This window comes from Hanstruepera flava (genome assembly GCF_023634025.1).
GTDB classification, from domain to species: domain Bacteria; phylum Bacteroidota; class Bacteroidia; order Flavobacteriales; family Flavobacteriaceae; genus Hanstruepera; species Hanstruepera flava.
In genome coordinates this window covers 886,717-1,002,059 of record NZ_JALJCW010000001.1, presented here as the reverse complement: position 1 = coordinate 1,002,059, position 115,343 = coordinate 886,717, and the positions used below count along the sequence as shown (strand labels likewise).

The 115,343-nt window shown below is 34.3% G+C and carries 103 protein-coding genes and 2 tRNA genes (2 of these 105 only partly in view); 66 read left to right on the top strand and 39 right to left on the bottom strand.

Annotated features, from left to right (window positions below):
- The 6 genes from MTX13_RS04755 to MTX13_RS04730 all read left to right on the top strand — a co-directional run.
- Positions 1-942, top strand: partial view of a pentapeptide repeat-containing protein gene (locus MTX13_RS04755; protein WP_250433235.1) — the 3' portion only. It extends 366 nt beyond the left edge of the window; the window shows 942 of its 1,308 coding nt (coding positions 367-1,308); its start codon lies off the left edge, out of view; its stop codon occupies positions 940-942.
- A 99-nt stretch (positions 943-1,041) separates the two neighbouring features.
- Positions 1,042-1,359 carry a thioredoxin gene (gene trxA / locus MTX13_RS04750; RefSeq protein ID WP_103050957.1) on the top strand — a complete coding sequence of 106 codons (318 nt, stop codon included), beginning with the start codon at positions 1,042-1,044 and terminating at the stop codon, positions 1,357-1,359.
- 66 nt (positions 1,360-1,425) lie between these two features.
- Positions 1,426-2,355 carry a DUF58 domain-containing protein gene (locus MTX13_RS04745; RefSeq protein ID WP_250433234.1) on the top strand — a complete coding sequence of 310 codons (930 nt, stop codon included), beginning with the start codon at positions 1,426-1,428 and terminating at the stop codon, positions 2,353-2,355.
- A 76-nt stretch (positions 2,356-2,431) separates the two neighbouring features.
- Positions 2,432-2,505 (top strand) — tRNA-Asp (locus MTX13_RS04740).
- A 315-nt stretch (positions 2,506-2,820) separates the two neighbouring features.
- Complete coding sequence (locus MTX13_RS04735; protein ID WP_250433233.1) at positions 2,821-3,609, top strand: hypothetical protein; 789 nt, start codon at positions 2,821-2,823, stop codon at positions 3,607-3,609.
- Positions 3,610-3,991: 382 nt separating this feature from the next.
- Entirely contained in the window at positions 3,992-7,570 is a 3,579-nt protein-coding gene (locus MTX13_RS04730) for a tetratricopeptide repeat protein (protein WP_250433232.1), read from the top strand.
- Between the two features lie 20 nt (positions 7,571-7,590).
- On the opposite strand, the gene MTX13_RS04725 is transcribed toward MTX13_RS04730, so the two are convergent.
- Positions 7,591-8,466, bottom strand: coding sequence for a helix-turn-helix domain-containing protein (locus MTX13_RS04725; protein WP_250433231.1), 876 nt, complete (start codon positions 8,464-8,466; stop codon positions 7,591-7,593).
- A gap of 447 nt (positions 8,467-8,913) precedes the next feature.
- Between MTX13_RS04725 and MTX13_RS04720 the strand changes: the two genes are divergently transcribed.
- The 3 genes from MTX13_RS04720 (at position 8,914) to MTX13_RS04710 (ending at position 11,939) form a co-directional block, all read left to right on the top strand.
- A complete protein-coding gene (locus MTX13_RS04720; RefSeq protein ID WP_250433230.1) occupies positions 8,914-9,099 on the top strand; it encodes a hypothetical protein in 186 nt (61 codons plus the stop codon).
- A gap of 120 nt (positions 9,100-9,219) precedes the next feature.
- Positions 9,220-11,244 carry a tetratricopeptide repeat-containing sensor histidine kinase gene (locus tag MTX13_RS04715; RefSeq protein WP_250433229.1) on the top strand — a complete coding sequence of 675 codons (2,025 nt, stop codon included), beginning with the start codon at positions 9,220-9,222 and terminating at the stop codon, positions 11,242-11,244.
- Positions 11,245-11,264: 20 nt separating this feature from the next.
- Entirely contained in the window at positions 11,265-11,939 is a 675-nt protein-coding gene (locus MTX13_RS04710) for a response regulator (protein ID WP_250433228.1), read from the top strand.
- Positions 11,940-12,199: 260 nt separating this feature from the next.
- Here the strand turns inward: MTX13_RS04710 and MTX13_RS04705 are convergent, their stop codons facing one another.
- Positions 12,200-12,709, bottom strand: coding sequence for a DUF456 domain-containing protein (locus MTX13_RS04705; protein ID WP_250433227.1), 510 nt, complete (start codon positions 12,707-12,709; stop codon positions 12,200-12,202).
- Positions 12,710-12,843: 134 nt separating this feature from the next.
- Between MTX13_RS04705 and MTX13_RS04700 the strand changes: the two genes are divergently transcribed.
- From MTX13_RS04700 to MTX13_RS04690, 3 genes are all read left to right on the top strand, one after another.
- Positions 12,844-13,209, top strand: coding sequence for a BlaI/MecI/CopY family transcriptional regulator (locus MTX13_RS04700; RefSeq protein ID WP_250433226.1), 366 nt, complete (start codon positions 12,844-12,846; stop codon positions 13,207-13,209).
- Positions 13,206-14,816, top strand: coding sequence for a M56 family metallopeptidase (locus MTX13_RS04695; protein ID WP_250433225.1), 1,611 nt, complete (start codon positions 13,206-13,208; stop codon positions 14,814-14,816). The genes MTX13_RS04700 and MTX13_RS04695 overlap by 4 nt, the downstream gene beginning before the upstream one ends.
- Positions 14,817-14,937: 121 nt before the next feature.
- Positions 14,938-15,414: a hypothetical protein gene (locus MTX13_RS04690; RefSeq protein ID WP_250433224.1), complete on the top strand. Its 477-nt coding sequence runs from the start codon at positions 14,938-14,940 to the stop codon at positions 15,412-15,414.
- Here the strand turns inward: MTX13_RS04690 and MTX13_RS04685 are convergent.
- The 4 genes from MTX13_RS04685 to MTX13_RS04670 form a co-directional block, all read right to left on the bottom strand.
- The gene (locus MTX13_RS04685; RefSeq protein WP_250433223.1) at positions 15,411-16,142 is read right to left on the bottom strand and encodes a Bax inhibitor-1/YccA family protein; all 732 of its coding nucleotides are present in this window, start codon (positions 16,140-16,142) and stop codon (positions 15,411-15,413) included. The genes MTX13_RS04690 and MTX13_RS04685 overlap by 4 nt on opposite strands.
- Entirely contained in the window at positions 16,143-17,018 is an 876-nt protein-coding gene (locus MTX13_RS04680; protein WP_250433222.1) for a hypothetical protein, read from the bottom strand.
- 62 nt (positions 17,019-17,080) lie between these two features.
- Positions 17,081-18,208, bottom strand: a complete 1,128-nt coding sequence (locus tag MTX13_RS04675; protein ID WP_250433221.1) for a glycosyltransferase family 2 protein — start codon at positions 18,206-18,208, stop codon at positions 17,081-17,083.
- Positions 18,205-19,170 carry a lysylphosphatidylglycerol synthase domain-containing protein gene (locus tag MTX13_RS04670; protein WP_250433220.1) on the bottom strand — a complete coding sequence of 322 codons (966 nt, stop codon included), beginning with the start codon at positions 19,168-19,170 and terminating at the stop codon, positions 18,205-18,207. The genes MTX13_RS04675 and MTX13_RS04670 overlap by 4 nt, the downstream gene beginning before the upstream one ends.
- Positions 19,171-19,220: 50 nt before the next feature.
- On the opposite strand from MTX13_RS04670, the gene MTX13_RS04665 reads away from it, so the two are divergent.
- From MTX13_RS04665 to MTX13_RS04640, 6 genes are read left to right on the top strand one after another with little or no spacing between them, the layout of a single operon-like run.
- A complete protein-coding gene (locus tag MTX13_RS04665) occupies positions 19,221-19,856 on the top strand; it encodes a cell envelope biogenesis protein OmpA (RefSeq protein ID WP_250433219.1) in 636 nt (211 codons plus the stop codon).
- Entirely contained in the window at positions 19,856-20,410 is a 555-nt protein-coding gene (ruvC, locus tag MTX13_RS04660; protein WP_250433218.1) for a crossover junction endodeoxyribonuclease RuvC, read from the top strand. The genes MTX13_RS04665 and ruvC overlap by 1 nt, the downstream gene beginning before the upstream one ends.
- A gap of 2 nt (positions 20,411-20,412) precedes the next feature.
- Entirely contained in the window at positions 20,413-21,543 is a 1,131-nt protein-coding gene (gene hemW, locus MTX13_RS04655) for a radical SAM family heme chaperone HemW (RefSeq protein WP_250433217.1), read from the top strand.
- Positions 21,543-22,292 carry a cyclase family protein gene (locus tag MTX13_RS04650; RefSeq protein WP_250433216.1) on the top strand — a complete coding sequence of 250 codons (750 nt, stop codon included), beginning with the start codon at positions 21,543-21,545 and terminating at the stop codon, positions 22,290-22,292. The genes hemW and MTX13_RS04650 overlap by 1 nt, the downstream gene beginning before the upstream one ends.
- Positions 22,292-22,654, top strand: coding sequence for an MmcQ/YjbR family DNA-binding protein (locus tag MTX13_RS04645; protein ID WP_250433215.1), 363 nt, complete (start codon positions 22,292-22,294; stop codon positions 22,652-22,654). The genes MTX13_RS04650 and MTX13_RS04645 overlap by 1 nt, the downstream gene beginning before the upstream one ends.
- Positions 22,655-22,684: 30 nt before the next feature.
- Positions 22,685-23,263 (top strand): PhnA domain-containing protein, encoded by a 579-nt coding sequence (locus tag MTX13_RS04640; protein ID WP_250433214.1) that lies wholly within the window; start codon positions 22,685-22,687, stop codon positions 23,261-23,263.
- A gap of 3 nt (positions 23,264-23,266) precedes the next feature.
- Here MTX13_RS04640 and MTX13_RS04635 read toward each other — a convergent pair whose 3' ends face one another.
- Complete coding sequence (locus MTX13_RS04635; RefSeq protein ID WP_250433213.1) at positions 23,267-23,416, bottom strand: hypothetical protein; 150 nt, start codon at positions 23,414-23,416, stop codon at positions 23,267-23,269.
- The gene (locus MTX13_RS04630; RefSeq protein ID WP_250433212.1) at positions 23,416-24,258 is read right to left on the bottom strand and encodes an AraC family transcriptional regulator; all 843 of its coding nucleotides are present in this window, start codon (positions 24,256-24,258) and stop codon (positions 23,416-23,418) included. The genes MTX13_RS04635 and MTX13_RS04630 overlap by 1 nt, the downstream gene beginning before the upstream one ends.
- A gap of 131 nt (positions 24,259-24,389) precedes the next feature.
- Between MTX13_RS04630 and MTX13_RS04625 the strand changes: the two genes are divergently transcribed.
- From MTX13_RS04625 to MTX13_RS04605, 5 genes are all read left to right on the top strand, one after another.
- Positions 24,390-25,304 (top strand): dihydrodipicolinate synthase family protein, encoded by a 915-nt coding sequence (locus MTX13_RS04625; RefSeq protein WP_250433211.1) that lies wholly within the window; start codon positions 24,390-24,392, stop codon positions 25,302-25,304.
- Between the two features lie 22 nt (positions 25,305-25,326).
- Positions 25,327-26,907 carry an aldehyde dehydrogenase (NADP(+)) gene (locus tag MTX13_RS04620; RefSeq protein WP_250433210.1) on the top strand — a complete coding sequence of 527 codons (1,581 nt, stop codon included), beginning with the start codon at positions 25,327-25,329 and terminating at the stop codon, positions 26,905-26,907.
- Between the two features lies 1 nt (position 26,908).
- Positions 26,909-27,916 carry a 4-hydroxyproline epimerase gene (locus MTX13_RS04615; protein ID WP_250433209.1) on the top strand — a complete coding sequence of 336 codons (1,008 nt, stop codon included), beginning with the start codon at positions 26,909-26,911 and terminating at the stop codon, positions 27,914-27,916.
- A gap of 1 nt (position 27,917) precedes the next feature.
- On the top strand, positions 27,918-29,165 hold the full coding sequence (locus MTX13_RS04610) for an NAD(P)/FAD-dependent oxidoreductase (protein WP_250433208.1): 1,248 nt from the start codon (positions 27,918-27,920) through the stop codon (positions 29,163-29,165).
- Positions 29,166-29,344: 179 nt separating this feature from the next.
- Positions 29,345-29,623 (top strand): STAS domain-containing protein, encoded by a 279-nt coding sequence (locus MTX13_RS04605; protein WP_250433207.1) that lies wholly within the window; start codon positions 29,345-29,347, stop codon positions 29,621-29,623.
- A 2-nt stretch (positions 29,624-29,625) separates the two neighbouring features.
- Here the strand turns inward: MTX13_RS04605 and MTX13_RS04600 are convergent, their stop codons facing one another.
- From MTX13_RS04600 to MTX13_RS04585, 4 genes are all read right to left on the bottom strand, one after another.
- Positions 29,626-30,726: a DUF4407 domain-containing protein gene (locus tag MTX13_RS04600; protein WP_250433206.1), complete on the bottom strand. Its 1,101-nt coding sequence runs from the start codon at positions 30,724-30,726 to the stop codon at positions 29,626-29,628.
- A gap of 130 nt (positions 30,727-30,856) precedes the next feature.
- Positions 30,857-33,232 (bottom strand): M56 family metallopeptidase, encoded by a 2,376-nt coding sequence (locus MTX13_RS04595; RefSeq protein ID WP_250433205.1) that lies wholly within the window; start codon positions 33,230-33,232, stop codon positions 30,857-30,859.
- 2 nt (positions 33,233-33,234) lie between these two features.
- A complete protein-coding gene (locus tag MTX13_RS04590; protein ID WP_250433204.1) occupies positions 33,235-33,600 on the bottom strand; it encodes a BlaI/MecI/CopY family transcriptional regulator in 366 nt (121 codons plus the stop codon).
- 138 nt (positions 33,601-33,738) lie between these two features.
- Positions 33,739-35,127 (bottom strand): dipeptidase, encoded by a 1,389-nt coding sequence (locus tag MTX13_RS04585; RefSeq protein ID WP_250433203.1) that lies wholly within the window; start codon positions 35,125-35,127, stop codon positions 33,739-33,741.
- Positions 35,128-35,231: 104 nt separating this feature from the next.
- On the opposite strand from MTX13_RS04585, the gene MTX13_RS04580 reads away from it, so the two are divergent.
- Positions 35,232-35,313, top strand: a tRNA-Leu gene (locus tag MTX13_RS04580).
- Between the two features lie 160 nt (positions 35,314-35,473).
- Here MTX13_RS04580 and MTX13_RS04575 read toward each other — a convergent pair.
- From MTX13_RS04575 to MTX13_RS04550, 6 genes are all read right to left on the bottom strand, one after another.
- Positions 35,474-37,009, bottom strand: coding sequence for a Kelch repeat-containing protein (locus MTX13_RS04575; RefSeq protein ID WP_449555742.1), 1,536 nt, complete (start codon positions 37,007-37,009; stop codon positions 35,474-35,476).
- 258 nt (positions 37,010-37,267) lie between these two features.
- Positions 37,268-40,141, bottom strand: coding sequence for an alpha-amylase family glycosyl hydrolase (locus tag MTX13_RS04570; protein ID WP_250433201.1), 2,874 nt, complete (start codon positions 40,139-40,141; stop codon positions 37,268-37,270).
- A 47-nt stretch (positions 40,142-40,188) separates the two neighbouring features.
- Positions 40,189-42,006, bottom strand: a complete 1,818-nt coding sequence (locus MTX13_RS04565; protein WP_250433200.1) for a SusE domain-containing protein — start codon at positions 42,004-42,006, stop codon at positions 40,189-40,191.
- A 6-nt stretch (positions 42,007-42,012) separates the two neighbouring features.
- Complete coding sequence (locus MTX13_RS04560; RefSeq protein ID WP_250433199.1) at positions 42,013-43,080, bottom strand: SusE domain-containing protein; 1,068 nt, start codon at positions 43,078-43,080, stop codon at positions 42,013-42,015.
- An 18-nt stretch (positions 43,081-43,098) separates the two neighbouring features.
- On the bottom strand, positions 43,099-44,640 hold the full coding sequence (locus MTX13_RS04555; protein WP_250433198.1) for a RagB/SusD family nutrient uptake outer membrane protein: 1,542 nt from the start codon (positions 44,638-44,640) through the stop codon (positions 43,099-43,101).
- Positions 44,641-44,650: 10 nt separating this feature from the next.
- Entirely contained in the window at positions 44,651-47,755 is a 3,105-nt protein-coding gene (locus MTX13_RS04550; protein ID WP_250433197.1) for a SusC/RagA family TonB-linked outer membrane protein, read from the bottom strand.
- A gap of 233 nt (positions 47,756-47,988) precedes the next feature.
- Here MTX13_RS04550 and MTX13_RS04545 point away from each other — a divergent pair, with 233 nt between their 5' ends.
- The 8 genes from MTX13_RS04545 (at position 47,989) to MTX13_RS04510 (ending at position 63,049) form a co-directional block, all read left to right on the top strand.
- Complete coding sequence (locus tag MTX13_RS04545; protein ID WP_250433196.1) at positions 47,989-49,029, top strand: LacI family DNA-binding transcriptional regulator; 1,041 nt, start codon at positions 47,989-47,991, stop codon at positions 49,027-49,029.
- A 131-nt stretch (positions 49,030-49,160) separates the two neighbouring features.
- Complete coding sequence (locus MTX13_RS04540) at positions 49,161-50,534, top strand: MFS transporter (RefSeq protein WP_250433195.1); 1,374 nt, start codon at positions 49,161-49,163, stop codon at positions 50,532-50,534.
- Positions 50,535-50,537: 3 nt separating this feature from the next.
- Positions 50,538-51,194, top strand: coding sequence for a beta-phosphoglucomutase (gene pgmB, locus MTX13_RS04535; protein WP_250433194.1), 657 nt, complete (start codon positions 50,538-50,540; stop codon positions 51,192-51,194).
- Between the two features lie 52 nt (positions 51,195-51,246).
- Complete coding sequence (locus MTX13_RS04530) at positions 51,247-53,553, top strand: glycoside hydrolase family 65 protein (protein ID WP_250433193.1); 2,307 nt, start codon at positions 51,247-51,249, stop codon at positions 53,551-53,553.
- A gap of 3 nt (positions 53,554-53,556) precedes the next feature.
- Entirely contained in the window at positions 53,557-55,542 is a 1,986-nt protein-coding gene (locus MTX13_RS04525; protein ID WP_250433192.1) for a glycoside hydrolase family 13 protein, read from the top strand.
- Between the two features lie 65 nt (positions 55,543-55,607).
- Positions 55,608-59,099 carry a TIM-barrel domain-containing protein gene (locus MTX13_RS04520; protein ID WP_250433191.1) on the top strand — a complete coding sequence of 1,164 codons (3,492 nt, stop codon included), beginning with the start codon at positions 55,608-55,610 and terminating at the stop codon, positions 59,097-59,099.
- A gap of 2 nt (positions 59,100-59,101) precedes the next feature.
- On the top strand, positions 59,102-60,538 hold the full coding sequence (locus MTX13_RS04515) for an alpha-amylase family glycosyl hydrolase (protein WP_250433190.1): 1,437 nt from the start codon (positions 59,102-59,104) through the stop codon (positions 60,536-60,538).
- A 135-nt stretch (positions 60,539-60,673) separates the two neighbouring features.
- The gene (locus MTX13_RS04510; RefSeq protein ID WP_250433189.1) at positions 60,674-63,049 is read left to right on the top strand and encodes a GAF domain-containing protein; all 2,376 of its coding nucleotides are present in this window, start codon (positions 60,674-60,676) and stop codon (positions 63,047-63,049) included.
- Here the strand turns inward: MTX13_RS04510 and MTX13_RS04505 are convergent.
- Both MTX13_RS04505 and MTX13_RS04500 read right to left on the bottom strand, forming a co-directional pair.
- The gene (locus MTX13_RS04505) at positions 63,046-64,239 is read right to left on the bottom strand and encodes a Pycsar system effector family protein (RefSeq protein ID WP_250433188.1); all 1,194 of its coding nucleotides are present in this window, start codon (positions 64,237-64,239) and stop codon (positions 63,046-63,048) included. The genes MTX13_RS04510 and MTX13_RS04505 overlap by 4 nt on opposite strands.
- A 105-nt stretch (positions 64,240-64,344) precedes the next feature.
- A complete protein-coding gene (locus MTX13_RS04500; RefSeq protein ID WP_250433187.1) occupies positions 64,345-67,599 on the bottom strand; it encodes a T9SS type B sorting domain-containing protein in 3,255 nt (1,084 codons plus the stop codon).
- A 173-nt stretch (positions 67,600-67,772) separates the two neighbouring features.
- Here MTX13_RS04500 and msrB point away from each other — a divergent pair, with 173 nt between their 5' ends.
- The 5 genes from msrB to MTX13_RS04475 all read left to right on the top strand — a co-directional run bounded on the left by msrB (position 67,773) and on the right by MTX13_RS04475 (position 74,937).
- On the top strand, positions 67,773-68,234 hold the full coding sequence (gene msrB, locus MTX13_RS04495) for a peptide-methionine (R)-S-oxide reductase MsrB (protein ID WP_250433186.1): 462 nt from the start codon (positions 67,773-67,775) through the stop codon (positions 68,232-68,234).
- Positions 68,224-68,763, top strand: a complete 540-nt coding sequence (gene msrA / locus MTX13_RS04490) for a peptide-methionine (S)-S-oxide reductase MsrA (protein WP_250433185.1) — start codon at positions 68,224-68,226, stop codon at positions 68,761-68,763. The genes msrB and msrA overlap by 11 nt, the downstream gene beginning before the upstream one ends.
- Entirely contained in the window at positions 68,763-70,325 is a 1,563-nt protein-coding gene (locus tag MTX13_RS04485; RefSeq protein WP_250433184.1) for a protein adenylyltransferase SelO, read from the top strand. The genes msrA and MTX13_RS04485 overlap by 1 nt, the downstream gene beginning before the upstream one ends.
- A 99-nt stretch (positions 70,326-70,424) precedes the next feature.
- On the top strand, positions 70,425-74,063 hold the full coding sequence (locus MTX13_RS04480; protein ID WP_250433183.1) for a metallophosphoesterase: 3,639 nt from the start codon (positions 70,425-70,427) through the stop codon (positions 74,061-74,063).
- A gap of 7 nt (positions 74,064-74,070) precedes the next feature.
- Positions 74,071-74,937: an acyl-CoA thioesterase gene (locus tag MTX13_RS04475; RefSeq protein ID WP_250433182.1), complete on the top strand. Its 867-nt coding sequence runs from the start codon at positions 74,071-74,073 to the stop codon at positions 74,935-74,937.
- A 2-nt stretch (positions 74,938-74,939) separates the two neighbouring features.
- Here MTX13_RS04475 and MTX13_RS04470 read toward each other — a convergent pair whose 3' ends face one another.
- Positions 74,940-75,746, bottom strand: coding sequence for an SdiA-regulated domain-containing protein (locus MTX13_RS04470; protein ID WP_250433181.1), 807 nt, complete (start codon positions 75,744-75,746; stop codon positions 74,940-74,942).
- A gap of 59 nt (positions 75,747-75,805) precedes the next feature.
- Between MTX13_RS04470 and MTX13_RS04465 the strand changes: the two genes are divergently transcribed.
- The 7 genes from MTX13_RS04465 (at position 75,806) to MTX13_RS04435 (ending at position 82,177) form a co-directional block, all read left to right on the top strand.
- Positions 75,806-76,495, top strand: coding sequence for a glycerophosphodiester phosphodiesterase (locus MTX13_RS04465; protein ID WP_250433180.1), 690 nt, complete (start codon positions 75,806-75,808; stop codon positions 76,493-76,495).
- On the top strand, positions 76,492-77,706 hold the full coding sequence (locus tag MTX13_RS04460) for a BaiN/RdsA family NAD(P)/FAD-dependent oxidoreductase (protein WP_250433179.1): 1,215 nt from the start codon (positions 76,492-76,494) through the stop codon (positions 77,704-77,706). The genes MTX13_RS04465 and MTX13_RS04460 overlap by 4 nt, the downstream gene beginning before the upstream one ends.
- A complete protein-coding gene (locus MTX13_RS04455; RefSeq protein ID WP_250433178.1) occupies positions 77,703-78,236 on the top strand; it encodes a DUF1697 domain-containing protein in 534 nt (177 codons plus the stop codon). The genes MTX13_RS04460 and MTX13_RS04455 overlap by 4 nt, the downstream gene beginning before the upstream one ends.
- 7 nt (positions 78,237-78,243) lie before the next feature.
- The gene (locus MTX13_RS04450) at positions 78,244-79,335 is read left to right on the top strand and encodes a diphosphomevalonate/mevalonate 3,5-bisphosphate decarboxylase family protein (RefSeq protein WP_250433177.1); all 1,092 of its coding nucleotides are present in this window, start codon (positions 78,244-78,246) and stop codon (positions 79,333-79,335) included.
- 36 nt (positions 79,336-79,371) lie between these two features.
- Complete coding sequence (locus MTX13_RS04445; RefSeq protein WP_250433176.1) at positions 79,372-80,301, top strand: mevalonate kinase family protein; 930 nt, start codon at positions 79,372-79,374, stop codon at positions 80,299-80,301.
- Between the two features lie 11 nt (positions 80,302-80,312).
- On the top strand, positions 80,313-81,227 hold the full coding sequence (locus tag MTX13_RS04440; RefSeq protein ID WP_250433175.1) for a geranylgeranylglycerol-phosphate geranylgeranyltransferase: 915 nt from the start codon (positions 80,313-80,315) through the stop codon (positions 81,225-81,227).
- A gap of 74 nt (positions 81,228-81,301) precedes the next feature.
- Positions 81,302-82,177 (top strand): pseudouridine synthase, encoded by an 876-nt coding sequence (locus MTX13_RS04435; RefSeq protein ID WP_250433174.1) that lies wholly within the window; start codon positions 81,302-81,304, stop codon positions 82,175-82,177.
- A gap of 5 nt (positions 82,178-82,182) precedes the next feature.
- Here MTX13_RS04435 and MTX13_RS04430 read toward each other — a convergent pair whose 3' ends face one another.
- The 4 genes from MTX13_RS04430 to MTX13_RS04415 are packed head-to-tail and all read right to left on the bottom strand — an operon-like array spanning position 82,183 to position 84,772.
- On the bottom strand, positions 82,183-82,551 hold the full coding sequence (locus MTX13_RS04430; protein WP_250433173.1) for a hypothetical protein: 369 nt from the start codon (positions 82,549-82,551) through the stop codon (positions 82,183-82,185).
- Positions 82,552-82,576: 25 nt separating this feature from the next.
- A complete protein-coding gene (locus MTX13_RS04425; RefSeq protein WP_250433172.1) occupies positions 82,577-83,212 on the bottom strand; it encodes a hypothetical protein in 636 nt (211 codons plus the stop codon).
- A gap of 26 nt (positions 83,213-83,238) precedes the next feature.
- Positions 83,239-84,252, bottom strand: coding sequence for a transglutaminase domain-containing protein (locus MTX13_RS04420; protein ID WP_250433171.1), 1,014 nt, complete (start codon positions 84,250-84,252; stop codon positions 83,239-83,241).
- Positions 84,253-84,274: 22 nt separating this feature from the next.
- A complete protein-coding gene (locus MTX13_RS04415; RefSeq protein ID WP_250433170.1) occupies positions 84,275-84,772 on the bottom strand; it encodes a carboxypeptidase-like regulatory domain-containing protein in 498 nt (165 codons plus the stop codon).
- Between the two features lie 483 nt (positions 84,773-85,255).
- Between MTX13_RS04415 and MTX13_RS04410 the strand changes: the two genes are divergently transcribed.
- The 7 genes from MTX13_RS04410 to MTX13_RS04380 are packed head-to-tail and all read left to right on the top strand — an operon-like array spanning position 85,256 to position 90,334.
- Entirely contained in the window at positions 85,256-86,653 is a 1,398-nt protein-coding gene (locus MTX13_RS04410) for an arginine decarboxylase (RefSeq protein ID WP_250433169.1), read from the top strand.
- Entirely contained in the window at positions 86,646-87,581 is a 936-nt protein-coding gene (speB, locus tag MTX13_RS04405) for an agmatinase (protein WP_250433168.1), read from the top strand. The genes MTX13_RS04410 and speB overlap by 8 nt, the downstream gene beginning before the upstream one ends.
- Entirely contained in the window at positions 87,571-88,545 is a 975-nt protein-coding gene (locus MTX13_RS04400) for a deoxyhypusine synthase family protein (RefSeq protein ID WP_250433167.1), read from the top strand. Before speB ends, MTX13_RS04400 begins: the two co-directional genes overlap by 11 nt.
- A gap of 2 nt (positions 88,546-88,547) precedes the next feature.
- Complete coding sequence (locus MTX13_RS04395) at positions 88,548-88,880, top strand: hypothetical protein (RefSeq protein WP_250433166.1); 333 nt, start codon at positions 88,548-88,550, stop codon at positions 88,878-88,880.
- 12 nt (positions 88,881-88,892) lie between these two features.
- Positions 88,893-89,123 (top strand): hypothetical protein, encoded by a 231-nt coding sequence (locus MTX13_RS04390; protein ID WP_250433165.1) that lies wholly within the window; start codon positions 88,893-88,895, stop codon positions 89,121-89,123.
- Positions 89,124-89,135: 12 nt separating this feature from the next.
- Entirely contained in the window at positions 89,136-89,549 is a 414-nt protein-coding gene (locus MTX13_RS04385) for a VOC family protein (RefSeq protein WP_250433164.1), read from the top strand.
- A gap of 5 nt (positions 89,550-89,554) precedes the next feature.
- Positions 89,555-90,334 (top strand): RMD1 family protein, encoded by a 780-nt coding sequence (locus MTX13_RS04380; protein ID WP_250433163.1) that lies wholly within the window; start codon positions 89,555-89,557, stop codon positions 90,332-90,334.
- Here MTX13_RS04380 and MTX13_RS04375 read toward each other — a convergent pair whose 3' ends face one another.
- Positions 90,335-91,159, bottom strand: a complete 825-nt coding sequence (locus tag MTX13_RS04375) for an alpha/beta hydrolase (protein WP_250433162.1) — start codon at positions 91,157-91,159, stop codon at positions 90,335-90,337.
- Entirely contained in the window at positions 91,149-92,573 is a 1,425-nt protein-coding gene (locus MTX13_RS04370) for a mannosyltransferase (RefSeq protein ID WP_250433161.1), read from the bottom strand. Before MTX13_RS04370 ends, MTX13_RS04375 begins: the two co-directional genes overlap by 11 nt.
- Positions 92,574-92,668: 95 nt before the next feature.
- Here MTX13_RS04370 and MTX13_RS04365 point away from each other — a divergent pair, with 95 nt between their 5' ends.
- The 5 genes from MTX13_RS04365 (at position 92,669) to MTX13_RS04345 (ending at position 97,510) form a co-directional block, all read left to right on the top strand.
- A complete protein-coding gene (locus MTX13_RS04365; protein ID WP_250433160.1) occupies positions 92,669-93,037 on the top strand; it encodes a YrdB family protein in 369 nt (122 codons plus the stop codon).
- 78 nt (positions 93,038-93,115) lie between these two features.
- On the top strand, positions 93,116-94,015 hold the full coding sequence (gene ypfJ / locus MTX13_RS04360) for a KPN_02809 family neutral zinc metallopeptidase (protein ID WP_250433159.1): 900 nt from the start codon (positions 93,116-93,118) through the stop codon (positions 94,013-94,015).
- A 586-nt stretch (positions 94,016-94,601) separates the two neighbouring features.
- Positions 94,602-94,910 (top strand): helix-turn-helix domain-containing protein, encoded by a 309-nt coding sequence (locus tag MTX13_RS04355; RefSeq protein WP_250433158.1) that lies wholly within the window; start codon positions 94,602-94,604, stop codon positions 94,908-94,910.
- The gene (gene dcm, locus MTX13_RS04350; RefSeq protein WP_250433157.1) at positions 94,900-96,138 is read left to right on the top strand and encodes a DNA (cytosine-5-)-methyltransferase; all 1,239 of its coding nucleotides are present in this window, start codon (positions 94,900-94,902) and stop codon (positions 96,136-96,138) included. Before MTX13_RS04355 ends, dcm begins: the two co-directional genes overlap by 11 nt.
- Positions 96,131-97,510, top strand: coding sequence for a Sau3AI family type II restriction endonuclease (locus MTX13_RS04345; protein ID WP_250433156.1), 1,380 nt, complete (start codon positions 96,131-96,133; stop codon positions 97,508-97,510). Before dcm ends, MTX13_RS04345 begins: the two co-directional genes overlap by 8 nt.
- Here MTX13_RS04345 and MTX13_RS04340 read toward each other — a convergent pair.
- The 12 genes from MTX13_RS04340 to MTX13_RS04285 all read right to left on the bottom strand — a co-directional run bounded on the left by MTX13_RS04340 (position 97,507) and on the right by MTX13_RS04285 (position 107,886).
- Positions 97,507-98,997: a cellulose synthase family protein gene (locus tag MTX13_RS04340; protein ID WP_250433155.1), complete on the bottom strand. Its 1,491-nt coding sequence runs from the start codon at positions 98,995-98,997 to the stop codon at positions 97,507-97,509. The two genes, MTX13_RS04345 and MTX13_RS04340, sit on opposite strands and share 4 nt — an antisense overlap.
- Positions 98,994-99,686: a glycosyltransferase family 2 protein gene (locus tag MTX13_RS04335; protein WP_250433154.1), complete on the bottom strand. Its 693-nt coding sequence runs from the start codon at positions 99,684-99,686 to the stop codon at positions 98,994-98,996. The genes MTX13_RS04340 and MTX13_RS04335 overlap by 4 nt, the downstream gene beginning before the upstream one ends.
- Before the next feature lie 58 nt (positions 99,687-99,744).
- On the bottom strand, positions 99,745-100,197 hold the full coding sequence (locus MTX13_RS04330; protein ID WP_250433153.1) for a hypothetical protein: 453 nt from the start codon (positions 100,195-100,197) through the stop codon (positions 99,745-99,747).
- A gap of 86 nt (positions 100,198-100,283) precedes the next feature.
- Positions 100,284-101,801, bottom strand: a complete 1,518-nt coding sequence (locus MTX13_RS04325) for a carboxypeptidase-like regulatory domain-containing protein (protein ID WP_250433152.1) — start codon at positions 101,799-101,801, stop codon at positions 100,284-100,286.
- A 114-nt stretch (positions 101,802-101,915) separates the two neighbouring features.
- Complete coding sequence (locus MTX13_RS04320) at positions 101,916-102,683, bottom strand: TIGR04283 family arsenosugar biosynthesis glycosyltransferase (protein ID WP_250433151.1); 768 nt, start codon at positions 102,681-102,683, stop codon at positions 101,916-101,918.
- 133 nt (positions 102,684-102,816) lie between these two features.
- Positions 102,817-103,521: a DUF547 domain-containing protein gene (locus MTX13_RS04315; RefSeq protein ID WP_250433150.1), complete on the bottom strand. Its 705-nt coding sequence runs from the start codon at positions 103,519-103,521 to the stop codon at positions 102,817-102,819.
- A gap of 45 nt (positions 103,522-103,566) precedes the next feature.
- The gene (gene arsM / locus MTX13_RS04310; protein WP_250433149.1) at positions 103,567-104,538 is read right to left on the bottom strand and encodes an arsenosugar biosynthesis arsenite methyltransferase ArsM; all 972 of its coding nucleotides are present in this window, start codon (positions 104,536-104,538) and stop codon (positions 103,567-103,569) included.
- Positions 104,539-104,543: 5 nt separating this feature from the next.
- Complete coding sequence (locus tag MTX13_RS04305; RefSeq protein WP_250433148.1) at positions 104,544-105,356, bottom strand: purine-nucleoside phosphorylase; 813 nt, start codon at positions 105,354-105,356, stop codon at positions 104,544-104,546.
- Positions 105,337-105,951, bottom strand: coding sequence for a TIGR04282 family arsenosugar biosynthesis glycosyltransferase (locus MTX13_RS04300; protein ID WP_250433147.1), 615 nt, complete (start codon positions 105,949-105,951; stop codon positions 105,337-105,339). The genes MTX13_RS04305 and MTX13_RS04300 overlap by 20 nt, the downstream gene beginning before the upstream one ends.
- Positions 105,944-106,483: a rhodanese-like domain-containing protein gene (locus MTX13_RS04295; protein ID WP_317238872.1), complete on the bottom strand. Its 540-nt coding sequence runs from the start codon at positions 106,481-106,483 to the stop codon at positions 105,944-105,946. The genes MTX13_RS04300 and MTX13_RS04295 overlap by 8 nt, the downstream gene beginning before the upstream one ends.
- A gap of 14 nt (positions 106,484-106,497) precedes the next feature.
- Entirely contained in the window at positions 106,498-107,550 is a 1,053-nt protein-coding gene (gene arsS / locus MTX13_RS04290) for an arsenosugar biosynthesis radical SAM (seleno)protein ArsS (protein WP_250433146.1), read from the bottom strand.
- Positions 107,551-107,886, bottom strand: a complete 336-nt coding sequence (locus MTX13_RS04285; protein ID WP_250433145.1) for an arsenosugar biosynthesis-associated peroxidase-like protein — start codon at positions 107,884-107,886, stop codon at positions 107,551-107,553.
- 145 nt (positions 107,887-108,031) lie between these two features.
- Between MTX13_RS04285 and MTX13_RS04280 the strand changes: the two genes are divergently transcribed.
- The 10 genes from MTX13_RS04280 to MTX13_RS04235 all read left to right on the top strand — a co-directional run.
- On the top strand, positions 108,032-109,288 hold the full coding sequence (locus MTX13_RS04280; RefSeq protein WP_250433144.1) for a cation:proton antiporter: 1,257 nt from the start codon (positions 108,032-108,034) through the stop codon (positions 109,286-109,288).
- Positions 109,285-109,911: a Crp/Fnr family transcriptional regulator gene (locus MTX13_RS04275; RefSeq protein WP_250433143.1), complete on the top strand. Its 627-nt coding sequence runs from the start codon at positions 109,285-109,287 to the stop codon at positions 109,909-109,911. The genes MTX13_RS04280 and MTX13_RS04275 overlap by 4 nt, the downstream gene beginning before the upstream one ends.
- Positions 109,912-109,989: 78 nt before the next feature.
- The gene (locus MTX13_RS04270; RefSeq protein ID WP_250433142.1) at positions 109,990-110,793 is read left to right on the top strand and encodes a sulfite exporter TauE/SafE family protein; all 804 of its coding nucleotides are present in this window, start codon (positions 109,990-109,992) and stop codon (positions 110,791-110,793) included.
- 68 nt (positions 110,794-110,861) lie between these two features.
- Entirely contained in the window at positions 110,862-112,274 is a 1,413-nt protein-coding gene (locus tag MTX13_RS04265) for an MBL fold metallo-hydrolase (RefSeq protein WP_250433141.1), read from the top strand.
- Between the two features lie 112 nt (positions 112,275-112,386).
- Positions 112,387-112,665 carry a heavy-metal-associated domain-containing protein gene (locus tag MTX13_RS04260; protein ID WP_250433140.1) on the top strand — a complete coding sequence of 93 codons (279 nt, stop codon included), beginning with the start codon at positions 112,387-112,389 and terminating at the stop codon, positions 112,663-112,665.
- Positions 112,655-113,650 carry a Tll0287-like domain-containing protein gene (locus tag MTX13_RS04255; RefSeq protein ID WP_250433139.1) on the top strand — a complete coding sequence of 332 codons (996 nt, stop codon included), beginning with the start codon at positions 112,655-112,657 and terminating at the stop codon, positions 113,648-113,650. Before MTX13_RS04260 ends, MTX13_RS04255 begins: the two co-directional genes overlap by 11 nt.
- Before the next feature lie 2 nt (positions 113,651-113,652).
- The gene (trxA, locus tag MTX13_RS04250) at positions 113,653-113,949 is read left to right on the top strand and encodes a thioredoxin (protein WP_250433138.1); all 297 of its coding nucleotides are present in this window, start codon (positions 113,653-113,655) and stop codon (positions 113,947-113,949) included.
- Complete coding sequence (locus MTX13_RS04245) at positions 113,942-114,535, top strand: methyltransferase domain-containing protein (protein ID WP_250433137.1); 594 nt, start codon at positions 113,942-113,944, stop codon at positions 114,533-114,535. Before trxA (MTX13_RS04250) ends, MTX13_RS04245 begins: the two co-directional genes overlap by 8 nt.
- A gap of 97 nt (positions 114,536-114,632) precedes the next feature.
- Entirely contained in the window at positions 114,633-115,190 is a 558-nt protein-coding gene (locus tag MTX13_RS04240) for a YeeE/YedE family protein (protein ID WP_250433136.1), read from the top strand.
- 3 nt (positions 115,191-115,193) lie between these two features.
- Positions 115,194-115,343: the beginning of a DUF6691 family protein gene (locus MTX13_RS04235; protein ID WP_250433135.1), read on the top strand. 264 nt of this gene lie beyond the right edge of the window; only the first 150 of its 414 coding nucleotides appear in the window; its start codon is at positions 115,194-115,196; its stop codon lies beyond the right edge, outside the window.

The window sequence follows — 115,343 nt, the reverse complement described above, 5'->3', positions numbered from 1 at the left end:
ATTTTAGGGGGAATTTCTGAATTACATCAGATTGCAAAAGAAAATAAAGTTGATTATTCGGAAGTTGTTTTTAATATTTTATGTAGTTATATCAAAACTAGTGCTGATATTTACTCAAAAAAAGCCAATGATATTAATCATAAAGCTATTCAAACAATAATTAATTATCTGTTTAAAAAGAACTCTAATCAAGGGATTTATTGCCATTTATCATGCAATATAAGTTATACTAATTTACTTGGTCTTGACTTGACAAATTGTAATTTTAAAAAAGGTAATTTGTCTTCGTGTTATTTGCCGAATTTAAATGAATCTGATTTGAGTTATGGTAACATTAGTAATTCTGTTTTGAAAACCTCTAAATTATTAGATGTAGAATTAGGTTTTTCAGATTTATATAATACTATTTTTCATTATTGTGAAATAAAGAATACCAATTTCAATAACTCTAATATTTCACAAACTATATTTTTAGAATGTGATATAGAAAATTTAAAATGTGAAGGGATAGATTTTCATGAAGTGGATTTTTCAGCCTCTCTAGTGAATAATCTTTCACTTAATAACAGCTCAATTCTTTCAGCAAATTTTTTGTTGGCTCAAGTTAGCAACATTGATTTTTCTAGATTAAAGCTAATGGGAGGTTGTGATTTTCGAGGAGCAAGTTTTAATAATGTGATATTTAAGAATTTTATTACTTCTTCAAAATTTAACGGAGCGAATTATGAAGTTAATGATTACCCTCAACTCTATGAAGAGAGAATCACGAATAGGGTATGGAAGGAATGTGAACTAGATATACCAAATGTGGAGTATGGCGGTAATAACTTGGGTGTTTTGACTGATGAAGACATAAAAGAAATAAGAGAGAAAATAATTAGTTTAGAAAAAAAAGAAATACATTTCATTGAGAATAAAAAGAATAATAGTCCAAAACAATGATAGTATAACAATAACAAATTGTCAGGTTGTAAGCTTTGGCAAAATTTTTGACTAATATTGCATATTAAATAGAAGTAAAACAGATTTAAAAATAAGATTATGGCATTAGAAATAACAGATGCAACGTTTGAAGAAACAGTATTAAAAAGTGACAAACCAGTAATGGTTGATTTTTGGGCAGCTTGGTGCGGACCATGTAGAATGGTTGGGCCAATCATTGATGAAATTAGTAATGAGTATGAAGGAAAAGCTGTAGTAGGTAAAGTAGATGTTGATGCCAATCAAGAATTTGCTGCTAAATATGGTGTAAGAAATATACCTACAGTTTTAGTGTTCCAAAACGGAGAAGTAGTAGGGCGTCAAGTAGGTGTGGCTCAAAAAAGTGCTTATACTGAAGCAATAGATTCACTTTTATAAAATACTTTGCAAAAGAAATGATAAAAGGTTTGTCCATACGGCAAACCTTTTTTAGTTTAGTCTTCTATGGATTTGCAATTAGAGCTTAATAAAGCAGGCGGATTTAAAAACCTGGAACTTTTGGCCAAACAAGTGGTTGAAGGCTTTATTGCTGGTATGCACAAAAGTCCGTTTCATGGTTTTTCATCTGAATTTGCGGAACATAAAATTTACAATCAGGGCGAAAGTACCAAGCATATAGATTGGAAGTTGTTCGCAAAAACAGACAGGTTATACACCAAACGTTATGACGAAGAAACCAATTTACGCTGCCACTTGATAATAGACAATAGTAGTTCCATGCATTATCCCGAACTCTCAAATTTTAGCTTAAGCAGTTTAAACAAAATAGCGTTTGCGGCTCTGGCATCTGCGGCATTAATGCAAATTTTAAAAAAACAACGCGACGCTGTAGGGTTGAGCATTTATAGTGATAAATATGATTACTATTCTCCTGAAAAAGGTAGTGAGAGACATCACCAAATGTTATTACACCAATTAAGTGATATGGTGGTTTCTAAACCTAAAAATACACTTACAGATACGTACACTTATTTGCACCAAATAGCCGAAAAAATAAAACGGAGATCATTGATTTTCTTTTTTACAGATATGTTTCAAACCACAGCAGACGATGAGGAGTTGTTTCAAGCTTTAAGGCATTTAAAATACAACAAGCATGAGGTTATTCTTTTTCATGTGTTTGATAAAAAACGTGAATTGGAATTTGATTTTAGTAATGCGCCCAAACGTTTTGTTGATGTGGAAACTGGGGAGCATATGGATTTATATGCCGAGAATATACAAGACAATTACGAGAAGGCAGTATCGAGTTATTTTGATGCCATAAAGCTAAAGTGTATACAGTATAAAATTAAATATGTGGAGGCTGATATTAATAAGGACTTTAATAATATACTGACGACGTATATGATAGAGCGACAAAAGTTTTTGTAAAAAACATTAAAATATTTTCAAAAAAGGTTTGACTTATAAAAAAAGCCGTGTATATTTGCATCCGCAATAAAGCAACGGTCTGGTAGTTCAGTTGGTTAGAATGTCGCCCTGTCACGGCGAAGGTCGCGGGTTCGAGTCCCGTCCAGACCGCAAAATTGCTAAAGCTCCACTAATTGGAGCTTTTTTTGGCAATTAATAATAGTTGTGTTGTTCCTGGCGTAACAGTCAGGATGTAGGAGATATCCAATTATGTTGGGTATTCCAATGGAAAGCTTTCCTTTTTTCTGTCTAGAAGATTGGGATGCTTTTTTGTTTTAGGGCTGTTTCTAGAAAGTCTATTTTATAATTTTCCGATATTCAAATTTATGTTTTCATCGAAGAAATGTATAAATGCGTATGGGCATGTATTTAGCCTATTCTTTATTTTAGTTATATTAGTTGAAGACTTTAAAACGTAAAAAATCTATGAAATTTGAAAATATTTTGCACTATTTAAAACCGAAACTACAAGTAAAAACAGCAACTTTATTTTTAGGCTTGTTATACGGTTTTTTGATTTTGTCTTGTTCATCAGATGATGATAATTCTGATGCCAATCAAAATATTATAAAACCTTCAAAATATACCATTGAGGGAGGGGGCTATGCTGACACTAGGACTGTAAATTTTGAATATTCTGGAAACCTAATTTCAAAAATAACTACAGATTTTGGAACTACTATTCAATATAATTATTTAGATGGGGAATTAGTTAGTTATGAAACAACTGAATCAGGAGAACCTAACTATTTGACGTATATTACCTATAATGCAGAAGGTAAGATGCTACAGTCTAGAACTGACGATGACGCTGATTTTTTTCATTTTTATTATAATTCTTCTGGACAAATAGATGAGGCTCTTTGGATCGGGGCAGGTGGTATATTTACCTCAACAACTTTATACGGTTATGATAGTATGGGTAATGTAATTGCTTTGAATAGACTTGGCGCAAATGCATCGAGAAAATTTAAATATGATAATAAGAATAATGCCTTTAGAAATGTATTTCCTCAAGTAGATGCCAATGTATCATGGGATTGGTTAGGTAGTCAAGTTAACAATCAAATTGAAGTGCAAAAGGAAGTTGGAACAGGTGTGTTTTCAACATTATATACATATGAGTATGAATATAATGAGAATAATTACCCTTTGGTTAGAAGAAAATTTAAAGTTGATGGAACGTTATTTGAGATTGTTACATATGAATATTAAGCTAATAAAACAACTTTCATTTTTCTGTCTAGAAGGTTGGGGTACTTTTTTAAGGGTGTTTACAATTTTTATCGATTTGGAAGGAAAAATAATAAATCTATTTATAAAAATTAGCTATATTCAACCCTTTTTATTGTAACCCTAGTTTAATACTTCAATTTAATCTTCTCAATTTTCTATGATTTTTTACCATCATTTTTTTCAAAAAAGGATAATTTTTACCGCTCTATTTTTAGTTTTTTCGAATTTTATATTTTCTCAAAAAAATAGTTCTATTTGGGAATCATTATTAAATAATGATAGGAACTCTGCAATAGAAAAAGCGAACAAATTAGATGCCGGAAATGATATAGAGAGTTTAACTTTAAAGCACATTGTTCAAATGGAAAACGGTATTATGACCACAAGTCATAATTATCTTTCTAGTGTATCTAATTTTGATGGTTTTGAAAATTATTTATTTTCAAACTGGATGATGCCTTACGTTTTTAATGATTATTTAGAGAGCGGTTTTAATAAGGATACATATGTAAGTCCGCATTTAATTGACGTTACTAAAATGTCAAATTCGTCCATAAAAAATGCTCTATATTATTTACAGGCAATTTGTTACAGGCATCAACGTGAATGGGATGATTTTAATGATTTGATTTCCAATATTAATGCCGTAAAACAATGGGAGTATTGTGGCGTTTTTGAAAATTTAAATTCAAGTGGAATTGATTTACCATTTGAACCAGAATGGGAGACGTCCAATACAGTTGAATTTGATGCGCAAAGTAAGGGCTTTACACATTGGTATAAAAAGCCACAAAGCGCAGAAGTCTATAATTTTTTTACAAATCATGTTGAATATGGTTCTGGAGTTCACTATGCACAAACGTTTGTTAATTCTCCAGTAGAACAACGTGTAAATTTTAAAATTGGAAAGGGAGGCTTAATTAGGGTATGGGTAAATGATGTTTTAGTTTTAGAGAATGATGAAGAATTTATTACTGAAATGGATGCGTATACTTACTCTGTTAATCTTCAAAAAGGAGTTAATAGAATATTGGTTAAAATTGCCAATGAATCTGGAACACCCTATTTTATTTTAAGGCTTGAAGACTTAATTGGAAATCCATTAAAGGATTATGATATTTCCTTTGAAAACAGAAATTATAAAAAAGGGAGTTTTGAAAGTGTGAACCCAATATTAGTATCCCATAAAGTAATTGATTTTTTTGAAAATAGATTACAAGGAAATATAGGAGATGAAAATTTGAATAAATTCTGTTTGTCTCGAGCTTTAATTAGAGTTGGAGAATTAGATAAGGCTATTAAAATTTTGAAAGAATGGTTAATTCAGTATCCAAATAGTTCATTTATAAAATCTGCTTTAATTGAATGTTATAATACTACCAACGATGAAACAACTAAAAGTGAATTAGAAAATAACCTAAAACGGTTGGATCCTAATTATTATTTATCTCTTCTTTTGGAATTTGAAGATTCAGATGACTTAATGAAGTTAGATATAGATACCTATGAGGAAAAGTTGAATGCAATTGGAAAGTCTGTAGATTATTCATTTATGAAAACTATTGCTGATTTAATGATTCTTTCAAGAACAGGAAATAGAGAGACAATGACCTCAAAATTAGATGAATTGTTGATTGATGAAACGCTTTTTTCAAGCCTTAAACCAACATTTGCAGAATTTTATGCATCTGCATTTAACGATTATGCCCGAACAACAGAGGTTTTAGAGAAGTATAACAAAGAAGAATTTAATTGGGAAATTGTTAAATACCTTGCTTATTATTATGAGAAGCAAAACAGAACCGATGAAGCCATAGCACTCTATGATGACTCTATAATTAATTTTAAATATGACAATAATAGCATTTATAATATGGTACAATTGTTACATAGATTAGGAAAGTACGAAAGGTCTTTAAAGTATATTGACATTGCTATAAAAAACTTCCCTAACTCTCATGTTTTTTTGGTTTTTAAAGGTGATGCATTACTTCAATTGAATGAAACCGATAAAGCGCTTGAGTGTTATGAAAAAGCATTGATTAGTCAGCCATCAAACTTGAAGTTGAGATCAACGATTAATGACTTAAAGAAATTCAAAAACCCATTAATTGGTCTTCATTTAACGGATCCTTATAATTATATTAAATCGAACAGAAATACTATTCAAGAAAATAATTACGGCTTAAATATTCTTCTAAATCAAACAGATATTTTAAACTATAAAAATGGAGGAGGTGAGTATAAGTGTACTCTAATTTATGAAGTTACATCTCAAAATGGAATCAATATTCTAAAAGAGTACTCTCTAGGGTTATCGGGAGATTATGTTATTCACAAATCAGAGATTGTAAAGCCTGATGGTTCAACAGTGCCCGCTGATAGGAATAACTCAACTTTAGTGTTTGAGAAGTTAGAAATTGGTGATGTTGTATATGTAGATTATGAATCGACTTTCACAAAAACGGGAAGGTTTTATAATGATTATATATTAAATCATAATTTTACATCATACCATCCAACATTGCAAAATATATATAGAATTTTAACCAACGAAGAAAAAATTAATTATAAAATTTTAAATGGGCAGGTAGATTACAAAGTATCAAAAATAGGTTCATTATACATACATGAGTTTTCAAAAATGAACAGTAAAGGCTTAAATATATCTGAAGCATATATGCCGCCATTTTCAGATCTAACAACTAGGCTTGTTATTAGTAGTATTGAATCATGGGATGAAATTGCTAATTGGTATTCAGATTTAGTAATTAAGCAGTTAAGATTTGATCAAACAGTTGAGGAAGTTTTTAATAAAATTTTTCCGGAAGGGCATAAACAACTAAAGGATGAAGAAAAAGCCAAGCGGATTTATTATTATATAACTGATAACTTTAATTACAGTCATATTAGCTTTAGACAGGGTGGTTATATACCACAAAAACCATCAAAGACGATAAAGACAAAACTTGGAGATTGTAAAGATTTTTCATCATTGTTTTTAACATTAGCTATACATGCTGAATTAGATGCTAAAATGGTATTAATCTTAACTTCAGACTACGGTAATAATAAGTTGGTAATGCCAAGTACAGATTTCAATCATTGTATTGTTAAAGTTAATATAGACGGTTTAGATCAATATTTAGAGTTAACAAGTAAATATTTACCCTTTAAATCAATACCTATGTCATTAAGAGGGGCTACTTCTTTAGAGATACCAGTTTATAGTAATGACGGGACTATTTCTGAACTAGTTACGTTAACCAATATTAATAGTTCATTAGCCGAAATTGAAAATAATTATCAAATGAAGCTTGGTGAAGAGAATAGTGAAATTGAATTAGAATTAGAATCTCGTTTTACAGCTCATTTAGCTACTTATTATGTTGACATGCTTGAAACCAAAAAAGGTGAATTTTTTAAAGAAGCATTAGAAGAAGAAATTTATAATATGTGTAGTGAGAATGTTGTTCTAAAAGAAATTTTAATAGCTGAACATAATAGAGAAAATAGCTCTGCAGAATTTAAAACAAAATTAAGAGTTGACTTAAATATTGATAAAGTAAACGAAATGTTCACATTTAAGATACCATATTTTAATAATCCATACACTGATGAAATTATTCAAAATGAATCGAGAATGTATGAAATTGATTATAAGCAATATGAAACTGCTAATTCCTATCAAGAATCTATGGTGGTACATTTGAGTGACAATAAAAAATTTATTGATTTACCTAAAAGCAAAGAATACCAATTCAAGGACCATACTTTTAAAATGGATTTTAATTTGATAAAACCGAATGAAATTCAAGTTAAAGTTTCAACAAAAGTTGGTTCAAGTAATATTTTGGTAGATGAATATCTTGAATACAAAAATTATGTGCAGAATGTACTTGATACTAGAGATACAATTCTGAAATACCAATTTAAATAATATAACTTTTACATAAAAGTTTATAAGTTTTGTAAATAAGCTTTAAAATCCCCCTCAAAAAATCGTGGTGGATAATCTAAATGTAAACGGTTTTGTAAATCTTTATCTTCCCAAATGACACGCAACCCTATTTGTTGGTTTATATTATAATTGTCATCTCGTTCGGTATAGCCGCACATGAGGTAATTTTTGTTTTCAATATCCCTAAAAAACCTAAAGAATTTAGACATAATATAAAAAACGGTGTCGTTGCAGTCACCAGTAATATCAAAACGATAAAAAATAGGTTGCTCTAAAGTTTTATAGTTAACTAAATGATGCGCTCGTAAATCTCTATTTGAAATTTCCTTGCTTCTTAACTTAATGTGAGTGCTAGGCGCTATTGGTAAAACAATACAGTGGCCAGCATAATAACCCGATTTACCAATAAAAACATAATTCAATTCGGGCAACAGTCTTACAGCTTCCCGTATCAATTCTTTATTGACATAATTTTCATCTCGTTTTTGTGAATCGATAAACTGCTCAAGATGTTTAAAATCTAAATCAATGTCAATAGTCCTTAAACGATCTGATGTAATATCTATTTGATCTAAATACCAATCTACTTTTGGAAACGAATTAGATTGTTGGGAGAGTGAATACTTTCGGGTTTTAAAGTTATAATATGTTGGAATAGGAACGGCAGCATTTAAATTGCGAATAAGCTGATAAGGCATTAACGTAGCTAAAACAATATCTTCTTCCTTTTCGGGTTTTATTAAAGTTATATCTTTTTCCCAACGTTGTATGGTTCTTAAATCTACATTTAAACTAGCTGCAAAATCTGCTTGCGACAGACCATAAAAAGTTCTATAGTCCATAAAAAGTTCACCAACACTATTGTACTTTTTCATTTTCTGATTGAGATTCTTATTGTAAATATAGTTAAACCACTGAAAAAAGGTGTACTTATGGCTGTTAGTACGTTTGGTTTTTTTGTATTTTGATGTCTAGATAGCATTTATTATCTGTAGGAAAATTCAATTAAATATGCATTTCATCGATGATTTTTGCATTTTAATCGTGTTTTTGGTTTCTTCATTCTCATTCTAAACTATATTTACAGTCCTTCAAATAAGTCCCTAAATCGAATTATCCAGCTTATTTAAGGTTAATTAATTCATTAAGACAAATTTTTGTCTATTCCCTCATGTTAATTTTAGTTTTTTGAAACTATAAAGTTTCATACAAAGGTTATTAATCCATCTTCCCTCGACAGTGATTTTTAATTTAAAATCATTTTAATTTTTAATTAAATAAAATTTAATAGCGAACTGTTGTTTAACCCTAAATGAACTAACATGAAAACCTTAAAAATTACTTTATTAGCTGCAATTTTTTGTACAACTTTAACTGGTTTAAATATCAAAAGCGATATAAATAGCGAACCTGTACAAGAACATGTAACAGAGCAAGAAGATTTTAACTTTGCTTTTACAAACAAAAGGCATGTTAAAAGAAAAGGCGAAGTTCCTTCTAACGGATAGATAAACCCAAATATATACACTAGAAAACCTCTTAATCATTTAAGGGGTTTTGGTGTTATTTAGAATATTGATGTTTACTTCAAATAAAATTTGATAAATTTGAAGGACATATCTATAATTATGTCCCGAAAGAATTTTCTTTATGTTGTTTTCGTACTAAATTCTATTTTTCTTTTTGCTCAAAAAGATGAAACTGTAACTAACAATCAAAATTTTAAACTCCATTACGAGAATGCGCAAAATGAAAGTAAAGATCTTTCGTTTAGAATTGTTGAAGTTAAAAAAGCAATAGAGATTGCAAAAACTAAAAAAAGCGATTCTGTATTATTAAAAGCAAAGCGGCTTCTTACAACCTTGTATTTAAAGGAGTTTTCGGTAGACTCTTTATTCGATTTAAATCACGAAAACCTCAAACTGGCCAAAAAATTAAATGATACTTTGGCTTTAGGTCATATTACCAATGTACTCGGGTGGTATCATAAATATAACAATAGTTCGGATAGTGCCTATTATTATTATTATAATGCTTCCAAATACTTTTATTCTCAAAGCGAAAAAGCAATGGCAGCTGGTGCTCGCTTTGAAATGGCTGATCTGCAATTTGAAGAACGCGATTATGTTGGTTGTGAAAATAATGCGTTTGAAGCGATTCGAATCTATCAAACATTACCTGAAAATGATTATATACTAGATAATCTTTGGGCACTTCATAATTTAGTGGCCATTGCTTCAGATGAACTAAAACAATTTGATAAGTCCATAGAATATCACAATAAAGCATTAAACTACAGTGATAAAATTGACGATAATTTTTTATATACGCTCTATTCCAATAGTAATATAGCGCTTATTTATAAAGAGCTAAAGCAGTACGATAAAGCTTTTGAGATTTACAAAAATCTTTTTCAAAACGAATCTGTTTTAAAGCAAGAATTGAATAATTATGCTTTAATATTAGGAGATTATGCGCTTTTAAGGCATTTAATGGGTGCTTTTTCTGATGAGGCTATACAAAAAGATTTAAACAGGGCTTATAAGATAAGTGATAGCATTCAAGATGAAGCAGCTATGATGTCTGTTGCTTTGAATTTGTCGGAATATTATTTAGATAAAAAGGAATTGGATTCTTCTTTAAAATATGCCGATGTTTCGTATAACATAGGAAGAGCAACTTCAACCAATGATGTGGTGTTAAATGCCTTGAAGTTAAAGTCAAATATAGAAAACGACGAAAGGGCAGCAACCTATTTAAATGAATATATTAAACTTAACGATAGTCTGGTAAACAAAGAACGCTCCATTAGAAACAAATTTGCACGAATAGAGTTTGAAACCGATGAAATTGAGCGCGAAAACGAAAGGATTTCCAGAGAGCGATTATGGTTGCTTGGCTTATCAGGTATATTAATTATTACTCTAATTTTACTTTATATTATTATTTCACAACGCGCCAGGAATAAGCAGTTAAAACTCATTCAGCAACAACAGGAAGCCAACGAGGAAATCTATAACTTAATGCTTTCGCAGCAAGATAAAATAGATGAAGCACGTACCATTGAAAAAAAGCGTATTTCAGAAGAGCTGCATGATGGCATTCTTGGGCGATTGTTTGGCACACGCTTAAGTTTAGATAGCCTTAATATGGTGTCAACACCAGAGGCTATTAAAACCAGAGAGAACTATATTGTTGAACTAAAAAATATTGAACAGGAAATTCGGAAAGTCTCCCATGAATTAAACACCGACTTTGTTTCGGGTTCAGGGTTTGAAGATATTATTGCCACACTAGTTGAAACCCAAACCCTTGCTTACGGATTGGACTATTCCATTAATACAGATGATGATATAATTTGGGAAGACTTACCCAATAAAACAAAAATTCATATTTATAGAATTATTCAAGAATCACTTCAAAACATTTACAAGCATGCACAAGCAACACATGTTGATATTAGTTTTAAATTAAAAAATAACGTAATTTGCTTACTCATTACAGATAATGGTTCTGGATTTGATGTAGACAAAACCCGTAAGGGCATTGGCATTAAAAACATGAATTCACGAGTTGGTGAAATTGGTGGCGAAGTCCAATTAACCTCTGAAAAAAATGTAGGCACAAGTATCTTAATAACAATCCCAATCTAATCCTAATTAACCTTATAACTATGCAAGAAACCATTCGCATATTAATGACTGATGATCATCCTATTATTATTGAAGGGTATCAAAACACATTGTTAGCAACAAAAAAGGAATCACAAGATTTACTAATTGACATTGCAAATAATTGTGATGAGTCTGTTAAATACCTTAAAAAAGCTGTCGATTCAGAAAAACCTTATGATGTGCTTTTTATGGATATTAGTTTGCCACCATCAGAAGACGGTAGGTTTACTTCTGGTGAAGACTTGGCAAAGTATGCGAGGCAGATAATGCCAAAAGCAAAAATTATTATGCTAACTATGTTTAACGAAAACTATCGTGTACATAATATCATTAAGAACATCGATCCTGAAGGATTTCTTATAAAAAGCGATTTAACTTCAAGTGAATTGGCTAGTGCCTTTCAAGCTGTACTTAATAATCCGCCTTTTTACAGCGGAACAGTAAACAGTATCGTACGAAAGTCTATAACAAACGATATAAATTTAGATGATGTTGATAGAAAGATTTTGTATCTGCTATCTCAAGGGGTTCGCACAAAAAGCTTAAAAGACCATATTAATATGTCTATGAGTGCTATTGAAAAACGTAAAAAACATCTAAAAATATTATTTGATGTTCAAGATGGTAATGATGAAACCTTATTGGATGAAGCCCGGTCAAAAGGTTTTATTTAATAATTTAGGCAGCGAAAACTGTTAAAATTTAAGTTTTATGCCCATATTAAAAGCCTTGTAACTACTGTCTTTTCTAGGTTTTACGGTTTTTCCGTAACAAGTCTACGGTTTTTCCGCAACAAAAATTCATAAAGATGCTATATATTTGAAGTATCAACGACAGATTTGATTAATCCCTCAAAAAAATTTGTTGATAATAGCATTTACACTAACCTCGTGGTTTTCATTTTTTTATTTGAAAATCATGAGGTTTCTTCTTTTTAAAACGAGAATATTAGACCCTTGTGCTCCCAAAAGGTAGAAAGGAAAAAACCAAAATAAACACAAGCAACAATAAATTTAATAAAGGTTCCGGTAAGAAACCCTAAAAACGAACCAAAAGCTGCCTTTACCGCAGTTTTAGATTCGGTTTTGTTTAATAGTTCTCCTACAAGAGCACCAACAAAAGGCCAAACTACAATACCAATTGGTCCTAGTACGGGGAAAAAAATGGCAACGAGTAATCCTATGGTTGTACCAAATATACCCGCTTTACTACCGCCAAATTTTTTGGTGCCCATAGCAGGAATAATATAATCTAGTGCAAATACAATAAGTGCAATAACCAAGGTAATACCCAGAAATACCCAATCATTTTCTACAGATTTGGTTAAATACAACAGCAACAACCCAATCCAACTCATTGGAGGTCCAGGTAAAATAGGCAAAAAACTACCTGCAATACCAACAAGCATAAAAATAAAACCAATAAGCGTGAGTACAATATCCATATAAAATTTTCTTGTAAGTCGAATATAAACAAAATCTGTTACAGATTTTTAAACTAAAAAATTAGTTTAAACTAAAAATTTAGTTATATTTGCTTTAAACTAAAAGTTTAGTTAAAAAAACAAAGTCGATTGATATGAAACAACTCACAAAGGCAGAAGAAGAAATTATGCATGTACTTTGGCAGCTTGAAAAAGCCAATGTAAAGCGGGTTATAGAAAAACTTCCTGAACCAAAACCTGCATATAATACGGTTTCTACAATAATAAGAATTTTAGAAAGTAAGGGGTTTGTAGATTATGAAAAACAAGGTAAGGGACATTTATATTTCCCTGTTATCAAAAAACAAGATTATAGTAATCAAAGTTTAAACACATTGGTAGATAATTATTTCCAAGGTTCGTTTAAGAGTATGGTGTCGTTTTTTGTGAAGAAAAATGATATTAGCCTTAACGAGTTGGAATCGGTTTTAAAGGACATTAATAAAGACAAAACATTATGATACAGTATATTATTCAAATCGTTTCATTTCAAATATTCTTTTTAGTTGTTTATGATATTTTTTTAAAAAGGGAAACTTTTTTTAACTGGAATAGATTGTATTTGTTAGGAACAGCAGTTTTGTCACTTGTAATACCGTTTATAAAAGTAAAAAGCTTTAAAAATGTTGTGCCACAAGAGTATGTGTTGTCATTTCCAACAGTCCTTTCTGAAACTCAAAACTCAATGGTTTTAGACGAGGTTGTCTTACAAGGTTCAAATTCATCTCACAGTTTTTCTTGGTATTTAAACATATTGTTATTAGTAGGTAGTGCTTTAGCCTTACTCTACTTTATATATCGAGTTAGCAATATTCTTAAATTAATATACAAGAATCCTAAAACTAGAAAAAACAATATCAACATAGTTAAACTCTTTAATAGTTCTGCAGCATTTTCATTTTTTAATTATGTGTTTTTGGGCGAGGACATTAATGCAAAAGAACGTAATACCATAATTAAACACGAGTTGGTTCATGTTGAACAAAAACACACGCTAGATTTATTGTTTTTTGAATTACTTCGTGTGGTTTTTTGGTTCAATCCTTTAGTATATATGTATCAAAATAGAATGTCTGATTTACATGAATTTATTGCCGATTCTAAAGCTGTAAAACACAATAAAAAGCAATATTATGAAAACCTATTGGCGCAGGTTTTTGAAACCCAATCGGTTTCATTCATCAATCCATTTTTTAAACAATCATTAATAAAAAAACGAATTATTATGTTACAAAAATCAAGATCAAAACAAATTCAACTAGTTAAGTATTTACTAATAGTCCCTATGGTTTTAGGGATGCTGGTTTATGTGTCCTGTTCGGACGATTCGACTAATACTAAAGAAGATGATATAAATTTATCGCAGTATGGTTATACCGTAAAAAATAACGCCAATGGTATTGTTGAAATACCTGTAGATGAACATGATAAATATGAAACATTTTTAAAAAACAACCAGAATTATGTTGCTTGGGCAGAAATAAGTCCAGATGAAAGTGAGATTACTTATAGTGTACACCATAAGGATGAGATGGTTCCAGAAAATCTTACTAAAGTTGTCGTTAACATGGTAGATGGAGGATCGTATGATATGTATATTGATTTGCCAGATACAGGTAATAAGGATAAGAAATTGATAGAAAAATACAATGAAAAATTAAAACATGAAGCAGATAGTATCTTTTCAGAAAGTATTTCTAAAGATATTGAAGTGCCTTTTGCCGTAATTGAAAAAGCACCTTACTTTCCTGACGCTAATCAAACGTCAAATGAAGTTGAAAAAAGAAAAGAATTTCAATCGTCAATAAATAAATTTGTAGCTCAAAATTTCGACACCAATTTGGCTAAAGAATTAAATCTAGTTGGAGAACAAAAAATATCTGTGTTTTTTAAAATTGGTGTAGACGGAAAAATAACAGATTCAAAAGCACGTGCAGTAAATCCAGCTTTAGAAGCAGAAGCTATTCGAGTAATTAGTATGTTGCCAACCATGATTCCTGGAGAGCAAAAAGGTAAAAAAGTAGCTGTTCCCTATTATTTACCTATCAAGTTCTATATAAAAGAATAACAACATTTTCAAATAAATATTTTTAAGGAAAAACCGAATGTACATTTCGGATTTTTCCTTTTTTAAAAGAAGTAAATTAGAATACACAAAAAAATTGTACTTTTCAGTTTCATAACGAACTATGAGGCTAACGGTTATAATTTTATTGGGTTTCTTTGTAACATCATGCAACTACTTTGATGTAAAAAAAACCTCTTCTGAAGCCATTTTAGAAGAAGAGTTAAAAACATTTAACTGGAGCGATGTTGATGTGTATCCGTCGTTTTCTTCATGTGACCACGAAAAATCGGAAGAAGCCAAAAAATTGTGTTTTCAAAACACCTTAAGACAAGCTATTTATAAGAACATTAAATCGGATACCATTGTTGTGTCGGAATATCTGAAAGACACTATATTAATTAAACTTCAAATTTCAGAGCGTGGTGAATTATCGGTTGTAGAAACGGATATCGATTCGTTGATTTTAAAAGAGATTCCCAATCTTAAAATGTTATTGCATAATAGTTTAGATTCACTTCCTGAAATTTATCCAGCCATTAAACGTGGTCAACAGGTTAAAACAGCATTTACATTGCCTGTTGTTATTCAAGTTAATTAAAATTTTATGGATAGTTTCCGCATGAGTCGTAATATCTCTACATAAAGCCAAACAATGGTAACCAAAAGGCCCCAAGTAGCCAGCCACTCTTTTTCTTTTGGCGCTTTATTTTTTTTACGTTCAATATAATCGAAATCTAAAAGCAAGGACAAAGAGGCAAAAATTGCAGCTATAATATTAAACACAATGGCTACCCACGATGTTCCCCAAAGGAATGAACGAATTCCAAAAAAACTCAATATCCAAGAAATAATATAAGTCAAGAAAATTGTGGAACAGGCCACAATAATGATGCTGCGCAATTTTTTAGTTACAACTATTAACCGTGTTTGGTAGAGCGTCAGCATAACAAAAAATGTAATAACCGTAACACCAATAGCTTGATATGGTAAATCTGGAAATTTTGCCTTGGCAAAACTTGTAATTCCTCCAATAAAAAAACCTTTCACAACTGCATAAATTGGAACTAAAAAAGGAGCCCAATCTTTTCTAACAGAAATAACAATACTTACAACTATCGCTCCAATCATACCACCTGTTACAAACCATTTTATGTTATTACCATTGCTATAATAATACCAAATAAGTACTGTGATTAGTGCAATTATAGCTAGACAGACAAAGGTTTTGATTAGGATACCACGAACAGACATTTTCTTACTAGAGGCAGTCTCTTCATCCCAAAAAAAACCTGTAAAAGCAGGATTGGATGTTTTTCCCAAATTCATTTACAAATCAAGTTTAAAGCCTATGGCAAAGTCTATAGGGAAGTTACCACCATTATCTACAAAAAGAGCATACATGTCATGATAGGCAAGCATAATATAGCCGTTTTTGGTAATTTTAATGTCAGCGCCAATGCCTAGTATAAAAGGTACCTGTAATGCGGAAGAGTTTTCTGTGTAGGTGCCTAAACTTGGATTATCAAAAGTATATTCGGCATTAATAAAATCAAACGTTGCAATTTTCAAATTGCCGTAAAAATTAAATTTAGCTTGATTGACAAATCGAAAACGGTAACCTATTGATAATTGGGTTGACGAATATTTAAATTCGTCGCTCTTTAAACTATGTCTGGCTTGAAAAAATAAAGCATGTCTTTGTAATTTGGTTTTCGAAAATACTTCAAAGTCGGCTCCAAAAAACGGAGCCGTTTTATTATCGGGATTGTCAACCAAAGGTTGATTGGTAATACCACCAAAAATACCTATTCTGGATTGTAACTTTGAACGGGATTCATAATCATAATTCAAATCGGTTGTTGAATTGTATTTATTTATAACCTCTTTTAAACTATATAAAGTTAAATTTACTTTATCTGTAGTCAGGCCGTATTCAGATGTTAAGTTAGATAACACCGTTTTGTACTCCTCCTGATATTTACGCGTATCAGGATTTTTTGTGTTTGTTAACTCTTGAATAGTTCCATTTGTTGTGCGTACAAAATACCGGTATTGAGAATTGTCTATGGTCCAGAGTAAATCAAGATTACCTTCAACTTCAGTTTTCAATTCTAAAGTTTCATTGCCTATGGTGTAGGTTTGCTGTGCCTGAACAGAAAGACAAAAAGTAATAAAAGTTATTAGAAGGAGAAACGTTCTCATATTACAATGTTTTGGTTACTTGTAAAGCTAAAAAAAATTAGCGAATTCTATGGTGTTTACTGTTATTTCTTAAAGTGTCGGTTTTTCCATTCATACCCTTTAAATAAGGATAAAATAGCAACATAGCATATAAAAAAAGGATGGACAATGCTACTCCAAAAATAGCTGCTAATAATAGTTTCCTGTTTTAAAAATCGAATAGTTTTAAATAATAGAATAAAGTCAACACTCAATTTAATAACCCAAATATATAAACATGAATTCCAAGAAATAATATCTACTAAAGCAAAGCCAATGGTTGATATAACTAACATATTCATTGCCAAAACTATTAATCCTGTAAACTTGGCAAGCACACTAGAATAAGCAGTAGATTTTGAAGCCCAACGTATACGCTGTTTGATTAAGGTATTTAATGATTGCACAGGTTTTGTAAGTACTAGAGCTTTATTGTTTTTAAGAAACCCAACGTATTTAGGATTTGCTTTTCTAGCCTTTTGCAATAAAAATACATCATCACCGCTAGCAATGTGTGAGTTACCGTCGAATCCGTTCAATTCATGAAATAATTCAACCTCATAGGCTAAATTGGCACCATTGGCCATAAAAGGCTTTTTCAGTCCAAAACTACCAATGGTTGTTCCCATTAAGCTTATAAAATCTAGGGTTTGAAATTGACTTAAAGGATTTTTAGCAATGCGATAACTAACAGGGCCAGCAATAAGCCTATACGTATTTTGTTGAATACACGCATCAAAAAAATCTAACCAATATTTAGGCACAATGCAATCAGCATCCGTAGTAATAATCCAACTGCTTTTAACGTTGCGAACGGCTGTTTGAATAGCATCTTTTTTTGGTGAATTTGTTTTAACGTCTCGATTAATAAGCTGAAAATCCAAATGTGTTTTTTCTGTATTCGTTTTTATGATTTCAATAGAATTGTCAGTCGAATCATCATTAACAAAAATAATTTCAAAATGATTTCGGGAATAGTTAAGGTTCTTGAGAGATTCGATTAATTCAGGTAGGTTTTCAGCTTCATTCCTAAAAACGATTATTATTGTAAATTTTGTTTGAGGTTGTATGTCTGAAATAAAAAAATCAGGAGCTTTATTAAACCCATAAATGTAGCCACCAATAAGTAGTGCATATATTGAAATTATTAAAAATATAATGGCCGAAATCATATAGTTTGAGGAAGTTTAAATTTCATTACAAATCCTGCTCCAATAATACTTGGTAAAACAAAATTCAACAGCCACATAATAGTAATAATGCTTAATGTAGTAAGTTCGTTAACGCCAACAATACCCAATAAGTAAACAGCCACACTGCCTTTTATTATAACATCAAAAATGAAAATGGACGGAATAATAGACGCTAGTAAATACATACTTGTAATAACCACCATAGCATTAAAATAGGTTACATTAACCCCAAAAGCATGAAGTAACATATAGAACTGAAAAGAAAACACTAAATAGCGCATAAGTGCTAGCAAAAGACCTTTGAAATAAATTGATGTCGGCAACTTTTTAATAAATTCCAATACCTTATGCAATGAAAAACCACGAACCTTAATCACTTTTTGTTTTATACTTAAATAGGCGAAGAAAATAACCAATAGAATAATACCTGAAAAGCGAGCAACTTTATAGTAGTTGATGTTTGGATCATATTTCTGTATAAAAAAGAATAATCCTATAAGCCCCAAAGTAACAGTTATGGTCATTTGAAAGGCATTTCCTAGTAGGTTTAATAAGGCTATTTTTTTTCTAAACTTACTTTGAAAGTACATGATTTTAATGCCATATTCTCCTACACGATTTGGAGTAAATAATGAAGCGGTTAAAGATCCTAAACTTTGTTCTAGCGATTGAATAAAACTAATTTTATTGATATAAGAAGCTAAAATTTTCCACTTTAAAATTTCCAAAAACCAATTAAAAATGCTTAAAAAAACTAAAAAACTGACGGTTTTAAGCGAAAAACGGCCATTTTCTTTTAAAAAATCAATAAAATCTAAAAAGTTTAGATTCTCATTGGACGATAGTTTATGGTAAATAAAATAAAAAGCACCCACAACAATACTTATTTTGATAAGTACTAGATAGAATTGTTTAGTTTTGTAAGGAATGGCTCCAAACATGTAATTGAGTCGTAGATTTTAATTTGTACAAAATAAAACAATAAAGTCACATGAAGACAGCTTTTGTAAATTATCGATTTTATATCCTACTATTTATTTCACTTTTTTCTATAGTTACTATGTTTGGCCAAAGTGAAGCCAGTAAATGGAAAGCTCAAATAGCTTTCGGAGTTAACATGCCCAATGGTTCGGGATTTGTTTCTGGTTTTGAAGGTAGCTCTGTCAACTTCCCAACTATTAATTTAGGAGTTCAACGTATGTTTAAACCACAATATGGAGTAAAATTAGATTTTGGTTATAACCGAATTGAAAACGCATCAAGTTCTCCATATTTTAAAATAAACTACACTAGAATTAACGCCCAGTTTGTTTACGATGCTACATCAGTTTTTACGTTTTTACCAGTGAATATTGGAGTTGTTGGCCATGCTGGGCCAGGTATGTCATTTGTAAAGCCGTTGACATTTCAAGATAATAACCTGTCATATTTCAATATTATGGCAGGAATTGAGTTTCATTATACGGTTTCAAGGACATTTTCGGTGTATTTGGACACCTCATATATTTATGGTGTTAGTGGAGATTTTGATCCAATTACTGAAGGATATGGTTCATTTAACGGCAACTTATTTACAGCTACTATAGGTTTATCGGTATCATTGAGTGGCTGCTATTATTGTGATTAATGAGTAAAGAAAAAATTATTTTAGGAATTGATCCGGGTACAACCATCATGGGTTTTGGTCTCATAAAAGTTGTAGGCAAGACTATGTCGTTTATGCAGCTTAATGAATTGGACCTTAAAAAATATGATGATCATTATTTAAAGCTGAAACTTATTTTTGAACGCACCATTGAACTCATTGAGACCCATCATCCAGACGAGATTGCTATTGAAGCGCCTTTTTTCGGTAAAAATGTACAAAGTATGCTCAAGTTGGGTCGTGCCCAAGGTGTTGCAATGGCAGCAGGCTTGTCACGTGAAGTACCAATAACAGAATACTCGCCAAAAAAAATTAAAATGGCCATTACAGGGAATGGTAATGCGAGCAAAGAACAAGTGGCAAAAATGCTTCAAAGCTTATTGAATTTAAAAGAGTTGCCAAAAAATTTAGACGCTACCGATGGTCTAGCAGCTGCTGTATGCCACTTCTATAATCAAGGACGTGTTAGTGTTGGTAAAAGCTATTCGGGTTGGGCCAGTTTTGTTAAGCAGAATGAAGATAGGATTAAGAAATAATCATGGCTGGCATCTACATTCACATTCCTTTTTGTAAACAAGCCTGTCATTACTGTGATTTTCATTTTTCAACCTCATTAAAAAAGAAAAATGAGATGATTTTAGCCTTGAAAACTGAAATCATCTTAAGAAAAGAAGAGTTACAAAATCAGGTTGTAGAAACCATTTACTTTGGTGGTGGTACACCGAGTTTATTGACTAATGATGAAATTCAAGAAATTATCAACTCGGTTTACAGTAACTACCACGTTGTTGAAAATCCTGAAATTACTTTCGAAGCGAATCCTGATGATATGATAGTTGAACGTATCCAAGAATTGGCACATTCACCTGTAAATCGTTTGAGCATTGGTATTCAGTCGTTTTTTGAACAGGATTTAAAATTGATGAATCGGGCGCATAATGTGAATGAAGCCAAAAGCTGTTTGCAAGAAGCCACAAAATATTTTGATAACATTTCAATAGATTTAATTTACGGTATTCCCAACGCAACCAATCAACAATGGCTTGATAATATTGAAACAGCACTATCATATGGCGTCCCACATGTTTCATGTTATGCAATGACAGTCGAGCCCAAAACAGCTTTAGAAAGTTTCATTAAAAAAGGAATTGTACAAGATGTTGATGATGAAGCAGCTCAGGAACAATTTCATTTATTGATTGATAAATTGGAAACAGAAGGTTTTATACATTACGAACTTTCAAACTTCGGGAAACCCAATTATTTTAGTAAAAACAATACAGCCTATTGGCAAGGAAAAACCTATTTGGGCATTGGACCATCGGCACACTCTTTCAATGGACAACAACGTGGTTGGAATATTAGAAACAACAGCAAGTATATTAAAGCTTTGCAGGACAATCAACTTCCTATTGAATGGGAAACTTTAACTAAAACAGACCGCTACAACGAATATGTTATGACGGGTTTACGGACTATTTGGGGCGTGTCATTGTCAAAAGTTGAAGCAGAATTTGGAATTTCGTATAAAAAGTATTTATTAGAACAAGCCAATAAATATATCGAACAACATTTGTTGTATATTGACAACAATCAACTTTTAGTAACCAAAAAAGGAAAATTTTTAAGCGATGGTATCGCTTCTGATTTGTTTAAAATCAATTTATAATGATTGCAACTATTGAAACCAACTCAAGAAAATATAAAATAGACTTTTCAAAGCCTCTGGATATTTCCATTCCGCTAAAAGCTTCAAAATCCAACGTTAATGCTTGGTACATTGATGAGCCCAAAATTGAACCTGTTCAAGATGACGAATGGATAGCGAGTGTCTCCAAAGGAGCGAGTGTGAATTTCAATAATATTCAGTTTAATCCGCATGCGCATGGCACGCATACCGAATGTGTTGGACATATAACTGAAGCGGTTCATTCGGTAAATAAAAATTTGAAGCAGTTCTTTTTTTTAGCTGAATTGGTGACTGTTGCTCCAGAGCTAATTGAGGATGATTTTGTAATTTCAAAAAAACAACTGCAATTTGCTTTTGGAAATAAAAAGCGTGATGCTATTGTTATAAGAACTATTCCCAACACTAAAGAAAAAAAGTCCAAACAATATAGCCATACCAATTGGGTGTATTTTCAAGAAGAAGCCATTCAGTTTTTGGTAAAAATGGGTATCAAACATTTGCTTATTGATTTGCCCAGTGTTGATAAGGAAAAGGATGATGGGGAGCTTAAAGGACATAAAGCCTTTTGGAATTATAATGGAGAATTGAGAAAGGATTGCACCATTACCGAGTTTATATATGTTTCTAATAAAATTAAAGACGGCACGTACTTTCTAAACCTACAAATTGCACCTTTTGAAAATGATGCTTCGCCTAGTAAACCTGTTTTATATAAAATTGAAAGCTAATGAATATAGAACAAATAAGAACGTATTGCATGGCTAAACAACAGGTAACCGAGCATTTTCCTTTTGATGATAATGTTTTGGTGTTTAAAGTGGCCGGAAAAATGTTTCTTCTTACTGGTTTGGATACCTGGGAAAAAGGCGAACCAGCTGTTAATTTAAAGTGCGATCCAGAATATGCTTTGGAGTTGCGAGAGCAATATGAAAGTGTTGAACCGGGTTATCATATGAGTAAAAAACACTGGAACACTGTCAGGCTTTACAAAGGAGAATTGGATTGGAATTTTATCAAAGAACTTATTGATCACTCCTATGATTTAATTGTAAAGTCTTTGCCTAAAAAAGTGCGTGATACATTTCAGTAAAATAGTATGTTTGTAGAATAAATTGAAACTATGAGTGTCTTACAAATGCTTCAAGAACGAAGCAATAATATCTGCGAACTGTGTTCAGCTACAAAAGACTTACAGCAATATACTATTCCACCATCGTTAAATGAAAATGTTGCCAACGATCTTTTAGTCTGTAAAACCTGTTTAGATCAAATAAATGGTGAAACCGAAATGGATCCAAATCACTGGCGCTGTTTAAATGATAGTATGTGGAGTGAATATGTGGCTGTACAAATTATGGCTTGGCGAATGTTACAACGACTTCGCAATGAGGGTTGGCCAAAAGATTTGTTGGATATGATGTATCTGGATGATGAAGCTCTTGCTTTAGCTAGAGCAACAGGAGAGGATAAGGACGAATCTGAAAAAATAATTCATCGCGACGTCAATGGTGTTATTTTAGAAAATGGTGATTCGGTGGTTTTAATTAAAGATCTAAAGGTTAAAGGTTCCAGCATTGTTGCCAAACAAGGAACAGCAGTTAGGAATATTCGTTTGGATCATGAAAATGCTGAATATATTGAGGGCAAGGTTGATGGTCAGCAAATTGTGATTATCACCAAATATGTAAAAAAGACTTAATAATTATTCTTTGTGTTCGTCGTTCTTCTTCTTTAAAAACGAAAACCCAAACGGAATCATAAAAAGTAAAAATAAAAACTTACCGGTTACCAAACCATATATTGTGATGATAGCGGCAAGTATCATTAAGGTGTATTGCGTTTTAGCCGACATTAATTTTGAAGTTTTTTAATTTGCGAAGGATTCATTTTTTTGATGGATTTAAACTGTCTGTTAAAATTAGATATATTATTGAAACCCGACAATTCGGCAATTTCAGCAATGGACAAATCATTATTGGTTTGCAATAGCTTTGACGCATGTTCAATTCTAATGTCGTTTAAAAACTGAATGTAGGTTTTGTTGGTTCGTTTTTTAAAGTATTTACAAAAGGCATTTTTAGTCATATTCGCCACTTCAGAAATAGTATCTAAATCAATGGGTTTTTTATAATGCTTTAAAGTGTACTCAATAACATTACGCATGCGTTCTCCTTCATTGTTGGTATAGGCTCTGTTATATACAAATGAAGACAAACTGGAATACGTACAACTTGAGGCTATTTTTAAAATTTCCACTAAACCAATAAACTGTTTCAACTTTGATGTATGTTCTATACTTAAAAATATATCGTGAATGGCTTTCTGCTTGCTTGTTGCCTTGAAACCATGCTTGCAACGCTTAAAGAATGGTTTTAACTCTTGCATTTCAGGTAATTGAAAAAATGCGGTTCCAAAGGAATCTTTGGTAAAAAAAAGCGACAACATGTGCGATTCTTTTTCGGTATAGTCGCTTTTAAATACATGAGGCAGGTTCCCATCAATAACCATGATGTCACCACTTCGATAGTGGTTTATGGTGTCGCCGATTATTAATGATCCTTCACCGGAAACGATATAACTAATTTGTATTTCTTCATGTTGGTGCAGCTTGTCGTAAAAGGCTATTTCCTTATCAACTTGAAAAACAAAAGCTTCGTTTTGTGGTTTGGGTATTTTAAATGGTAAAACCTTCATATTGATAAAATAATATTCAAAAAATACTATTGCATCAAATATATGGATAATATAATATCTAAATTGGATAAATGCCTATTAATAGCATTTGGGAATCTAAAGTAATTTTACATATGTAAATAAATTAGATTATGAGTATTCAATGGAAAGGCGTTATGCCAGCAGTAACTACTAAATTCACAGATAATGATGAATTGGATTTTGATATGTTTGAAGTCAATATTAAAGCGCAATTAAGGGCTGGTGTGCACGGTATTGTTTTAGGTGGTACACTTGGTGAAGCCAGTACTTTATTAGATGAAGAAAAGCGCGAACTCACCAAATTTACTGTAGATTTGGTAAAAGAAACCGTGCCTGTTTTAATAAATATTGCAGAGCAATCCACAAAAGCTGCAATTGCTGCGGCTCAAAAGGCTGAAGAAGACGGGGCTAATGGACTGATGATGTTACCGCCTATGCGTTATAAATCTGGAGATAGGGAAACGGTCGAGTATTTTAAAACAGTTGCAAACAGTACATCACTTCCAATAATGGTTTACAATAATCCGGTTGATTATAAAGTTGAGGTGACTTTAGATATGTTTGAAGAATTGCTAAAGTGTGACAACATTGAAGCTGTAAAAGAATCCACGCGTGATATTTCAAACGTTACCAGAATTAAAAACCGATTTGGCGATCGGTTAAAAATTATGACAGGAGTTGATACCTTGGCTTTGGAGAGTTTACTCATGGGAGCCGACGGTTGGATAGCTGGTTTAGTTTGTGCATTCCCAAAGGAAACGGTTGCTATTTATGAACTTCAAAAAGCTGGAAGAATTCAAGAAGCTTTAGAGATTTATCGTTGGTTTTTACCGTTGTTAGAGTTGGATATTAACCCTAAATTAGTACAGAATATCAAACTGGCCGAAGTGGCCACAGGTATTGGCACCGAAACGGTTAGAGCACCTAGGCTAATTCTTGAAGGGGAAGAACGCAAACATGTATTAGCTGTTATTGCCAAGGGCTTGAGAACAAGACCTACTTTACCAGATTACAAAAACCTTTAAACACAAAAGAAACATAAAAAGCATGACTGGAAAAAATTATATAGGAAACAAGCTATCTGCTAGAGGAAGTAAAACTTTCAGAACATTTAATCCGCAAACCAATTCGGAAAATGACACCGTTTTTACTGAAGCTACAACTGATGAAATTGATGAAGCTGTTAGTTTAGCTTCAGAAGCTTTTAAAACCTACTGTAATATTTCAGGTGAAATTAAAGCCAATTTTTTAAATGCTATTGCGGACAACATTATGGATTTGGGAGATACTCTCATTAAAACCTATTGTTCGGAATCAGGATTGCCTGAAGGACGTGCGAAAGGCGAACGAGGGAGAACCGTAGGTCAGTTACAAATGTTTGCCAATTTGGTAAAGGAAGGCTCTTGGGTAGAAGCATCCATTGATACAGGTATTCCAGAAAGAGAGCCAGCACCAAAACCTGATTTGAGAAAAATGCACATTCCCTTGGGACCTGTTGTCGTTTTTGGAGCCAGTAATTTCCCATTAGCCTATTCAACGGCAGGAGGCGATACAGCTGCAGCATTGGCTGCTGGTTGTCCTGTGCTTGTCAAATCGCATCCTATGCATGCAGGAACAGGCGAACTAGTAGCTTCAGCCATTGTAAAAGCAGCACAAAAAACGGGAATGCCTAACGGTGTGTTTTCTAACTTAAACAGTAGCGGTATTGAAGTTGGGGAACAATTGGTTAAACATTCTGGAGTTAAAGCAGTTGGGTTTACGGGAAGCATAAGAGGAGGTAGAGCATTATATGATTTGGCATCTCAACGTGAAGAACCCATTCCTGTTTTTGCAGAAATGGGGAGTATTAATCCGGTTATTATTTTGCCAGAAGCTTTACAAAGTAGAAACGAAAGTTTGGCGAAAACGTATGCGAGTTCTATTACGCTAGGAACAGGTCAGTTTTGTACAAATCCAGGTTTGATTTTGGGAATTAAAGGTGAGATATTATCTGCTTTTATTCAAAATTTATCTAATGAAATTGTGAAAATTGAACCGTCTTGTATGTTACATCCCAACATTATTGGTGCGTATGAGAATAACAAACAAAAAGCGATTACGCAGCAAAATATATCTGTAGTAGCTGATTATGAATCTGATGTGCAAACAAATTACGCGAGGCAAACAGTTACAACGGTTGAAGGTGAGACATTTTTAAACAATTCAACTTTACATCAGGAGGTTTTTGGGCCTTACTCTTTGGTTGTGCAATGTGAAGATACGAATCAATTGGAGCAAATTATTACGAAATTGGAAGGACAGTTAACAGGAACTTTAATCGCCGAAGATGGAGAGGCTAAAAACTACTCGCAAATTGTATCTGCTTTGCAGAATCGTGTTGGACGTTTGATCTATAATGGTGTACCAACGGGAGTTGAGGTTTGTCCGTCCATGACTCATGGTGGACCATATCCAGCATCAACTGATAGTCGGTTTACGGCAGTTGGGATTCAGTCCATCAAGCGTTGGGTCAGGCCATTTAGTTATCAAGACTGGCCAAATGAATTACTGCCTGATGCATTAAAAAATGAAAATCCTCTTGGAATTTCAAGACTGGTAAATAACATTCAAACTAGAGAAGAGATTTAGCATGAAAGGGACTTTTGTCTGTATTGATGCGCATACTTGCGGAAACCCTGTAAGGGTAATTACTAAAGGTATTCCAAAACTTGTGGGTAACAACATGAGTGAAAAACGTCAGCATTTTCTTAAAGAATATGACTGGATAAGAAAAGGGTTGATGTTTGAGCCTCGTGGGCATGATATGATGAGCGGTAGTATGTTATTTCCGCCTCATAATCCTGAAAACGATTTTGCCATATTGTTTGTTGAAACATCTGGTTGTTTGCCCATGTGTGGTCATGGAACAATAGGAACGATTACAGTTGCTATTGAAGAAAGATTGGTGAAACCTAAAACACCAGGAAAAATTAAAATGGAAGCTCCTGCGGGTTTGGTGGAAATTGAATACCAGGAAACCGAAGGGAAAGTAAATTGGGTAAAATTAACCAATGTTAAAAGTTTTTTGGCTGCTGAAAATTTAACCGTTGATTGCCCAGAATTGGGTGAGCTTATATTTGATGTGGCTTATGGTGGTAATTTTTATGCTATTGTAGATCCACAACCCAATTTTTTAGGAATTCAAGATTTTTCAGCTTCAAAAATCATACAGTACTCTCAAATTTTGAGGGATCGAATTAATAGTAAATATCCAAATCAGTTTGTGCATCCCGAAGATGAAACCATACGAGATGTTTCACATTTACTATGGACAGGAACACCAATAGATTTAAAATCTTCAGGTAGAAATGCCGTTTTTTATGGTGATAAAGCCATAGATAGAAGCCCTTGTGGTACAGGTACTTCAGCGCGAATGGCACAATTATATGCCAAAGGAAAGTTGAAAATTGGTGAGGATTTCATACATGAGAGCTTTATCGGAAGTAAGTTCATTGGTCGAGTTGAAGTAGAAACCAAAATTGTTGAGAAGAAAGCTATCATTCCGAGTATAAAAGGTTGGGCAAAAATTTATGGACATAACACAATAACTATCGATACAGAAGATGATCCTTACGCTTTAGGATTTCAAGTCATTTAATATGGGAAAGAAAGTCATTATAATTGGAGGCGGTGTTATAGGGTTGTGTTCGGCGTATTACCTGAAAAAATCAGGACACCATGTTACGGTAATTGACCAATCCAATATGGATTCAGGAGCATCCTATGATAACGCAGGTTACTTATCACCTAGTCATATCATTCCGCTTTCGGCGCCAGGTGTTATGAAGAAGGGAATCAAGTGGATGTTCAATCCTTCTAGTCCGCTTTACATAAAACCTAGATTGGATAAAGAGTTTTTACAATGGACTAGAGCTTTCAATAACTCCTGCAATCCAAAACATGTTGAAAAAGCAATTCCTATAATAAAAGGACTAACCTTGTTGTCTCAAGAACTTTATGACGATATCAAACAAGATAATCATTTCAGTTTTCATTTAGAAAAAAAAGGATTGCTTATGCTTTGTCAAACTCAAAAGATGCTCGAAGAAGAAGTTAAAACTGCTGAACTAGCCAAATCGGAAGGCTTGGATGCTCGTGAGATTAGTTTATCTGAATTGAAAACATTAGAGCCTAACACAAAAATAAATGCTTTAGGAGCTACTTATTACAAATGTGACTCACACTCTACACCTCATGAGTTTATGAGTGAGATGAAGTCTTGGTTGTTAAAAAATGATGTAATCATTTTACAAAATGAAAGCGTACAAGATTTAGAGGTTAGGAATGATAAAATTATATCAGTAATAACTGATAAGCAAAAACTGAAAGCAGACGAGTATGTTTTAGCAGCTGGGTCATGGAGTCCTATCTTAAGTAAAAAATTAGGTTTGCATCTGTTATTGCAGGCAGGGAAGGGTTACCGCATAAACACGTTTATAGAAACTGGTGTTTTGCACCCAGCCATATTAGCCGAAGCTAAAGTAGCCGTTACACCTATGAATGGCTTTACCAGATTTGCAGGAACCATGGAGATAGCTGGCATAAACAATAATATTAATCCTGTTCGTGTTGAAGCCATAGCTAAAGCGGTTAGTAATTATCTGCCTGACATCCATATTTCAGATGAAGAAAAGGACAAGGCTGCTTCAGGTTTACGTCCTGTTTCTCCCGATGGATTACCATACATAGGAAAATCTTCAAAATGTAAAAATCTAACCATAGCAACAGGTCATGCCATGATGGGTTGGAGTATGGCAACTGCTACTGGAACTTTGGTTTCAGAAATAATTTCTGAACAAAAAGCATCTCTTAATCTAGAGCCTCTTAATCCAGACAGAAAATTTTGACAACTAGTGTTTTGAGCGTGTTTTTTATCGATTATTTGGACATGCTTTCTTCAATTGTCTAATACTTTAACAGTATATCGATTAGATGGTAATATATTCGGTTTCAGTAATATATTTATATCATTCCCTCACGATTAATAGCACCTTTTTTTATTGAATATTATTTAAACCAAGTGCTTATGGATTTGAAAATTACACACTACAACAACTTTTTTAACATTAAGGGAAATCTTAACAAGTCATCAATTGACTTATTTCAAAGTGAATTTGAACATGTTTTCGAACGTCTACAATCTATAACTATCAGTATTGAAGATTTAGAGAGTATCGATAAATATGGCGTTATGGCTTTGGCTAAATTGCATAACGAATCGATAACAAAACATAAGCAACTATCAATTGTTGGATTTGGTTGTAAAGACTTATATAATCATTTTAAGTCTAATGATGCTGCTTAAAATTAAAGCGCATTTTTTTGATGTTTGAAAAAGGCGTCAGCTTGCAACTGCATGAGTTCACGAGCTTTCTTACGCTTGTAGGTATATAACTCATCTTCTTCTGCAATATCATTATAGATTTTATTATTGATAGCCATGTCCGTTTTAAGCAGGATATCACGCTCATTAACCTTTTGCTCAACCCAAGTTTTTACAGCTGTTTCAGCATCTTCCAATTTATAGTCGTATTCACCTTTAGGTGACAAAAGCTTAGCAAAAATGGGAGACGTTTCAATAGCAAGGAATAACAAGAAAATAAAAAACGATGGTAACCAGGGTAATTTGCCTAAAGCATTAACACGTGCCATTAAACCATCAAAACCATCAATAATAGGTTGTGTATTGAAAACCTGAGCATTATAATCGGTTTTTAATTGGGCGATTTGTGTTTCAGCTTGTTCAATTTTTTGTTTGTTATCGGCTTTTAACTGATTGAGTTCAGCTAAAGCTGCATCATGCTTTTCACGTTTCTCTTTATAAACAGGGCCTTTTCCTAAAAGCTTTGTTCCAGCTGTGCCTTCGGCTTCAGAAATGTACGTGTCGTAAAGCGCGTTTACTTCAGCTTCTTTAGTTTCAATTTGTTGCTGAAGTGAAAGAATATCATTTTCTAAAGCAGCTACTCCAGGATCGAATTGTTTGGCCAATTCGGTTTTGTTATCCAATGTCATTTGGTTTTTTTCGGTAAGCAACACCTGATTGATTTCCTTTTCAAATATTTTGAGTTCCAAAGGTTTTGAAATAACCACGGCAATAATAATGGCTAAAATAATTCGAGGTGAAGCTTGAATTAGCTCATCAAGGACATTATTTCGCTTTTTAATGGTTGAAACAATAAACCGATCGAGATTAAAAATGAGCAAGCCCCAAACAAATCCAAAAACGATAGCGGCCAAAAGATTATCGAAAACAGTATAAAGTGCATAGCTAGCTGCTATAAATGCCATGACAGCAGTAAAAAACACAGTAGCACCTATGCCGGCGTATTTGTTTTGTTCGCCAATGGAACAGTTGTCCAAAGTATCGGTATCAGAACCCGAACAAATAATAAAAAATTGCTTTAACATGATTGATGATATTTTTGCCTTTAAATTATACAAAGGCCAGGTTGATTGACTATTAGAACGTAAAAAGTGTTGAAATGTTACAAAAAAGCCTCGATATTTCGAGGCTTTAACATTTTAAGGGTTTTATCAACTATTTCTCTTTGATAGTAATGGGTTCTTTAGATAAATAGACTTTTGGGTTTTTAGAACTTGAGTTTTTGGTTGAAATGTTCATACTCTTGTTAACTTTTAAAATTTCTATGGCTTTGTCTGAACTGATTTCTTTTCCTTCTAAATAAAAAGTGGCATTTTTCTTTGCCATTTCTATAACATGGTCAAGAGGAGATTTTGGTGGTTTAGGCGGTAATGGTTTTCTCTTGCTAACCTTACCGTTTTCAACTTTATACTTTTTATAGTATTCCTCATTAACTTTTTGATATTTTTCTTTTTGTTCTGGTGTTGCATCAGCTGGAATTGGAGGTGGTGGTGGAGGTGGAACCTGCTTTTCAGGAGCTTTAGCAACAACCATTTTAGGTTCCTTTATATCTCTTTCAATATTTAAATAATTTTCTTTTTTGACCACCATACCATTAACAACTTTATATTTTTTATAATATTCCTCATGTGCTTTTTTATATAAGTCTTTTTGTTCTGGCGTTGCATTGGCAGAAATAGGTGGTGGTGGAGGTGGTGGCACTTCACTTTTATCAATTAGTTTAATAATTACAGGTGGTTTGATTCGAGTAGTTGGTGTTTTTAAATTAAATAATTGAATATAATCTCCGTTTTTAGAATTGTTTAAATGTTTAATTGCTGTTGCATTTAATTTGTTACCTGTTACACTAACAGTAGGTTTACCAGCAAATTTGATTTTAAAGGAAGCTATGGGTTCTTTGGTGTTGGTTTCAATGGTTAAGTTTTCTATATCTTCTTTTGTAAGACTTATCTCGCAGCCATCACAAACACGGCCATAAATTTTTGGTAGTGGATTGGTTTGATTATTTGTGTTTGCTTCTTTGTAGCCTATAGATTTAATAGAACTCGTGCCATTATCATTCTTAACAAGTTCATATTTATTTGAGTCATGAATAATGCCATCAGATAATTTGGCATCTTTCAAATTACCTTTTAATTCAAATAGTATTTCTTTAAGTATTTCATAATCTATATCTTCACCTTTAGAGATAATATTTAAATTAGATTTCTGTCCTCCCGTTATTTTATTAAAATCATCTTTTAAATTTTCTAATGAGGTTTGTTTGCCATTAAGAACGAGTTTTAGAGGGTTTTGTTCTAATTCTAATTTAGGGATTTTTGTTTGTTTTTCATCATTTTTTATAATAGCAAAAGGTGTGTTGCCTTTTTCACGAATGATTTCCTGATTATAAGTCACAATTCGATGAAATCCATATTTAATGAAGGAGTTGTATATAAACCAAACGTCTTCATCTGAAACGGGTTTACCATTATTGACATGAACATTAATTATTTGATTGCGTTCTTCATGAGATATGTCCTGATGTATTTGATTAATAGTAGACATAAAAGTTTCTTTAGTGGCGCTGCTGCCATCTATTTTAAATGTTCCATTTTCAAGAACATCAATATCAATACTTCGAGCCGTATGGCTTGCTTCTACAGATTTATAACCTATGTGTTTTTCAACAATCTTGTTGGTGCTAAAACTATAAACTAATAGCGCGAGTAAGGGCAGTAAGATTAAACTCCTAACCCAAATAATGTGTTTTGATGTGTGTGTTTTCATAACTGTAAAACGTTTTTTGATTGATGAATAATTAATGGCATTTGCCAATTGTAGTTCTTGGGCATTTGATGAGAATGCCAGTAAAGTGTTTTGATAATTTTTAAGCTCAAAGCCATGGTTGATAACAGCTTGGTCAGCTAAAAATTCATGGTTGAGTTTGATGTCCTTTTTAATAAAATAGAGTAGCGGATTAAACCAAAAAATAATTTGAAATACCTCAATAAACAAGATATCTAAAGCATGTTTTTCCCTCGCGTGGGTTTCTTCGTGAAGTAAGACTTCTTCAGGGATTTCATGCGCTTCATATTTGGTTTTATTAAAAAAGATATAGTTTAGAAACGTATGTGGGTGTACCAAATCATGTAATAAAACATGTATAAATGATTGGGCTTTGAATTTTGGATTTTGTTTTATGCGTCTAACGATTCTGCTTAAGTTCATGCCGAAGCGAATTGTAAAAACAAAAACGCCAATACCGTAAATACTCCACAAAATTGTAGGCCAATAGTTTACAGACTCTTCAAACATGTGTTCAGGTACATAAGGAGGTGTTGCTATTTCAGAATTGTAAACAGGCATTTCCAAAGGAGCAACTTCAACATAAGTTGTAAATGTTATCAGAGGAATAATAACGGATACAATTAAAGTTCCCAACAAATAACCACGTTTGAATTGATGGAAGCTCTCCTTTTCCAAAAACAATTTGTAGAACAGCATAAAAACAGCCAAGCAGGCACTGAATTTTAGAATATAAAGTATCATAGTTATCTGCTTTTAATTTCGTTATCAATCAGTTTTTTTAAGTCTTCCAATTCAGCTTTAGATAAATTGGTTTCTTTGGTAAAAAACGATGCAAATTGCGAAGCACTGTCATTAAAAAAATCTTTAATGAGTCCGTTTACATGTTTAGAGAAATAGGTTTTCTTTTTAACTAATGGATAGTATTCACGGGATTTCCCAAAGGTTGTATAGGCAATAAACCCTTTGTCTGCCATGCGCTTTAAAAGTGTGGCTACTGTAGTAGGAGCTGGTTTGGGTTCTGGATAGGCATCTAATAAATCTTTCATAAACGCTTTTTCCAGTTTCCACAGGTGGTTCATTAACTCTTCTTCTGATTTTGATAATTGCATTTCTCTACAAATTTAGAATATGTTCTACAAACATAGAATAAAAAATTGTATTCTACAAATGTAGAGTTAAAAAAATATCTTTATCAAGAGATTCCTCGACAAGCTCGGAATGACAATTTATAAATCGAATACGCTAATTTATTTAGAAAGTTCTGTAAAATATTTATAGAACAGCGGAATGGTTTCAATACCTTTAAAATAATTCCAAACGCCATAATGTTCGTTAGGCGAATGAATGGCATCACTATCTAATCCAAAGCCCATTAAAATGGTTTTACTTTTAAGTTCCTGCTCAAAAAGGGCCACAATAGGAATACTGCCACCACTTCGTTGCGGAATAGGTTTTTTTCCAAACGATTCTTCATAGGCTTTACTGGCTGCTTGGTAACCAATACTATCAATTGGTGTTACATAACCTTGCCCACCATGATGAGGTGTTACTTTTACTTTAACGCCAGCTGGAGCAATACTCTCAAAATGTGTTTTGAACAATTCGGTTATTTCCTCCCAGTCTTGATGTGGTACTAAACGCATAGATATTTTAGCATACGCTTTACTGGCAATAACGGTTTTAGCACCTTCACCAATGTAACCACCCCAAATTCCGTTAACGTCTAATGTTGGTCTAATAGAATTACGTTCGTTGGTTGTATAGCCTTCTTCACCATAAACAGCATCTATATCGAGTGCTTTCTTATAGTCTTCTAATGAAAAAGGTGCCTTGGCCATTTCGGCACGTTCTTCTTGAGATAGGTCCTCTACCTTATCATAAAAACCAGGAATGGTAATATGATTGTTTTCGTCATGAAGCGAAGCAATCATTTTTGTTAACACATTAATTGGATTGGCAACAGCACCTCCATACAACCCGGAATGCAGATCACGATTAGGCCCTGTTACTTCAACTTCAACATAGCTTAAACCACGTAAACCAGTTGTAATACTAGGCACATCTTTGGCAATCATGCCTGTATCGGAAATCAGAATCACATCGTTCTTTAATTTCTCATGATTGTTTTTTACGAATGTTGAGAGGTTAACGCTACCAACCTCTTCTTCGCCTTCAATCATAAACTTAACGTTACAAGGCAATTGATTGGTAGAGGTCATAAACTCCAAAGCTTTAACGTGCATATACATTTGCCCTTTGTCATCACAAGCACCACGAGCAAAAATGGCTCCTTCAGGGTGCAATTCAGTTTTTTTAATTACGGGTTCGTATGGTGGTGAATCCCAAAGTTCGATTGGGTCCGCTGGTTGCACGTCATAATGGCCATAAACCAAAACGGTTGGAAGTTTTTTATCTATTATTTTTTCGCCATAAACAATAGGGTAGCCATTGGTTTCGCAAATTTCTACTTTATCGCATCCTGCCTTTTCAAGACTTTCTTTAACGGCATCAGCGGTTTTTAGTACATCTTGTTTAAAAGCCGAATCGGCACTAACAGAAGGGATTTTAAGCAGTTCAATAAGTTCGTTTAAAAAACGGTCTTTGTTTGCAGAAACATAGTCTTTTATATTATTCATGGTATTTTTTTTCAATTTTTTCAAAAGTACAAAACAGTAACAACTTTTTCCTACTAGATGCATTTGAATATTCAAACTATTGTTTATATTTGCAGTCCTTAATTGCGGGCGTGGTGGAATTGGTAGACACGCTAGACTTAGGATCTAGTGCCGCGAGGTGTGAGAGTTCGAGTCTCTCCGCCCGCACGATATAGGATAAAGCTTTGGTAGATGCCGAGGCTTTTTTTATTGGAAAACATTTAAGAGTTATTTAGAGAAGAGACGAGAAGTTTATGCAAAGATTATCGAAGTAAGTCTCTTTGCCCGCACGATTAAAATGGAAAAGCTTCTTGGAAACAAGACGTTTTTATTTTTTTAGAAGTTTAGAATTATGAGTGCTATTATTTAAATCTCTTGCGATTATTATATATAAATTTGGATCCAATTCTGAAATATCAAAAAAAGAATCTGAATTGAAATTACCTTGAAATTGTTTGAGTAGCTTTCCGTTTAAATTATAAATTTCAAGGGATGCAATGTCTTTGTTTATTTTAAACGTATTCTTTGTTGGGGAGGGATAAAGAATTAAATGGTTGTCAACTAATTCATTATTCTGTACAGAAAGTGTGCCGTCTAATTCACCATCGAGAATAATATTTAAAGTAGATGTATTGTTGTAAGTTACTGTTACAGTTCCATTACTTTCATCATTTGTTGTATCGTTTAATATTACCGAAACGGTTAAATCACTATTAGCACCAAGAAATCTATTGTTATAAGATTCTACTAAAGTAAAGTTTGCTCCAGTAATTTCTATATTGTCTATATACGTACCTGTTGTGCCTAATGAGTTTGATAAAATGATATCGATGGTTATTGTTCCCTCATTTTCTTCGTAGGTAAAAGATTTAGTGGTTTCATCGGGTTGGAAATCACTTGATGTATTTGGTGATCCAATGGGATTGTCTATGCCATAGAATTCCATATTTTTCATAACTGAACCACCACCATATCCGGCAGTAATATGTATGCCATCACCTGATGTGATAGCTTGAAAACCATGGCGACTGTAATTTAAACTAGCTTTATTAGACCAAGTTTCTGTTGTTGGATTAAAAGCTTGTACCAAATCTCTTGGGGCATTAGTGTTTGTTGGGCTTCCAAAAGTAGACTCACCCGCAATAGTAAATATTTCTCCATTAAATAATACTACAGCTAATCCAGAACGTGGATGAGGGAGGTTTTTAGCGATGTCCAATGTAGACCAAGAATTAGTGTTGAAATCATAAATGTCAACTTCGGGCACTTGTGGTTCAAATAAACCGCCAACTCCACCAGTAAGCCTGCCACCAATAGCATATAATTTATTGTTGAATACAACAGTCTGAAAGTGATCTCGAGGTCTCGGAGCATCTGTCATTACTGTCCAAGTTCCGGTTTGAGGGTCAAATTCGTCAAAATAAGAAACATATCCACCATCATGTCCCATAGTATTGCCGCCAACTAAATAAAATTTATTGTTATACAATGTTAAACCTGAAGAACCCCGTTTTCTGGCACTTGGAATTTCCATCCCTTGAATCCATTGATCTAAAGCAGGATTATACATGTAAACATAGTCTGCATTTTCTTCTGGAGTAGGCGAATTTGTTTTAAAAGCACCAATAACCCATATCAATCCCTCATATTCTACTGCTTGAAAATGATTTAAATCCACTGGTGCCAAAGCACCTGTTGTCCATGAATCGGAAGAGTAATCATAAATGTTTACTACACGAGGCGATTCGCGACCACCAAATAAAAAAAACTTATCGCCTACTTGCGCAAATCCACATTCATGACGAGCTATATATGATTCATCTTCATTTTTGTCAGTCCATGTTTGAGCATGACAGACATTTATAAATAATATATAAAGGAGTGATATTATTATACGATATGTTTGTATAAAGTTTTTGATACCTAACTTTTTAGTTTGGACATTACAAGTTATTAATTTTTGTTTAACGTGCTATTTAGAAAGGAGTTATTTCGTTAAAACTATGCTAATTATCGATTTTTTGTCTTAAACTATTTAGGTTAGAGGAATAAAAAAAAAGTCCAACCCTTTTGGATTGAACCTTTTTTCTACTGAAAAATTGCTATTAATCAATAAATAGACTCAGATCTTCACAAGTTTAGTGGTTAAATGTCCTCCTGAGTTATTTTGAGCTTTAATAATATAGATACCACTATTTAGTGATTCAATATTAAAATCCTTATTTTTTGAAAAATCACCAGTATATTGTTTTACTAGTTTTCCTGTGATATTATAAACCTGTAAGTTGGAAATACTTTGGTTTATACGGAATGATTTATTTGCTGGGTTTGGATAAATTTTTAATCCTTCTTCAGCAATAAAGTCAACATTACTTAATGTACTTGCATTTCCAAAAATTTTGAAACCGCCAGCAGGAATACTAATAGTAGCAGTGGTATTGGTTACATTAATTACTGAATTACCCGTTTCATCCATTAAGTCGTACCAATCTCCTGTATATGGAAAATTTGGAACTACATTTTGCGTAACAACATCAAAATTGGCCAATATAACTACATTTTTTAGTCCTGAACTTGGAAGGGCATCGTCCCAAATGTAAATTCTTGGAGTTAAGTTCCCAGAATCAATAGAATAGTCTCCTTCGAAAACAGCCTCATTAATTTTCAACTCATTTAATCTTGCCCAATCATTATAAATTTGACTTCTAGAAGAATCGTCTGGCCAATTGTTTACCCATTGCGGTTGTGGCTTGGTATCTAACTTACAATCGCCATCTGTTCCACCTGGTTCATTTACAGAGCCATCACTACATGTAAATATTGAATTTTCCATGCCGAGTTCCCCAAAATGCCAAATCATCTTTGGTCCAGGAATTGTTAATGTAACAGCGCCTAAAGCTGACATTCTTTCTAAAGCGGTGTTTAATTCTGTTACATCGTAACCACCTGAACTGTTACCATATTGAAGGTTTTTATACATTAATCGTTCCTCATCATGACTTTCAGCATAGCCAACTAATCTTGGAGCTGTAAATCCTCTTGAAGTATACCCCATTCTATTAATGTTGGAATTAGTGGCATAACCCATTGTTAATTGGTTGTATTCAGAATTCATAATACCCCACATCATAATACCTTTACCTTCGTCAATTCTGTAGTTGGCCCATTGTTGCTCTTCATTGTCTTGACCTAAATGTTCGAAAATAACATAATGGTCAGGGTCTAAGCTCCACGAAAAATCTGCATATTGCTTTAAAATATCTACGCGGTCTTGCTGATAAGAGTTTGTGCAACCTTCGTCGTTTCCAGAACAATTTTGAGTAAAGCCTTTTGTTAAATCCCAACGAAAACCATCTATTTTATAGTCTTCAATCCAATGCTGAATAACGCGTTCAACATAACTTTGTGTATATGTTGATTGATGGTTAAAATCTGACCCAACATTATAACTATGTCTAGCTTCTTGATTGAAGTAAGGGTTTTCGCTACTAGGGCTTCCCCAACCATCACCATCTGGGTCATCCATCCACATACGTACCATCGGATTTCTTCCGAAAGCATGATTTAATGCGATGTCCAAAATGACAGCTATACCATTTTGGTGGCATGTATCAATAAATTCTTTAAGCTTGTTTTCGGTGCCATAAAACTTATCTAAAGCCATGTGAAAAGATGTGTTGTATCCCCAACTTTCATTGCCTTCAAATTCCATTATAGGCATTAACTCAATAGCATTGATATTTAAGTTTTTAAAATAATCTATTTTGTCAATTAAATCTTGATAATTTCTATCACTATCAAAATCCCTGATTAATACTTCATATATAACAAGATCCTCTTTTTTAGGTTTATTGAAGTTAGTTACTTGCCAATCATAATCTATTTGGCCAGTTTGTAGCACAGTAACTTCACGTTCTTGCCCAACCGGGTAAGCCGGTAAATCTGGATAGGTAGAATCAGGAATCCAGGGATCATCGAATGGTGATAATACTAATGTTGAATATGGATCGGCTGTTTTAACTTCATTCGGCGAATTGGCAACAGGCGAGTTATCATAAATCCAATATTGGTAAGTATAAATTTCACCTGGACTCAAACCTGTCAATTCCAGCCAGAATTTTGAACTGGAAGGGTCTTTTTTCATTAAATGAGAACTATAAGGATCCCAATTATTAAAACTTCCAGCCAAATAGACAAAATCTTTATTCGGTGCATCTACAACCAAAGTAGCTTTAGTAGGATCTGACTCGTTATAGTTAATCCCATCAACTAGATTTGCTGGCAACTCTTCACTAATTATATTTGCGATTACAACTTCAAAACTGGCTTCACCAGATTCAGAAGAGCTAAAAGGTGTCCCAACAACTCGCATCGTACCTGACTCCGTGACATTGGTAATCGTTGTTCCAAAATTTGGGAAACCAGTTCCGGTAGCAACAGAATTATCATTTAAAAAAACCTCAAAATTACCAACTTCGGTGCTTCCGCCAGAAATCATGTAAGCACTAATTGGTATACTACCGCCAGACTCTATAATAACCGTATCAGAAGTTGGATTGTTTAGGATAAGTGTGATTATACCGACGTAAAACAATTCATCTTGCGATTGTTGAGCGCCATCATCACTTTTTACAAGCATCCCTATTTGACCAATTCCAGTGTCATTGAAAAAGGAGGTAGGCGTTAGCGTAAAGGTGTAAGTACCGTCGTTGTTATTGGTAAACTTTTGAACTTCATTAGAATCTGTCCATTGACCGTTAGTTGGAGAATCTCCTACTTGGTTTCCATTAGTATCAAAATACCAAGACCATAAATAAATATCTTCAGCATTGGTACTTCCCCAAACGGAGGCATCTAAATTAGAAACGGTTATAGTAATTTCTTCATTTTCCTCGAATGCTGATGGTGATATACTAAAAGTAACATCATCTTGTGTTTGAGCGTACAGAAATACTGTGAGGAATAAAAAAGGAATAAAAAGTAATTTTTGTTTCATGTTTTTTTAATAAAAAAGGCTATGGATTTTCCATAGCCTTTTAGGAATTATTGTAGGGTTATTGTTTTATTAACTGTATCCATAGTCAGTGTATAGGTTCCAGGAGTTCCTACAAAACTAAAATTACTATCACCATCATTTGCATTTTCAAAATTGGCATCTATTGTGTAACCTTCGCCTTCATAATACGGGAAGTTTCTACCTGAACCCCAATCGCCTTCAGCTGTAAAGAACCTAAAGGCATCATTGGCAAAAGTAACTTGGGCTGAATAGATTCCGGCACCTGTACATGGGAATTCTACAGGAGTATCCCATCCCCAACCAGCATCAGGAACACCAGCACCAACTAACCAGAGTTGATCAAACTCGCAAGCAGTTTGTGGTGGTCCAAGAGTTATGGTTTTGTTTATGGTATCCATGGTTAGGAAATATTCCCCTGGAGTTCCATTAAATCTGAAGTTGCTATCACCATCATTAGCATTTTCAAAATTAGCATCTATTGTATAGCCTTCACCTTCATAATACGGAAAGTTTCTACCTGAACCCCAATCACCTTCAGATGTGAAGAACCTGAAAGCATCGTTGGCAAATGTAACGTTACCAGAATAGACACCGTTACCAGTACATGGTAATTGAACTGGAGAGTCCCAACCCCAACCAGCATCTGGTACACCGGCACCTACTAACCAAAGTTGGTCAAACTCACAATTAGGACCTACAACAGGTGGACCTAAAGTTATTGTTTTGTTTTCCATGTCAATTTCAAGGAAATATTGCCCTGTTGTTCCTACAAAAGCAAAATTACTATCACCATCATTGGCATTCTCAAGGTTAGGGTCAATGGTAAAACCTCTAGATTCATACCATGGGTAATTGAAGCTAGTTGGCCCCCAATCCATTTGTGCAAAAAATCTAAAATTATTATCTGCACCACCATTGTTTTGTAAATTAACATTACCTGAATACACAGATCCTTGAAGTAAAAGTTCTACAGGAGAAGCCCAGCCCCAACCAGCATCAGGCAATCCTGCTCCAACACCATATATTACAGGTAAAAGTGCAGTTTCATAAGGCGTAACAGTTATAGTAATAAAATCTGATATACGCTCTAAATTACCACTAGCAGTTTCAATAACCGAACGAACTCTCACATCCAAGGAGCCTGCAGTATCTACAGCAAGACCAAGATTTAATGCAGCATCATTCAGTTCACCATGAGTGGTGTCATCGGTTCTTTCAGAAGTTGTTCCAATATTTTCGACAACTGCAAAATCTGTACCAGCTACCGCAGCTTCGACATGATAATTAATTAATATAGGAGGATCATCAGAAAAATCAGGATCATCCCATGTAACGGTTAATGCTGTTTCATCTTCAGTGATATCAGATAAAACAACGTCAAATGTGCTATCTGGACTTGTAATAACAGGATTTGATTGAGGGTATGAACTAATTACCAAAGAAATTACATCGGTATATTGATTTTCTGAACCTACTCGAAAGTACAAATTTGACTCTTCAAAAGCTGGAATGTTATAATCCAATAATAAGGCGTTTAAACTTTGAACAGACAATGAAAAAGTATTGGTTGAAGAAGAGCCAATTGTAACAGATTCTGTAAACTCTTCTGTTGTAGACATGTCTACAGTATAGCTGCTCGAATTAGTGACATTATCTTCCCAAACCATTGTAAGCGCAATGTTTTGTTCGTTCTCGCCATCAAGAATTAAAGAAGCGCCACTACTTGGTGATACAATTGTAAAAGTATCTTCTGGTTCAACAAAACCAAAATCATTTTCGTCATTACAATTAACAGCTACAAAAAGTAGTGTTATTAGTGAGAGTATTTTTAATATTTTTTTCATTTTAAATTAGTTTAGAATCAGAGAGTATGTGTATTCTCTTGGATTAGATAAGTCTAATACAATTGTGTAATTACCAGATTCAGGAACACCAATATTATCGCCACTGTATTCCATAGTGCCATCGGCATCTGTATCCCCTAAATTAATAGTCCAATCATCGTTAACTCTAAATTTCAATCCGTTGTCTGGAGCCTGTTGGGCTACTAAATCTAGAGTAACTCTTAACGTTTTAGTATCAGGGTCATAAACCATATCAGTGTCACTATCCCACCCAGTTGGGGTTGCGTTTCCTATAACACCCCAGCTATGCGCCTCAGCGGAATAAGTTAATTCTTCTGTATTAGCTTTTACAAAATAATAATTGGAAACAGCCGTGCAGTTAACTTCATCTTCTTCAACTAAAACGCCACTAAAACTACCGTCGTCTCCCCAATCTGTACTACCCCATTCAAACATACCTGATTGATTAGGTGCTAAAAACTTATAATCACCATCAAGCCAAACATAGCCTTCGTAATCAGTTTCTCCAAAAGCAGATGAAGCTAATAATGGTGCTGTAGGAGGATCCCAGCCTTGGTGATTTCCAGGAACAGCTATTTTAGGCAGGTCTGTAGTAAAAGGTGTTACTAATATTGTAACCGTTTCAGAATATTGAGGTAATTGACTTGGATCTCCAACAGATGACATAATTCTTATATCTACACTGCTTTCTGTAAATGGGAATAGACCAAGAGAGCCTAATGTTGAATTAAAATCTGCAATAGACATTGTAAAATATGTCTCGCTGATAGTTGCCAGAGTAACGGCATCATTAAAGTTGGTTCCACTAACAGCCATTTGTATTGTATAGTCAATACCGGTTGGTGTTCCATAGTTAGAATGGTCCCAACTAATAGTTATGGCAATATTGGTTTGTTCTTCTAAAGGATTTAAAACAAATGCTTGCCCATTGCTAGGGGTGTTTATTACACTTCCTCCTTGAGTTGATAGCGTTAACTTTTCATCATCATCTGAACATGAACATAAAATTAAAGCTATTACAAAGAGGTATGTTAATTTATATATATATTTCATTGTCTTCATTTTTTAAAATTAGTACCCTATATTTTGCTCAAGATTAGGATTAGCACTTAATGCTTGTTCTGGAATAGGAAAAACATTATAATGAGCAGGAATTGATGCTCCATTAAGCACATTGCCTTTCCATGGCCATAAGTAACTACTGCCAGTAAACATTCCAAAGCGGATTAAATCAGTTCTTCTGTGTCCTTCAAGGTTTAATTCACGAGCTCTTTCGTCGATAATAAAATCTAGAGTCAGTTCATTCATAGTTATAGTGGATGCCGATGATCGTTCTCTTACCTCATTAACTAAATTAAGAGCTCTAGACATGTCTCCACCAGCAGCACCACGAAGAGCACATTCAGCATACATTAAATAAGCATCGGCTAATCTGTACAAAGGAAAATCTGTACTTGAAAAAGCTGTTGTTGTATTTGAATTACTATTGTATTCTGTGTTTCTAAATTTGATGGAAGGATACCCATCAGTCCATTCTTTATAATCGGTCATAATATAATTATGGCCTGATGTCCAAAATAGAGCAGCACGATCGTCGGTTGAAGTGCCTAAATCTCCAAATAGACCATACCACGCCTCTGTAGCACGATGGCCTTGCCATCCTTCAGCAGCACCATAATCTGAAAGTGTCATGGTATCTGAACTTAAACTACCATTTACAATATAGGTAGTGTTTCCAAAACTCTGACTGTTAACAGCATCAGCTATTAACGGAAAGATTATTTCAGGTGATATATCGTTATCAGCTGAAAAATTCTCTAAAAAATTATCGGCTAATTGATAGCCACCTTCGTCTAACACGATACTAATATAGGTTAGTGCCTCACTATATCTGTTTTCACCAATATAAACTTCTGCATTCATATATAATTTAGCCAATAACATAGCTGCAACATACTTGTTGGCACGCCCATAACCATTGTTTGGAGACATGTTAGGTTGAATTTCTAATAATTCTGATTCAACAAAATCAAAAAGTTCTCTTCTTGAGGCTTCAGGAAGCGGTTCGGTTTGATTAAGGTTATCTTCAGTCACTAATACACCTTTTCCAAAAACATCAATTAAATAAAAATAGGCTAGTGAGCGTAAAAAACGTGCTTCAGATAATGCCTCGCCGGCATCTGGAATATCACTGGAAGTGTTTAGAATGCTTATTAGATTATTACATTGTGGAATGGTGTAATAGGCTCTATTGTATAAATATCTAAAAAACTTATTGTTAGCATCCCAATTTGAAGCTGTCGTTAATTGATCTAGACCATCATCACCCCATCTGTTTTTCATACCGTCTGCAGTAAAATCTTGAAGGTTTATAATACCCCTTAAAAAAGGTGATTCACCTGCGTCATCACTAATGTCTGAACTTCCTGGCCCATTAGGTCCTGAAAGCGCAAATGAAGCATATAGCCTAGACACAATACCTTCAATGGCATTAGGGTCTTCTGCTAATATTTCTTCAAGAGATAACTCAACTTTAGGTTCGGTATCTAAATCAGCAGTACATGACATCAGTGTCAGCACTAAAATTCCTGTTATAAATATTATTTTTCTCATAGTTTATTTTTTAAAAATCAAAATTAACACCCAGTGTAAACGTCGTTGGTCTTGGATAGAAATCGCGATCAATACCACCAAAGTTTTGTGGGTCCATTCCAGAGTAATCTGTAATTACAAAAGGATTGGATACGGCTCCATACATTCTTATATTTCCATTTTTAATCATGTTATCAAAGGTGTAGCCTAAAACAATATTATTACATCTTAAGAATGTGGCATCTTCTAAAAAGTAATCAGAAAATTGAATGTTTCCGTTAACATTTTCAAATGCTGGATCAGCGGCACCGTTATAAAAATTAAGTGCATTGGTAATACTATTGTTATTGGCAGGTACAACGGCTTCGGTAAAACCATAATTCATTTTGTTAAAGTTATATATGTTACCACCTATTTGACCAATGAATCCTGAAGAGAAATCCCATTTTTTGTAAGTGAAGTTCAGTCCAAAACCGTAAGTCCAATTTGGCGCAATTTGAACATGATACCTATCATCATTGTTGATTACATTATCTCCATTGAGATCTGCAAAAGCTCCAGGAATTACATTACCATTACTATCATAAACCTGCTTAAAGACATATGCACTTTGTGCTTGTTGCCCAACAACATCATTTAATAAGAAAGTACCTGTACCTCTTAAGCTTCCATTTCTGTTTATATCTGCTTGACCACCAATGTCAGTAATTTCATTATAAACATAGCCTACATTACCATATAAATTTACTGATAAATTATCAGTTTCAACAGGATTTATATTTAAATTTAATTCAAATCCTTTACCTTCTATTTCTCCAATATTTTCAATGAATGTATCTGAAAACCCTTGACCAGGCGGAACATTTACACGAGCTAGTAAATCTTTAGTTTCTTTTTTGTATATATCAAAAGAACCAGAAACAAAATTATGGTTAAAGAAACTAAAATCAATACCTAAATTGTAGGTAGTGGTTTTTTCCCACGTTAAATCTGGGTTGTAAGGAAGTGCTGAATATAATCCTGCACCAGGTAAGTACTGGCTATTGTTTCCACCAGCAGTAAATAAAGGTGTAGTAGGATAATAGCCTACAATTTGAGAGATGTCATTCTGACCCGTTTTACCCCAGCCAACTCTAACTTTTAAATCATTTATGAAATTCACATTTTGCATGAATTCTTCACTAGTCACTTTCCAGGCAACCGCTGCTGCAGGAAAAAAGCCCCAAGCATTTGGATCCCAAACGTCGTCCGCAACAAATAGAGAAGAGGCATCTGCTCTTAAAGAAAAAGTGAAAAGATATTTATCTAAAAGGTCAACATTTGCTCTCCCGAAAAACGATTGCAAGTTTAATACATTGTAATATCTGTTGTTCGGGTTACTTTCGTTAAGTGTTTCAAATCGTATACCTGTGTCGTTGTCATAATCGTAAAGGTCTTTATTCCCATCATTTTTAAAATTCTGATAAGAATAGCCTACCTGTACATCAAACTTGCTTACAAATTTATCATCAAAAGACTTTGCGTACTGCAAGAAAGCATCCATAGTTGTATTCGTAATATGCTGATGCTCTTGATAGTGAATGCCAGGGTTAAATACAAAATTAGTATTGATATCAGAATTTGCACTGTCAAATCTATAGGTTGCTGCCGCATTATCATAGTAACGTTCTTTGATGGTTGATTTTGAAGCATCTAAACCTAAATTAACAACTGCTCGCAATCCAGGAAGGAAGTCAAAAGAATAATCCAATTCTAGGTTTCCAAGAAAACGTGTGGTGCGTTCTGGTCGCTCACGTTGTTCTAACAATGCCAATGGGTTCCATTGTCCATCAAGTATTAAACGATTTCCATCAACATTTGTATTAAAATAATAACCTCCAAAGCGATTGTCAGGCGCATTATTATAAACGGGTTTTGTAGGGTCAAATGTCAAAGACCCACCTAAAGCGCCTCCTGCGTCTACTGAATTTTTATCAGCATAAGTAGCTTTTGCATTTAATGTTACTTTTAAATCGTCATCCAAAAATTTTGGAGATAAATTAATAGCAGCAGTCACACGCTCATAATCATCGGTTTTAACAATACCTTCAGCATTAGTATATCCAATTGAACCTCTAAAAGGTAATTTTCCAAATAGGTTTGCTCTAGCGTTAAAATTAGTATTAGAAGTAAAAGCAGTCCTTAAAACATTGTCTCTCCAATCGGTATCATAAATAGCTCGTGGACCATTTGGTGTATCGATTATTTGAGATATAGGCTCATTAGTTTGTACTGAACCAACAGGAACCCCTAATTTATCTATTAAATCTGGATGATATTCTTGGATAAACCTAACATAAGTATCGCTATCCATCATGTCCAGTCCTTCGCCAGCTCCATTAACCGAAATGTCTGTTGAGAAATTAAATTGAGGCTCACCAGAAGTACCTTTTTTGGTGGTAATTATTATTACACCATTAGAAGCTCGAGAACCATAAATTGCCGTAGCTGAAGCGTCTTTTAAAATAGAAAAGCTCTCGACATCATTAGGATTTACTAGAGATAAAGGGTTGCTAACACCAGCTGGATTAATATTTGATAATGGCACACCATCAATTACAATTAAAGGGTCGTTATTCCCACTTAAGGAAGATCCACCTCTAATTCTAATATTAGGGGCAGAGTCTGGTTGTCCACCAGCATTAGTAATTCTTACACCAGCAACCTTACCATTGATTAATTGGTCAGTAGATACAATATTTCCCTTGTTAAAATCATCATCGGTAACTAAAGAGACAGAACCTGTAGCATCTTCTTTTTTTACGGTACCGTAACCAATAACGACAACCTCATCCAATTGGGCAGCGTCTTCATCAAGCGATACATTTAAGTTGGTCTCTCCATTATAAGTTATTTCTTTAGTAACATATCCTATATAGGAGAATACTAATACATCTCCATTGCCGACTTCAATTTGATAATTACCATCAAAATCTGTAGCTGTACCTGTAGTTGTGCCTTTAATTAAAACATTTACTCCAGGAAGCGGCAAGGAAGAAGATTGTTCAGTTACTGTTCCTGTTACTGTATTTTGACCAAACATAAACGTTGGTAAAATTAGTAGCATAAACAATACGCTATTAAAAGTTGTTTTCATAAAATACTTTTGAATTAGTCTTAAAATTTGTTGGTCATATTTCCACTTCTCGATGTTAAATCTATGTAAAATTTAGGTAAACAAAGGCTTTAAAATTGCTGTATTCGCAACGAAAACGTTTTCGTGTTAACAACTTTTTAACGGTTTTGTGTTTTTAGTAAGAAAAACCTTGAAATATGAAATTTTTTGGCAATATATACTACCTTTATACAAAAGATCTTTTTAAAATAAAAATGAAGCGTAAAGTTACTTTAAAACAAATTTCCAAAGAGTTGGATGTTTCCATTTCTACCGTGTCAAAAGCCTTGAGAAATAGCAAAGAAATTAGTGAAGACACAAGAGAAAAAGTTCAGGCCTTTGCTAAATTGTATAACTACAGGCCAAATAATATTGCCTTAAGCTTAAAGAACAGGAAAACCAAAACCATTGGTATTATTATTCCTGAAATTGTGCATCATTTTTTCTCTAAAGTAATTAGAGGCATTGAACTGGTTGCAAACAAACAGGGCTATAATGTTATTGTTGGGTTGTCTAACGAATCTTTTGATAAGGAAGTTATTAATATGGAAATGCTTGCTAATGGCAGTATAGATGGATTTATTTTATCAATTTCTAAAGAAACATTACTGCAACAGGACTACCATCATTTTAATGAAACCATAAGTCAAGGTATGCCAATTGTTATGTTTGATCGGGTAATTAATGATATAAAATGTGATAAAGTTATTGTTGATGACGTACAAGGGTCAAAAAAAGCGGTAAACAAGCTTGTTGAAAATGGCTGTAAAAAAATAGCCATAATAACTACAAAAGACTATGTTAGCGTAGGTAAATTGAGAACTCAAGGATATTTAGAGGCTTTAGATGAAAATAAAATACATCCTGAAGCTAGCTTAATTTTAAAAGTGGATGATAAACTTGTTTCTGAAGATTACCTCGATATTTTAGAGCGTGAAATTGAACACCTTTTTAAAAGTAATAAAAAATTAGACGGTGTTTTTGCCGTAAATGAATTGTATGCTATTACCGCGATGAAGGTGGCAAGAAAATTTGGCAAGCATATACCTAACGATATCCAAGTTATAGGTTTTACAGATGGCGTATTGTCTAAACATGCAACGCCAAGCCTTACTACTGTTAGCCAACATGGTCAAAAAATAGGAGAAAAAGCAGCAGAATTGTTAATCCATAAGCTGGAACATGAAGATGAAGAAGAGCAATTTCAAACGATTGTTATTGAAACCGAATTGGTTGAGCGTGAATCAACAAAATAAAAATTAACACAGCAAATTTTAAAAACTTTTATATATTTACACCCGAATCAAAACTTATATTTTCACTTCTCACCTTAAGTTTTGATAAGTAAAATAGCTTGTCAAAATAGTATTAACTTAATTATACTATTATGAAAAAGCGCACCCTTGGCTTTTGGGAAATTTGGAACATGAGTTTCGGTTTTCTTGGAATTCAATTTGGTTTTGCCTTACAAGGAGGCTTTATGTCTCGAATTTTTCAAACTCTTGGAGCAGAAAAAGATGCCATTCCGCTTTTGTGGATTGCAGCACCATTAACAGGTTTGCTTGTCCAGCCTATTATTGGCTATTTAAGCGATAGAACTTGGCACCCTAAATTAGGTCGTCGCAGGCCTTATTTTTTAATTGGTGCCATATTAAGTTCGTTGGCTTTGTTTTTCGTACCACATTCCCCTGTATTATGGGTGGCAGCTGGATTTTTATGGATTCTGGATGCTTCTATTAATATTTCTATGGAACCTTTTAGGGCTTTGGTTGCAGACAAGTTACCGCAGTCTCAAAGATCTTATGGATTTGTGGTGCAAACTTTGATTATTGGAATTGGAACATGGGTGGCTAGTAATTTACCGTGGATGGTTTCACAGTTGGGTGTTAGTAATTCAGCAGAATCTGGTGTTGTTCCTATGTCGGTGAAAGTAGCTTTCGCTATTGGTGGATTTGTGTTTTTGGTTAGTATTCTTTACACCATTTTTACAACTACTGAATATCCACCAGAAGATATGGAAGAATTTGAACGCGAAAAAGCAAAGAAAAATCAATTTATTCCAGATATACTCAACAATATTGGCAGTATGCCTTTAACCATGAAAAAACTAGGGGTTATTCAATTTTTTTCCTGGTTTGCTTTTTTTACTATGTGGAGTTTGGCCAATCCGGCTTTAACCGAACATGTTTTTAATACACCGGCACCAATAGAGTCGGCTTACGATATGGCTTTACCAGAGCAACTAGAAGCATTTAATGTTGCTAATACAGCATTTCAAGAATCTTCAAATGCTGTAGGTTCTGCTATGGGAGTATACGGTTTGTCTTCTATGGCGTTTGCATTATTGCTAACCTTTTATACTTCAAAAAGGAGGATCAACAGGAAACTCGTACACATGTTTTCGCTAATGTTAGGAGGTCTTGGTTTTCTGTTAATGAATTATACCTCACCAGAAAATTTAAAATACTGTTTTGTGTTAATTGGTTTTGCTTGGGGAAGTATTCTATCTATGCCATATGCTATGCTCTCTAGTGCGGTAGATCCCAAGAAAATGGGAGTTATTATGGGAATTTTCAACATGTTTATAGTAATTCCTCAAATTATAGCAGCTCTTGGTGGAATTAACTACGTGTCAGGATTACTGGGAGACGAAGCTATTAACGCCATGACTGTTGCAGGAATTAGTTTGATGATTGCAGGCCTTTGCAATCTTTTAATTACAAATAAAAATGCTATAACCTATCAAGTAGAAGAACTATAAAGAATGAATAAAAAAGGATTCATATTCGATTTAGATGGTGTTATTGTTGATACGGCAAAGTATCACTATTTAGCATGGCGAAAACTTGCCGAAAGTATTGGTGTGAGTTTTACTGAAAAAGAAAACGAGCAACTAAAAGGGGTTAGCCGAATTAAATCATTGGAGAAAATATTGGAATGGGGCAATAAAACCATTTCTGAAGATGACTTCATGAAATTAATGGCCATCAAAAATGATGATTATTTGACTTACATCAACAAAATGAATAAAGAAGAAATACTTCCAGATGTTAACAGGGTTTTAGAATATTTGATTCAAAATGAACAGGGAATAGCATTAGGTTCTGCAAGTAAAAATGCTAGAACCATATTGAAAAAAGTAAACTTGATATCAGATTTTAATGCCATTGTGGATGGCAATGACGTTGAAAAAGGCAAACCAAATCCAGAAGTTTTTCTAAAGGCAGCAAAGGCATTAGGAATAGCGCAAGAGGATTGTATTGTTTTTGAAGATTCTGTTGCCGGAGTTCAAGCAGCCAATGCTGCTAATATGGTAAGTATTGGAATAGGTGAACAAGAAATTCTTTATGAAGCAGATTATGTTTTTAAGAATTTCACAGAAATGGAAAATAGTTTCCTTATTGAATTAATAAAGAAGTAAAATATTAGAGGTTTTAGATTATTAAATAGAAACCTTCTTATAAAAAAATAGAATGAATTTAGATTATATAAAACCAGACGAGTGGTCAATAATAGAAGAAGGCTTCAATCCTGAACATGTTAAAGCTTCCGAAAGTATTTTTAGTATTGGTAACGGAGCCATGGGACAACGTGCAAATTTTGAAGAGCATTATTCTGGAGCCACCTTTCAGGGTAGTTATATAGCAGGTGTTTATTATCCTGATAAAACACGAGTAGGTTGGTGGAAAAACGGATACCCAGAGTACTTTGCTAAAGTTTTGAATGCACCAAGTTGGATTGGCATAAACGTTATTATTAATGGAGAAAAACTTGATTTATTTACTTGTAAAAAAGTTCAGGATTTTAGACGCGAGTTAAATATGAAAGAAGGCTGGCTCTCCAGAAGTTTTACTGCTACTTTAAAAAATGGCCTTATAGCCAAAGTAGAATCCAAGCGTTTTTTAAGTCTAGATTTAGATGAAATAGGAGCCATTAATTATCAAGTTACATTGGTTAATGGCGATGGCAAAATTATGTTTCAGCCATATATTAATGCTGACATTCGTAATGAAGACACCAATTGGGAAGATAAGTTTTGGGACACAATTAAAGTAAGTCATCAAAATCATCAAGCCTTTATCAATGCTAAGACCATGAAAACACATTTTAACACATGTACATTCATGGAGTCCAAGCTTTTTATTAATGATAAATTAATAATTATCGAGCCTTTTATAAAAGCAGATGCCAATAGCGCTTTATTTAGTTATGAGCATGATGTTGAACAAGGGGAAACATATAGCATCCATAAGTTTGGTGGTTATACAGTGGATAGAAATCATGATAAAGACCAACTCATTACAGCCGCAAAATCGGTTTTAGGTAAGGCTGTAGATTTAGGTTTTCAAGGCTTATTGGAAAACCAGAAAGAAGCATGGCAAAATATCTGGAATTTAGCCGATATAACAATTGAAGGCGACGTGAAAGCTCAGCAAGGTATCCGGTTTAATATTTTTCAACTAAACCAAACCTACCTAGGAAAAGATTCGAGACTAAATATTGGTCCAAAAGGTTTTACTGGAGAAAAATATGGAGGAAGTACCTATTGGGATACTGAAGCATATTGTATACCATTTTACATGGCTACAAAAGATCAAAAAGTAGCTAGGGCTTTGTTAGAGTATAGATACAATCACCTTGAAAAAGCTATTGAAAATGCTAAAAAATTAGGTTTTAAAAATGGTGCAGCGTTATACCCAATGGTAACCATGAATGGCGAAGAATGTCATAATGAATGGGAAATTACCTTTGAGGAAATTCACAGAAATGGTGCTATTGCCTATGCTATTTATAATTATCATCGTTATACAAACGACTATAGTTATATTCCTGAAAAAGGTTTGGAGGTCTTGATTGGAATTGCACGATTTTGGTATCAGCGTGCTAACTTTTCAAAACAAAAAAACCAATATGTTATTTTAGGTGTAACAGGACCTAATGAATATGAAAATAACATTAACAATAATTGGTACACCAATTACATTGCAAAATGGTGTATTGAGTATGCTATTGAAAATATTCAAAAAATAGAATCGGAGTTTTCTACCGACTATACGCGAATAATGAACAAGACCCAATTATCTAAAGCAGAAATAAAAGAATGGAATGATGTTTCAGATAATATGTATTTTCCATATTCCGACCAGCATAAAGTGTACCTTCAGCAGGATGGATTTTTAGATAAAGAATTAATTACTGTTTCAGATTTAGATAGTTCACAACGTCCAATTAATCAGAAATGGTCTTGGGATCGTATTTTACGTTCTCCTTATATAAAACAAGCCGATGTTCTGCAAGGTTTTTACTTCTTTGAAGATCATTTTTCAATTGAAGAACTTGAAGCACATTTCGATTTTTACGAACCTTTTACAGTTCATGAAAGTTCGTTGTCTCCTTGCGTACATAGTATTCAAGCGGCTAAATTGGATCGTATGGACCAGGCCTATACATTTTATTTGCGTACCTCAAGATTAGATTTAGACGATTATAATCACGAGGTTGAAGAAGGACTACATATCACTTCTATGGCAGGAACTTGGATGAGTATCGTTGAAGGGTTTGGAGGTATGCGTGTAAAGAACAATACCTTGTCTTTTGAGCCTAAGATTCCAAAACAGTGGGATGCCTATTCCTTTAAAATTAACTTTAGAAATCAAATAATAAAAGTTAATGTGTGTCAAAATGAGACCCATTTTGAAATAGACGGAAGTACAGATTTGAAAATTTTAGTAAATAACAATCCGGTAACTATAACACCAAATAATTCTGTAACTATATAAGTTATGAAAGTTGTAAAAGCCATATTTATTCTTTTGCTCGCCGTTAGTTTTTTTACTTGTAAACAAGAAAAACAAGAGACTTTTCAGCTGGAAGAAAACGTAGTTGTTTCAAACGAAAAATTAGCCTATGTAGAACCACCAAATTGGTGGGTTGGGATGAAGAATAACGAGTTACAGTTATTAGTTCATCATGAAGGTATTGGAGCGACTTCGCCAGAAATGTCTTATTCTGGAGTTACAATCAATAAAGTACATAAAGCAGATAGTCCAAACTATTTATTTATAGACCTCACAATATCAGAGACTACAGAATCTGGAAAATTTGATATTGTTTTTAAATTAGAAAACGGAGAAGAACTTAAACACACCTACGAGTTAAAAAGTAGAGCTAAAAAACCAGAGGATTATGTTGGCTTTAACAGTTCAGATGCTATCTATTTAATTACACCAGACCGTTTTGCTAATGCAAATCCAGAAAATGACACATTTGAAAGCCTAAACGAAAAAAGAATCGACAGAGCAGATGATTACGCCAGACATGGTGGCGACATACAAGGTATTACCAATAATCTCGATTACATTTCAGAGATGGGCTTTACAGCTATTTGGCCTTGTCCATTGCTTACCAATGATATGTATGAAGCTTCTTATCATGGATATGCTATGACCAATTTCTATGAAATTGACCCACGTTTTGGAACCATGGAAGAATACCTCGAACTTTCTCAAAAAGGTAAAGAAAAAGGAATAAAATTGATTATGGATCAAGTGGCTAACCACTGTGGAGTCTATCATTGGTGGATGAAAGATTTACCTTTTAGCGATTGGTTAAATTTACAGGAAACATACGAAAGCTTACCTGTTCCTTTAGAGGAAATGCGAAAAGAAAATGGCGATTATGATAGAGAGAGAATGAGCCAATATTTCACAAATTCTAATCATCGAAGAACCACTAATCAAGATAGCTATGCGTCTAAATATGATAAAAAATACATGAGCGAAGGTTGGTTTGTACCAACAATGCCTGACTTAAATCAGCGTAATCCTTTTATGGCAAAATACCTTATTCAAAATAGTATTTGGTGGGTAGAAACTGCTAATTTAGATGGAATACGTCAAGATACATATCCATATCCTGATAAAGAGTTTATGAGTGATTGGGCTGGCGCTATCATGAATGAGTATCCTAATTTTTCAATAGTTGGCGAAGAATGGAGCCTAAACCCATTGCTAATTGGTTATTGGCAAGAAGGTGCTAAAAATAAAGATGGATACGATTCTAATTTAAAATCACCTATGGATTTTGCTATGCAAAAAAATATTGTAGATGCTTTAAATAAAAATGAATCTTGGGATGAAGGTTTGGTCAAAATTTATGAAGGGTTGGCAAACGACTTCCATTATGTCTCACCAAAAGACATCATGATATTTCCAGATAATCATGATATGAGTCGGATATTCACGCAACTAAATGGTAATATACCAAATACTAAAATGGCTTTGGCTACAGTATTAACCTTACCACGTATTCCACAAATTTATTATGGAACGGAAATTCTCATGAACGATTTTGAAAAACCAGGTGATCATGGGCTAATTAGAACCGATTTTCCTGGTGGCTGGCAAGGCGATACAATCAATGCATTTACAGGAGATGGCTTAACCAATGAGCAAAAAGACATGCAGTCTTTTTTAAGTACAGTACTTAATTACAGAAAAAACAGCAAAGCCATTCACGAAGGAAAAACTGTTCACTTTGCACCATTTTTGGGAACGTACTTTTTATTTAGGGTAATTGATGGAGAAACCGTTGTTCTAATTTTAAATAAAAACGAAGAACCTATAACAATAGATTTAAAACGTTATGCGGAAATAGGTCTTGATGGGAAAGAATTAAAGAACATTGTAACAGGTGAAAAAATCCTTTGGAAAGATGCTATAACGTTAAACAGAAAAGGCGCAACACTATTAACCACAAAAACAAAATAACATGTCACTTCGAGCGCAGTCGAGAAGTCTTAAAAATTGATATAAAAAGTGAGAAGTAAATTCAAATGAAGCAAATTAAATACATACTATTTTTCTTTCTATTTCAAGCAGTAAATGCACAAGTTACTTTTGTGATTGATGAATTACCAGAAATTCATGATGCCGAAAAAGGGATATATACTTCTGGAAACTTTGAAGGTTGGTCAGGTGGCAATGAAAGCTATAAACTCCAAGAAAAAGATGGCGTGTATTCTATTACACTTCCAAAGGCAGAAAATTTAATTTTATTCAAATTTACTCAAGGTTCATGGGATTCCGTAGAGTCTGATGCCAATGGTTTAAGTGTGGAAAACCGCACCCACAATTTTGAAGTTCCTAATGACACTGTAAAAGTTAAAATAGCAGGTTGGACTAACAATTTTAAAACTGAAACTCCTTCAACTACAGCAAAAAATGTTAGTGTTTTATCTGAAGATTTTCAAATTCCTCAACTAAACAGAACACGACGTGTTTGGGTGTATTTGCCTCCAGATTATCACTCATCAAAAGAGTCTTATCCTGTGGTGTATATGCACGATGGAGAAAATTTGTTCGATAAAAAAACATCCTCTTTTTCAAACGAATGGGAAGTAGACGAAACATTAAATAAACTTTTTAAAGAGAAACAGTTAAAACTCATTGTCGTAGGTGTTGACAACGGAAAGGATAAGCGTTTAGATGAATATTCGCCTTGGGTAAATGAAAAGTATGGTGGTGGCGAAGGCGATGCCTATTTAGAATTTTTGGTTTATACATTAAAACCTTACATCGATAGCAATTACAATACCCTAAAAGGCAAAGAAAGCACAGCAATTATCGGAAGCTCTATGGGTGGCTTGATTTCCCATTATGCGGCATTAAAGTATCCTGAAGTTTTTGGCAAAATTGGGGTATACTCACCAGCATTTTGGTTTGCGCCACAAGTAAATGACTTTTCACAAGAGAATGCAAATCTTCAAGACACCAAAATGTACTTTTTGGCTGGTGGTAAAGAAGGAGAAAATGTGCGTTTCGATGAGATAAGCCAGACGGTTAAAGATATGAACCATATGGTTTCAGTTCTAACAGAAAATGGCTTTCCATCAGAAAACATAAAATCTAAAGTTGTTCCAGAAGGAAAGCATAACGAAACTCTTTGGCGAGAAAATTTTGAAGAAACCATTTCGTGGCTGTTTTCAGAAAAACTTAAAGAAAGAGACTTCTTAAGTGCTACAATTACTAAAAATAATGAGTTGCAAATTGTGGTTTCAGACGGGAAATATATCACTAAATTTTACTCACCAAAAATTGTAGAAACTACTTTTCTTCCTAATGGTGAAAAACACAATCCTAATTCTCATGCAGTTGTTTTAAACAATACAGTCAAGGTTGTAGATTTTTCTGAAGATGATAATCAAGTCATTTTTAAAACAGAAGATTTTACTGTAAAAGTCAACAAAAAACCGTTCAATATTTCCTATTGGTATAAAGGCGAAAAGCTGACTGAAGAAAAAAATGGCTATTACAAAACGGATGATTTTGAAAACCTTGACTTTGAATTAACCGATGATGAAATACTATATGGTGGTGGTGCGAGAGCTTTAGGAATGAATAGACGTGGACACAGACTACAACTATACAATAAGGCACACTATGGTTACGAAACCGAAAGTGAATTGATGAATTACACCATGCCAATTGCAATCTCTTCAAATCAATACATGTTACATTTTGACAATGCGCCAATAGGCTATTTGGATTTGGATAGTAACCAAGACAATACATTAACTTATCAAACCATTTCTGGTAGAAAAACCTATCAAGTTATCGCTGGAGATTCATGGTTTGATTTAATTCATAATTACACTGATTTAACTGGAAAACAGCCATTACCACCACGTTGGGTTTTTGGCAATTTTTCAAGCCGTTTTGGCTATCATTCCCAAAAAGAAGTTGAAGAAACAATTGGCAAATTTAAAGAGGAGGCCATTCCGGTTGATGCAGTTATAATAGATATATATTGGTTTGGAAAGGATATTCAAGGTCATATGGGGAATTTAGAGTTTTATAGAGACTCTTTTCCAAATCCGAAACAAATGATAAAAGAGTTGGAGGACAAAGGTGTAAAAACTGTATTGGTAACTGAACCATTTGTACTAACCACTTCTAAACGTTGGGACGATGCCGTAGCGAAAAGTGTTTTAGCAAAAGATTCCGTTGGCAATCCTGCTCGATATGATTTTTATTTTGGCAATACAGGCTTAATAGATGTGTATAAACCAGAAGGTAAAAAGTGGTTTTGGAACATTTATAAAGAACTTGCAGAAATGGGTGTGAAAGGCATTTGGGGCGATTTAGGCGAACCAGAAGTACACCCTACTTGGGTACAACATGCAACAGGAACTGCCGATGAGGTTCATAATACTTATGGTCACGATTGGGCTAAATTAGTTTATGAAGGCTATAAAAACGATTTCCCAAACCAAAGACCATTTATTTTAATGCGTTCAGGTTCATCAGGTTCACAACGTTTTGGGTTGATTCCGTGGTCTGGTGATGTCAATAGAACTTGGGGCGGTTTACAAAGCCAAACCGAAATTGCCATGCAAATGGCTATGCAAGGCCTTGCTTATATGCATTCTGATTTAGGCGGATTTGCTGGTGCCAATTTAGACGATGAACTCTACACGCGTTGGCTACAGTATGGCGTTTTTCAGCCAATTTACAGACCTCATGCTCAAGAAGAAGTGCCAAGCGAGCCTGTTTTTAGAGAAGAAAAAACAAAGCAATTAGCTAAACAAGCTATAGAATTAAGATATAGGTTATTACCATACAACTATTCATTAGCTTTTGAAAACAATCAAAAAGGGACACCTTTCATGCGGCCATTGTTTTTTGAAGAACCTGAAAATGAAAGTCAGTTAGTGAATGCTCAAACCTATTTTTGGGGTAACGATTTTTTAGTTACACCTATAGTAAATCCGGAAGTCACAGAAAAACAGGCGTATTTTCCAAAAGATAATGTGTGGTTTGATTTTTATACCGACACAAAAGTTGAAGGCGGGCAAACTAAAACTGTTGCTACTACTATTTCGTCAATCCCAACTTTTGTAAGAGCAGGTGCCTTTATACCAATGGCAAATCTGGTTCAAACAACAGATGACTATAACCTCAATACTTTCCAATTGCATTATTACCATGATGCATCAGTAACAGAAAGTGAGCGACAAGTTTATAACGATGATGGATTAACACCAAATGCATTTGAAAAAGGTATGTTTGAGTTACTTGAATTTGAGGCAGAAATGGAAAGTAACTGTTTAGAAATAGAATTTGAAGCCGAAACAGGAACTAATTATTCAACGAATACAAAAGAGGTTAACCTTATTGTTCACAATATAGAACGTGAGCCTAAAAACGTAAAAATAAATGGCAAAAAAAGCCAATACGATTTTAATATAAATACTAAACAAGTAACTATTCCAGTGAGCTGGAATACAGCAAAAGAGGCAGAAGTAAAAATTAATTTTAAAAACTAACTATGAAAAAGACAGCGATTTTCTTAATAACGATTTTAAGTTTGGTTTCTTGTAAAAAAGAAAAAGAAACCCAAATGGAAGAAGAAGTTACAGTTGAAACACCATCTGAAATTCAACCAATAAACGATGATATTTTAGAATCAGCAGTAATTTATGAAGCTAATATACGTCAGTATTCTGAAGCAGGAACTTTTGATGAGTTCACCAAAGACATCCCACAATTAAGGGATTTAGGAGTGAAAATTATATGGCTTATGCCTATCAATCCAATTTCTGAAACCAAGCGAAAAGCAACAGGTGGCGATTTTGCCTATAAAATTGAAGATGAAGCGGAACGCGCCAAAATGCTTGGAAGTTATTACGCTGTGAGTGATTACACAAAAGTGAATCCAGAGTTTGGAACCATTGAGGATTTTAGAGAACTTGTTAAAACGGCTCATGATAATGGTATTTATGTAATTTTAGATTGGGTACCTAATCACACAGGCTGGGACCATGTTTGGATAACAGATCATCCAGAGTACTATGTAAAAAATGATAAAGGAGAAATCACAGATCCATTAAACCCAGATGGTACTTCAAAAGGCTGGGGCGATGTTGCTCAATTGGATTATACCAATATGGATATGCAAAATAAAATGATAGAGGATATGATGTATTGGGTAAAAGAAGAAAAAGTAGATGGTTTTAGATGCGACCACATTGAGCCAACTCCTGTTGATTTCTGGCAACGTGCAATTGCCAAGTTAAGAGCAGAGCGTAATGTATTTATGTTAGGTGAAAATGATGATCCAAAGTTCATGAAAGGTTCCGATTTGTTTGAAATGGAATATGGCTGGAAGTTCCACCACCTAATGAAAGACATTACAAAAGGACATAAGCCAGTTAGAGAATTTGATAGCTTAATAAGCTATATTAATACAGCTTATGAAAAAGATGATATCATCATGAATTTTGTAACCAACCATGACGAAAACTCATGGAATGGTATTGTTACCGATCGTTACGGTGATGCTTCCGAATCAGTTTTAGCATTGAGTTATGCTATACCAGGTATGCCTTTAATCTATTCTGGGCAGGAGTATGATTTAAGTCATCAGTTAAAATTCTTTGAAAAAGATCAAATCCCAAAAACTAAAGGTAAAGTATGGCCTGTTTTGGAGAAATTAGGAAAGCTTAAGAATACCAATCCTGCGTTGCACGGTGGGAAGAATCCAGCTGATTATGAAAGAATTAATTCTGGTAATGAGAAAGTTCTAACTTTTAAAAGAACGAAAGATGGAAACGAATTGATTTATATCGGAAATTTTTCAAACGAGAAACTAGAAATTAATTTAGCACAAGAAGGAATCTATACAGATTATATGAGCAATTCTGAAGTTGATGCAAATTCAAAAATAGAATTAGAGCCTTGGGCTTATAAGTTGTTAGTAAAGTAATTTACAGTACATCCATAATGTATTTTAAGCCTTAACAATTGTTAAGGCTTTTTTAATTGATAACTCATGTTAGAAATATTATAAAATCACGACCAATGTAATTATTTGTAAATTTGTACCAATAATTGTAACCTTATGAGTGATATCAACACCATTAATGAAGCTCCTTTTAAATTTCTTGTCAGTTTTGATAAGTATTTAAAGCAGTATGAAGATCTTGCCAAAAGTGAGAATGAAATCTTTGCTTCTCAAGCCAAACGCGTTTTAAGCTTGGTTGAAGAAAACCCTATACTTCGTGATGGATTTTCAGATATCTCTCTTCTAAAAAAATATGAATCTGAAATAGAAGTTATTCTTAAGGATGCCTTCAGTCCATTACTCACGCTTAATGAGATTAAAACGGCATCTATTCCCTTTCATGACGTAGTATTCAATTCTTCAGAACGATTTAAAAAAATTATTGAAATAGCTGGTAAAGGTTTTGACTTGAAAATGAAAAATATGCCAGAAAACGATTTGTATATTTTTGCATGTACGGCTATTTTGAATTTTAGCTATGGTTACACCCTAAATTTTAAACGCCCTCTTTATTATGAGATACCTGACAGTAATGGTGTATTGAGGTATTATAAAATTTTATATAATGCCGATTTCATAGAAATCATTAAAGATGAAAAAGCGCCGATTATTACAGAAGATGACTATTATGAACTATTGGATAATTTTGAAAACATTGATTTGTGGAAAGAAAAGTTTCCACCTGGTAGTTATACTTTCAAAGGCTTTGTGATTTCTAATATTTTTGATGTTACTGATGATCAATCTATTTCAAATATTAAGTCCACACTAATAGGTCAAGATAAACGAAACGATGAAAATTTCATGGTTGACTTTCATGAGATTTTCAGATCGCTTTTGGGTCTTAAAGATCTCAAGGTAGGATTTTCGGTTTATAATGCTCGAGAAAACATATTTGAACGGGTTTATGGTGCTGGAATGACAAGCTATCTTTTGAATGAAAGCGATAGTGCTTCATGTAAAAATGCGTTATGTAGATTGTCTTACAACAAACTTCTGAAAGAAAAACAGTTTTTGGCAATATCCGATGTTGAAAAAATTGATAAAAGAACCAAAGGAGAGGCGCCACAAATCAAATCACTTCGTGACCAAAATATCAAAAGTGCCATTTTTGCACCAATAGCTAATGAGAATGGGTTAATGGGAATTTTAGAACTTGTTTCCCATCAGCCAAAAGTGTTAAATAGCATTAATGCTAATAAATTGGTTGATGTTATGCCATACATTGTGGCAGCTGTTGAGCGTTCAAAAGATGAAGAGGACAATTTAATTAAAGCCATTATTCAAAAGGAGTGTACCTCAATTCATGAAAGTGTACTTTGGAGATTTGAAGAAGAAGCTAAGCGATTTATTAAAAATGAATTGAATGGCGAAAAGGCTGTATTTAAGAAAATTAGTTTTCATAACGTCTACCCATTATATGGACAAATAGATATACAAGGTTCTTCTGATGCTAGAAATGAAGCCACTAAATTAGATTTGTTAGAGCAGTTAAAATTGGCTAAAGTAGTTTTAGAAAAAGCAAGGGAATTGGAACAATTGCCAATTTATGATCAGTTTATTTATCAGATTGACGAGTATTCATTAAAGCTGGAACAAAATTTTCAGGTTGATAGCGAACAAATAATTCTAAACTTCTTTAATCAGGATATAAATCCACTATTAGATCATTTAAAAGAACAGGAAACGGTTCAATTGGCTATAAGTAATTACTATTTGCATATTGATCGTAGTATGAACGAAGTTTATGAGCATCGTAAAGATTTTGATAATACCATAACAAGTATTAACGAAAAAATGGCTTCGTTATTAGATGAAAAACAAACAGACGCACAGTTGATGTATCCACACTTTTTTGAGCGCTTTAAAACCGATGGTGTTGAGCATAACATGTACATTGGACAATCTATTACCAAAGAAGATACATTTAACGAAATTTATCTTTATAATTTAAGATTATGGCAGCTTCAGGCCATGTGCGAAATGGAGAATGCTTATTACCAAATGCGACATAACTTACCGGTTTCGTTGGATGTTGCTTCCATGATTTTGGTATTTAACAGGCCAATGTCTATTAGTTTTAGAATGGATGAAAAACAATTTGATGTGGATGGAACTTATAATGCGCGCTACGAAATAGTAAAAAAACGTGTAGATAAAGCCTTTATTAAGGGCACTAAAAAGCGCGTTACTCAAAAAGGGAAAATCACTATTGTGTATTCGCATAAACAAGATGAAATAGAATATTTACGTTACATCAAGTTTTTACAATCAAAGCAAATGCTTGATACAGATATTGAAATAGTTGAGCTTCAAGATCTTCAGGCGGTTACCGGTCTTAAAGCAATTCGCGTAAGCATTTTGTATTCAAAAGGGAAAACAGACAAGAGCTACTATACCTATGATGATTTAATGGAAACGATTAAATCCTAAATGCCAGAAAAGAAAAACGCAATTCCAAAGGCAATTACAGATATTATTATACCCACCATAAATACGGTATAGGTTAATCTTAATATGCGATACTTTCTGTCCAATACTTTGCCAAGAAAATAAAGGTCTTTGGTTAGTGAGCTATAAACATAATTCTTATCTTTTAATAGTTCATCAATTGCCCACTCAAACTCTTCTAATTTCATTTTATGAAAATTCCCAAAAAAAGTAAGATTTACTCGTCGTTGTTCAACATCTTCTTTAGTAAACTCACCTCGAGTTACATTTGGCCGTGTTGCAACAATAGATAACACTATGGCAATTACACTAAAAACCAAAAATATTATTGTAGGTATTATAAGATAGGCATTTGATGGATTGTCTAGTTTAGATATCAGGTTTGATAAAACCAATGAAATGATAATGGCATTAACAGATAATAAAATATTGGCTTTTGTGTCAGCAATATCACTTAATTTAATATGGTTTCTTAAGGCCACACGGTAAAAGGTTTGAATACCACGATCTGGATTCTCACTTCGATATTGAGCTTTATATTTTGCTTTTAATTTTTCAATATTAATTTTCTTTTTGTTCTTTTTTCTTCTTTTAATGAGTTTAGCCAAATTTTTAGCTTTAATGGGCTCCCAGTTTTTGAGCGCATAGTCAGTATAAAACTTATGTTTTTTAGATAGTACTTCTATATTTTCTTTTAACCAAGCATTAGGTGAAAAAGTATTAATATTATGCAATTCAAGTTCTTTTCTTAAAAACTCACTAGCTTCATCAAAATAGTCTTTTCCAAAATGAGAAGAATCTGCATCACGAATTATCTTACTTAAAGTGTTCTTAGGTTCTTCATCAAATTTTGTTGCCATTATACAATTTGACACTTGTGAAATAACGCTCTCCGATACGCCTTCTTTTTGCAGAAATTCTGTAGCAATTTTCACACTTTCCTCTTCATGATTAATATGGCCTTTTGTATATCCAGTATCATGTAGCAAAGCAGCTAAACGTAACGCTTTAATTTCAGAGTCTTTTAAATTTGAATGCTCTATAAGCTCGTTCAGGCTTTTTAATACACGTTTTGTGTGTGTTAAATTGTGATAGAGAAATGTTGGTGCTAATTCGTTTTTAAATAAATCAAAAACAAATGCTTCTGTTTTCTCTATTATGTTATCCGTCATAAAGGTGTTTGTTTTAAAGTTCCAAATTACAAAATATTAGGAATTAGATTAAAATAAATTCTATTTTCGAGTATGTCGAATAAAGAAATAAACCTTTCTAGATTATTAGCGTTTTAACGTAAAATGTCCTTTGTATATTACACCATTAGCTCTAGTAACCGTAAACCAATAGTCATTTGTAGGCATAGGAAACCCATTAAGTGTGCCATCCCATCCATAATCGTTATAATCTAAATTTGTGATGAACTTTCCGTATCTATCAAAAATATTTATAAGAATGCCTGGTTCAAAATCAGAATACTGAATGCGCCAAACATCATTGTCGCCATCATTATTTGGGGTAAAAAATTTAGGATAATTTAAAATAAAGACAGTTTTGGAAACTATTCCGCAACCATTTAAATCCATAATATAAACCATATATTCTCCTGGTTCTAAGTTAAAAAACGCATTGCTTTCTTGATAGTTAACACCATCAATGGAATATACATAATTGCCAATACCACTAGCCGAAACGGTAATGCTATTGTCATTATAAGTCCAATCTTCTATTTCAATATTATCTATTGTGGCGATGTCTGAAGATATTACGGTAAATGTTTGTGTTGAAGTACAGGTTAAGTCGTCATATTCATTGCTAACTGTTACTGTATAAGTGCCAGGCTCATTAACTACAATTGAAGGTGTTGTTTCGCCTGTAGACCATTCATATTGTGTATATCCTGAATCGGCAGAAAGTACAAGAGTATCATTTGCACATATAAATAGGGTTTCGTCGTCAGATAGTTCAGGGGAAGTTCCTATAAATATTTGAAATGAAGTTGAGCCAAAACATACATTTAAGCTATTATGGACAACTCTGGCATAAATAGTTTGCGGATTAGAAACGTTTGTGTACGGTTCAGGTAGCGGATTGTCTCCTGTATTAGCATCCTGTGGACTTATATGGTAGGTAATGGTGTAGTCATTAGGGTCTTGGTTGCCTAAAATTTGACCGTTTTGATCTGTAAGATTAAAAGCATCTGTTTCTATGCCATCATCTCGACATGATAACATGCTATCAGGTGTATTTACACGAACTAAAGGAAGTAAATTTTCTAAATTAACAGTTGCCGTTTCAATACTGCCACAAGAATCTTCTACACGAATTTCATAGGTTCCAAAAGGTAATCCTGTAAAAACATTGTTGTTGCCATTATCTAAAAAGAAAGGAGAGGTAATACTAAAATTATAAGGTTCTACTCCAATTACATCTAAAATTATATCAGAAGGACCAGTCCCGCCGTCACAATTTAAATTGTAAATTCCTGAGATTACAAGTTGAGATGTAACTTCAAAAGACGTCATAATATCTAAACAGTATTCTGTGGTATTGCTATTGTATGCTTGAAAGGCTTTTATAACACGAAACTCTCCTGTTTCAAATATATTGAATAAGGTTTCCATGTTTTGCATTTCAATGGAATTAGTACTGTTAGGGGTTTCGCCTTCTGTATATAAGGAACCTGTTAATGGATGTCCCCAAGAATTAGAGCTGGGGTAAAATTTTTGAAACCAATATGTAATTGTTGTTACAGAATCGTCAGAATCATCGATTGTTAAATCGAATGAGCCGCAATTACGGTTAATACTATAAGCAAATGGAGTAGGATTATAATCAAAAACATCCACATTAACGGTATAGTTAAAACCACACTCGTCAGTTAGGTTTATAGTGTAATTTCCAATAGGTAAATAGTTCTGATAATAAAATCCCTGACTTCTAATATTTTCACTAACATCATCTGGTAAGCTATTTTCGTATTCCCCAGGAGCAGATGTAATTACTACTGAAGTAATGTCGCCATTGTCACTATCTATTCGTAAAGAGCCTGTTTCGGTTAAACAATTCTTGGTTGTGAAAATTCGTAAATCTTTAAATACAAATTCGGGTACATTAAAATCAAAAGTGTACTCATCACCACAATCATCAATTAAAAAAATAGTGTATGCTCCAACGGGTAGATCTGTAAGATTTAGAAAGCCATTAGTTACAAAATTGGTAACTTCGTCTGGTAAGCTATTAGGATAGTTGCTAGGTGCTACGGTTATCTCGGCATATTCAATAATTCTATCAGGAATGGTAATATTTGCATATCCAAAGTTAGATTCGCAACCATTGTTACCAGCATCAACAACAGGTTCAATATCAGGATCTGTTATTTCTAATGAAGCTTCGCTGGTTCTGCCACATGAATCGGTAACGCTAACTGTATAATTTCCAGTAGGAACCTCTGTTGTAGGTAACCCAAAATTAACAGGAGAACTAGAATAAGGACCTGGATAATCACTATTAAAATCAGAAGGATTAAAATCAGCTGGCGATTCTGTAAAATTTAAGGTAAAGGGTGGATTAAACCTGCGAACGTTAACCGAAAAAATTTGTCCACAATTTGCAGGTGTTGCTACAATTTCAACAAAAGGGTTTGGGTCTATGGTATTGCTGGTTTCAAATGTATTGTCACAAGCATCAGTAACTGAAATTGAAATATCAAAAATATCATTACCAAACAAAGGAATGGTTTGGCTAATATCAAATCCTTCGGCAGCTTCGCTAGGTACATTTACAACTATAGTTTGTGCAGGGCCACCATTTGGAGGAGTTATGGTATAGGTAACAACTAAAGGATAAGATAGAGGTGCTCCAGATGGAGAACCAATAAAATTGGTTATTGTAATAGTATCACAAGCGTCTAGTATGTCTGGGGTTTGTGTAGGAAACACCTGAATATCATTAGCTGATAAAAACATGGTGTACGACTTTGAAACGGCATTACCACATTCATCAAAAACGCGAATAATATAGGTGCCTTGAGGTACATTGTTAAATTCATTAGATTCTTGGGGAGGGACAGTTACAGGTCCGGAAATAATTTCATAAGATACGGCATTGCCTTCCAATACATTAACTGTTATTGTTGAAGTTAAATCACAATTGGCAACACTTTCATGGGATATATCAAAATCTAATTCTGTGGTTAAATCTTCAACACTTATATCTACAAATTCTGAATTCTCCTCACCATTTAAAATTTGAATGGCAACTACACGATAGTCACCAGACAATAAATTTATAAATGAATTTGCAGACGTTTCAGAAATAGGGTTATCCAAATCTGGAAGCAAAAATAGTTGATACAGTATTGTGGCTCCAGGTTCTGTGTTAGAAACAGACATATTTAAAGCTCCATTTCCAATACAGGTTTCAGGGGTTGCAGTAACTTCAAAATTAAAATCAGAAAGCTGAGCATAACCAAAGGTCGTGTTCAAAATCAACACGATAATCCAAAACCAAAGTAACTTGATCCTGTTGTTTCCCATAGCAATTATCTGACTATTAATTAATTCAGCTTATCTCAAAGATACAATATAATTGTAATTTACAGATTTGCTTGTGGTATTCATAATAGAAGTTAGGTTTTTACTCATATTACGACATAATTAGTCATGAATATATAGTATTTTTATTCAAACTAAAAAGAAAGGAAAATTGTATGCTAACATGGAAAGATGTTATCAGTTTCACCGTTAATGGAAACCCAATTCCAGATAAACGCGTTGAAAAAACAGAAAGCGAATGGAGAGAGTTGCTAACTCCTGAACAGTTTAGAATTACTAGGCACAAGGGTACTGAACCACCAAATAGTGGTGCACTTTGCAGTATTTACGATGAAGGCAAATACAACTGTGTTTGTTGTGACACGCCTTTATTTGACTCAACAATTAAATTCAGTTCGGGAACAGGTTGGCCAAGCTTTACACAACCCATTAAAGAAAACGCCATTAAATATGAAAAGGATTCTTCTTTTGGCATGATACGCGTTGAAGTTATGTGCAACACCTGTGATGCGCATTTAGGACATGTGTTTCCAGATGGTCCTGAACCAAGTGGATTGCGCTATTGTATTAATTCAGAATCAATGACATTAAACAAGGAGGTAGCCAATGACAACTAAAAATTTGAAACAAGCTACTTTTGGAGGTGGTTGTTTTTGGTGTACAGAAGCTGTTTTTCAAGAGGTTAATGGTGTTGAAAAAGTCGTTTCAGGATATTCAGGAGGTCATGTTCCAGGGCACCCTACTTATCGTGAAATTTGTTCAGGATTAACAGGTCATGCCGAAGTGGTTCAAGTTACTTTTGACGCCCATATTATTTCTTATGAAGAAATTCTTGTGATTTTCATGACAACTCATGATCCAACTACACTTAACCGTCAAGGTGCAGACAAAGGAACGCAATATCGTTCTGTAATTTTTTATCATAATGAAGCACAAAGGGTAATATCAGAGACTGTTGTTAAACGGATGCAGCCTTATTACGAAAGTCCAATTGTAACCCAAATAGCACCTTTTGATGTTTTTTATGAAGCCGAACAAGAGCATCAGGATTTTTATAAGAATAATCCTGACTACGGATATTGTACCTTTGTAATAAATCCAAAGTTGGCCAAGTTGAAACAAATGCATGCCAATAAATTAAAATAATGAACCTGAAACTTAAGAACACATTTACTGATAACCTTCCTGCGGATTCTAATTCTGAAAACTCAAGAAGACAGGTTTTAAATGCCTGTTTTTCTTATGTTAATCCAAAGGAAACATCCAAACCTGAACTACTTCATGTTTCAACTGAAGTTCTACAGGATTTGGGGTTAAGTAAAGCTGATTCTGAAACAGATGATTTTTTGAAAGTGTTTACTGGAAACCAGATTCCTAAAGGTTCAAAACCTTATGCTATGTGCTATGGCGGACATCAGTTTGGGCAATGGGCAGGACAATTAGGAGACGGGCGAGCTATTAATTTAGGAGATGTTCAACATGACAGTCAATCGTGGGAATTGCAACTTAAAGGCGCTGGAGAAACGCCATACTCTCGTTCAGCAGATGGTTTGGCTGTATTGCGTTCATCAATTAGGGAATACTTGTGTAGTGAGGCTATGTATCATTTGGGAGTACCTACAACAAGAGCGCTTTCTTTGGCGTTAACAGGTGATCAGGTTTTACGTGATGTGATGTACGATGGTAATCCAGCGTATGAAAAAGGCGCTATTGTGTGTCGTGTAGCACCATCGTTTTTAAGATTCGGTAATTATGAGATTTTCACAGCAAGACAAGATTTAGAAACTTTAAAAACACTGCTTGATTTCACTATTAAACAGTATTTCCAGCATTTAGGGGAGCCTTCAAAGGATACTTATATCAATTTTTTTGAGGAAGTCATGCAGAGTACATTATCTATGATAATTCATTGGCAGCGAGTTGGCTTTGTTCACGGTGTTATGAATACTGATAATATGTCGATACTAGGTCTTACTATTGATTATGGCCCTTATGGTTGGTTAGAAGGTTTTGATTACGAATGGACACCCAACACAACAGATAGCCAACATAAGCGCTATCGTTTTGGGAACCAACCTAATATCGGACTTTGGAATTTGTACCAATTGGCTAATGCGTTGTATCCTTTAATTGAAGAAGCTGAACCTTTAGAGACTATTTTAAATGCTTACAAAACGGATTTTGAGATAAAGTCTTTAGTCATGATGCGGTCAAAACTTGGTTTAGAGTTGCAACTTGAAAATGACAAAAAATTGATAGAAGATTTAGAGGATGTCCTACAACTTTCAGAAACCGATATGACCATCTTTTTTAGAAATCTTGCCAATGTACAAAAGGATGATTCCGATAACAGTTTACAGGTTGTTGAAAAAGCATTTTATAAGCCCAATGAAATATCAGATGTAGTTAGACAAACTTGGGTTAATTGGATGAATACCTATAAAAGCAGACTAAAAAAAGAAAACCTTTCGGATGGAGAAAGAAAAGCGAAAATGAATGCTGTGAACCCAAAATATGTGCTTCGAAATTATATGGCTCAATTAGCTATTGATGCGGCTGAAAAAGGAGATTACCAATTGATTGATGAACTCCAACAATTGCTCAAAAAACCCTATGGTGAACAACCATGTAACGAAAAATGGTTTGCAAAGCGTCCAGAATGGGCAAGATATAAAGTAGGTTGTTCTATGTTGTCTTGTAGTTCATAAAAGCATTCAAAAACCTTACCTTTGATTTATTATTAAATATAGATGTTAAAGCAAAAAACGAAATCATTTTTTAAAAAGACGTATTGTCTACTGCTATTTATGTTGGTTTTGTCGTGTGCAACATTCAAGCCGCAATATGCTGTCGACAATAAAAAGGTTTCAGGAACCGATAAATTAAACCCTATTGAACACCAGTTTTATCTTATAGGTGACGCAGGTTATTCGCCACTTAATGATCAAGCACTAGCATTGAAACATTTAGAGAAAGTGCTTAATACGGCATCGAGTAATAGCACTACGATTTTTTTGGGTGATAACATCTATCAAAAAGGGCTTCCTAAAAAGGGTCATAAAGATCGTGCTCAAGCTGAACACAATATAAATGCACAAATACAAACGGTTGAGAATTATAAAGGACGTACTGTTTTCATCCCTGGTAATCATGATTGGTATTCAAATGGTTTGAAAGGTTTAGAGAGACAGGAGGATTATATTGATGATGCTTTAGGGAAAAACACCTTTCTGCCCGAACATGGTTGCCCTATCGAGCATAAAACTATTTCAGACAACATTGAACTGATTATTGTAGATTCAAAATGGTATTTAACCAATTGGGATAATCATCCAACAATGAATGATGAATGCCAAATTAAAACCCGAGAAGCTTTTTTTGATGAGTTTGAAAGTAGAATTAAAAAAGCACGCGGAAAAACTACTATAGTGGCTATGCATCACCCTATGTTTAGTAATGGTCCACATGGAGGGAAATATTCTTTTAAGGAGCATATGAAGCCTATTCCAGTTTTGGGAACACTTAAAAATTTGCTTCGTAAAACAACTGGTGTAAGTCCAGAAGATTTTCAAAATGAAAGATATAATGAATTTAGAAAACGTATTATAACTTTAGCTCAATATAATGATCGTGTTATTTTTACTTCTGGTCATGAGCATAGCTTACAATATTTGGAAACGGATAATTTGGTTCAAATTATTAGTGGTTCAGGATCAAAAAAATCTGCAACCAAAAATGGCGGAGGAGGATTATTCTCATTTGGCGAATATGGTTTTGCAAGATTAGATATTTATAAAGATGGTTCGTCATCAGTTACTTTTTTTGATTCAAAGAATAAAGAGGTAGTTTTTAATACCCAAGTATTTAAGCCCTTCAATAATCAGCAAGTAGACGCTTACAATATTTCTGAATTTCCTGTTGTACAGAAATCTATTTATTCAAAAGAGGAAACAGAGAAGTCGGGATTCTATAAATGGCTATGGGGCAACAGGTATAGAGAAGATTATAGCCAAAAAATAAAAGTACAAGTTGTTAATTTAGATACACTCATGGGTGGTTTAAAACCTGTTAGAAAAGGGGGAGGCCAACAATCTAACTCATTACGATTGGCAAATAAGCAAGGGCAAGAATTTGTTATGCGTGGTTTAAGAAAAGATGCCTTAAAATATATTCAAGCAGCTGTATTTAAAGACCAGTACATAGAAGGTCAATTTAGTGATACCTATACTCAAAATTTGGTGCTTGATGTATTTAGTGGCGCACACCCTTATGCTCCTTTTGTTGTCGATCATTTAACAGATGCTTTAAATATTTATCATACAAATCCTAAATTATATTATGTTCCAAAACAGAAAGCATTAGAACCCTATAATGATGATTTTGGAGACGAATTGTATATGATTGAGGAACATGCAGGAGATAATCATGGCGATAAGGCTAGCTTCGGCTACTCAAACGAATTAATCAGTACCAAAGATATGTTAGAAGAAGTAAGGTCTGATGAAGATATTGATGTGGATGAGGAGCTGTATATTAGAGCTAGATTATTCGATATGGTAATTGGCGACTGGGATAGGCATGAAGACCAATGGCGTTGGGCAGAGTTTAAAGTTAATGGAAAAACAATTTATAAACCCTTTCCACGCGATCGTGATCAGGCTTTTTCAATTATGTCTGATGGGTTGTTACTCGGTTTGGCTGTAAAATTAATTCCAGCATCAAAACCTTTAAAGTCTTATGATAACAATATTAGTAACGTTAAGGCTTTTAATTTCACACCTTATCCTTTGGATATGGCTCTAATTAATGATGCTGACAAAAAAGTATGGAACACTCAAGTTGAATACATTAAATCTCATCTTACAGATGAAGTAATAGAGTCAGCTTTCTACCAAATGCCAGAAGAGGTCAATCAAGAGTCTATTATATCAATCAAGAAAAAGCTAATTCATAGAAGGAATAATCTAGAAGAACTAGCAGACGAATATTTTGATGTGATTAACAAGTTTGCAGTAGTGAAGGGAACGGATAAAGATGATTGGTTTGATATTATTAGAAAGCCCAATGGAGAAACAGAGGTTATTGGATATAGAATTAAGGACGGTGAAAAAGCCGACATTTTCCACAAAAGAACTTACAATAAAAAACATACTAAAGAAATTTGGATTTATGCTTTAGATGATGATGATGTGTTTCATGTAACTGGTGAAGGCAATAGTGTTATTAATGTACGATTAATAGGTGGTCAAAACAATGATATATATGATATTCAGAATGGTAAGAAAATTCATGTTTACGATTTTAAGTCCAAACCAAATACAATAAAAACAAACAAGGGGAATTTAAAATTAATAGACGATTACGAAACCAATGTTTATAATTATTTAAAGCTTAAAAACAATACCAATCAAATATTACCAATAATCGGGTTTAATCCAGATGACGGCCTAAAATTAGGAATTCTTGATACCTATACCGCTTATGGTTTTGAACGTAATCCATTTTCATCACAGCATACCTTTTCAGGGGCTTATTACTTTGCGACCAGCGGTTACGATTTAAAATATAATGGCGAGTTTGCAAATGTTATTGGACGTTTTAATTTAGGTTTTGAAGCTGTATTTACAAGCCCAAACTATACTGTAAATTTCTTTGGCTATGGAAATGAAACTGAAAACCCGAATACCAATGGTCAGGATTTAAGTTTAGACTATAACCGCATAAAATTACGCACCATTAAGTTAGCGCCTTCATTAATTAAAAAAGGTGATTTGGGAAGTGAAGCCAAATTAGAATTAAGTTATCAGTCTATTGAGGTTGAGGAAACTCAAGGAAGATTTATAAATGATTTTTACAATTCGAATGAAATTGAAAATACGAATAATTTCTTTGGAGCCGAGTTGAGTTATTATTTTAGAAATACAGATAATTTAGCCTATCCTACTTTAGGTTTTACTGCAGACTTCAGACTTGGCTATCTCAACAATATTGATAAAAATACTGATATGGGGTATTTTATTCCAAGCATTGGAATTGATTATAAAATTGATCCACAAGGGAAGCTTGTATTGGCTTCAAAAATAAAAGGTCACATTACTTATGGCAATTCTTATGAATTTTATCAGGCTGCATCAATTGGAGCAAGTGATGGTTTGAGAGGTTATCGTAATCAGCGTTTTACAGGAAAGCATGCCTATTATCAGTTAACAGATTTACGATATTTATTTAGTAAGTTAAAAACAGGTTTGTTACCTGTTAATTTGGGTATTTACGGAGGTTTTGATTATGGAAGGGTTTGGTTGTCCAATGATAATTCAAACGTGTGGCACAACTCATATGGAGGTGGCGTTTTTGTTGTGGCCGCAGAACTATTTACAATTAACACCTCATTATTTAATAGCAATGATGGTATGCGATTTGCTCTTGCTTTAGGATTAAACTTTTAAGAAAAAAATGAATTCAGTAAACGATTTATTAAACATACTTCAATTAGATAAAATAAACGAAAATCAATTTAATGGTATTAGCAAAACTGTAGGGAGTCCTAATGTTTTTGGCGGACAAGTTTTGGCTCAAGCGCTTAATGCGGCACACCGATCTATAAATAATAACCGTATTCTTCATTCTATGCATGCTTATTTTTTGGAAGCAGGACATTTAGAGTTTCCAATAGAATACAGCGTAAGTATTATGCGTGATGGTGGCAGTTTTTCGGTTAGACGGGTAACGGCTAGTCAAAAGGGACAGGTTATTTTTATTATGTCTGCCTCCTTTCATAAAGATGAAGAAGGTTACAACCATCAAATTGATATAAAATCGGATGTGAAGCAACCTGAAGAGTTATTAAGTTGGACCGATATGTTAGAACAGTTTGGGGATCTTATCCCTAAAAAAACAAAAGGTTTCATCGAGATTGAAAGACCTATTGAATTTAAGCCTGTGGAGGTTGTAAACCCCTTTAATAAAGAAGATTTACCACCATCAACCAATGTTTGGTTTAAGTTAAAGGGTAATGCTTCAAATCTTGATTTAGGCACCAAGCAGCAAATATTGACATATGTATCTGATTATAATATTTTGGCAGCAGCCATGAATCGTCATGCCAGCAAAGCGCATTGGGGAAATACTCAAACAGCTAGTTTGGATCACTCCATGTGGTATTTTAGGGATTTTGATTTTGATGACTGGATGCTTTATTCCATAGAGTCACCCAACACATCCAATGCTAGAGGTTTTGCAAAAGGAAATATCTTTACAAGGGATGGTAAGTTGGTGGCTTCTGTGGCTCAAGAAGGTTTAATGCGCCCTATAATTAAATAGCACTAGTGTATTTGGAATTCATATAAGTTACCGCCTTCATTTTTTTTGAATTCATCGGTAATATAAAGGGTATTTGAGTTTTTTATGCAAACACCTTCTTTTTGTGAATTGTGTTCAAACTTGTAGGATTTTATGGTGCCTTCAAAAATAGCATCCCAATTAAAGTTGGTAACTTCCCAAACCTTGTTATGGTTTAATAAATATAAACGTGACCCGTTTGAACTGATTGTAGCCGAAGTTATACGATTGTTTTTATCATCTAAATTAAACTCCTCTGTAACTTCTGCTTTATGTTCTCCAGGTTTGTTCGGGACTTTAATTGTGATAAATTTTTTGGTTTCTTTACTAAAAATATAGAAATACCCATTGTGTAGTACAAAGGCTTCAAAATCTTTTGGTTTTTGCTTTTTGGGTAGTTCAAACGAAATAATTTCAGCTATTGCCTCTGTCGCTTCTGTAGGTTTCACTTTATATATTTCAAACCGTTTTCGTTTTTCATCGTTATTACCAAAATCTCCAATGTAAATATGGCCAAGGCTATCAGCGGTTAAATCTTCCCAATCAATATTTTTGGCATTAGTAATTTCAATGTCTTTTATAATTTTTCCTTTAGTATTTAAACCGTAAAGATGATTGTTGTTACCAGCATCTTGTATTACCCAAAGCACATCAGAATTTGGTAATTTCTCAACAGCACTAATTTCGGGAAGGCTTGTTGGTAAATCAGCAATGATTTTGAGTTTTCCGCTATCACATGAAAGTGAAAGAAGTATTAAGAGAAAGAGGCCTGCTTTAAAATTTAAATTCAACTCTGTTATTTTTAGTATAAATTTACAAACTATTAAACAGTCTCAATAATTTGAATCTATTGAATTCAAAAATTCTAAAAATAGGACATCGCGGTGCAATGGGTCATGTTGCAGAAAATACCATAGACTCCATAAAAAAAGCATTGGACTTTGGTGTTGACGGAATTGAAATAGATGTACATCTTTGTCGTTCCGGTGAATTGGTAGTGTTTCACGATTTTACTCTAGACCGCATGACAGATGGTTCAGGTGAAGTTAGTAAATACAGCTTGTCTGAATTAAAAAAACTCAAGGTTCATAGTTACTATGAAATTCCGACGTTAGAAGAGGCGTTAGATGTGGTTAATAAAAGATATTTCATCAACATTGAGTTAAAAGGAAAGGATACGGCAAAGCAAACGGTTAAAGTTATTCAGCATTATATTGCTAAAAATAGCTGGAATTATGATGATTTTATTGTGTCGAGTTTTCAGCATCATGAGTTAGAAACGGTTTATGGTTTAAATAAAAATATTCAATTGGCTGTATTGACAAAGGCCAGTGTTATGGAAGCTATTGAAATTGCCAAGACCATAGATGCCAAAATCATTCACCCCAATGTCGCATTGGTAACTCGTGAGAATGTTGCAATGGCTCAAGAAAATGGATATCAGGTGAATGTCTGGACGGTTAATGATGTCGAAACTATTTCACGGATGAAAGCGTATCAAGTTAATGGTATAATAAGTGATTTCCCTGATAGATTATGAGGCAATATGACGTTATTATAATTGGTGGAGGTGCTGCAGGTTTTTTTGCGGCTATTAATATCGCAGAACAAAATCCAAGTTTGAAAATTTGCATTCTTGAAAAGAACAAGGAAGGACTACAAAAGGTCAAGATTTCCGGAGGAGGACGTTGTAATGTCACTCATGCCGAATTTATTCCACAGGAATTGGTATTGAATTATCCAAGAGGGGAAAAAGAGTTATTGGGTCCCTTTCATCAGTTTATGACAGGCGATACCATTGAATGGTTTGATAAACGTGGTGTGGAGCTTAAAATTGAATATGATGGACGTATGTTTCCTGTTACTGATTCCTCACAAACTATTATAGATTGTTTTTTAAAGGAAGTTAAAAATCATCAGGTTGATATTTTGTACAGTGAAAATGTTTCCAAAATAATTCCAATGGATAATTTAGGTTTTCAACTGGAAACCAAGCATGAAAATTTTACGTGTAATAAACTCCTAATCGCCACAGGTAGTAGTATTAAGTTCTGGAAACTCCTAGAAAATTTAGGGCACACAATTTCTAAACCTGTCCCATCACTTTTTACATTTGATATTAAAGATAACCGTATAAAGGATATTCCAGGTGTGGTTGCTCAACAGGTGAGTGTAAAAGTTCTTGGAACAGACTTATACAGCGAAGGCCCTTTGCTTATAACACATGTTGGTATGAGTGCGCCTGCTATATTGAAACTTTCCGCATTTGGAGCACTGGAACTCGCTGAAATGAATTATAAATTTGAAATTGAAGTTAATTTCATCAAGCTAACTTTAGAAGAATCTTTAGAGAGACTAAAGATTTTTAAACAGGATCTCGCCAAGAAAACCGTTTATAAATCAACTCAATTTAGTTTGCCTAAACGTTTGTGGCAGCAGTTGGTACTAGCCTCAAACATTGATCAAGATGAGCGTTGGGCCGATATCAATAAACAACAATTGGAAAGTTTAGCTGATCAACTAACTCAAGCAATTTTTAGAGTAGATGGTAAAAGCACCTTTAAAGATGAATTTGTGACCGCTGGAGGTGTTGATTTAAAGGAAGTTAATTTTAAAACTTTTGAAAGTAAGCTGTTTCCCAATTTGTATTTTGCAGGTGAAGTTTTAAATATTGATGCAGTTACAGGCGGATTCAATTTTCAAAATGCTTGGACAGGTGCGTTTATAGCAGCAAAAGCGATTTCATCATGACAACTTTTATCGTTTTATTAAAAGGCATTAATGTAGGCGGTCACAAAAAAGTGCCTATGGCCGATTTGAGAGCCTTACTTGAAAAAGAAGGTTTTAAAAATGTACAAACCTATATTCAAAGTGGCAATGTGATATTACAATCCGCAGAGAGTAATAAACTGATCCTTGAAACACATATTTCAAAAACCATACAATCTCATTTTGGATTTGAAGTATCCGTTTTAGCAAAAACCAGAAAAGAATTACAGCGCATTTTTGACAACTCGCCTTTCGCAGAAGAAAAAAAGAAAGCCAGCTATTTTATGATGCTGCATGATGAACCAAACGCTGAAGCAATTTGTGAGGCTTCCCAAAAAGTGTATGAGGGTGAGGAGTATCACATAATTAACGATTGCATCTACTATTTTCACGATAAAGGGTTGGGTAAGGCAAAATTTAATGTCAATTTTTTTGAACGAAAATTTCAAACATTCGCAACGGCTAGAAACTACAATACCATGATAAAGTTGTTATCTTTGTCCGAAGATTAACTGAACCATGACCGAACACGATTTTATTCCAAAACCTTATACTATAACAAAGCAAACAGGAAAAGTTTCTTGGGAATCGCCAAGTAACATTGCACTTGTGAAATATTGGGGAAAAAAGAAGGATCAGATTCCAGAGAATCCCTCCATTAGTTTTACATTGAATAATTGTAAGACCATAACAACCTTATCCTATACGCCTAAAGAAAATAATACAGATTATTCATTTGAGGTATTTTTAGATGGTGATAAAAAAGACGATTTCAAACCCAAAATCGAGACATTCTTTGAGCGTATTGAAGCTTATCTGCCATTTTTAAGGCAATTTCATTTTAAAATTGAAACCCATAACACCTTTCCGCATAGTTCTGGAATTGCATCTTCTGCATCAGGAATGAGTGCGTTGGCTTTGTGTTTAATGAGTGTTGAAAAAGACCTCTCGACTGCGCTCGATGTTACAAAAGAATACTTCAACACAAAAGCATCGTTTTTAGCACGTTTAGGTTCCGGTTCAGCTTGCAGAAGTATTGAAGGCGATTTAATTGTTTGGGGAAACACCGAAAGTATTGTTGGTAGTACAGATTTATATGGTGTGAAATACCCTTATGCAGTTCATGATAATTTTAAGCAATACCAAGACACCATTTTGCTAGTAGATAAAGGAGAAAAGCAGGTAAGTAGTACCGTTGGCCATAATTTAATGCATGGTCATCCTTTTGCCCAAAACCGCTTTAATCAAGCCCATGAAAATATGGCAAAAATAAAATCAATACTAGCATCTGGAAACCTAAAAGCCTTTATTGCTTTAATGGAAAGTGAAGCATTAACACTTCATGCTATGATGATGACAAGTATGCCGTATTTTATTTTAATGAAACCCAACACCTTGGAAATTATCAATAAAATATGGGCGTACAGAAAAAAATCAGGATTACACATAGGCTTTACTTTAGATGCTGGTGCTAATGTGCATGTGCTTTATCCAAAAAATGAGTCTGGTGAAATATTGGAATTTATTCAGCACGAGTTAGTTGCATATTGTAAAAATGGAGAATATATTTGCGACGAAATTGGATTTGGTGCAAACCAATTAGATTTTTAATCCGTATATTTGTTAAAAGGAATAGCGCTCTAAATTATGAAAGGACCACTTTTTTATTCTAAAATTTTACTTTTTGGTGAATATGGTATCATCAAGGACTCCAAAGGATTATCGATTCCGTACAATTTTTACAATGGTGCTTTAAAAGTTTCTGAAACAGATTCAGAAGCTACCAAAAAATCTAATGGCAATTTAAAGCGTTTCGCTGATTATCTGGAAACATTGGATTCCGAATTAGTAAGGTTTGATATTGAATCGTTACGAAATGATTTGGCAGAAGGCATGTATTTTGATTCATCTATACCACAAGGTTATGGTGTAGGAAGTAGTGGTGCTTTGGTTGCGGCTATTTATGATAAATACGCTTTTAATAAAATTACAGTTTTAGAAAACCTAACCAGAGAAAAATTACTAAAGCTTAAAGCTATTTTTTCAGAAATGGAATCGTTTTTCCACGGAAAGTCTTCTGGTCTTGATCCATTAAACAGTTATTTAAGCATTCCAATCCTTATCAATTCCAAAGATAATATTGAAGCTACAGGAATCCCATCTCAAAAAGTTGATGGTAAAGGAGCTGTGTTTTTATTGGATAGTGGTGTTGTTGGCGAAACAGCTCCAATGGTGAGTATTTTCATGGAAAACATGAAGCACGAAGGTTTCCGAAGTATGCTTAAAGATCAATTCATCAAACATACAGATGCTTGTGTGGATGACTTTTTGAAAGGCGATATAAAATCATTGTTCAGAAACACCAAGCAATTGTCCAAAGTAGTATTGAACCATTTCAAACCTATGATTCCAAGTCAATTTCACGACCTATGGAAAAAAGGTATTGAGACCAATGAATACTACTTAAAGTTGTGTGGTTCAGGTGGTGGAGGCTATATCCTTGGTTTTACTGAAAATATTGATAAGGCCAAAGAATCCCTTAAAGATTATAAATTAGAGGTTGTATACAACTTCTAAAACTTCCCAACATGTTATCCCGTAGGCAAAAACACATTTTACTAAAGTTTTTTAGTATGTTTTCTGTTGTGCGTGGTTATAACATTCTCATAATAATTATAGCACAATATTTAGCTGCTATTTTTATTTTGGCGCATCATAAGCCATTGCGTTCTGTCTTATTGGATGTGAACTTGTTTATGCTTGTTTTAGCATCTTCAGCAACTATAGCAGCTGGATATATCATTAATAATTTTTATGATTCCGAAAAAGATTTAATCAATAGGCCGCAAAAATCCATGTTGGATAGACTGGTGAGTCAAAATACCAAACTGTCATTTTATTTTGTGTTGAATTTTATAGCTGTTATTCTAGCAAGCTATGTGTCGTTTAGAGCGGTTATTTTCTTTTCGGTGTATATTTTTGCTATTTGGTTTTATTCACACAAACTGAAAAAAATGCCGTTTGTAGGTAATTTAACATCAGCAGTTTTAACCATTACACCATTTTTTATCATCTTCATTTACTACAAGAACTTTGAAACAGTCATTTTTGTCCATGCCATGTTTCTGTTTTTGATTATATCTATGCGAGAATTGACTAAAGACTTGGAGAATATTACAGGTGATTTGGCACAAAATTATCATACCATTCCTGTAGTTTATGGTGAAAAGGTTTCCAAAACCATGCTCACGGTCTTGGGAATTTTAACTTTAATCCCAGCAATTTTGCTTATCTATAAATTTCAAGTTGGCAGAATGTCTTATTTCTTCTATGCCAGTATTATTTTGTTGGTGGTCTTTCAGCTTTTGTTATGGAAATCTACTACCAAAACCCATTATTTGGCCCTTCACAATATTTTGAAGTTTATCATTATCGCTGGAGTTGCCAGTATTCCATTGATTGATGTATCCGTAATCTTGAATAAAATTCCAATTATTAGTTAAGCAACTAATTATCATATATCTTTGCATAAAATTTGAATATTAATTAAACGATTCCCTTTTTAAGGGAAATGACTATGAGCAGAAAGCAAGGGACAGGCGGAAAGAAAAGACCTTCAGGAAGAGGGCAAAGACACAACCAAGGTGTTAGGTCGGGTAGAGATAGTGGGAATTCAAGCGGTAAAAGCTTGGCTCGTGGCAACGCACCTATGAAAAAGAAAAGTACTGCCCAAAAAACACAAGATTCAGATAGTATTCGATTAAATAAATACATAGCCAATTCGGGTATTTGCTCACGTCGTGAAGCTGATGAACACATTGCTATTGGTTTGGTAACGGTTAATGGTAATGTGGTGACCGAAATGGGTTACAAGGTCAAACTGGATGATGATGTGCGTTACGATGGTAGGCGTATTAGCCCAGAAAAGAAAGCCTATGTGTTATTGAACAAACCTAAAGGCTTTGCAACGACTACTAGCGAAGGTAAAGGTAGAACCGTAATGGATTTGGTGGCCAACGCTACTAATGCCAGAATAAAACCTATTGGGCGTTTGGGTAGAAATTCTACAGGTTTAATATTGTTTACTAACGATGATGCGGTTACAAAGAAGTTCACCAATTCTAAAAATGGTGTGCCGCGCTTGTTTCAAGTAGAGTTAGATAAAAACCTGAAATTCGAAGATTTAAAAAGTATACAGGACGGATTTAAAATTGATGGTAAATTGGTGTCTGTAGAAGAGATAAGCTACATTGATGGCCAAAGTAAAAATCATATTGGTTTAAAAATAAAGAATACAGGCAATACCATTATCCGTACTATTTTTGAGCACTTTAATTACGATATTATTAAAATAGACTGTGTAGCCATTGCCCATTTAACCAAAAAAGATATTCCTCGTGGTCATTGGAAACACTTAACTGAACAAGAGGTAAATACCTTGAAAATGTTGTAAAGTGTCTATATTCCAAACTTACCTTTTGTAGAATTGGATTCAGTTTTGATTTTATATTGAAACTGATAAATATCATCACTGATGTAAGAATACCAATTCCAAAACTTTAGAGGATTTCTTTCAAATGTCCGATACAATTTCAAATCATTATATTCAGGATGTTGCTCTTTAAAATAAGTGAAATTTCTTTTCATCATTTCAATGTCTCGACCTTTAGATGGGATTGTTGTAAATTCAAATTCTGCATTTTCGGTTTGATAGTGATAATTCTTGAACAATCCTTCTGTAAATAGGTTGATATAACCAGAGAAAGAATTGCTTAAAAGCAATACAGCCAGAATTACAATTGATGTCTTTAAGTATTTATTTTTCATAAAATAATACTGTGTTTTAATAGTTTTACACTTTTTTAAATCTGTCCCATAAGTTGGTTCCGGTTTGAAATTCATTGTCATTAATTTTCTCCCATTTCATAATGATTTTTGTGTCCGAAATTATTTTTGCTTGAGTAGGGAACAATTGAATTTCAATCATTTTGTCAGTATTGTTTTCAATTTCTATATCAACAGTTTCATAGCCTATAAATTCAATTTTGTAATTGGCTTTCAAACTATTTTTATCAATTGTAAAAACTTTTGCATACTCATCAAAAGAGAAATGTTTTTGGTTAGTCAATCTAATTATATTAGCTGGAATATCAAATCCGTTTTCATCCTTTATTTTGAACTGAAGTTTGACTTCTTTCTCTGATTTTGATTCGTGTTCAGTTATTTTAGTTGTGCTTCTGGGAATTTGATTTTTTTTATCAAAAAATAGATTTAGGCTTCCGTTTTTCAATTCAAACTTACCGCTACCCATTTTAGAAACTCCTAAACATCCAGTAATTTTATATTTAAATAGGTTGTCCTTTTTAAATTCAATGCAAGTAACGTCTGATTCTCCAATTGGTATTGAGCAATACTCACCAATTAACTTTTCTTGTGAAAAAGTTAAAACGGCTGTTAAAAGAATAATAACTTGGAAAATATTTTTCATGTTTACTATGATTTAAAAATATAAACTCACCCCTTCACTTCAAACGTATAGGTAGAAATTAAATCGTTACCAATAAGCACATGTACATCATAAAACCCTGTGGTTGTAAATTCGTGTTCCAAAACCAGAGAGGTATTGGTTAGGGTTGTGGAGTTGGGTCTAATAGTTTTGTTGTTATGGCCATTGGTGATAATAAGTTTTACGGCTTCACAGTTAATGGTGCTTAAAAGCTCGTATTCAAAAGTTACAGTTTCATGCTTTTTAACCGTATTGTTTAAAAATTGTGGTGCATTATGCTGTTTTAAATTGGTGTAGGCTTTTCCATAAATTACAGGCGCGTTTAAAAAATCTGTAAACGTTGGTGGGTTTTCACCTAGAAGCAACCATTTGGTATCGGCCGGAAAATGATTTACGGCAAATAATTTGGGTTCGGCTAAAAAGTAGCCATCGTTATATTGAAAGGTAAACCCAAACGTTTCAGCATTTTGTTTGCCACTGGCCCAAGTTGGGTCGCATAAATACCATTTGTTGTTCAATTTTACAGCATTCCAAGAGTGGTTAGGTACATGTAATTTGTCAATATCTGTTGTACTGGTTCTTCCATAACCATGGATTAACTCGCATTCTAAACCAGCTAAATTGGCGAGTTTTTTAACTAAATAAGCATAACCAGTACAAATGGTTTTTTGGTCTTCAACTAGTGTTTTAAAAACCGTTTTTTTGAAATCGGCTTGCCAAAGATTAAACTCCAGACTATCATTTTGATAACGCTTGCTTTTACGTTCATATTTTAAATAGAGACTGTAATCGTTTTCAATATTGGTGCAGACCCACATATAAATGGCTCTAAATTTTTCAACATCAGTGTTTAAGTTGGTTGTAAGCTTTTTACTTAATAGCAGTAAGTTGGTTAATTCAGCCCCTTTGTAAGCCAATGCCAAGCTATCGGCTTTTCTGAAATCTGTATTTTTAAAATCAGAAATTTGAGCGTAAGACGGGCTTACAAATAAGAGGATGAATACAAGTTTTATTAGGTTCATAAAACAAGGCTATTAAACAAGGTTATTCTGTGCGTTTAGACTTATAAGGCGTGTCAACTTCCAAAGCACCTCGTATTGCAATTGAGTCAATTACCATAACCACATTTAAGCGCGTTGTATTTTGTGTGATAGTGATTTCTTGAGTTTCATAACCCAAATAGGTAAATACCAATACGTCGTTGGGCTTTAGTGCCTTTGGAAATGTGAAATTACCGTTATTATCTGTTGTTGTTCCAACTTCTGCACCTTTTAAAATGATGTTTACACCAAGTAAAGGCCCTTCGTTATCGGTTACTGTTCCACTAATAGAAAGTCCTTGATTGGACTGAACCTGTGCATGTGTGGAATGGGAAGCCAAGACGGTAATTAAAAGTAGAATGGCAAACCCAAAAGATTTTTTTAAGTGTTTTGTCTCGAGGTCAAAAGGCCAATGGTAATTTGTTTTTTGTGTTTTTTTTTGTTTTGTATCAAGCTTGTTTTCGCTTGAAGGTTTCTGAGGTAATGTTACTTGCTTTTTCATGATTATAAGATTTTTATCAAATCTACTTTCTTTATAGAATAGAAACTAACGCATTTGAGCAATCTATGAGTTTTTATTAGTGAATGTACCATTTTGGTTAGTCAAACCCATATTAAAGCTATTAAAATTAGTTTAGAAATCATTGAAAACCAAGGATTAAATATTTTTTTAAAAAAAGGATTAAAATGTTTGGTGTGTCAAAAAAAAAATTACATTTGCAGCGCATTTAGCTGAACAAATTGAAACCTGTTTTTATGTTCGGGCTTTTGAAAATTAGGAAGTCATATTCAAAAGCAGCTTATAGATTAAGCAACCGAATTTTAGAGCTAACTTCCGCTTTCTACATCGTAATGAGCCAACATTTGTATGGTTTCATACCTACGACACATCCTCAAATTCAAGTTTGAATATTTGATATTTAATGATATCTTAATGCTGGAAAATATTTTCGGTTATACCTTTAAATTTCAAACTAAATAATTAATGAATACAAAATATATTGACTTGGTGAATCAAACTTTTGATTTTCCACAAGATGAATTTAAACTTGAAAATAAAACACTGCAATTCCATGATATTGACCTTATGGAGTTGGTATCGCAATATGGTGCGCCCTTAAAGTTCACATACCTACCACAGATTTCCAATAATATCAATCGTGCAAAGTCGTGGTTTGGTAATGCCATTAAAAAACATAAGTACAAAGGCAAGTACAACTATTGCTATTGTACAAAAAGCTCGCATTTTAAGCATGTTTTGGATGAAGCTCTAAAGAATGATATTCACATTGAAACCTCTTCAGCATTCGATATCGATATTGTTGAAAGCCTCAAGGCTGAAGGTAAAATTACTGATAAAACCTACGTGATTAGTAATGGGTTTAAGCGCGCACAATATGTTACAAACATTGCTAGGCTTATAAATAATGGACATAAAAATGCCATCCCGATTATTGATAATTACGAGGAAATCGATTTGCTTTCGGAAGAGATTAAGGGCAAGTTCAATGTTGGTATTCGTATTGCATCAGAAGAAGAGCCTAAATTTGAGTTCTACACCTCGCGTTTGGGAATAGGTTACAAAAACATTGTGCCTTTTTATAAAAACCAAATTCAGAACAATAAAAAAGTAGAGCTTAAAATGCTACACTTTTTTATCAATACAGGAATTCGCGATAATGCTTATTACTGGAATGAACTGTCTAAATGTTTAAAGGTTTACACCAGCTTAAAAAAGATATGTCCGACCTTGGACAGTTTGAATATTGGTGGCGGATTTCCCATAAAAAACTCTTTAGCTTTTGAGTTTGACTATGAGTATATGGTTGATGAGATTATCAATCAAATTAAATTGGTATGTGAAGAAGAGGAAGTTGCAGTTCCCAACATTTTTACTGAATTCGGGAGTTTTACTGTTGGTGAAAGTGGTGGTGCCATTTATGAAGTACTATACCAAAAACAACAAAATGACCGTGAGAAGTGGAATATGATCAACTCATCATTCATTACCACATTACCGGATACTTGGGCCATTAACAAACGCTTTATTATGTTGCCCATTAACCGTTGGTATGACAGTTATGAGCGTGTGCTTTTGGGTGGTTTAACCTGTGACAGTGATGATTATTACAATAGCGAGCAACACATGAACGCTATCTATTTGCCAAAGTATAATAAGGAAAAACCATTATACATAGGCTTCTTCAATACAGGAGCTTATCAAGAAACTATTGGCGGATTTGGAGGCTTGCAACACTGCTTGATTCCGTCGCCTAAACATATTTTAATTAACAAGGATGATGACGGAAACATCACCACAAAACTATTTAGTGAACAACAAAAAAGTGAAGACTTACTTAAAATTTTAGGTTACCATGAGTAAAACGTATGCAGGAATATCTGAAGAGTATTCCAAATTAGACAATTCGAAAATTGTACTAATTCCAGTGCCTTATGATGGCACGAGTACTTGGCAAAAAGGCGCTGACAAAGGTCCTGATGCCTTTTTAAATGCTTCTGAAAACATGGAGCTTTATGACATTGAAACTCAAACTGAAGTTTATAAACAAGGCGTTTATTTAGCGAGTCCAGTAACTGAAAATACTTCACCAGAGCGCATGGTAGAAGCCGTTCACGAAACCACAAAAAAGTATATTAAGCGTAATAAGTTTGTTACGGCATTTGGTGGCGAACATTCTATATCCATAGGAACTATTCGCGCCTTTAATGAATGTTATGATAATTTAACTGTTTTACAATTGGATGCCCATGCCGATTTGCGCAAAACATATCAAGGTAGTACTTGTAATCATGCTTGTGCTTTGTATGAGGCTAGTCAGACAACCAATTTAATTCAAGTAGGTATTCGCAGTATGGATATTACCGAAACAACGGTAATGGATGAAGATAAAACGTTCTTTGCCCACGATATGGCTGTAGACGATTCTTGGGTGGACACTGCAATTGACTTGATGACAGACAACGTTTTTATAACTATTGATTTAGACGCTTTTGACCCATCAATTTTACCAAGTACAGGAACACCAGAACCAGGTGGTTTGTTGTGGTATGAAACCTTGGAATTTTTAAAGCAGGTTTTTGAAGAGAAGAATGTTGTAGGTTTTGATATTGTTGAATTATGTCCTAATCCAAAGGAAAAATCTTCAGACTTTTTAGCAGCCAAATTGTATTACAAAATGCTGTCGTATAAGTTTATGCATGATGAAGCAGAAGATGACTTTGATAATAATTTTAATGAAACGAAAATAGGTATTAATAAATTTTCTAAATTTAATGACGATGACAACTAAAGGCCACATATCCCAATTCATAAAAAAATATTACTTACACTTTAATGCAGCAGCTTTGGTTGATGCTGCAAAAGGATATGAAGCGCAATTAAACTCTGGAGCCAAAATGCTGGTATCCTTGGCTGGTGCTATGAGTACGGCCGAATTGGGCAAGATTTTTGCCGAAATGATACGCCAAGATAAAGTACATATCGTATCCTGCACTGGTGCCAACTTGGAGGAAGATATCATGAATTTAGTGGCTCATTCGCATTACAAGCGTGTGCCTAACTATCGTGATTTAACACCACAAGAAGAATGGGATTTGTTGGAAAAAGGCTTAAACCGCGTAACAGATACTTGTATTCCTGAAGAAGAAGCGTTTCGTAGAATTCAAGAACATATTGTGAAGATTTGGAAAGAAGCTGAAGCCAATGGCGAACGCTATTTGCCGCATGAATATATGTATAAACTTTTATTATCTGGTGTTTTAGAAGAGTACTACGAAATTGATTTAAAAGACTCTTGGATGTATGCTGCAGCCGAAAAGAACTTGCCAATAGTTTGCCCAGGATGGGAAGATAGTACCATGGGTAACATTTTTGCAAGCTATGTATTGAAAGGCGAATTAAAAGCTAGCACCATGAAATCGGGTATTGAGTATATGACCTTTTTAGCCGATTGGTACACCGATAATTCTGAAAAAGGTATTGGGTTCTTTCAAATAGGAGGTGGTATTGCAGGTGATTTCCCTATCTGTGTGGTGCCTATGTTGTATCAAGATATGGAACGTACCGATACGCCTTTCTGGAGTTATTTCTGTCAAATTAGTGATTCAACAACCAGTTATGGCTCGTATTCCGGTGCTGTGCCCAATGAGAAAATAACCTGGGGTAAATTAGATGTAGACACACCAAAATTTATAATAGAAAGTGATGCGACTATTGTGGCGCCTCTTATATTTGCTTACTTATTAGACCTATAATTATGAACAAAAAAGACAATCTAAAACGCGTAATTGTTGATTTTAAAAAATTAACACCAGACATTTTGGCCTTATTGGTGGAGAAGTATCCCGACGGCTATGATGATGACAATGTTATTAGTTTTAGAAACGCAAAAAATGAAATTGTAGAAGCTGTTGAAGTAACTACTAGCGACACCAAATATTTGGTAAAAGTAAGTACCAAGTTGGCTGCTACTATGGAAAATTACGATGAAGACGATTATGAGGATTATGCAGGTAACGATCCAGATGCTGTTCAAGATCCAGACATTGAAGTCGAAGACGAGGATGTTTCAGATGAAGACGATGATTAATTTGGCCTAAACATGAGAACAGCTGTTTTTAAGTCTTACAAGAACGGTTATTTTACGTTCTGGTTTGAAAATGGAGAGGAATTGGTTTTTGAGGAAGTGCACCCACGTGTTCTAAAACAATTCGACCTTAAGAATGATAAAAGTTTAATTGACCAAGAATTTAAAGTGTCTTTTGTAGAGCTTTATGAAGATGATGATGACGATCTGGTTATTTATAGAATTGAAAGTTTAAAACCTATCTAAATCTGTTTTATTATGGATACATCATTTCACATGTCCCTACCATGCTTGAGCATTAAGGACACCAAGAACTTTTATGTTAACAGCATTGGAGCATCGTTAGGCAGACACACGCAAAGCTGGGTTGATATCAATCTATTTGGTCATCAAATAACGTTTATTAAAGCAGGAAAGTTTAACTTTAATAATCCTAACTATGTGTTTGAAGGGCGCATTTTGCCTTCGTTCCATTTTGGTTTAATTGTAGATAGTATTTCATGGAAAGAGATCTACAATACATTTAAGGATACCGATTTAGAATTGGTGACTAAAACAACTTTTTTAGATGGTAAGCTAGGTCAGCATACCTCTTTCTTTATCAAAGACCCAAACGATTATATGTTGGAGTTTAAAAGCTTCAAAAAACCAAACGAAATATTTAAATCTTAATTAACATGTATAATGTCGTTGCTTACCAAGTAGCAGACACTATCAACATCAGGCAAATTAGAGAGCAGTTGCAATGGCAATTGCTGTTTCAGGATAGTGATGAACTCTATTTTAAAAAGTCTGATGACCAATACCTATATGTTTTCCATTATGGCATGGTGAGCTTTTTTAATTTATCGCCAGAAGAAATTGAAACGGTTTTAAAAGACATACAGCCATTTTGTAAAAATTACATTTCAGATAAAAATGCTGAAGACATTCAGGTTGAAATCGTTTCAAATATCATGACCGTTACCTTTGAAAAGGTGATACTGCCAGAAGTCAATTCAGAAATGATTCGATTGGTTATGCTCAATGCTTCACAGTCTGTTGCCTTAAATAGGTATTCTGAAGTAACAGAAGATTTATTGATAGAAACCAATGAGCACACCTTGTTTCTAGAGAAAAAAGGGAAGTTGGATATTTCCGGGAATAAACTTAAACGCTTTATTGGGAAGATTCTGAACATAAAAAACAAGATCTCTGAAAACCTGTATATTTTTGATTCCCCAGATATAACTTGGGAAGATGAACAACTCAATAAACTGAATGCCGATTTAAAGCAGACCTTTGACTTGAAAGACCGCTATCACTTAATTCATGATAGAATTGATATTATTAAAGAGAATTTAGAGCTTTTTAAAGATATTATGGACCATAAGGAGAGCAGTAAGCTAGAGTGGATCATCATCATCCTTATTTTAGTTGAGGTCGTTGATCTGTTTATTGCCAAGCTGTTTTTTTAACTACAGAATTTTCTTTAGTTCGTCGTAGTATTGTTTTGTAATATGCAAGCCGTTATGTCCACCATCTGTAATCGGGTGAAGGTTTATACCGTTTGGCTTAAGGGCTTGCAATTTTTTGGCATTGGTTTCAGGATGAATTAAAAAATCACGTGTTCCATAAAATATATTAATAGGACAGGACACTGTTTTTAAATACTGATAGGTTGGAATATCATATTTAATTAAATATTCAGGAATGGGTGGAGCTATTTCTTCGGTAATTAGTGTTTTCCAAGAATAATACGGCGCGTTTAAAATAAGCATCTTGGGTCGATTTCTAGAAGCCACATAAGTTGCTAGTCCGGAACCTAACGAGTAGCCTAGAATAATAATTTGATTTTCAGGATAGCGCTGTTTAACAAAGTTATAAACGGTTTCAGAATCGTTTAACAACTGTTCTGTATTGCAATACTCACCATCACTCTTGCCATAATTACGATAGTCAAAAAACAGAATATCATAGCCGTTGTCCAAATATAGCGGAGCGCGTTTTCCCCACTCATGTATGGCGCCAGCATTACCATGGTAATAAACAATTACACCCTTTCTGGTTTGTTGTGTTTTAAAAAGTAAGGCGTTTAATTTAATATCTTCTGCAACAGGAATATCGAGTTCTTCAAAACGTTCTGTAAACTTAAAAACGTAATCCTTTTCTAAATGTTTCGGGTTAAAAAAGAAACGTTCTTGTTTAAAGTATACAAATACCAGCGACAACGCATACAACAGTAACAACGTAAAAACTACGCGTAACAATCGTCTAAAAAGTTTTGGAAAATTAATTTTCAATAGCTTTTGTTTTTTTTAGGTCGAACAAAAATACAGCAATTACTACCACATATTCAAATGTAATAATCCACAGGTTTTCTGTGTTATTGGCATTGGTGTAAGCTAGATAGCTTAAAATAACGGTAAAACTCCAAGCCAAAGGAAACTTATAATTTGTGAAAATGGAGAGACACAATAAGGTTGCTATATACCAAGGATGTACGGTTGTAGATAAAAAGTAGTAGAGTGCTAAAGCCAGAAGCATGCTTGTAACCAGCTTTTGTAATGTGTTTGTTTTTCTAAAAAGCGCCAAAGCTATAACGCCACAACATACAGTAAGACCCATGAGTTTTCCTATAACAGCTATTTGGTTGTAGCCTGAAATCCCATAGCCTATTTCACGAAACAGATAGTAAAAACTTGCATTGAATTCAAAGTTTTGAAACCAAAGGCCTACGGTTTCTGTGTAGTTGGATAGGGATTGTGGGTTGTAGAATGGTAGGAATGATACTAGAGTTATTGCAAAAACTATCATGTAAAAAATGATTAGTTTAAGGAAGCCATTAGGTCTCGACTCCGCTCGACCTGACAGCATAAAGGTGTTTTTGTCTGTGTTGTCACCTCGAGCGTAGTCGAGAGGTCTTGAGGACATAAACCAATTATATAATAAAGGCAAGAATAAAAAAGGGATTAACTTGACCGATACCGAACAGGCGAATAATACAGCAGCCCATTGCCACTTTCCGTTATACAGCAAATACAGACTCCAGACCAAGAAGAAAATCATCACCCCTTCAAAATGTAGATTTCCCGTTAGTTCTATAATGATAAACGGATTAAGAATGTACCAAAAAATGTTGTGTACTGGTAAATTGAGTTTTGTCAATATCTTTTTGCCAAAGTATAACGTGCCCAAATCGGCAGCAATTATTAGTAATCGCATGACGATTACAGAACCTAAAATACTTTTTCCGGCAAACCATCCAGCTATTACAAAACACAATTGGTTTAGAGGTGGATAATTGGTGAAATGCCCAGCGCTTAAGCTACCCATGCCGTCATACAATTCTTGGGCTTGAAAAATAGGCAGTATGTTGTTAGATATAAAAGATTCAGGTGTGTACACATACGGATTAAAGCCTTCCAAAATCATTCGGCCATCCCAAATAAAGCGGTAAAAGTCTTGCGATAGGTTTGGGATAGCCAATATAAACACTGCCCGAAACACAAAGGCCAAGCCAGTTAACAACTTGATGTCATGCTTTAATAACTGAACCAGTTTGTAAAACAAGACAAATAATCCAGCATACAGCGTTACAAGTTTTATAGCGTCTGTACGTATGAGGTGGTAAGCAAATGCCATATAAAACAGCAAGCTTGTCAATGCCAATAGTAAGGGAATTCTATGGTGTTTTAAGAAGGTGCTTTTTAGCATGGTTTAAATATACCTAATTCCGTTTTTTAATGGAACAAAAATGCCTATAGAACTTTTAATTGCTATTTTAGTGAACACAAGATAAACGATATAAAATGGGCTCACATCCTGTAAATCTTCTTTTACGGTTTTTATTAGAGATTGTTGCCATTCTTGCCATAGGCATTTGGTTTTGGCGGCTACATGATGATTGGGTTGGCTATCTTTTGGCGTTTGGCGTTCCCATTTTAGTTATGGTGGTTTGGGGTGTTTTCGCCGTACCAAATGATCCCAGTAGATCGGGTAAAGCCCCTGTGCCAACCAATGGCTTTATACGGTTATGTATTGAATTGGGTATTTTTGGTTTTGCCGTTTGGGCACTTTATGACATGGCGTGGTATAATACCGCTTTAATTTTTGGGGCTGTAACACTGTTTCATTACGCCCTATCGTATGATAGGATTACATGGCTTTTAAAACCGTAATTATTTATTCAGAAGGCTTTATAAGTTTTGAAATTATGAGTACATTGAAGCATCAATAATTCTAACAATCAATTCATTATGAAATGGAAAGGTAAACGCAAAAGTTCGAATGTAGAAGACCGTCGCGGACAACGCAGTTCAGGTTCTGGTCTAGGCGGTTTTAATCCTATGATTTTAGGACCCTTAATTCGGTTGTTGTTCTCAAAAACGGGATTAATAATTGTTGGAATATTTTTAGTTATATCATTACTAACGGGTAATAACCCACTGCATATCATCAGCCAGTTTTTCTCGGGTGGAACACCCCAAACGGAAAGCGTAACGCCTTATCAAGGCACCGCCAAAGAAAATGAATTAGCCGAATTCAGTGCTACTATTTTGGCTAATACCGAAGATGTATGGAACCAATTACTGGACAATTATCGCGAGCCCACATTAGTGCTGTTTACCAATTCGGTATCGTCTGCTTGTGGTAATGCCTCTAGTGCTACGGGACCGTTTTATTGCCCAGGCGATGAAAAGCTTTATATTGATTTAGGCTTTTTTGATGATATGGAACGGAAGTTAAATGCCCCTGGCGATTTTGCCCAAGCCTATGTTATTGCCCATGAAGTAGGACACCATATTCAAAAGATTATGGGCATAACCGATAAAATGCAGCAGTTGCGTGGCCAATTGAGTAAAACCGAATTTAACAAGTACTCGGTACGCTTGGAATTGCAAGCCGATTTTTTGGCTGGTGTTTGGGCGCATCATTCACAGCGTATGTCTAAAATGATGGAAACGGGCGATTTGGCCGAAGCTATGAACGCAGCCCATGCCATTGGTGACGACCGCTTACAAAAAAACGCTACAGGGCGTGTGGTTCCCGACTCGTTTACACATGGTACCTCTGAACAGCGTATGCGTTGGTTTAGAAAAGGCTTTGAAACAGGCGATTTGTCTCAAGGCGATACCTTTAGTGCCGACCCCTTGTAGTATTCTTATAATTTGGACTTATTGGTTTTAACTGCCCCGAAGCATACCCGAAGTATCTCTGGAGGACCCCTTAAGGAAACTCGGGTGAACTTGCTTTAGGCTACAACCAACAGATAAAACGTTTATACGGACTATGTACAGCTTATGTACGGGACATCTAAGGGACTAGGAGTTGCTTCGGCAGGTTCAGCATGACAAAGGGGAGTTATTGCTATGACATTTTGAATAGCTTAAAGCATGTTGTACCTAAACGGCTTGCTGTTGTTTGTGTTTGTTGCTGCTGTTTATGCCGTTTTTGCCATTTTTTGTTGTTTTTAGGAGTTTTTGTTGAAATACCCTTGGCATACACTATCCATACTTAAGCCATACTTAAGCCATACACTATCTATACTTGATGACCCGTCCTAAAATAATTATGACTCGTCCTAAAATAACTATGCACATTAATGATTTGATACTTTAATGTATTAAACAATTAAATGATGGTGAGGTTGGAATTAATTTAATGAATAATAATAATTAATACTTGTACAACTAAAATATTTTTATAAATTTGGACAATATTTGTCTAAAACAATTTTGACCAATGAAAACATTAGGAGAAACTTTAAAGTGCGCAAGAGAAGAAGCAGAATTGATACTGCGAAAGGTTGCAGCTGAAGTAGATATCGACCAATCTCTTATAAGTAAGTTTGAAAAAAATGAAAGAAAGCCAACAATGGAACAGCTTGTTAGACTTGCACATTTTTATGGGCTTTCAGAAAGTGAGCTAACAATAAATTGGTATTCAGAAAAAATAGCCGACGAATTAAAATACACAGAATCAACTTCTGAAATACTTAAAGTTGCAGAAGAAAAAATAAAATATTATAAAACTCAAGCGAATGGAAAATAAGACATTAAAAGTAGCAGAATTGTTTGCGGGAGTGGGTGGTTTCCGTCTTGGACTTGAGAAAAGTAATTACAAAGTTGTTTGGAGTAACCAATGGGAGCCATCAACAAAGATGCAACACGCTTCAATGGTTTATGAAGCAAGATTTGGTAAAGAAAACCATTCAAATCAGGACATTGCAACTGTTGCCACAGAAGAAATTCCAGATCACGATTTACTTTGTGGTGGATTTCCTTGTCAAGATTATTCAGTAGCAACAACACTTCATAATTCTAAAGGTTTAAAAGGTAAGAAAGGAGTACTTTGGTGGTCTATTCATAGAATTTTAGAAGAGAAAAAGAACAAGCCAAAATATTTATTTTTAGAAAATGTTGATAGACTTTTAAAATCACCAGCCAAACAAAGAGGACGTGATTTTGCAGTTATGCTTCAAAGTTTAAACGAATTGGGCTATGCTGTTGAATGGAGAGTGATAAATGCGGCTGAATATGGAATGCCACAAAGAAGAAGAAGAGTTTTCTTTATTGGTTATCATAAATCGACAGAAATATATAAAAGACTTCAAGAAACAGACAAAATTGATTGGTTAACAAAAGAAGGAACGATTGCAAACGCTTTTCCTGTCAATAATACCAACTCAATTCAAAAAATTGAATTGAAAGGAGATTTAGTAGAAATCACCAACAACTTCAATAAGACAGGTAACTTATCACCTTTCCAAAATACAGGAATGCTAGTAAAAGGAAAGGTTTTTACAGTTAAAACAGAACCAATCTATGATGGTGAAAGAACTTTTTTAGGAGACATTTTACAAAACGGAGAGGTTACACCTGAATTTTTCATTAATGAAAAAGATAAACCAAAATGGGAATATTTAAAAGGTGCGAAAAAAGAAAAAAGAAAAACAAAAGACGGTTTTGAATACAATTATAGTGAAGGAGGAATGATTTATCCAGATGCTCTAGACAACGCATCAAGAACAATTATCACAGGGGAAGGAGGGAAATCACCTTCTAGATTTAAGCATGTAGTTACCTCTAATAGAGGTCTGCGAAGGCTAACACCTATTGAGTTAGAAAGACTAAATATGTTCCCTGACAATCACACAAAACTAGAAGGAATTTCAGATACTAAACGTGCTTTTTTTATGGGAAATGCTTTAGTTGTTGGTGTAATCGAAAAAATAGGAGAAGAACTTTACAAACAGATAAACCAATTTGAATATGCTTGATATTACTTCGGCAGATTCAATTATTGCCTTTGCGAAAAAATTAAAGGATCAAACTCTACGAGAAGCCTGTGGCGAGGAAATTGAAAAACACGGTTATAAAGGAAAAGGAAATTTTGGACAAATTTTAGAAAAGTTTTATTTCGGTTACGAACCAAATTCAGATTCTGAACCAGACTTTAAAGAAGCAGGAATAGAACTTAAATCAAGTCCTTTGAAAACTCTAAAAAATGGAGATTTTCGTTCAAAAGAAAGGCTTGTTTTAAACATTATAAACTATTTAGAGGTACACAAAGAAGAATTTGAGAACAGTTCATTTTGGAAGAAAAATGCTCATTTACTTTTAGTATTCTATCTTCACGATAAAGATTTAGACTTACTTGATTACTTAATAAAATTGGTTGACGGTTGGCAATATCCATATGAAGATTTAAAAATTATCAAGCATGATTGGGAAACAATCAATCAAAAAATAAAAGATGGAAAAGCGCACGAATTATCAGAAGGTGATACTTTCTATCTTGGTGCTTGTACAAAAGGTTCAACAGCTTTAAAGTCATATCGTGACCAACCTTTCAATGATGAAAAAGCAAAACAAAGAGCATATTCACTTAAACAAGGTTATGTAAATCATATAATTGCAAATATCGCTCAAGAAGAAACTGCGGTTTACGGAAAGATAATTGAACAACCTGAAATCCTTGATTTAGTTCATTCAATTGAAGATATTGTTATATCAAAGTTTCAACCTTTTTATGGAAAATCAGCAGAACAAATTGAGCAAGAATTAGGTTTGGAATTAAATCCTAAAGCTAAAAGCTATTTTGCTAATCTTACAAATGCTATTCTCGGGCTTGAACTTGGGCAAAAAATTGAAGAGTTTGAAAAAGCAGACATACAGGTAAAAACTATTCGTCTTAAAGAAAATAATTTGCCTAAAGAAGATATTTCATTTCCAACTTTTGAATATCAAGAATTAATCAAAATGGATTGGGAGGACTCTGATTTCAAAAACATATTAGAAAGCAAATTTTTCTTTGTTTTTTATCAGTTTGAAGGAAATAAATTAATTTTAAGAAAAGTGAAATTTTGGAACATGCCGCATTCGGATATTTTGGAAGCTAAATCTGTTTGGGATAAAATGGTTAAGACTGTTTCAAAAGGAGAAATTGTAAAAGAAGTAACTAGTAAGGGTATCAGAAAGACATATTTCCCAAAAAAAACAGAAAATAGAATAAGTCATGTAAGACCACATGCAAGAAATGCTGCGGATACTTTCGATTTGCCTGTTTCAGATAAATTAACTGGATTTAAGCAGTTTACAAAACATTGTTTTTGGTTAAATGCGAGTTATGTTAAAGATGAGATTTTTTAAAATCGAATTTTAGAATTTATCGACTTCAAAAACACATACCCAAAGCCTAAAAACAGCATGAGGTGGAAGGGGAAGAGCCCAAAATCGCCAGAGCCCACTACAAATGCGGAGTACATGCCAAAGGCAAAATAGCCCATGAGCAAGCCTTCAATTACCACTTGAAATGAGAGGGTGTTTTTAAGATATTTGTTATCTTTATAGGAGTCCTGCAAGCTACTCACATTAAATTTTGGGGTGCGAATAAAGTCGCTACGTTTTCCTAAATGGCCTTCTATTACGGCTATGGTATTGTGCAGGGAAAAGCCCATAGCTACGGAGAAAAAGGTAAAAAACATGCCTATATACCTTATAAAATCTTTAAGGGTGTTACCATAGATACGACGGTAAACCACCCAATAGCAGGCAAAGAATATTGCGGTGCTTAATACAAACACGCTCATAACCATAAAGTAAGGTTTGAGGCTTGGGTGCTGGTTTTTAATGTATAGCATGGGAATGCTTAAAATAGCGACGAGGAGCACATTTAAAAATAGGGTGCTGTTGCCTAAATGGAGCAGGCCATGCACTTTGGTCTTAACGGATAGCTGATTGCTTTTTAATACCCAAAGAAGCATTTTTTGGAAGTTTTCGGCACCACCTTTGTTCCAACGGAACTGTTGCGATTTAGCCGCACTAATGGCTACAGGCAGTTCGGCAGGTGTTTCCACGTGTTCCAAGTATTTAAATTTCCAGTTTTTTAACTGGGCACGGTAGCTTAAGTCTAAATCTTCAGTCAAGGTGTCCGCTTGCCAATTGCCGGCATCTAGAATGCAAGTCTTGCGCCAGACGCCTGCAGTTCCGTTAAAGTTTATAAAGTGTCCTTGGCTGTTTCGGCCGGTTTGTTCTAAAGTGAAATGGGCATCCAATGCAAAGGCTTGCACTTTGGTGAGTAGGGAGTAATCGCGGTTGAGGTGTCCCCAACGGGTTTGTACCACACCAATTTGGCTGTCCTTAAAATAAGGAATGGTTTGTTGCAACCAGTTGGGTTTTGGTAGGAAGTCGGCATCAAAAATGGCAATGAATTCGCCTTTAGCGGTTTTTAGGCCTTCCTTGAGTGCCCCAGCTTTGAAACCGTTGCGGTTAGTTCGTGTAATATGTTGGATGTCCAAGCCTGTTGCCTGTAATTTTTGAACCAGTAGTTTGGTAGTTTGCAAGGACTCATCGGTGGAGTCGTCCAACACCTGTATTTCCAGTTTGTCTTTGGGGTACTCTATTTGAGCCATGTTGTTGAGTAAGCGATCCATAACATAGAGTTCGTTATACACTGGTAATTGGATGGTAACGTATGGCACTTCGTTGGGATTGCCTAAATTGAACTGTGGCGCTTGGTCTGTTTTTTTGGAGGCCCGCAAATAATTGGTGAGCAGGTTTAGCTGTGCCAAGGCATAGGCAAAAATGACCAAAATGGCCAGGGTGTAGATGCTTATGATGATGCCTTCCCCAATCATTTTTTTAAACCGTATTTAAAAATCCAACCCAATATTTTAATGCCAGCCATAACAGCCCCTTTACATGTCCCGGATACTTTGGAAACGCCAATACGGTTACGATACCGTACGGGAATTTCGGTGTAGGTTAGCTTGTGTTTTAGGGCTTTTAATTGCATTTCTACGGTCCAGCCATAGGTTTTGTCTTCCATTTCCAAAGCTAAAAGCTTATCGTATTTAATAGCCCGAAATGGACCTAAATCGGTAAATGTTGAACCGAACAAGTACTTCATAAGGGTTGTTGCCAATGCATTACCGAAAATCTGTGGCCCTGTCATGGACCCCTTTTCCCGTAGTCGCTTTACACGAGCACCAATTACAAAATCCACCTTGTTTTCGGTGATGGGCTGAATGAGTTTGGTCATTTCTTCAGGGTAATCACTATAATCGCCATCTAAAAACACCACGATATCTGGGTGGTTATTCTGTTTGGCCAAATAGTCCATACCTTTTAGGCAGGCATAACCATAGCCTTTTCTAGGTTCGGTTAATACCGTTGCTCCCGCTTGTTTGGCATTGGATTCGGTAGCATCGGTAGAGCCATTATTGACTACGATAACCTCATGAATGCCATTGGGTATATCCTGGATAACCTGTGTAATGGATTCGGCCTCGTTGAATGCCGGAATGATAACAGAAATACTGGGCATGGTTATTTTTTGCTGATGCAAAAATACGATTGTTTAGGCGTTCAAACTATTCAGTAGCCTAATTTTGTAATTCCCTTTGGCGATATTCTTCCTGTTGGGCCGGTACAATATGTTTATCGAAATACCAAGACGACCATTTTTCCAATGTTAAGAAGATACCCACACCCAATACTACCATAGTGATGGTTACCAAAATGATGTTTTTGCGTTTGCGTTTAGGGTCTATAGAACATTGGTTTTGTTTTTTGCGATAGAGGTAAATGCCATAAATACCAATAAGTACGGCTGCGCCGCGTAGAATCCAAGACCCCAGGCCAACCGAACCGTCTTCGGCATAAAAGAAATCGGCAAACGAAATGGCATAAATACCACCCATAAGGCCAAACATAAACAGTACAGCAGGTGCTACACAGCAAATAATGCCCGCAACACCAGCAGAAGCGGCGAACTTCAAGGCCCATTTAAATATATTGGGTTCTTTTTCTTGGGTTTGATCTATTTGTTTTTCCATGTGATGTTTTAGGCCTTGGTCGTGACCGTAGTAAAAACCTTATTCCAGATGATCTAATTTATGATAAATTTAGGGTTTTAAAGTCATCAATCCAGAACCTTAAAATCTTTGATTGCCTGATTGGGTTCGATAATGTTATAACCTTTCCAAAATTCTGGATCGTATTTTGGAAGATAGGTTGGTGTCACATTAGGCACTTCTGTAAAGCTATTATACTCGGTTTCGGAGATTGGGCTGGAATCAAAAACTATGATTTCTTTTTTAGTCGTGTTATTGATAATGAAATGAATGTTTGTTGATAATTCATTTTGTTTTCTGCGGCCTTTTACGTGCTTATTTTTTTCAATAATTTTTAAAGGTCTATCAATACCAAAACGTTCCCCAAATTCACTATCGGCATATTTTAGGGTGTATTTACCTTTATCGTTTTTAACATAGATGATGGTGCCTTTTTTAAGGTATTCCTTATAGGATACGCCTAATAGGTTGAATTTTTTTAAGGGCTTTACGTTTTCATAATCAACACGAACTATTGCAAAATCATCGGTGGTGACATAAAGCGTTCCTTTGTAGTCTTCTTTTCGTTTTGGTTTGAACGTTATGGTATAGACAAATTCATCATTTAAATAGGCGAAGTCTAAAAGGGTAAACTCATATCGGTTGGATTTTTCAATAAAGTTTAAATCGGTGTCTTCTTTTAGGAAGGTGTTATTTTCAAAGCCGTGAATGTTTCGTTTTCTATATTTTAAGAAATTCTCCTTGCGCTTTTTTTCACGTTCTTTTTTTTCTTCAATAAACTCGGCGGTTTCTTTATCAACTTGTTTTTCATCAAAAAAGGAGGAGTCTATTTCTTCTTTAGTACCAAACCAACCCGATTTAATTTTAAAGTAGGAGTCGCGCTTCACATGTTTTTTAATGATGTCGTTAAAGCGTTTCTCATAATTTTCGAAAGTAATTTCGTTCTTTTTGTCATATAAATGCGACGCTTTAAAAATTTCCATTTTTTGAGGTGCCGAAGCTTCTATTTTGCCGTATAATTCTCCTAAAATTTCGGTGTGGTCATCCGTGTTTTTTGGAATGGATTGCATGACACTGTCTATAAAGGATTGGTTAAATTCAGGAATGGTAGTCTTTTTGACTTTTACATCGCCTTTTATAAGGTTGGTGTAGAAAGATTCGCGGTAGAAAAGCTTTCTTTTATGGTAATCTAAATCGTAATTGTCGGCTAAATTGGCTTTAATTTTCTCAAGAATTTCCTTGATGGTGTAATTCTTATTGGTAATTAAAACTTCACTTAAATCTATTGCCTTTGTTCGTAATACAATTAAGCTATCAGAGAAATTCTTAATAGCGATTTGCTTTTTTTCATAGCCAAGACAGCTAATGGAAAGGGAATCTTTTGAAGTGATTTCTTTATTTATGGTAATGTTGAACTCTCCAAAATCATTACTAATAACACCCGTATTATCATCTAAGGCAATTGTTGCAAATGGAATGGGTGTTCGGGCTGTAGAATCAATAATTTTTGCTGATATGGATTGTTGTGAGAACGATGCTGTAGAAGCAAAACAAAGCATAGCAAAAAGGGCATGGGTTAGTCTCATGTTAATTGGTTTTGGCTCGAAAATATTCTTTTTCAATGGAATGATGGTTAAATTTAGCTATTTATTAAGTACGATTTATCTTATTCTTAACAGACGAATAAGGAACGCGTTTTGTTACAGGGCAATATGCTTTTTGTAGTAATTATAGAGCTCATCTGCCGAGGCGCCAAACCATTTTTTAACGTAGATTGTCCAAAAATGGTATTGTAGTTTCCAAACGCCATGTTTTTGATACAATCTGGCAGAGGTTTTAATTTTTTCCTGAATAACCACAAATTTTTTCCTAGCGTATAATTCATTTATCAAGATGTTGTCCTCGTAGATGGTATAGTTTTCGTCGTAACCACCAATGTCATCAAATAGTTTTTTGGTGATAAACTGACTCTGGTCGCCACCTCTGCAAGCGCGCCATGAAAATTGTGTTAGCCAACTTGCTAAACGTAACCACCAATGCTTGCTGTCAAACTGTAAGCGGAAACAACCCGCTTGATTGCCTTTTTCTATTTCATTTATAATTAGGGCATCAAAGTTTTTAGGTGGAAATGAATCGGCGTGGAGGAAATAGAGTATGTTGCCGGTAGCGTGTTTGGCACCCAGATTCATTTGTTTGGCGCGGCCTTTTGGGGAATGGAGTAGTTTGATGTTGGTTTGGGTGTCAGGTTTTGGTTCGCCTTCTCGATACATACCGACGGTAAACGTCGGCACACTCGAAGTGACGAACGCTTTAACCTTTTCTAGCGTTCCGTCGGTGCTGCCACCATCGACAATAATAATTTCGGTACTATTTTTTGGAGATGAATTATTAATAAGATGATTTAATAATAAAGCAATGTTGTCGGCTTCGTTTAATACAGGGATAATTATGGATAGTTGGTTTTTCATTTATTCTGGCATTGTTTCCCCTTCTTTTTGAGATTACCACGTCACTACGTTCCTCGTAATGACAGGGTATCCTGTTTGTTTTTGAGATTACTATGTCTCCAGACGTTTACAGTCTGGATACTCGTCATGACAATCAATCATTTAAATCCCAATTGTAATCCCGATATTTTATTTTAGCATCTTTTGAAATTTTCACTTCCGAATACTGATTTAGAAAATCAATAAGGGAACCATTCTGTTTGAAATCTTTTGCGAACCATTTGAATATTTTGGAAAGCTCCAATTGATTAGGTGCTATGTTATTCTTTGAGTTATCCCTTAAAAAGTCTTTTGTAGCATCTGTAAGTTGTTGCTCCAGCTTATCTGCAACATAGGCTTTGTTTAACAGTTTGGGGCATGATTGAGATGCACAAACGATGGCAAAGTGAATTCTGGGTTCATCCATTTTACGTAAGATTTCATGCTCGATATGGTTTAAAGATGCCATCTCGCCATTGATTGGAATGCATTTTTTATCCCAAGGATTATCAATATCCTTAATGCTTTTCAATGGATAATTATCGATTATTAGTTTTATGGTAAATGCATTGTAAGCGTTTATCCAATAGGCTAGGGTTTCTTGTTTGGTCCAATTGTTATTTGGAGCTATCCCAATGAATTGATTGAGGTAATTATTCAAATCTGCACCATTGGCTTTTATGCTTTTGTAATCTACATTTCCATTTTCTGAAACATGTTTCTTTAAAAAATCCGTCCAAATGGTATGGTTTAATTTCTGGGCGTAAACCATTTGGTTTGTGGATAATACAATAGTTATTATGAAAAGAATTTGCTTCATTAAATTTATTTATTCTGAAAGACCAATAATTATTCCAAATTATGATCAACAACAGCCACCGCCATCATAATGATATGTGGATTCACTTATAAATATATCATTACTGTTAAGAGACGCCAATGCATTGGCTGTTTTATCACAAATAGCCAACGGTTGATTTTTCAGTAGTATATGACCAGCCTTGTCATCAAAATAATCGTTTTTACCGTAATAAATAGCAGCTTTTCCCGTAAATATACAAGGGCCATCTTCTGGTACGGGATCTTTTATAGCAGCAACTTCAATGGATTCAATATAAATTAATTCGTCAGTAGGATAATGCTCTGGATCCAATATTCTATAAGGTTTTCTCGCTCGAATTTCAATGGTTCCAAAACCTGCATCTGTAAGCATTTTGATGTATTCTGAAATAGGCAAACTTCCACTTAAGCATAATGCACGCAAACGTTCATCGTTTCTTAAAGTATTGCTCATAGGTTGTTCACACGTGGGATCGCTCATAACCAAACGACCATGCGGTTTTAAAACACGATACATTTCTGAAATGGCCTTTTTAAGATCGTCGGTTTTAAAAATATTAAACAAGCAGTTTTGTGCTGCCACATCAATGCTATTATCTTCGATAGGAAGATTTAAGGCATCCCCTTTTTTTAAATCTACAAACTCACTTTTAAACCAAGGGTTTAAAGCTTCAGCTTCTTTAAAATTCTTACGGGAAGCTTGTAGCATTTCATTTACGGCATCAATACCAACCACACCATGCTTTTGGCGGTTGAAATAGGCAAATTGCAACAATTCCATACCACCACCAACACCAACATAAAGCATTTTAGGATTATTAGTTAAATCACGAGCATGTACCGTACTACCACAACCATAGTTCATCTCTTGCATTATTTTAGGAATTTTTAAACCAGGTAGTTCCCAAATAGGATTTGTTGTGCAGCAAAGGCCTATGTCTGGCGTCAATGCTGCTTCTTTATAAACATCGAGAGTGGTGTCTAGGTAATTGCTCATATATTTTAGAGTGATTTAATTAGTTCTTTAAAAAGTGTTATCATTTGTGGTTCTGCTTTGCCAGCCATTTCAATAATTTCGGATATATCAACTGGTTTTAGATTATCTGGGTCGCACTCATCGGTTAAAACTGACACGGCTGCGGCCTTTAAATTAAGATGATTGGCGACTATAATCTCTGGAACCGTGCTCATGCCCACCGCATCGGCTCCAATAGTTTTCAGCATGCGGTATTCGGCTCGTGTTTCCAATTGTGGTCCAACTACACTGGCATAAACACCTTTGTGAAGTGTAATGCCTTGCGCTTTGGCAATGGCTTTAAACTTGGCATTGATTTCGGCATCGTAGGGAGCGCTCATATCCGAAAAGCGTTCACCTAGAAGTTCAACGCCTTTAAATGCTAATGGCGAACTGCCTTGAAGGTTAATGTGGTCGTCAATTAGCATGAGTTCACCTTTTTTAAAATTCAAATTTATTGCTCCAGAGGCATTGGAAACCAATAGGGTTTTTACGCCCAATTTTTCCATTATACGAACTGGGTAGGTTACGTCTTGCAAGGAGTAGCCTTCATAAACATGAAAGCGCCCTTGCATGATAACGGCTTTTTTGCCTTCAATAATTCCATAAATGAGTTTGCCCTTATGGAACTCAACCGTAGCTGTTGGGAAATTAGGAATATGATTATAGCTGACTTCGGACAGAACCTCTACTTCATCCAATAGTTTTCCTAATCCTGTTCCAAGAATGATGCCTATTTCAGGGTTTTCAAATCCTTTGTTTTGTAAATATTCTGTTGTTTCAGTTATGAATTTTATCATGTAAATAGGTTTTATAAATTGATGAGGTCTTAAAATCCTCAAAAGTATCAATATCGTTTAATGTTTGTAATAATCCTACTGAAATTGATTGAGAATCCAAAACTTTAATGGTTTCTTCAAACACTTTTGAAGTGCTCCATGGTATGTTGCTAAATAGGTTATTATGTAGCTGTTTCAAGCCAACCAAGTAATAACCGCCATCTTCGGCTGGCCCAAAAACTGTATCATTAGTTTTTAGGACTTCAAAAGCTTCGTTTATAATGATTTCAGAAATGTCTGGTAAGTCAGAGCCTATAAGCAGGATGTTTTTGTAGCCTTTTTCAAATCCATCTTTGAAAGCATTTTTCATACGTTCGCCCAAATCACTTCCTTTTTGGACTGTTTTATAAGTATTGGGCCATTTGGAAGGTATAATGGCATCAGAAAAATAAATGTGCTTGTCGGCATGGAGATTTTGTGTAGCCTCTTCGGTTTTTTTAACCAGTAATTTGTAAACTTCAAAGGCTTCTTGGTCACCAATGGTTTTAGCCAATCGGGTTTTAACCTTACCTAGTTTTAAATTTTTTATAAAAACGATTACCAGATTATCACTCATAAACACATTCGCCTTTGGTTAACCACTTGCTCCACTCCTTTGAAAAGCCATGTATTTTGTTGGTTTTTCCTTGTTTATTATAGACAGGGAAATTGTTGTTTTTCCATTCAAAAATGCCGCCATAGAGATTATAAACATTTGTGTAGCCTAACTTTTGTAGCTGTTCGGCAATGTCTTCAGACCGAATTCCCAAGGAACAATAGACAACGATTTGTTCGTTTTTATTTGGCATTAACGCTTCTATATTTTCAATGCTAAACGCATTATAGCCTACGTGAATGGCATCTTTAATATGGCTAACATTGTATTCTTGCGTCTCTCTTGCATCTAAAATTATAGCTTTTGTTTTAGGCATGGCCAATTCCTGAACAGACATGTAAGGTACCACATGGGTGTTGTGTTTTTTTAATACATCGGCCAATGATTCTTGTGCATTTGAAACGTAAGAAAAACACAGAAAGGTTATTATAATGAGATTTCTCATTTGCATTCGAAATGACAGATTTGTGATGTTATTGTCTGCTAATTGCATATAGTAGCTATTTGTTATGTAACACTACCTTGGCAGCTACTTCCTGCACCAGCAGTGCATCCGTAGCAATGTTGCGAAATAACAATTGGACGACCTTCCAACAATTCGGATTGGTATTCCGAAATATGTTTGACTTTACTGTTTACAGGGAGGTTCAGCATTTGGTTAAAATCGCAATCATATAAATAACCATCCCAACTTACCGAAAGCGTATTGGTACACATCACGTTTTTAACGGCTTCTGGATTATAAGCATCAACCAACGCATGCATATAGTCTTCGTAATTTTCTGAAGCAATTAAATAATCTAAAAATCGACTTATGGGTAGATTGGTTATGGCAAATAGATTATGGAATTGGATTCCAAAATCATCCAACAAAGCCTTTTTGAAATCTTTTTCCAAAGCCGTTTGATTGCCAGGTAAAAAAGCACCTGACGGATTATAAACTAAATCTAAACGTAATTCGCTATCAGGCATTCCGTAGCCCATAGCATTTAAATCTTTAAGTGCTTGAATGGATTTGTTGAAAACCCCATCGCCTCGCTGTTTATCTGTTTTTCCTTTTGTCCAGTGTGGCATAGAACTTACCACATGAATATTATGTTTTTTGAAAAATTCGGGCAAATCATAATATTTTTTATTAGCACGAATAATGGTAAGGTTAGAGCGAACAATAAAATCTTGGATGCCTGCTTTGGAGGCTTCTTCAACAAACCACCTAAAGTTTGGGTTCATTTCAGGAGCGCCACCAGTTAAATCGAGTGTATGGGCATTGGTTTTTTTTATAACATCTAGGCATTGCAACATGGTTTCCTTTGTCATAATTTCTTTACGGTCAGGACCAGCATCTACATGACAATGTGCACAAACTTGATTGCACATATAACCCACATTAATTTGAAGGATTTCAAGTTTTTTAGCTCGTAAAGGAAATTGGTTGCTTTCAGCAATTTTATCTTTAAATTTTAGCAAATCGCCATTTTGAAAGATACCGTTTGATAAAATTTCTAACTGACGTTTGCTTTGGGCTAATTCACTATGTCTTTTATGGAGCGATTTGAGCATTTATAAATCTAATTTCTTGACTTTATTCATCATTTGCACGCCATGAACCAATGAGGCACCACCACGAATAGCACCAGCTACATGTAGAGCCTCCATCATCTCTTCTTTAGTTATGCCACGTTGTAAGCCATCTCCTGTATAGGCATCAATGCAGTATGGGCATTGTATGGTATGGGCAACAGCTAAAGCAATTAATGATTTTTCACGTTCGGTAAGATGGCCTTCTTTAAATACTGCATTGTAATATTCAAAAAATTTTGAACCGAGTTCTTCATTCCAATCTGATATTTTTCCAAACTTTTTTAAATCAGCTGGATCATAATATGTTTTTTGCATAATTGATGTTTAATTCACTTTTGAAAAAATGAAATATACAGCTTTAAGTCGAAGATGTATAGTAAAGATTACATAAAATTACACGGATTTTCGGTCTAAATAACATGTGAAAAATGGTATATTGCATATCGAATAAATTGACTTCATGGATTACTTTCATATTATTACAATACTCGTTGTTTTATCAGCACTTTTTGGTTATGTAAATGTACGGTTCTTAAAGCTTCCCAATACTATTGGTTTAATGTTGATAACCATAGTTTTTACAATGGTCGTTTTTGCATTAAGTTACTATGATGCAACCCTGCTTGAAGCCGAAAAATATATTATCACCCAAATTGATTTTAAGGAAGTATTGCTTGACATTATGTTGAGTTTTATGCTATTTGCTGGTGCTTTGCATACCAATTTTGAGCAATTACGTGTGCAAAGATGGCCTGTATTGGTGTTTGCAACACTAGGTGTTTTAGTATCGACTTTTCTGGTTGGCTATGGTACATATTTTATATTACCATTGTTTGGGTTAGAGGTTGAACTTATTTACTGTTTGCTCTTTGGGGCACTGATATCTCCAACCGATCCGATAGCTGTTTTAGGCATCTTGAAAAATGTAGGTGCACCAAAACAATTGGAGGCTAAAATTGTAGGTGAATCGTTATTTAATGATGGTGTAGGTGTAGTTGTATTTTTAACCATTTTTAAAATTGCTCAAATTGGGAATGGAGAGATAGAAGTATCTGAAATTTTTGAATTATTTGCAGTTGAAGTCATAGGAGGAATAGCATTAGGTTTAGCCATTGGTTGGATTACTTACAGGTTAATGAAATCTATAGACGATTATGATATAGAAGTCATTATAACACTAGCTGCTGTAATGGGAGGAACTGTTATTGCACAAGCCTATCATTTATCGGCACCATTAGCTATGGTTACAGCAGGGCTTTTAATTGGTAACGATACGGTAAGAAGTTCTGCCATGTCGCATATAACGGAAAGTTATGTTGATAAATTTTGGGAGTTAATAGATATCTTATTGAACACTATTTTATTTGTATTAATAGGCATGGAGATTTTGGTTTTAACGTTTGAAACCCACTATATATCTGCTGGTTTAATTGCCATTCCCTTGGTGTTGGTATGTCGTTTTCTGTCATTATTATTACCCGTACGGTTTTTTGAAAAACGTTTGAATTTTGCACCTAAAACCAATTTAATTATGACTTGGGGCGGATTACGCGGTGGTATTTCAATCGCACTAGCTCTAGGGTTGACAGTTGATATGCAGCGCGATTTGTTTTTAGTGATTACCTATTTTATAGTGGTGTTTTCCATATTGATCCAAGGTTTGACCTTAGGGAAATTAGTAAAACGCTACTCATTAACAGAACATAAACAAAAATGATTCAAGAACTCACTCAACATTATTCGCATCTTTTTGAAAAGGAACTTTTAAATGAGATTAATCAAGTAGGCACTTTTAAAGAGATATCGGAAGGTTATAAGTTAATCGAGATTGGACAGTATGTTAGGTCTATGCCTTTGTTGGTTTCTGGAGCTATAAAAGTTCTTCGTGAAGATGGTGATGGTGATGAATTGTTGTTGTATTTCCTTGAAAAAGGTGAAACTTGTGCTATGACTTTAACCTGTTGTTTAGGACAAACCAAAAGCGAAATACGGGCTATTGCGGAAACGGATGCTAAACTTATTATGATTCCTATTGAAAAAATGGAAGAATGGTCTGGTAAATACAAGAGTTGGCGTAATTTTGTGTTTGAGAGTTATCATAACCGACTTAACGAACTTCTAGAAACTATTGACAGTATAGCTTTTCTTAAAATGGATGAACGTTTGTTGAAGTACCTTAATGAGAAAGCTCGCATTTCTAATGACAACATAATACATAGTACACACCAAGAAATAGCTTATGAATTACATACTTCGCGAGTGGTTATTTCTAGGTTGCTCAAAAAGTTGGAAAATTTAGGTAAAGTAGAATTACATAGAAACCATATTGTTCTTAAGTGAGCGTTATGCGTGTAACAGTTGTTACTTACTATAAAATCTGCATTCAGTACCTTTGCTGACATCTTTCAAAATTAACTGATGGATATACTGGAAATATTAGGTTATATAAGTGCACTGATTATTGGTGTTTCTCTTGGATTAATAGGTGGCGGCGGATCTATATTGGCTGTCCCTGTGTTGGCCTATCTTTTTATGGTTAACGAAAAAGTTGCGACGGCATATTCCTTATTTGTAGTAGGGTTTAGTGCCCTTATTGGCGGTTTGAAACAGCATTTTAAGGGATATGTAGATTGGCGAACTGCTTTTGTATTTGGACTGCCTGCTATAATTGGAGTAACATTGGTACGGTATTATGTAGTGCCAGCACTTCCAGAAGTACTTTTTAATTTAGGTGGTTTTGAGTTCACACGCCGTATGGGCATGTTTGGACTATTTGCAATTTTAATGATTCCTGCTGCATTTTCAATGTTGAAAACACGACAGGAAAAACAAGAAGATCTGGTGGTTACCTATAATTATCCCTTAATACTTTTAGAAGGTTTGGTTGTTGGTGCCATTACGGGTTTTATTGGAGCTGGTGGTGGATTTTTAATTATACCAGCTTTAGTCATACTAGCTAATGTAAAGATGAAAGTTGCCGTAGGGACATCACTAATTATTATTGCATTTAAATCACTTCTGGGTTTTTTTCTTGGAGACGCCATAACAATGGAGATAGATTGGACCTTCCTTTTAACATTTACGGGTATTTCATTAATCGGTATCTTTGTAGGAAGTTATTTAGGGAATTTTATTGATGGTAGCAAACTAAAAAAAGGATTTGGTTATTTTATTTTTGTAATGGCCATTTTCATTTTTTACATGGAGTTTTTTGTAAAATAGAATTGTAACATGTGTTACTGTAGGGTTTAGCTGTAACCCTTAAATTTGTAAAAATTAAAATTAAGATTATGAAAATAGAACAGATATATACAGGATGTTTAGCACAAGGTGCTTATTACATTGAAAGTAAAGGAGAAGTGGCTATTATTGATCCACTTCGTGAGGTTAAGCCCTACATTGATCGAGCAACAAAAGATAATGCTACCATAAAGTACATTTTTGAAACGCATTTTCATGCCGATTTTGTTAGTGGACATGTAACTTTAGCAAAAGAAACAGGGGCAACAATTATATATGGTCCAACGGCAAACCCTAGTTTCGATGCTTATATAGCAAAAGATAATGAAGCTTTTAAATTAGGTGATATTACAATTATAGCCTTGCATACTCCTGGACATACCATGGAGAGCACAACATACTTGTTGCGTGATGAAAACGGTAAGGATCATGCTATTTTTAGTGGAGATACTTTGTTTTTAGGTGATGTTGGTCGTCCTGATTTAGCCCAAAAGGCAGCTGATATGACACAAGAGCAATTAGCTGGCTTATTGTATGATAGCTTACGCTCGAAAATTATGCCCTTGGCAGACGATGTTATTGTTTATCCAGCGCATGGTGCGGGTTCCGCTTGTGGTAAAAATATGATGAAGGAAACTGTTGATACACTTGGTAACCAGAAACAAATGAATTATGCCTTAAGAGCTGATATGACACAAGAGGAGTTTATTAAAGAGGTAACCGACGGCTTACAGGCACCACCAAAATATTTCCCTTTAAATGTTAAAATGAATAAAGAAGGCTATGATGATATTGATGTGGTTTTAAAAAGAGGAACCCAAGCTTTGTCGCCAGATGCTTTTGAGGCCGCAGCAAACGAAACAGAAGCTATTGTTTTAGATGTACGCCACCAAAACGATTTTGTAAAAGGCCATATTCCAAGATCTATTTTTATTGGAATTGATGGAGGGTTTGCTCCTTGGGTTGGTGCATTAATTGCCGATGTAAAACAGCCTATTTTATTGGTTACTCCAGAAGGTAGAGAAGAAGAAACCGTTACACGGTTATCGCGAGTTGGGTTTGATAATACACTAGGTTATCTAGAAGGAGGATTTGAAGCCTGGAAAGCAGCCTCTAAAGATTATGATACCATTTCTTCCATATCAGCAGAAACATTTAAAGACACTTTAGAAAAGGAAACTGTTCCCGTATTCGATGTTAGAAAAGAAGGCGAGTTTATTAGTGCCCACATTAAGGATGCCCATTTAACGCCTTTAGATTTTCTAAATGATCATTTAAGTGAATTCCCAGAAAGTGAAACCTTTTATGTGCATTGTGCTGGTGGTTATCGTAGTGTAATAGCAGCTTCTATTTTAAAGAGCAGAGGGATTCATAATTTAGTCGATATAGCAGGAGGCTTTGGTGCTATAAAAAAAGCTGGTATTCCTGTAACAGATTATGTTTGCCCATCCACTTTAAAGTAATTAGTTTATATGTATTCAAGAAAAAGGAGCAACGAAAGTTGCTCTTTTTTTGTATCACATGTTACAGAAGTATTGAATAGCTTTTTATAATTTTACATCTAAATTCTGTGTTATGGAACATATAATTAAAATTCAAAATTTAAAATGCGGTGGTTGTGCCCATACCATACAAACTAAACTATCTGACATAACTGGTGTGAGTCATGTAACTGTTGAGATTGATAAAGATGAAGTGATTTTTAATTGTGACTCTGATAGTTTGGTTTTGGACGTGAAGCATAAGCTGAAAGCTCTAGGTTATCCCGAAGAAACAGAAGCCAATACTATAGTTACAAAAGCAAAGTCGTTTGTGAGTTGTGCAACAGGAAAATTATCAAATCATGAAAAGTAAGATAGCATTTATTTTAATTGCAATGATAGCGTTTTGGAGTTGTAAGAACAATTCTAATGAGGATAGTAAATATACCAATTCAACTCCATTGGAAAGTCAGGATGAACATCCAGGAAAAAAGCTTATGGAAGTCAATTGTTATGTGTGCCATAGTCCAACGGCAAGTCATGACAGTCGTATTGCGCCACCTATGATTGCTGTTAAGCAGCATTATTTAACTGAAGGGGTTTCAAAAAAGGAATTCATAAAAAGTATCCAAAAATTTATGAAAAACCCTAACGCTGAAGATTCTAAAATGCCTGGAGCGGTGAGGCGTTTTGGTGTTATGCCCAAAGCAGTTTACCCTGAAGCGACAATTACACTTATAGCAGACTATATCTATGATTTTGACATTGAACAGCCAGAATGGTTTGAAGATCATGTTAAGCAAGAGCAGGGTAAGGGACAAGGCAAAGGTATGGGCAACATGAAAGGGCAACAGCAAGCTTCGCATGAAGAAGCAGATCTTTCCTATGAAGAAATAGGAATGCAATACGCTATGGGAACAAAAACTGAGCTTGGTAAAAACCTTATGGGAACCATTCAGAAAAAAGGAACGCTCGCGGCTGTTGAATTTTGTAGTGAAAAGGCTTACCCAATTACCGATAGTATGGCCGTTGTTTATAATGCAACAATTAAGCGCGTGTCTGATAAGCCTAGAAACCCTGACAATGCAGCGAACTCTAAAGAGCGATATTATATGAGGCGGTTTGAAAAAGCAATACGTAGTAAACAAGAACCCAAGCCAATACTAGAAAACGGTCCAAAATCGGTTAGCTTTTTCTATCCAATTACAACCAATACCATGTGCTTACAATGTCATGGAAAAAATATTGATAGTAATGTTTACAATACAATCAAACGTTTGTATCCTGATGATAAGGCTATTGGATATGCTGAAAACGAAGTTCGTGGCATATGGAGTATTTCGTTTAATAAAGAGTAATTATGAGTAATTTTTCAAGTATAATACATAAAGACAAGCCCGTTTTAGTTGATTTTTTTGCCGAATGGTGTGGGCCTTGTAAAATGATGAGTCCTATCCTAAAAGAAGTCAAAGATTCACTTGGTGAATCGGTTTCTATTTTAAAAGTAGACGTGGATAAAAATCAAGCTTTAGCGGCACAACTACAAGTTCGTGGTGTGCCCACGCTTATTTTATATAAAAATGGGAAACAACTTTGGAGGCAGTCTGGTGTGGTGCAAAAGAATGATTTAATTAACTTGTTGAAATCTCATGTCTGAAAGCATACGTTTATCTGAAGCATTTTGGGACAATCGTTATCAAAACAATGAAACGGGTTGGGATATTGGCACTATTTCTACACCGCTTAAAACTTATATCGATCAATTAACAGATACCGATTTAAAAATTTTAATTCCAGGAGCTGGAAACGCATACGAAGCCGAGTATTTATGGCATAATGGTTTTAAAAATGTAACAGTGGTAGATTGGTCTAAAACGGCCTTGAGCAATATTAAAAATAGAGTTCCCGACTTTCCAAAATCACAATTAATTCATGGCGATTTTTTTGAATTGCAATCTGCATTCGACTTAATTTTAGAACAGACCTTTTTCTGTGCCATTAATCCTAATTTACGGCAGCAATATGCCAACAAAGTGCATCAGTTATTAGAAGACAATGGAAAGCTGGTTGGTTTGTTGTTCAATGACAAATTAAATAATGAACATCCACCATTTGGAGGCTCGAAACCTGAATATGTTAATTATTTTAAACCACTTTTTGAGTTGGAGATAATTGAGCCCTGTTATAATTCTATTGCGAGTCGAGATGGAAGAGAGCTCTTTATTAAATTCAATAAAACATAGCTTTGCTTATGGACTCAAAATTTTTATTAAACAGAATATTTAAGAACAATCCCTATCTTGCGGACTTTTACTTAACTCTTATTTACAAAAAATAAATATGGATTTTATATTACAACCATGGCCATGGTATGTTTCTGGACCAATGATTGCCTTGATTATGTTTTTATTGATTATGGTTGAAAAACGATTTGGAATGTCTTCAAATTTAAGAACCATGTGTAGCATGCTAGGTGCTGGAAAAAAAAATGAATTCTTCAATTTTGACTGGAAGTCACAACGTTGGAATTTAGTAGTCGTGTTAGGAGCTGTGATTGGTGGTTTTATAGCTTCACATTTTTTAACTCCAAATGAAGCCGTGCTAATTAGTGAAAAAACGATTTCTAATTTACAAGTCTTGGGTTTTGAAAGTGCCGGTAAAACATATTTACCTACTGAATTGTTTAGTACTTCCGCCTTAAGCGATTTGAAATCTCTTGTTATTTTAATTATTGGTGGATTTTTGGTTGGTTTTGGGGCACGATATGCTGGTGGTTGCACATCGGGTCATGCCATTTCTGGGTTAAGTAATTTGCAGCGTCCTTCCTTAATTGCCGTAATAGGTTTTTTTATTGGTGGCTTGGTTATGGTTCACTTTTTATTTCCTTTAATTTTTTAGAGCATGAGAACACTTGTATATTTAGCAATAGGTATTTTGTTTGGAATTACCATGTTTAAGTCAGAAGCTGCTTCGTGGTTTCGAATTTATGAAATGTTTCAGTTTCAATCTTTTCATATGTACGGTATTATTGGTGCCGCATTAATTTTGGGA

Bases quoted from the DNA above. Each gene is read 5' to 3' on its own strand.
- trxA (WP_103050957.1), top strand. From the start codon at position 1,042: ATGGCATTAGAAATAACAGATGCAACGTTTGAAGAAACAGTATTAAAA.
- MTX13_RS04745 (WP_250433234.1), top strand. From the start codon at position 1,426: ATGGATTTGCAATTAGAGCTTAATAAAGCAGGCGGATTTAAAAACCTG.
- MTX13_RS04735 (WP_250433233.1), top strand. From the start codon at position 2,821: ATGAAATTTGAAAATATTTTGCACTATTTAAAACCGAAACTACAAGTA.
- MTX13_RS04730 (WP_250433232.1), top strand. From the start codon at position 3,992: ATGGAAAACGGTATTATGACCACAAGTCATAATTATCTTTCTAGTGTA.
- MTX13_RS04725 (WP_250433231.1), bottom strand. From the start codon at position 8,466: ATGAAAAAGTACAATAGTGTTGGTGAACTTTTTATGGACTATAGAACT.
- MTX13_RS04720 (WP_250433230.1), top strand. From the start codon at position 8,914: ATGAAAACCTTAAAAATTACTTTATTAGCTGCAATTTTTTGTACAACT.
- MTX13_RS04715 (WP_250433229.1), top strand. From the start codon at position 9,220: ATGTCCCGAAAGAATTTTCTTTATGTTGTTTTCGTACTAAATTCTATT.
- MTX13_RS04710 (WP_250433228.1), top strand. From the start codon at position 11,265: ATGCAAGAAACCATTCGCATATTAATGACTGATGATCATCCTATTATT.
- MTX13_RS04705 (WP_250433227.1), bottom strand. From the start codon at position 12,709: ATGGATATTGTACTCACGCTTATTGGTTTTATTTTTATGCTTGTTGGT.
- MTX13_RS04700 (WP_250433226.1), top strand. From the start codon at position 12,844: ATGAAACAACTCACAAAGGCAGAAGAAGAAATTATGCATGTACTTTGG.
- MTX13_RS04695 (WP_250433225.1), top strand. From the start codon at position 13,206: ATGATACAGTATATTATTCAAATCGTTTCATTTCAAATATTCTTTTTA.
- MTX13_RS04690 (WP_250433224.1), top strand. From the start codon at position 14,938: ATGAGGCTAACGGTTATAATTTTATTGGGTTTCTTTGTAACATCATGC.
- MTX13_RS04685 (WP_250433223.1), bottom strand. From the start codon at position 16,142: ATGAATTTGGGAAAAACATCCAATCCTGCTTTTACAGGTTTTTTTTGG.
- MTX13_RS04680 (WP_250433222.1), bottom strand. From the start codon at position 17,018: ATGAGAACGTTTCTCCTTCTAATAACTTTTATTACTTTTTGTCTTTCT.
- MTX13_RS04675 (WP_250433221.1), bottom strand. From the start codon at position 18,208: ATGATTTCGGCCATTATATTTTTAATAATTTCAATATATGCACTACTT.
- MTX13_RS04670 (WP_250433220.1), bottom strand. From the start codon at position 19,170: ATGTTTGGAGCCATTCCTTACAAAACTAAACAATTCTATCTAGTACTT.
- MTX13_RS04665 (WP_250433219.1), top strand. From the start codon at position 19,221: ATGAAGACAGCTTTTGTAAATTATCGATTTTATATCCTACTATTTATT.
- ruvC (WP_250433218.1), top strand. From the start codon at position 19,856: ATGAGTAAAGAAAAAATTATTTTAGGAATTGATCCGGGTACAACCATC.
- hemW (WP_250433217.1), top strand. From the start codon at position 20,413: ATGGCTGGCATCTACATTCACATTCCTTTTTGTAAACAAGCCTGTCAT.
- MTX13_RS04650 (WP_250433216.1), top strand. From the start codon at position 21,543: ATGATTGCAACTATTGAAACCAACTCAAGAAAATATAAAATAGACTTT.
- MTX13_RS04645 (WP_250433215.1), top strand. From the start codon at position 22,292: ATGAATATAGAACAAATAAGAACGTATTGCATGGCTAAACAACAGGTA.
- MTX13_RS04640 (WP_250433214.1), top strand. From the start codon at position 22,685: ATGAGTGTCTTACAAATGCTTCAAGAACGAAGCAATAATATCTGCGAA.
- MTX13_RS04635 (WP_250433213.1), bottom strand. From the start codon at position 23,416: ATGTCGGCTAAAACGCAATACACCTTAATGATACTTGCCGCTATCATC.
- MTX13_RS04630 (WP_250433212.1), bottom strand. From the start codon at position 24,258: ATGAAGGTTTTACCATTTAAAATACCCAAACCACAAAACGAAGCTTTT.
- MTX13_RS04625 (WP_250433211.1), top strand. From the start codon at position 24,390: ATGAGTATTCAATGGAAAGGCGTTATGCCAGCAGTAACTACTAAATTC.
- MTX13_RS04620 (WP_250433210.1), top strand. From the start codon at position 25,327: ATGACTGGAAAAAATTATATAGGAAACAAGCTATCTGCTAGAGGAAGT.
- MTX13_RS04615 (WP_250433209.1), top strand. From the start codon at position 26,909: ATGAAAGGGACTTTTGTCTGTATTGATGCGCATACTTGCGGAAACCCT.
- MTX13_RS04610 (WP_250433208.1), top strand. From the start codon at position 27,918: ATGGGAAAGAAAGTCATTATAATTGGAGGCGGTGTTATAGGGTTGTGT.
- MTX13_RS04605 (WP_250433207.1), top strand. From the start codon at position 29,345: ATGGATTTGAAAATTACACACTACAACAACTTTTTTAACATTAAGGGA.
- MTX13_RS04600 (WP_250433206.1), bottom strand. From the start codon at position 30,726: ATGTTAAAGCAATTTTTTATTATTTGTTCGGGTTCTGATACCGATACT.
- MTX13_RS04595 (WP_250433205.1), bottom strand. From the start codon at position 33,232: ATGATACTTTATATTCTAAAATTCAGTGCCTGCTTGGCTGTTTTTATG.
- MTX13_RS04590 (WP_250433204.1), bottom strand. From the start codon at position 33,600: ATGCAATTATCAAAATCAGAAGAAGAGTTAATGAACCACCTGTGGAAA.
- MTX13_RS04585 (WP_250433203.1), bottom strand. From the start codon at position 35,127: ATGAATAATATAAAAGACTATGTTTCTGCAAACAAAGACCGTTTTTTA.
- MTX13_RS04570 (WP_250433201.1), bottom strand. From the start codon at position 40,141: ATGAAACAAAAATTACTTTTTATTCCTTTTTTATTCCTCACAGTATTT.
- MTX13_RS04565 (WP_250433200.1), bottom strand. From the start codon at position 42,006: ATGAAAAAAATATTAAAAATACTCTCACTAATAACACTACTTTTTGTA.
- MTX13_RS04560 (WP_250433199.1), bottom strand. From the start codon at position 43,080: ATGAAATATATATATAAATTAACATACCTCTTTGTAATAGCTTTAATT.
- MTX13_RS04555 (WP_250433198.1), bottom strand. From the start codon at position 44,640: ATGAGAAAAATAATATTTATAACAGGAATTTTAGTGCTGACACTGATG.
- MTX13_RS04550 (WP_250433197.1), bottom strand. From the start codon at position 47,755: ATGAAAACAACTTTTAATAGCGTATTGTTTATGCTACTAATTTTACCA.
- MTX13_RS04545 (WP_250433196.1), top strand. From the start codon at position 47,989: ATGAAGCGTAAAGTTACTTTAAAACAAATTTCCAAAGAGTTGGATGTT.
- MTX13_RS04540 (WP_250433195.1), top strand. From the start codon at position 49,161: ATGAAAAAGCGCACCCTTGGCTTTTGGGAAATTTGGAACATGAGTTTC.
- pgmB (WP_250433194.1), top strand. From the start codon at position 50,538: ATGAATAAAAAAGGATTCATATTCGATTTAGATGGTGTTATTGTTGAT.
- MTX13_RS04530 (WP_250433193.1), top strand. From the start codon at position 51,247: ATGAATTTAGATTATATAAAACCAGACGAGTGGTCAATAATAGAAGAA.
- MTX13_RS04525 (WP_250433192.1), top strand. From the start codon at position 53,557: ATGAAAGTTGTAAAAGCCATATTTATTCTTTTGCTCGCCGTTAGTTTT.
- MTX13_RS04520 (WP_250433191.1), top strand. From the start codon at position 55,608: ATGAAGCAAATTAAATACATACTATTTTTCTTTCTATTTCAAGCAGTA.
- MTX13_RS04515 (WP_250433190.1), top strand. From the start codon at position 59,102: ATGAAAAAGACAGCGATTTTCTTAATAACGATTTTAAGTTTGGTTTCT.
- MTX13_RS04510 (WP_250433189.1), top strand. From the start codon at position 60,674: ATGAGTGATATCAACACCATTAATGAAGCTCCTTTTAAATTTCTTGTC.
- MTX13_RS04505 (WP_250433188.1), bottom strand. From the start codon at position 64,239: ATGACGGATAACATAATAGAGAAAACAGAAGCATTTGTTTTTGATTTA.
- MTX13_RS04500 (WP_250433187.1), bottom strand. From the start codon at position 67,599: ATGGGAAACAACAGGATCAAGTTACTTTGGTTTTGGATTATCGTGTTG.
- msrB (WP_250433186.1), top strand. From the start codon at position 67,773: ATGCTAACATGGAAAGATGTTATCAGTTTCACCGTTAATGGAAACCCA.
- msrA (WP_250433185.1), top strand. From the start codon at position 68,224: ATGACAACTAAAAATTTGAAACAAGCTACTTTTGGAGGTGGTTGTTTT.
- MTX13_RS04485 (WP_250433184.1), top strand. From the start codon at position 68,763: ATGAACCTGAAACTTAAGAACACATTTACTGATAACCTTCCTGCGGAT.
- MTX13_RS04480 (WP_250433183.1), top strand. From the start codon at position 70,425: ATGTTGGTTTTGTCGTGTGCAACATTCAAGCCGCAATATGCTGTCGAC.
- MTX13_RS04475 (WP_250433182.1), top strand. From the start codon at position 74,071: ATGAATTCAGTAAACGATTTATTAAACATACTTCAATTAGATAAAATA.
- MTX13_RS04460 (WP_250433179.1), top strand. From the start codon at position 76,492: ATGAGGCAATATGACGTTATTATAATTGGTGGAGGTGCTGCAGGTTTT.
- MTX13_RS04455 (WP_250433178.1), top strand. From the start codon at position 77,703: ATGACAACTTTTATCGTTTTATTAAAAGGCATTAATGTAGGCGGTCAC.
- MTX13_RS04450 (WP_250433177.1), top strand. From the start codon at position 78,244: ATGACCGAACACGATTTTATTCCAAAACCTTATACTATAACAAAGCAA.
- MTX13_RS04445 (WP_250433176.1), top strand. From the start codon at position 79,372: ATGAAAGGACCACTTTTTTATTCTAAAATTTTACTTTTTGGTGAATAT.
- MTX13_RS04440 (WP_250433175.1), top strand. From the start codon at position 80,313: ATGTTATCCCGTAGGCAAAAACACATTTTACTAAAGTTTTTTAGTATG.
- MTX13_RS04435 (WP_250433174.1), top strand. From the start codon at position 81,302: ATGAGCAGAAAGCAAGGGACAGGCGGAAAGAAAAGACCTTCAGGAAGA.
- MTX13_RS04430 (WP_250433173.1), bottom strand. From the start codon at position 82,551: ATGAAAAATAAATACTTAAAGACATCAATTGTAATTCTGGCTGTATTG.
- MTX13_RS04425 (WP_250433172.1), bottom strand. From the start codon at position 83,212: ATGAAAAATATTTTCCAAGTTATTATTCTTTTAACAGCCGTTTTAACT.
- MTX13_RS04420 (WP_250433171.1), bottom strand. From the start codon at position 84,252: ATGAACCTAATAAAACTTGTATTCATCCTCTTATTTGTAAGCCCGTCT.
- MTX13_RS04415 (WP_250433170.1), bottom strand. From the start codon at position 84,772: ATGAAAAAGCAAGTAACATTACCTCAGAAACCTTCAAGCGAAAACAAG.
- MTX13_RS04410 (WP_250433169.1), top strand. From the start codon at position 85,256: ATGAATACAAAATATATTGACTTGGTGAATCAAACTTTTGATTTTCCA.
- speB (WP_250433168.1), top strand. From the start codon at position 86,646: ATGAGTAAAACGTATGCAGGAATATCTGAAGAGTATTCCAAATTAGAC.
- MTX13_RS04400 (WP_250433167.1), top strand. From the start codon at position 87,571: ATGACAACTAAAGGCCACATATCCCAATTCATAAAAAAATATTACTTA.
- MTX13_RS04395 (WP_250433166.1), top strand. From the start codon at position 88,548: ATGAACAAAAAAGACAATCTAAAACGCGTAATTGTTGATTTTAAAAAA.
- MTX13_RS04390 (WP_250433165.1), top strand. From the start codon at position 88,893: ATGAGAACAGCTGTTTTTAAGTCTTACAAGAACGGTTATTTTACGTTC.
- MTX13_RS04385 (WP_250433164.1), top strand. From the start codon at position 89,136: ATGGATACATCATTTCACATGTCCCTACCATGCTTGAGCATTAAGGAC.
- MTX13_RS04380 (WP_250433163.1), top strand. From the start codon at position 89,555: ATGTATAATGTCGTTGCTTACCAAGTAGCAGACACTATCAACATCAGG.
- MTX13_RS04370 (WP_250433161.1), bottom strand. From the start codon at position 92,573: ATGCTAAAAAGCACCTTCTTAAAACACCATAGAATTCCCTTACTATTG.
- MTX13_RS04365 (WP_250433160.1), top strand. From the start codon at position 92,669: ATGGGCTCACATCCTGTAAATCTTCTTTTACGGTTTTTATTAGAGATT.
- ypfJ (WP_250433159.1), top strand. From the start codon at position 93,116: ATGAAATGGAAAGGTAAACGCAAAAGTTCGAATGTAGAAGACCGTCGC.
- MTX13_RS04355 (WP_250433158.1), top strand. From the start codon at position 94,602: ATGAAAACATTAGGAGAAACTTTAAAGTGCGCAAGAGAAGAAGCAGAA.
- dcm (WP_250433157.1), top strand. From the start codon at position 94,900: ATGGAAAATAAGACATTAAAAGTAGCAGAATTGTTTGCGGGAGTGGGT.
- MTX13_RS04345 (WP_250433156.1), top strand. From the start codon at position 96,131: ATGCTTGATATTACTTCGGCAGATTCAATTATTGCCTTTGCGAAAAAA.
- MTX13_RS04340 (WP_250433155.1), bottom strand. From the start codon at position 98,997: ATGATTGGGGAAGGCATCATCATAAGCATCTACACCCTGGCCATTTTG.
- MTX13_RS04335 (WP_250433154.1), bottom strand. From the start codon at position 99,686: ATGCCCAGTATTTCTGTTATCATTCCGGCATTCAACGAGGCCGAATCC.
- MTX13_RS04330 (WP_250433153.1), bottom strand. From the start codon at position 100,197: ATGGAAAAACAAATAGATCAAACCCAAGAAAAAGAACCCAATATATTT.
- MTX13_RS04325 (WP_250433152.1), bottom strand. From the start codon at position 101,801: ATGAGACTAACCCATGCCCTTTTTGCTATGCTTTGTTTTGCTTCTACA.
- MTX13_RS04320 (WP_250433151.1), bottom strand. From the start codon at position 102,683: ATGAAAAACCAACTATCCATAATTATCCCTGTATTAAACGAAGCCGAC.
- MTX13_RS04315 (WP_250433150.1), bottom strand. From the start codon at position 103,521: ATGAAGCAAATTCTTTTCATAATAACTATTGTATTATCCACAAACCAA.
- arsM (WP_250433149.1), bottom strand. From the start codon at position 104,538: ATGAGCAATTACCTAGACACCACTCTCGATGTTTATAAAGAAGCAGCA.
- MTX13_RS04305 (WP_250433148.1), bottom strand. From the start codon at position 105,356: ATGATAAAATTCATAACTGAAACAACAGAATATTTACAAAACAAAGGA.
- MTX13_RS04300 (WP_250433147.1), bottom strand. From the start codon at position 105,951: ATGAGTGATAATCTGGTAATCGTTTTTATAAAAAATTTAAAACTAGGT.
- MTX13_RS04295 (WP_317238872.1), bottom strand. From the start codon at position 106,483: ATGCAATTAGCAGACAATAACATCACAAATCTGTCATTTCGAATGCAA.
- arsS (WP_250433146.1), bottom strand. From the start codon at position 107,550: ATGCTCAAATCGCTCCATAAAAGACATAGTGAATTAGCCCAAAGCAAA.
- MTX13_RS04285 (WP_250433145.1), bottom strand. From the start codon at position 107,886: ATGCAAAAAACATATTATGATCCAGCTGATTTAAAAAAGTTTGGAAAA.
- MTX13_RS04280 (WP_250433144.1), top strand. From the start codon at position 108,032: ATGGATTACTTTCATATTATTACAATACTCGTTGTTTTATCAGCACTT.
- MTX13_RS04275 (WP_250433143.1), top strand. From the start codon at position 109,285: ATGATTCAAGAACTCACTCAACATTATTCGCATCTTTTTGAAAAGGAA.
- MTX13_RS04270 (WP_250433142.1), top strand. From the start codon at position 109,990: ATGGATATACTGGAAATATTAGGTTATATAAGTGCACTGATTATTGGT.
- MTX13_RS04265 (WP_250433141.1), top strand. From the start codon at position 110,862: ATGAAAATAGAACAGATATATACAGGATGTTTAGCACAAGGTGCTTAT.
- MTX13_RS04260 (WP_250433140.1), top strand. From the start codon at position 112,387: ATGGAACATATAATTAAAATTCAAAATTTAAAATGCGGTGGTTGTGCC.
- MTX13_RS04255 (WP_250433139.1), top strand. From the start codon at position 112,655: ATGAAAAGTAAGATAGCATTTATTTTAATTGCAATGATAGCGTTTTGG.
- trxA (WP_250433138.1), top strand. From the start codon at position 113,653: ATGAGTAATTTTTCAAGTATAATACATAAAGACAAGCCCGTTTTAGTT.
- MTX13_RS04245 (WP_250433137.1), top strand. From the start codon at position 113,942: ATGTCTGAAAGCATACGTTTATCTGAAGCATTTTGGGACAATCGTTAT.
- MTX13_RS04240 (WP_250433136.1), top strand. From the start codon at position 114,633: ATGGATTTTATATTACAACCATGGCCATGGTATGTTTCTGGACCAATG.